Origin of the sequence: Cellulomonas sp. JH27-2 (assembly GCF_014837175.1) — a bacterium.
Lineage (GTDB): Bacteria > Actinomycetota > Actinomycetes > Actinomycetales > Cellulomonadaceae > Cellulomonas.
Window position 1 is genome coordinate 173,015 of record NZ_JACYFR010000005.1, and the last position, 115,343, is coordinate 288,357.

Below are 115,343 nucleotides of genomic sequence, written 5' to 3' on the forward strand. Positions count from 1 at the left end.
GACCCCAGTCGCTGCGGAACGTGGCGGCCGGCGACTCGGTGATGATGGCCGACGCGCCCGGGGCGAGCGTGCCGAGGCTGTCGAGCGGGACCGTGCCGGGGGTGCGGCTGTCGTCGTCGAACGACCACCCGGCCAGGCTGACGGCGGAGGTGCCGACGTTGGTGATCTCGATGTACTCGCCCGCGGACTTGGCCGGGTTGTACATCCACTCGGTGATGCGGACGTCGGGGGTGGAGGCCGCCTGCGCGACGCTCGGGACGGCGAGCGCAAGGGCGGCGCCGCAGGTCAGGGCGGCCAGGGACGCGACGGTGCGGGGGTGGAGTTTCACGTTCGCGACGATGGCGAAACCGGACATACGCCAGGGGACGGATGGGCGAACTTCGGGCGAACATCCAGGTCGCGCACGTGCGCGACGCGACGCGACGTGTGCGGCCAGTGCCCCGACCGGGCGTCAGGCGGTCGGCTCCGACCCGTCGCAGGTGTACGAGCGGACGCCGAGCGTTCCCTCCGAGCAGACCAGCCCGACGAACCGGCCCGTGAAACCGCCCGCGACCTCCGTCGACAGGTACCGCCCGTCGAGCCGGCCCAGCTCGACCGGCCCGTCCGCGCCGATCACCGACGCGACGATCTCGTCGGGCCCCCGACGCGGGCTGTACTGCGGGTGCGGCGACGCGACGACGCGCAGCTCGACGGTCGTCGGGCCGCCGGCCGCCACCTCGCCCAGGACCTCGATCAGCGAGCCCACGCGGGCGACGGCTCGGGCGTGGGTGCCGTCGACCTCCACCGTGACGGCGTGGACGGGGTCGAGGCGCAGCTCGAGCCCGCCCGTCCCGGCGCTGCCGTCCAGCTCGGCGCGCGCGCTCAGGAGCGTGTTGCGCTGGCGGTGACCGACGAAGACGCGGTCCTCGCCGGGCTGCTCAAGGGGCTGCTCACGAGGCTGCTCGGCAGGCTGCTCGTCGGGCGCGGCGAGCGCCCAGCCTGCCTCCGTGCGCGTGAGGACCTCCGCGGGGAAGACGCCGGCACCCGCCCAGTCGGCAGGGATCTCGTCGCCCAGCCGCCACGCGAGGGGCGGCACGTCCGCCGGCTCGATCGGTCCCGTGATCGTCGGCCACCCCTCGTCGTCCAGGTCCAGGGACACCGCGTACGTCTCGCGGCCCAGCACGTGCCAGCCGGGGAAGTAGCCGTCGGGCCGGACGCCCAGGTAGAGCGCGGCCCAGGTGCCGCCCGGGCGTTCGACGACGTCCGCGTGGCCGGTGTTCTGCACGGGCAGCGCCGTGCCGCGCGAGGTGAGGAGCGGGTTGTGCGGGGCGCCCTCGAACGGCCCGGCGGGGGACGCGCTGCGCGCGACCGAGACGGCGTGCCCCTCGCCGGTGCCACCCTCGGCGATCACCAGGAACCACCACGCGCCGAGGCGATGCAGGTGCGGGCCCTCCGGGTGGCGCCCGCCGGTCCCGTTCCAGAGCCGGTACGGCTCCGACAGGAGCGTGCCGCTCGTCGGGTCGAGGACCGCCTGCCAGATCCCGGCGTCCGACCACGTGAGGTAGCAGGTGCCCGCGTCGTCCCACGCGATGTCCGGATCGATGCCGGCGGCGTCGTGGATGCGCACCGGCTCCGACCACGGCCCGGCCGCGTCCTCCGCGGTGACAAGCAGGTGCCCCGGGCCATCGGAGACGTTGGTGGTGACGAGCCAGAACCGGCCGTCGTGGTGGCGCAGCGTCGGGGCGTAGATGCCGCCGGAGTACCCGGCGCCGGCGCGGGGGAGCTGGGACGGGCGGTCGAGCGCGTGCCCGACGAGCTCCCACGTGACCAGGTCCGTCGAGCGGTGGATCGGCAGGCCCGGCGCGTACTCGAACGACGAGCTGACCAGGTAGTACGTGTCGTCGACGCGGCACACGGACGGGTCCGGGTGGAAGCCGCTCAGCACGGGCCGGGTGGGCAGCAGGGACGCGGGAGCCTCGTCGGTCATGGTCTTGACCCTAGGGCGCGGCGCGGACAGGCGCCCCGACCGCAGGTCCGTCGCCGACCGGCGCGGCCGTGCGGTCGGCCGTGCCGGTCAGCGGCGGATTCACCCGCGAGTGCGCATCATTCACCCGACTGGAGCAGTATGACAAGGGATGTCTTATTCGAGCACCTCGGGGTAGTTTGCCCGGGTGCGCAAAGCGTACTCACTGGTAACCCTCAGCAGGGAGATGTCGATGCACCGTCGCGGACAACTTCGGATCTTGACCGTCTGTGCCACCTCCGCACTCGTCGTCGCGGCGGCGGTGACCCCGGGATCCGCGGCTCCGCCACCTGATCCGGGTGACCTGAAGGGCACCACCCTGACCCCCGACAAGACGATCGAGACTGCTAAGTCGCCCACGGCGCAGCTCGCCAAGTCCAGCCCCGAGCTGCTGAAGAGCACCGACACCGCCAAGACCACGATCATGGTCAAGCTCGACTACGACTCCGCGTCCGCCTACCAGGGCGGCGTCGGGGACCTCGCGGCCACCAGCCCGGGCGTCACGGGCAAGACGCTCAAGAAGAGCGACAAGAACGTCTCGGCCTACCTCAAGCACGTCGACGGGCAGGCGGCTGCCGCGGCGAAGGCGATCACGAAGCTCGTCCCGTCGGCCAAGGTCACCGGCACGTTCAACGTCGCGTACGGCGGCCTGGCGGTGACCCTGCCCGAGAGCAGCGCGAAGAAGCTGCTCGCGATCCCGGCTGTCGCGGCCGTGCAGAGCGACACGCTCGAGCACCCGATGGTGGAGGCCGCGAGCGCGCCGAGCGCCGTCGGGACGTCGACGCTCATCAGCGCGGCGAGCAGCGGCGTGGAGAACGGCACGTCCAAGTTCATCGGCGCGGAGAAGGTGTGGCCATCGCTCGGCGGCCGCGACCACGCCGGCGAGGGCCTGATCTTCGGTGACATCGACACCGGCATCTGGCCGGAGCACCCGATGCTCAAGGACGTCGGGCTGAAGAAGCCGGCCGGCGGCCCCTGGGCCTGCGAGTTCGGCGACGGCGGCACCGACCTGGGCGCCAAGTTCACCTGCAACAACAAGCTCATCGGCGCCTACGCCTTCCTGGACACGAGCCTCGAGCAGGGGCAGGTGGGCGACGACGAGTACTGCACGTCCAAGACGCGGTGCTCGGCCCGTGACGCGGACGGCCACGGCACGCACACGACGACGACTGCCGCCGGCAGCTACGTCGCGAGCGCGCCGCTGCTCGGCACGGACCGCGGCCCGGTCAGCGGCATCGCGCCCGGAGCCTCGGTCATCGAGTACAAGGTCTGCGCGGTCGCCGGCTGCTACGGCTCCGACTCGGTCGCGGCCATCCAGCAGGCGATCCTCGACGGCGTCGACGTCATCAACTTCTCCATCAGCGGCGGCGCCCAGGCGTACACCGACCCGGTGGAGCTGGCGTTCCTCGACGCGTTCTCCGCGGGCATCAGCGTGAACGCCTCGGCCGGCAACTCCGGCCCGGGGGCCAGCACGGCCGAGCACGCCGGGCCGTGGCTGACGACGGTCGGCGCCTCGACGTCGAACCGCTCGTTCTCCTCGACGCTGCACCTCACCTCGTCGGACGGTGCCACCTTCACCAAGACGGGTGCCACCCTCACCAAGGGCGTGACCGACGTGCCCGTGGTCCTGGCGGCCTCGGTGACCGGGTACACCGGCACCAAGCTGTGCGACAAGCCCTTCCCGGTCGGGTCGCTGATCGGCAAGGTCGTCGTGTGCGAGCGCGGCGGCAACGGGCGCGTGGAGAAGGGGTACAACGCCGCCATCGGCGGGGCCTCGGGGATGATCCTGTACAACCCGGCTGCCAGCGACGTCGAGACCGACAACCACTTCCTACCCGCCATCCACCTGGAGGGCCCCAACGCCGAGCTGCTCGCGTTCCTCGCGGCGCACCCGGACGTGAAGGCCACCTGGGCGACCGGGCAGGTCGTGGCCAGCCAGGGCGACGTGATGGCCGGGTTCAGCTCGCGCGGTCCGCTCGGTGACTTCATCAAGCCCGACGTCACCGCGCCGGGCGTTCAGGTCCTGGCCGGCAACACGCCGACCCCGGCCGAGGTGGCCGCGGGTCCCGCGGGTCAGCTCTTCCAGGCCATCGCCGGGACGTCGATGTCGAGCCCGCACGCGGCCGGTGTGTCGCTGCTGGTCCGCGCCGCGCACCCCAAGTGGACGCCCGCGCAGGTCAAGTCGGCTCTCATGACGTCGTCCGTGCAGGACGTCGTCAACGTCGACGGGTCCAAGGCCGGTGTGTTCGACCGCGGCGCCGGTTCCATCCGCGCCGACCGTGCCGTGTCCCCGACGGTGACGTTCAACGTCACCAAGGAGACCTACGTCGACGCGCTGACGGACTCCCTGCACCGCATCGACATCAACCTGCCGAGCATCCAGGTCAGCCCGCTGCCGGGCGCCGTGACCACGAAGCGCACGGTGCAGAACGTCTCGGGCTCCACCCAGACGTTCACGGCCAAGGCCGCGGCGACCGACGGGCTGTCGCTGACGGTCTCGCCGGCGAAGTTCACCCTGGCGCCCAACGCGAAGCAGAAGCTGACGGTGCTGATCGACGGGACGACCACGTCGCTCGGCTGGCACACCGGTCAGATCACGTTGAAGCCGACGAAGGGCAACGCCGCGGTGCTGCCGGTCGCGGTCAAGACGGGCGCGGCGGCCATCACCATCGGGCAGACGTGCGACCCGACGACCATCGGCGTCGGCGCCACGACGGACTGCACGGTGACGGCCACCAACAACCTGCCGGTCGAGGCACCGGTGAAGGTCGCGGTCGCCTCGCAGCCTGGTCTGCCTATCACCAAGGTGGCCAAGCCGGGCAAGAAGAGCTCGCTGGGCGCCGTGTGGAACGGCACCCTCAGCGCGGCGCTGGCGCCGACGATCACGTCGGTGGCTCCGGGGGAGACCCCGGGTGGTGGCTACCTGCCGCTGTCGGCGTTCGGGATCGCACCGGTGTCCGGCGCCGGTGACGAGACGATCCAGAACTTCACGGTCCCCGCGTTCAAGTACGGCTCGGAGACCTACACGTCGATCGGGGTGGACTCCAACGGGTACGTCGTCGTCGGTGGCGGCGTGGCGGAGGACAACAACTGCTGCGAGCCGCAGACGTTCCCCAACCCGACGCGGCCGAACAACGTGGTCGCACCGTTCTGGACCGACCTCAACCCGGCGCAGGGTGGCGCGATCCGCGTCGGCACGCTCGGTGACGGCACGAACACCTGGCTCGTCGTCGACTACGACGGCGTCCCGGAGTACGGCAAGACCGCCGGCAACCAGTTCCAGGTCTGGTTCCAGACGGGTGACACCGAGGACGTGTCCTTCGCCTACGGTGCGCTCGCCGGCTCGACGTCCCCGCTGAGCGCGGGCGCCGAGAACCGGGACGGCACCAGCGGCGCCAACGTGACGCCCGTGGCGAACGGTCAGTTCGTCGTCACCACGGCACCCCCGACGCCCGGCGGTTCGGTGACCTTCGGGTACACCGCGACCGGCGTGACGAAGGGGACCTACACGCTGCGGGCGCAGCTGACGTCGCCGCTGCTGCGGACCACGTCGATCGCCCCGGTGACCGTCAAGGTCAAGTAGGACCCGCTCGACGCGAGGGCCCGCTCACCGCAGGTGGGTGGGCCCTCGCGGCGTCGAGACCGGAGGAGGCCGACGATGTTCTGGCAGCTGACGATCGACGCGAACGACCCGGCGCGGCTGGCGCTGTTCTGGCAGCGCGCGCTCGGCTACGTCCCGACGCCCGGCGGCGGTGACACCCCGTGGGACCGCCACTACCGTGCGGCGCTCGGGGGCGACGAGGCGTTCGTCGACCGGCTCTTCGACCCGACCGGCGAGGGACCGCCGATCTGGTTCCAGGCCGTGCCGGAGACGAAGGCGGGCAAGAACCGGCTGCACCTGGATCTCTACGTCACTGACCGTGACGACGAGCTGTCGCTCGAGCGCCGGGTCGAGATGGTGGAGGAGCGGGTCGCGGAGCTCGTCGCGCTCGGTGCGTCGGTCGGGTCACGGACCCGCGACGACGATCCCGACGACCCCTTCTACTTCGTGGTGATGCACGACCCCGAGGGCAACGAGTTCTGCGTGAGCTGAGCTCAACCCGACGTCGCGGGCGCACCCGCGAGCTGGCGCAGGTCGGCGAGCGCGCGCGTGATCTGCTCGGCGAGCGACGTGCCGTCGTCGGCCGCGACCCAGCGCTCGAACCCGATCCCGAACAGGCCGACCGCGGTCTGCGCTGCGACCTGCGCGTCGGGCGTGCGGACGCCGCGCTCTCGCAGCGCGTCCGCGGCGGCCGTCGCCAACGTCGACATCTTCAGCAGCTCGCGCTCCTGGAGGCTCGTGTGCGCCGCGATCACTGCGGCGCGTCGCCGGGCGTGGTCGCGGCGTTCCTCCAGGATCGGGGCCGCGGCGACGAACGCGCCGCAGGCAACGTCGAGCGGTGCGCCGCCGTCCGCCTCGGCGATGCTGGCGACGACCGCCGCCTGGAGCTGGGACGAGCCGTCGAACAGGACCTCGCGCTTGTCGGCGAAGTGGCGGAAGAACGTGCGCTCCGTGACGCCGGCCCGGTCCGCGATGTCGGCGGCCGTCGTCTGCTCGTAGCCGCGCTCGGCGTACAGCTCGAGCGCGGCGCGTGCCATGCGCCCGCGCGCGTCCGGTTCCCAGCGACCCATGAGCGCAGTCTAGGTGGGAACCGGCCTGTGATGACAGTCGCTGACAACAGGCGTACTGTTGATGACAGGCGCTGACATCACCGGGATGTCGGCGCACGAAGGAGGAACTCATGCGCGTCTTCGTCACCGGAGCATCGGGCTGGATCGGGTCGGCGGTCGTCGACGAGCTGCTGGCGAACGGCCACGAGGTCGTCGGGCTGGCACGCTCCGACGCCTCGGCCGCCGCCGTCGAGAGCAAGGGCGCGGTCGTCCAGCGCGGCGACCTCGACGACCTCGACAGCCTGCGAGCGGGCGCAGAGCAGGCCGACGCCGTCATCCACCTCGCGTTCAAGCACGACTTCGACAACTACGCGGCGTCCGGCGTGGCCGAGCGCGCCGCCGTCGAGGCGTTCGGCGACGTCCTCGAGGGCAGCGGCCGGGCGCTGCTGCTCGCGTCGGGCACGGCCATCCCGGGGCTGGGGCGGCCGCTGACCGAGGCCGATGCGTCGCCGTTCAGCGGACCGGACGCGATGCGCGGCGGGAGCGAGGCGCTGGCCGTGTCGTTCGTCGAGCGCGGCATCCGGCCCGTCGCGCTGCGCTTCGCGCCCACCGTCCACGGGCAGGGTGGTGACCACGGGTTCGTCGCGGTGCTGGCCGGCATCGCGCAGCGCACCGGCGTCGCCGGCTACGTCGGCGACGGCACCAACCGCTGGACGGCCGTGCACCGGCTCGACGTCGCGACGATGGTCCGGCTGGCGCTCGAGAAGGCGCCCGCGGGCTCGGTCGTGCACGGCGTCGCGGAGGAGGGCATCGAGACGCGCGTCATCGCGGCGGCGCTGGGTGAGGCGCTCGGCGTCCCGACCGCGTCGATCGCGCCCGAGGAGGCCGCCGCTCACTTCGGCTGGATCGGCGGCTTCTTCGGCCTCGACGTCCCCGCGTCCAACGCCCGCACGCGCGAGCTGCTGGGCTGGGAGCCCACCCACCCGACCCTGCTGGAGGACATCGCCGCCGGCGCGTACACGCCCCGCTGACCGGGCGCCCGCTCGAGCGGCGCCGCTGCCGTGGTTGCACCCATGGTTGCGGTGCGCGTGCCCTCCGTGGGCGCGAGCGCTGCAACCATCCATGCAGCCACCGCTGCTCGGGGGCGGAGCCGGCCGCGTACGGGTCGCGCTACAGGACGCCGCGGGCCGTGAGCGAGCGGAACGCCCACGCGCCGGGCGCGATGGGCAGCCAGAACGTCGCCAGGCGGTAGAGCAGCACGACGGCCAGGGCGGTGGCCGACGGGATGCCCAGCCCGGTCAGCGACGCGAGCAGGACCGCCTCGACGGCGCCGATGCCACCCGGCGTCGGCGCCGCCGTCGCGACGGTCCCCGCGGTCAGCGACACGAGCACGACGGCCACCACGGGCGTGCTCTCGCCCAGCGCGCGCACCGACAGGTACAGGCACATCGCGTACCCGAGCGGCAGCAGGGCGACGCCGAGAAACAACGTGGTGATCTTCACGGGGTCGGACATGACCTCGCGCATCGCGTCGGTCGACGCCCGCAGCGCCGGGACCACACGGTCGCGGATCACCGCGCGGACGCGGGGCAGGGCGAGGGTCAGGCCGACGAGCGCGAGGATCGACCCGACCACAGCCAGGACCACCCCCGCGGGCGGGAGCTTGCCCAGCTCGTCGGCGATCACGCCCGTGGACCCGGCCAGGATCGCGAACGCGACCAGGAGCGAGAGGTGGACGACCAGCACGGCGGTCTCCTTCGCCGCGCTCGCGGAGACCGCGACGGGGGTCGGCAGACCGCGCTTCTGCAGGTAGCGGATGTTGAGCCCTACCTGCCCGACGCCCGGCGGGGCGAACGTCGCGACGAACGACGACGCGAGCGCGACGCCGGCCGCCTCCGGCACCGGGATCCGCCCGGGCGTCCCGCCGGCCAGGCCCAGGGCCGCGCCGACGTAGGTCGCCGCGGACGCGACGACGACCGCGGGAACCCATGCCCAGTGCACCCCGCCCAGCGCGTGGATGGTGGCCGGCAGGTCGGTCAGCTGGGGAGCCAGGAAGTAGACGGCCACCGCGATCGCCGCGGCCGTCACGAGCGTGCGCGGCTTGAACCGGGTGACGTCCTCGAGCGTGGGCCGCTCGACGCCGGTCACGCGGCACACCTCGTCGCTGAGCGCCGTGATCGTGTCGGCGCCCTCCGCCTTGAGCGCGGCCCGCGTCGGGGCCGTCAGCGCCGAGGGGACCAGGCGTGGCAGCGCCGCGCCGAGGACCTCGTCGGGCAGCGCCGTGCGTGCGGCCGTAACCGCGCGCGCCGGCCCGACCCGTGCCGACATCGCGGCCAGCAGCTCGGCGACGTCCCACGCCAGGATGCGGTCGTGGGCGCCGGGCAGGGCGCGGTCGAGAGCAGTCACCCAGACACGACGGTCGGGCCCGAGCACGAGGCACGACAGGTCGAGGTGGCGGTGGGCGATGCGGGCGGTGCGCAGCAGCGCGACCTGCGACCAGGCGTCGTGCAGGACGTCGTCGGTGAGCCGGTCGACGTCGAGGGAGGCCAGCGTCCGTCCGTGGATGTGGTCGACCGCCAGGATCGACTCGCCGCGCGGTGCCTGCGTGACGGCGCGGACGGCCGGCACGTGCACTCCGCGCGACGCGGCGAGCAGGCCGGACATCGCTTCGACCGTGGCGGCCTGTGCGGGGGTCGGCGCCAGCGCGTCGTCGCCGACGTCGCGCCAACGCAGCCGGCGGTAGGTCTGGTCCAGGCGCGCGGTGCTCCAGTCGTGCTCGTCGAGAACCTTGACGTCGACGAGGCCGTCGGGCGTCCGGGCGCGGAACGACCACGCCGACGGCAGGTGCGCCGGGCTGACGTCGTCGACCGCCAGACCTGACTCCGTCAGCGCCGTCCGCACGCCGGCCGCCGTCAGCACGGCCGCGGGGCGTCCGAGCGCCAGCACCAGGCACGACCCGGTCAGGCCCCCGGCGCCCAGCGCCAGGACGACATCCAGCGGCGCCGAGCTGGCCGTCAGCACCCGCAGCACCGCGAGCACACCCAGGAACGTCCACACCGCGCGCTGCCACCGCCGCGACAGGCCGTGCGTCGTGGCCGCGGCGAGCGCGGCGCAGGCCGCGACCGCGCCGGTCGACGGCCATGCGATCGCGAGCCTGCCCTGTCCCGGCTCGAGCGCGGCGCCCGACGTCCGCACGCCGGGGATCTGCTCGAGCAGCCGGAACACGACGACGCCGAGGAAGAGGGCCGCGGCGCCGCGGCCGATCAGCGCGAAGCTGCGCCGGAACGCCAGGACCAGCGGCGTGACCAGCAGCGCGGCGACGTACGCGACCTGCACCAGGAGCAGGAACACGAGCAGCATCGCCTGGGGGACGCGCGCGAGCCCGGCCTGCGTGTCCTGGCTGATGCCGGTCATGGTCTCGTCGGCGACCGTGGCGAAGGACAGGCCGACGAGCACGACCGCCAGGAACACCCAGGCGGACCGCGCGTCGCCGCGGCTCCGGCGGCGGGGGATGCGGCGGTACGCGCTGCTCGGTGCGGCGGTCGCGGTCGGCGTCCCCTGCGGCTCCGCGCTCATCCCTGCAGACCTTACCTGCGTCATCACCGCGCGCATCGGAGCGATGACGCTCGAACAATTGTTCGATACGATGCGCGAGTGAGGTCCGAACGCGTCGTCGCCAACCACGACATCCCTGAGCACGTACCCCTGCGCCCGACGGGTGACCTGCCGGTGATCGCGCACGTGGTGTGGGCGGACGGCGTGGAGGAGTGGCGGCCGGCGCGGGCGGTGCGCTGGACGCGGACGCACGTCATGGTCGCGTGGCGCGACGACGAGCGCGACCCCCGCTCCGAACGGCACGAGTGGCTCCGCGCCGCGGACGTCGCCCGGTCCGTGAGCTGGCTGGTGCCACCCGATCGCGCGCCCGCGTGAGGTGCAGGTGCACGACGCGCCCGCGCGGGCGGGGTGTCAGCGTGGCGGAGCGGTGCTGGCCCGGACCACGAGGTGCGTCGGGATCGAGACGTGCTCGTCCACGAGCTGGACGCCGTCGCGGATCTGGCGCATCAGCAGGTCGACCAGGCCCTCGCCGATCTGTGTGAAGTCCTGGTGGACCGTCGTCAGCGGCGGCCACAGGTAGTCGGCCAGCGGGATGTCGTCGAACCCGACCACCGAGACGTCGTCGGGGACGCGCCGTCCCGCCTCGGACAGGGCGCGCACCAGACCGGCCGCCATCTCGTCGTTGGCACAGAACACGGCGGTGACGGCCGGGTCGTCGGCGATCCGCCGGCCCAGGTCGAAGCCCGAGCGTGCGGACCAGTCTCCGACCAGTGGCGCGGGCACCGGGCGGCCGGCGTCGGTCAGTGCGGCCTTCCACGCCTGGACGCGCTGCTCGGCGGGGCCGGAGTCGTCCGGCCCGGCCAGGTGGTGGACCGTCGCGTGGCCCAGGTCGAGCAGGTGCCGCACGGCGGCCGTGGTGCCGGAGGTCTGGTCGGCGCCGACCGCGGGGTGGTGGCCGACGAACCGGGAGTCGGAGACCACGACGGGCAGGCGGGGCGGCAGCGCGAGGGCGGTGGGGGTGGCGGTCTCTGCGCGGATGATGACGAGGCCGTCGATCGACTGGTGCGTCAGACGCTGGACCGCCTCGTCGACGTCCTGTGACGACGGGCTCTCCACGTCGACCAGCGTCACCGTGTAGCGCTCGCGGCGCGCCGCCTCGACGACGGCCTCCATGGTCCGCGACTCCCCGGTGCGGGACAGGCGGTGGGCGACGAGGCCGATGGTGCGGAAGCTGCCGTACCGCAGGGCGCGGGCCGCGTTGTTGGGGGAGTAGCCCACCTTCTCCATCGCGTCGAGGACGCGCTGGCGCGTCTCGGGCCGCACGTTGAGTGCTCCCGTCGAGACGCGGGAGACCGTCTGGGGGGACAGGCCGGCGATCTTCGCGACGTCGCCGATCGACGGGCCGGCGCGGCGCCGGCCCGTGCTGCTCGAGACCGGGGTGTCCTGCGGTGGCTCTGCGCTGGGCATGGCGGCAGCATAGCCATGGCGACGTCACCACGGGAGCGATCGTGACGCGGATGGCGACGTCACCATCGATCGATTGCCAGCGGGGTGGCAACGTCACCATTTTGTGACCGGCGGCGAGTTGACACCGTTGCGTGGGCCGTGGAACTGTCGGTGCAGGGCGCGATGGTGACGTAAACATGAGCATCGCACGAAGGATCCGCACGAGGGAGTGGGACGTGGCTGAGGTGGCAACGGCGCCGATGGTGCCCGCGGCGCCGACCGGGCAGCGCAAGGTGCGCCGGTCGCGCCGTTCATGGGTCGGCTGGGGTTTCGTCGGGCCGTTCATGATCGTCTTCGCCCTCGTCTTCCTGGCGCCGATCGCGTACTCGATCTACTTGAGCCTGTTCCGCCAGCAGCTCGTCGGCGGCAACTCGTTCGTCGGGTTCGACAACTACACCGCCGCGCTCAGCGACCCGAAGTTCTGGGACGCGTTCTGGCGGGTGGCGCTGTTCCTGGTGGTGCAGGTGCCGATCATGCTCGGCATCGCGCTGCTCGTTGCGCTGGCCCTCGACTCCGGCCGGCTGTACGGGCGCAACTTCTTCCGCATCTCGATCTTCCTGCCGTACGCCGTCCCCGCCGTCGTCGCGACCCTCATGTGGGGCTTCATGTACGGCAGCCGGTTCGGGCTCATCGGCAACATCAACGACGCGTTCGGCACGTCGCTGCCCAACCCGCTGTCGCCGGACTGGGTGCTGGCCTCGATCGGCAACATCGTGACCTGGGAGTTCGTCGGCTACAACATGCTGATCTTCTACTCGGCGCTGCGCGTGGTGCCCGCGACCCTCTACGAGGCCGCGGAGATCGACGGCGCCGGCCAGTGGCGCGTCATCCGGTCCATCAAGATCCCCGCCATCCGCGGCGCGCTGGTGATTGCCACGATCTTCTCGATCATCGGCAGCTTCCAGCTCTTCAACGAGCCCAGCATCCTCAAGAGCCTGGCGCCCAACGCGATCTCCACCTACTTCACCCCCAACCTGTACGCGTACTCGCTGTCCTTCTCCGGCCAGCAGTACAACTACTCGGCCACCGTCGCGATCATCATGGGGATCATCACCATGGTCATCGCCTACGTGGTCCAGCTGCGCGGCATGCGCAAGGAGGCATGACCGTGGCCACCGCATCGCCCACCGCGACCGTCCGTCCGGCGCGCCGCAACGCGCCCAGCCTGCTGCGCACGGGCAGGAAGCCCGTGACCGAGCGCCGCCCGCGCAAGAGCTGGCTGCTCACCGTGATGACGGGCGTCGTCCTCGTCTACGCGCTGCTCCCGCTCGCGTGGCTGCTCATCAACGCGACCAAGTCGCAGAGCGACCTGTTCAGCTCGTTCGGCCTGTGGTTCGGCGACGGGTTCAACCTGTGGGACAACATCGTCGACACGGTGACCTACGACAACGGCATCTTCCTGCGTTGGCTCGGCAACACCGTGCTGTACGTCGTGCTCGGCGCCGGCGGAGCCACGCTGCTGGCCGTCCTGGGCGGCTATGCGCTGGCCAAGTTCAGCTTCTCCGGCAAGCGGGCCGTGTTCGCGATCGTCATCGGCGCCGTGGCGGTCCCCGGGACCGCGCTCGCGGTCCCGACGTTCCTCATGTTCAGCAAGATGGGGCTGACGAACACGCCCTGGGCCGTCATCATCCCGTCGCTGATCTCGCCGTTCGGGCTGTACCTCATGTGGACGTTCGCCGCGGAGGCCATCCCCACGGAGCTGCTCGAGGCGGCCCGCATGGACGGCGCGAGCGAGGTCCGCACGTTCGCGCAGATCTGCCTGCCGCTGCTCGCCCCCGGCATCGTCACGGTGCTGCTGTTCACCATGGTCGCGACCTGGAACAACTACTTCCTGCCGCTGATCATGCTCAAGGACCCCTCGTGGTACCCGCTCACCCTGGGGCTCAACGCCTGGAACGCCCAGGCCGCCACCGCGGGCGGCGAGGCGATCTTCAACCTCGTCATCACCGGCTCCGTGCTCACCATCCTGCCCCTGATCGTCGCCTTCCTGTTCCTGCAGCGGTACTGGCAGTCAGGTCTGGCGGCGGGCTCGGTCAAGGAGTGACCCGGACGGCCCCCACGACGGGCGTCGCCTGCCCGATGGTGACGTCATCAACCGCACGACCGATCCACCCGAACCACACCAAGAATCCCTTGACGAAGAAGTGAGAGGACTCGCATGACCACCACGTCGACGTTCCGTCGCACGCTGCGCATCGCGGCGGCCGCCGGAGCCCTGAGCCTGACCCTCGCCGCGTGCGGCGGCGGGTCGGACGACGCCAGCAGCACGGCCACCGACGGCGCGTCCGCCGACTCGGGCCACCTGTCGGGCAAGATCACGGTCTGGGCCTGGGAGCCCACCCTGAAGGACGTCGTGACGAAGTTCGAGGCGGCCAACCCCGACGTCACCGTCGACCTGGTCAACGCCGGCACCGGCAACGACCAGTACACCGCGCTGCAGAACGCCATCGCCGCCGGCAGCGGCGTGCCGGACGTCGCGCAGATCGAGTACTACGCGCTGCCGCAGTTCGCCATCGCGAAGTCCCTGACGGACCTGGCGCCGATGGGCGCGAAGGACCTGGACGGCACCTTCACTCCCGGGCCGTGGGCCTCGGTGAAGCAGGGCGACGGCATCTACGGCCTGCCGATGGACTCGGGCCCGATGGCGCTGTTCTACAACAAGGAGCTGTTCGACAAGTACAAGATCGAGGTGCCCAAGACCTGGGACCAGTACCTCGAGGCGGCGCGCGCGCTGCACAAGGCCGACCCGAAGGCGTACATCGCCAACGACACCGGTGACGCCGGGTTCACGACGTCGATGATCTGGCAGGCCGGCGGCAAGCCGTACACGGTCGACGGCACCAACGTCGGCATCGACTTCACCGACCCGGGTTCGGCCAAGTTCGCGACGTTCTGGCAGAAGCTCATCGACGAGAAGCTCCTTGCGCCCACCAGCTCGTGGAGCGACGAGTGGTACCAGGGCCTCGGCAACGGGACGATCGCCACGCTGACGATCGGCGCCTGGATGCCGGCGAACCTCGAGTCCGGCGTGCCGGACGGCTCCGGCAAGTGGGCCGTCGCGCCCATGCCGCAGTGGACCGAGGGCGAGACGGCGTCGTCGGAGAACGGCGGCAGCTCGCTGGCCGTGCCCGCCGCGTCGAAGAACGCCGACCTGGCCTACGCCTTCATCAAGTACGCCAACGCCGGTGATGGTGTGCAGACCCGCATCGACGGCGGTGCCTTCCCCGCCACGACGGCGGACCTGAACTCCGACGCGTTCAAGAACAAGGAGTTCCCGTACTTCGGAGGCCAGAAGGTCAACGAGGTGCTGGCGCAGTCCGCTGCGGACGTCGTCACGGGCTGGCAGTACCTGCCGTTCCAGGTCTACTCGAACAGCATCTTCAACGACACGGTCGGCAAGGCCTACGTGTCGAGCACGACGCTGACCGACGGCCTGGCCGCCTGGCAGAAGGCGTCGATCGACTACGGCAACCAGCAGGGCTTCACGGTCAAGTGACGCCCCGGTGGGGCGGGGTCCACCGACCTCGCCCCACCGCGTGCCCTGCACCCCGCCCCACACGAGCTCTTCTCCTCACTCCACGCCAAGGAGCGCGTCTTCATGCCCTCGTTCGAGATCGGCGAGCACGACTTCCTGCTCGACGGTGAGCCGATGCAGGTCCTGTCCGGGGCCCTGCACTACTTCCGCGTCCACCCCGACCTGTGGGCCGACCGGATCCACAAGGCGCGGCTGCTGGGCCTGAACACGATCGAGACGTACGTGGCGTGGAACTTCCACTCGCCCGAGCGGGGCGTGTTCCGCCTCGACGGGCAGCGCGACCTGGGCCGGTTCCTCGACCTCGTCGCCGCCGAGGGCATGCACGCGATCGTGCGTCCCGGCCCCTACATCTGCGCCGAGTGGGACAACGGCGGCCTGCCCGCCTGGCTGCTCGCGACGCCCGGCGTCGGTGTGCGGACGTCCGAGCCGACCTACCTCGAGGCGATCGCTTCTTACTACGATGCCGTGCTCCCCGTCGTCGCCGAGCGGCAGGTCACGCGCGGCGGGTCCGTGCTGATGGTCCAGGTCGAGAACGAGTACGGCGCCTACGGCGACGACAAGGACTACCTGCGTGCGCTCGTCGCGATGATGCGCGAGCGTGACATCGACGTCCCGCTGACCACGTGCGACCAGGCCAACGACCACATGCTCGGCCGCGGCGGCCTCCCGGAGCTGCACCGCACCGCGACCTTCGGCTCGCGCAGCGCGGAGCGCCTGGCGACGCTGCGCAGCCACCAGCCCGCCGGCCCGCTCATGTGCATGGAGTACTGGGACGGGTGGTTCGACAGCTGGGGCGAGCAGCACCACACCACCGACCCCGACGACGCGGCGGCCGACCTGGACGTCCTGCTGAGCGCGGGCGCGTCGGTGAACCTGTACATGTTCCACGGCGGCACGAACCTGGGCCTGACCAACGGCGCCAACGACAAGGGCACGTACCTGCCCATCACCACGTCCTACGACTACGACGCCCCGCTCGCGGAGGACGGGTCGCCGACGGCCAAGTACGACGCGTTCCGCTCCGTGCTCGCGCGCCACACGCCGGTGCCGGGGGAGCGGCCGGCCCGACGGGCCGAGGCGCCCGTGCTCGACGTCGCCGTCGACCGGCGCCTGCCGCTCGTCGACGCGCTGCCGCAGCTCACCGAGCCCAAGGCGTTCACGCACCTGCCGACCACCGACGAGATCGGCCACTGGTCCGGCCTGACGCTCTACCGCACCCAGGTGCGCGACGACGACCGCGTCCTGTCCGTCGACGAGGTGCGCGACCGCGCCGTGGTGCTGCTGGACGGCCAGCCGCTCGGGACCCTGAGCCGCACCGAGGGCCTGACGACGCTCGCGTTGCCTGGCCGTGCGGGGCGCCTCGACGTGATCCTCGAGGACCAGGGCCGCGTCAACTACGGCCCCCGCATCGGCGAGCCCAAGGGCCTGATCGGCTCGGCGCGGACCACGACGCGCGAGATCACGGACTGGGAGGTCGGCGGCCTGCGTCTGGACCCGCTGCCCGACGAGGTGCTCGACCGACTGCGTTCCGCCGCGCCCTCGTCGTCCGCGGACGCGCCCCTGGACGGCCCCGTCCTGACGCGCGCCACCTTCTCGACGACCTGTGCGGTCGACCACTTCCTGCGCCTGGACGGCTGGGGCAAGGGGCTCGTCTGGCTCAACGGCACCCTGCTGGGCCGCCACTGGTCCGCCGGCCCCACGCACACCCTCTACGTCCCCGGGCCGCTGGTCCGCGCCGACGACAACGAGCTGGTGATCCTCGAGCTGCACGGCGCCGCCCGCGGCACCGCGTCCTTCGTCGCCACCCCGGACCTGGGCCACACGGAGCGCTGACCCACCACCCCGGCCGGCCAACCGTGCCGCTGCGCCCCGCCGCCCCCACGCGAGCGCGGGCAGGTCGGCGCGAGCGCGGGTCGCGCGCTATGCGCGGTCGTGGCGCATGACGCGCGGTGGCGCGGAGCGGCGCGCGGTGGCGCGGGGGGCGGGTCAGGTCGGTGGGGCTGTGCTGGCGCGGACGATCAGCGGTGCCGGCACGACGACCGTGCGGTCGACGAACGTCGCGCGGCTGCGGATCTGCTCCAGCAGGAGGCGGACCAGCTCCTCGCCGACGCGCGTGAAGTCCTGGCGGACCGTCGTCAGCGGCGGCCACAGGTGCGAGGCGAGCGGGATGTCGTCGAAGCCGACGACGGACACGTCCTGGGGGACGCGGCGGCCGGCCTCGTGCAGGGCGTGCAGCAGGCCCGTCGCCATCTCGTCGTTGGCGCTGAACACAGCGGTGACGTCGTCGTCCGCGGCGAGAGCGCGGCCGGCGGCGTAGCCGGACTCTGCCGACCAGTCGCCCTGGACCGGCTCGGGGACGACCCGGCCCGCCTGGGCGAGCGTGGTGCGCCACGCCTGCGCGCGCAACTGAGCGGGTCCGGACTCGGGCGGCCCGGCCAGCAGGTGCACCGTTCGGTGGCCGAGGTCGAGCAGGTGCTGGACGGCGGCGGCGGCGCCCGCCACCTGGTCGGCGCCGACGGCGGGGTGGTGGCCGACGAACCGCGAGTCCGCGACGACGACCGGTGTGCGGGCGGGCAGCGACAGGCTGGTGGGCGTGGCCGTCTCGGCGCGCACGATGATCAGGCCGTCGACGCTCTGGTTGCTCAGGCGCTGCAGGGCCGCCGTCACGTCGTCGGGCGACGGGGACGCCACGTCGACGAGGTTGACGGTGTACCCCTCGCGGCGGGCGGCGTCGACGATGGCGTCGACGGTGCTCGACTCACCGGTGCGGGCGAGGCGGTGGACGACGACGCCGATCGCCGCGAAGCTGCCGGTCCGCAGCGCCCGTGCCGCGTGGTTGGGTGCATACCCGAGGCGCTCCATCGCGTCGAGGACGCGTCGACGGGTCTCGGGGAGCACGTTCGTGGCACCGTTGGACACGCGGGACACCGTCTGGGAAGAGACTCCGGCGAGCCGCGCGACGTCGCCGATCGAGGCGCCCGTGCGGCGTCCGCCGGTCGGGCTGTTCGTCGCTGTGGGCGCGGGCGAGGCCATGCGGAGAGCCTAGGTCATGTTGACGTGAACACGCGAGGTGCTGCGCAAGCGAAATGCCGCACCGGGTATCGACTTGCAGGTCAGCGGTTTGCAATTGACACTGGAGTCGCCGTCGTGACACGCTCCGAGGTGCACGCATGTTGACGTTAACACGCAGGAGGTCCACCGTGGCAGGCGCACAGCGCGACGAGGCGCGGGACACAGTTCCCGCGGACGCCGGGAAGGTGTCGACCGTCGTCGACGGGCGCCACGGCGGCGGCCCACGGTTCACCTCCACCCGCATGGCCGACGGGCGCGAGCTGATCTACGTCGACGACTCCGAGCCGTTCCTGTCGGGCGGCGCCACGCGCCGGCTCGACGACCCCCGACCGCTCGGCGACCGGTTCGCGCCGGTCGAGGCCCCCGACGGCACGACGACGCCGTTCGTCGGACCTCAGATGCGTCTCGACCCGCTCACGGGCGAGTGGATCCCCATGGCGTCGCACCGCATGAACCGCACGTTCCTACCGGCCGCCGACTCCTGCCCGCTGTGCCCCGCCAAGCCTGGCGCCGCGTACAGCGACGGCGAGATCCCGGACACGGCGTACGACGTGGCCGTGTTCGAGAACCGCTTCGCCGCGCTCATGCAGGTGCCGGGGGAGTCGCTCGAGCCCGTCGCGCTCGACGGCGACGACCTGTGGCAGGTGCGCCCCGCGGCGGGCCGCTGCGAGGTCGTCGTGTTCTCCAGCGACCACGACTCGTCGTTCACCGACCTGCCCGTCGCGCGCGTGCGCACCATCGTCGACACGTGGGCCCAGCGCACGCAGGCCCTGCAGGAGCTGCCCGGCATCGAGCAGGTCTTCGTCTTCGAGAACCGTGGCCGCGAGATCGGCGTGACGCTGCCCCACCCGCACGGCCAGATCTACGCGCTGCCGTACGTGACGCCGCGGACCACCGCGATGCTGCGCCAGGCCCGGAAGTACAAGGACCGCACGGGCGGGAACCTGCTGGCCGACGTCCTGGCCGCCGAGCTGCGCGCCGGCGTCCGCGTCGTGCTCGAGTCGGAGCACTGGGTCGCCTACGTCCCCGCCGCCGCGAAGTGGCCTGTCGAGGTCCACCTCGCCCCGCGCCGCGACGTCCTGGACCTGCCGGCGCTCACCGACGACGAGCGCGACGACCTCGCCGCCACCTACTCCACGCTGCTCGGCCGGCTCGACCGCTTCTTCGTCGACCCGGACAGCGGCGAGCCGATCCCGCTGCCCTACATCTCCGGCTGGCACCAGGCCGTCGTCGGCGAGGGCCGCGAGCTGGGCCGCCTGCACCTGCAGATCTTCTCGGTGCTGCGCGCCCCCGGGAAGCTCAAGTACCTGGCCGGCGTCGAGTCCGGCATGGCCGCATGGATCAGTGACACGACCCCGGAGCGCATCGCCGCCCGTCTGCAGGAGCTCGCATGAACCAGATCCCCGCCTGGACCACCGCCCACGGTGCCGAGCGCGCCCGGGCCGCCTTCCGTGAGGCGTTCGACGCCGAACCCGCCGGCGTGTGGGCCGCGCCCGGTCGCGTGAACCTCATCGGCGAGCACACCGACTACAACGGCGGCCTGTGCCTGCCCATCGCGCTCGCACACCGCACCTACGTCGCGCTCTCGCCGGTCGAGGGCGAGCAGATCGCGCTGACCTCGCGCCAGGAGGACGGCGTGTGGACGGCGGCGGTCGACGAGGTCGGGCCCGGCCGCGTCGACGGCTGGCCCGGCTACGCCGCCGGCGTCTCCTGGGCGCTCGCGCAGGACGGCCGCACGCTGGGTGCCTACCGCGCCGCGGTCGACTCGTGCGTCCCGTACGGCGCGGGCCTGTCGTCGTCGGCCGCGCTCGAGTCCGCGTTCGCGGTGGCGTTCGACGACGTCTTCGACCTCGGTCTGGGCGCCGACGACGACGCGCGCGCGACGCTCGTCGCGGCGTGCATCCGCGCCGAGAACGAGGTCGCCGGCGCGAACACGGGCGGCATGGACCAGTCCGCCGCGCTGCTCTCGCACGACGGCACCGCCCTGCTGCTGGACATGCGTGACGGCAGCCGCACCCACATCCCGTTCGACCTCGCCGCGGACGGCCTCGCGCTGCTCGTCATCGACACGCGTGCCCCGCACCAGCTGGTCGACGGCCAGTACGGCCAGCGCCGCGCGACGTGCGAGGCGGCGGCCCAGCGGCTCGGCGTCCCGACGCTGCGCGAGGTCGCGCCGGACCGGCTCGACGACGCGCTGCACGACCTCGAGGACGTGACGCTGCCGGACGGCACCCGGGTGGACGTCGACGTCGTGCGGCGCCGCGTGCGGCACGTCGTGACGGAGATCGCGCGCGTCGAGGAGTTCGTCGGCCTGCTGCGCGACGGTCGCGTGCGCGAGGTCGGCCCCGTGATGGACGCGTCGCACGTCTCGCTGCGCGACGACTACGAGGTCACGGTCCCGCAGCTGGACGTCGCGGTCGAGGCCGCGCGCGCGGCCGGTGCCTACGGCGCCCGCATGACGGGCGGCGGGTTCGGCGGGTCGGCGATCGCGCTGGTGGAGGCCGACGCGACGGGCGCCGTCAGCGCGGCCGTGAGCGCCGCGTTCGCGGGACGAGGATGGACGGAGCCGGGGTTCCTGGCTGCGACGGGCGACGGGGCCGCGGCCCGCGTCGAGACGGAGGAGTGACGTGAGCACCTGGTTGGTCACCGGCGGAGCGGGCTACATCGGCGCGCACATCGTGCGGGCGTTCGTCGCCCAGGGCCTGGACGTGGTGGTCGTCGACGACCTGTCCAGCGGGCACGCGTCGTTCGTGCCGGACGGCGTGCCGTTCGTGCGCACGACGATCCTCGACACCGACGCGCTGACGGCTGCGATGCGCGAGCACTCGGTCGCCGGCGTGGTGCACCTGGCCGGGTTCAAGTACGCGGGTGTCAGCGTCCAGCGTCCGCTGCACACCTACGAGCAGAACGTCGCGGGCACCGCGTCGGTCCTCGCGGCGATGGCGGAGGCGGGCGTCGGGTCGCTCGTGTTCTCGTCGTCGGCCGCCGTCTACGGGACGCCGGACGTCGCCCAGGTCACGGAGGCCACGCCGACGACGCCCGAGTCGCCCTACGGCGAGAGCAAGCTGATCGGCGAGTGGCTGCTGCGCGACCAGGCGCGCGCGACCGCCGACGCCGACGCGCCGCTGCGGCACACGAGCCTGCGGTACTTCAACGTCGTCGGCTCGGGCGACGAGTCCGTCGTCGACACGAGCCCGCACAACCTGTTCCCGCTGGCGCTGGACGCGGTCGCGGCGGGCCGCACCCCCAAGGTCTTCGGTGACGACTACGACACCCCCGACGGCTCGTGCGTGCGCGACTACGTGCACGTGGCTGACGTCGCCGCCGCCCACGTCGCCGCCGCACGCGCCCTCGAGGCCGGCCGGACGCTCGAGCCCGCCTACAACCTGGGCAGCGGCGACGGCGTCTCGGTGAAGCAGATCATGGCCGCGGTCGCCGAGGTCACGGGGGTCGACTTCACGCCGGAGATCGCGCCCCGGCGCCCGGGGGACCCGGCGCGCATCGTCGCGTCCGGCGAGCTCGCCGCCCGCGACCTGGACTGGCAGATGCGCCACGACCTGACCCAGATGGTTGCCAGCGACTGGGCCGCCCGCCGCCACCTCACCTGAGCTGCCGCTCCGCCCGCGCCTGACTCACCTCGTCGGCCCGCCGGCACCCGCGTGCGCCGACCGCGGGTCGTCCGCCGCGGGCGCGGGTGGCGCGCGACGCGCGGTGGAGACGGGCGACGCGCGCTCGGGACCTGGCGCGGTCAGGCCGCGGCCGGCGTGGCGCGGCGGGTCCAGCCGCGCTTGGATCGGCGGCGGCCGACGAGGCGGCAGACGACGTAGATCACGAACGAGATGGTCGTGACGTACGGGCTGATGGGCACGTTGCCGCCGAGGGCCAGCAGGATGCCGCCGACGGCGCTGGTGACGGCGAACACGACGCTGAGCAGCGGCACCATGAGCCGCGACGCGCTGATCTGCGTAGCGGCCGCGGCGGGCGTGATGAGCAGCGAGAGCACGAGCAGCGCACCGACGACCTGCACGGCCATCGCGACGGCCAGGCCGAGCAGCAGCATGAAGACGAAGGACAGGGCGCGGGTCGGGACGCCGCGTGCGGCAGCGACATCGGGGTCCACCGACGCGAACGTGAGCGGGCGCCAGATCACCAGCAGCCCGGCGATGACGACGGCGGAGATCGCGATCAGCACGCCCAGCCGGGCGTCGTCAACCGCCACGATCTGGCCGGTGAGCAGCCCGAACTTGTTGGCGGCGCGCCCCGGGTACAGGGACAGGAACAGCACGCCGAGGCCCAGCCCGAAGGGCATGAGGACGCCGATGATCGAGTTCCGATCGCGCGCCCGGGTACCCAGCACGCCGATGAGCAGAGCCGCGAGGACCGAGCCGAGCACTGAGCCCAGGACCACGTCGATGCCGAACAGCAGCGCGGCCGCAGCACCGGCGAACGACAGCTCGCTGATGCCGTGCACGGCGAACGCCAGGTCGCGCTGCATGACGAAGACGCCGATCAGCCCGCCGACGAGCCCCAGGACCGCGCCGGCGATGATCGAGTTGTGCACGAGCGAGAGCAGCTCGCCGTAGTCGTCGAAGTTGAACATGCGGTTCCACCAGTCGTCACCGGAGGCGGTGAGGGTGGAGGTGGCGACCGTGGAGGCGGCGAGCTGGGCGATCATTCGTGGGCCTCGTCGACGTGGTGGGTGTGCTCGTCGCCGCCGACGATCAGGACGCGGCCCTGCGAGCGCAGCACCTCGACCGGCGTGCCGTACAGCTCGGTGAGGTTGGCCGAGGTCAGCACCCCGTCGGGTGCGCCGATCGCGTGGCCCGCGGGGGCGAGGTAGAGCACGCGGTCCGTCCACGGCAGGACCGGGTTGATCTCGTGCGTGACGAAGACGATGGCCGTCCCGGTCGCCTCCCGCGTCTGGTGGATGAGCGCCGTCACCTCGTGCTGGTGGCGCAGGTCCAGCGACAGCAGGGGCTCGTCGCACAGCAGCAGCGCGGGGCTCGTGCCGAGCGCCTGTGCGATGCGGACGCGCTGCTGCTCCCCGCCGGACAGCAGCCCGAGGGGGACGTCGGCGTACGGCGTGGCGCCGACGGCCGCGAGCAGCTCGTCGACGCGCGCCCGGTGCGACCGCGCGCCTGGACCCCAGCGGTCGCCGTCGATGCCCATCCGGACCAGGTCGCGGGCACGCACGGGCGTCGCTGGGTCGATGAGGCGCTGCTGCGGGATGTAGCCGACGGCCTTGCTGCCGCGTCGCGCGGGGCGTCCGAGGATCTCGAGGCGACCGGCCGTCAGCGGCTGCAGGCCCAGGATCGCGCGCAGCAGGCTCGTCTTGCCCGAGCCGTTGGGGCCGAGCACCGTGAGGAACTCGCCGACGCCGACGGTGAGGTCCAGGCCGGACCACACGCTGCGCTCGCCGTACGCGAGCCCGGCGCCCGTCAGGGCGAGGGGGGCGGGGGTGCTCACGACGCCAGCGCGCTGCTCACCGCGTCGAGGTTCGCCGTCATCCACGAGACGTAGTCTGTGCCCTCCGGCATCGTCTCGGTGACAGGGACCACGGGCGTGCCGGACTTCTTGGCCGCTGCGAGCACGAGCTCGGTCTGGGAGCCGGTGGTCTGCTCGTTGTAGACGAGCGCCTTGACGGCGTGGTCGGTGAACAGCGCGAGCGTCTCCCGCAGGACCGTCGGCGGGACGTCGGTCTCCTCCTCGATCGCCTCGGAGAACGCCTCGGGCGTCTTGTCGACCAGGCCGGCGTTCTCCAGCAGGTAGAGCGGCACGGGCTCGGTGATCGCGACGCCCTCGCCGCCGTGCGCGGCCTTGATCGCGTCGCTGCCCGCGACGAGCGTGTCGATGTCGGCACCGAACGACGCCGCGTTCGCGGTGTACGTCGCGGCGTGATCGGGGTCGATCGTCCCGAGCTCGTCGGCGATCACGTCGGCCACCTTGGCCATCGAGCTGAAGTCGTACCAGACGTGCTCGTTGAGCTCCTCGCCCGCGGCGGCGGTCTTGCCGGAGACGTCGACCGCGTTCACCACGACGGGGTCCGTGCTCACCGCGTCGAGCATCGTGTCGACGAAGTCGTCGTACCCGCCGCCGTTCTCGACCACGAGCGCGGCCTTCGACAGCAGGAGCTGGGTGTGCGCGCTCGGCTCGAACGAGTGCGGGTCCGCGGCGGGGTCGTCGACGATGGACGTCACGCTCACCCGGTCGCCGCCCACGCGGGACGCGATGTCGCCGTAGACGTTGGTGGAGGTCACGACGGCGACGGTCCCGTCGCCGTTGCCGGCCGCGGTGGCGTCGCCCGACGAGCAGGCCGCGAGCCCGAGCGCGAGGGCGACCGCGGTGGTGGCTGCGAGCAGCGTGGTGGTCCTCGTCATGGCGGTGCGCGTCCTAGCGGTGGGGGACGCCGACGGGATCAGCGGCGTGCCGCCACTTTAAACGAGAACGAATATCGATAGCAACTAGCGGTCAGGCCGAACCGCGCTCCACCAGTGTCGGGTCGAAGATCGCCGCGCTCGGGCGCCCGCCGGGCTCGTCGAGCTGTGCCAGGAGCAGCCGCGCCATCTCCGCGGCCATCGTCTCGATCGGCTGCCGGACCGTCGTGAGCGTCGGGCGGCACATGAGCGCCGACGTGCTGTCGTCGAACCCCACCACCGCGACGTCGTCCGGCACGGTCAGCCCCCGCTCCTGCGCCGCGAGGATCGCACCCACCGCCATGTTGTCGTTGGACGCGAACACCCCGTCCACGCGGTGCTCGGTCAGCAGGCGGGCCATGGCCGCGGACCCGCTCTCGACCGAGAACGTGCCGGCGACCGACGGGACGTAGGCCACGCCGTGGCGGGCCATCGCCTCGCGGAAGCCGATGAGGCGGTCCTCGGCGCCGGGGATGTCGAGCGGGCCGGTGACGATGCCGACGCTGCGACACCCGCGCGACACGAGTCTGTCCGCGGCCAGCGCGCCACCCGCCAGGTTGTCGACGTCGACGTAGCTGAGCGGCAGCGGGTGGTCGGGGCGGGAGAACAGGACGACCGGGATCCCCGCGTCGGTGAGCAGCTGGGGGAGCGGGTCGCCGGCCTGCGCCGAGACGAGCAGGACGCCGTCGGCGCTGCCCTCGCGCACGTACGACACGACGCGGCTGCGCTCCTCGTCGGTGACGGCGAGCATCAGCACGGGGTGCACGTCACGCGGCCGCAGCGAGCTCATGAGGCCCCCGGCGACGCGACCGAAGAACGGGTCGGCCAGCACCTCGCCCGGCCCCCACGGGCCGGAGTGGCTGGTGTCGCTGCCGGAGACCACGACGAGCACGGTGTCCGACCGGCGCGTCACGAGCGCCCGCGCCGCACGGTTGGGCACGTACCCCGTCTTCGCGATGGCGTCGTTGACGGCCTCGACGATGTGCGCGGCGACGCCGGCCTTGCCGTTGACGACGCGCGACACCGACGCGCGGGAGACGCCCGCGACGGCGGCGACGTCCTCGAGCGTGCTCACGCGGGGGGTCGGGGAGTCGTCGGGCACGCTCGCACCGTACCGCGTCAGGTGGCGTCGGGGCAGGTCAGAGGCGGGTCACGAGCGCTCGAGCGCGACGAGGGGGATCGTCCGCTCGGTCTTTGCCTGGTGGTCCAGGAAGAACGGGTTGGCGGCGGTGATGTCGGCCCACAGGCGGTCGTACTCCTCGCCCTCGAGGACGACAGCGGTCGCGTCGAACTCCTCGTCCGCGAGCTCCACGTGCACCTGCGGGTCGGCGACCAGGTTGAGGTACCAGCCCGGGTCCCGCGGGGCACCCATGTTCGAGGCGATGACCACGTGCCGGGCCGGGGGCCCGGGGTCGACGTGGAACATCATGGGCGCGGTGCGCTCCTCGCCCGACGAGCGGCCCGTCGTCGTCAGCAGCACCAGGCGCTCGCGGTGCATACCGTCGATCTCGCCGCCCGCGCGGAACTGCTCGATCACGTGCGCGTTGATCTGCGCCTGATCCATCTGCCCCTCGTTCTCGGTCATCCCGCCATGCTCTCGCCGGTTGCTGCTCGGTGCAGCCCGGGCGGTTCGGTCATGCTTCAGCCGCTCGCCGGGCGGCCTGCTCCAGCTTCTCGCGGTACGCGCTCCAGTCGGCGGCGGTCCGGTCGGGGATGTTCGGGTCGTCCGCGCGCCGCCCCACCTGCTCGTCGATGAGCTCGCGCAGGATGTCCGCGTGGCCCGCGTGGCGAGCCGTCTCGGCCAGCATGTGGACGAGGATCTGCTGGAGGGTCACGGCCCGCTTCTCGGGTGACCACCACGGCACCTCGCCGGGTGCGTCGAGCGGAAGGGCATCGATGGCCTCGTCGGACAGCCGCGCCGACAGGTGGTGGAACTCGACGACCGACGCGCGCGACTCGTCGGCCGGCACCCACATGTCACCGTCCGGGTCCGCGTCGAAGTCCGCCCACGGCTGGTCGACGCCCGACGGGCGCCCGAACGTGTCCGTGAAGTAGCCGAGCTGCGTGGTGGCGACGTGCCGCACCAGGCCGAGCAGGTTGGTGCCGGTGGGTGTCAGCGGCCGTCGGGCGTCGTACTCGCTCAGACCGTCGAGCTTGCCGAGCAGGTCGGAGCGGGCAGTGCGCAGGTAGTCGTGCAGGTTCGCCTTGTCATCCATCGCGGCAGTCTGTCGCACACCACCGACACCAGCGAGGGAAAAAGTTGTCGGGCACACCCCGAGCTAGCGAGCCTTGCTCGCCACCGACCAGGCCCACGCCACCAGCGGCACCTGCAGCGGCAGGCGCGCCCACGCGACGGCGGGCTTGCCGGCCCACGAGCGGGCGTCAGGCCGTGAGCGGACGGCCATCGTGACGTTGCCCGGGAAGACGCCGACCAGCAACGCGGCCGACGCGAGTCCGCCCGCGCGACGCGTGGCTGGGATGGCCAGCGCACCCGCGCACGCCAGCTCCGCGACGCCGCTGCCCAGCACCCACGGGTCCGGGTCGCCGAGCGTGCGGGGGATGAGCGGGCGGAACACCTTCGGGCGGACCAGGTGGACGGTGCCGGACGTGGCGAGCAGGGCGGCGAGCGCGAGCGCCGGGCCGTGACGGCGGAGGGATCCCATGGCCGCACGGTACGTCGCCGACGCGCGGCGTGCCGGTGATTGACCCCGACGCAGTTACTCAGTAACTTGCGGTTACCCGGTAACCGAGGAGGTCCCGATGTCCGTCCGTCAGGGGATGCTCGCGCTGCTCGCCGAGCAGCCGATGCACGCGTACCAGCTGCGCCAGCAGTTCGAGCACCGCACGGGCGGCACGTGGCCGCTCAACATGGGCCAGGTCTCGACGACGCTCGACCGCCTGGTCCGCGACGGCCTCGTCGAACCGCTTGCCGAGCAGGGCGACGAGCCGGCGTTCTACCGCGCCACGGCCACGGGTCGCGACGAGCTCGCGCGCTGGTGGGCCACGCCCGTCGAGCGCACGAGCCCCGCGCGCGACGAGCTGAGCATCAAGCTCGCGCTGGCCGTGACTGCGCCGGGCGTCGACGTGACCGCGCTGGTGCAGGCGCAGCGCACCGAGACGATGCGCGCGCTCGTCGACCTGACGCGACTCAAGGCCGATATCCCCGCCGCCGGTCCCGCGCCCGACGACCTCGCGTGGTCGCTCGTGCTCGACAACCTCGTCTTCGCCGCGGAGGCCGAGGTGCGCTGGCTCAACCACGTCGAGGCCCGCGTCGCCCGTGCCGTCCGGACCGCGGGCGTGGCGCCGGCGTCCACCGAGACGCGGACGGAGGCCCACCGATGAGCGGGCGCGCTGGGCCCGGTGGTCCTCAGCCTGCGCGGCGTCACGCGCGTGCACGGCAGCGGCCCGACGGCGGTCCGCGCGCTGGCCGGCGTCGACCTCGACGTCCGGCTCGGCGAGCTGGTGGCCGTGATGGGCTCGTCGGGCTCCGGCAAGTCCACGCTACTCAACATCGCGGGCGGCCTCGACGGCCCCACGGACGGGGCCGTGACCCTGGCGGGCGACGAGCTGCACGCGCTCGACCTCAAGGCCCGCGCCCGGCTGCGGCGCCGCAGCGTCGGCTACGTCTTCCAGGACTTCAACCTCATCCCCGCCCTGACGGCAGCCGAGAACGCCGCGCTGCCCCGCGAGCTCGACGGCATCTCCGGGCGCACCGCCCGCCGCGAGGCCCGCGCGGCGCTGCGCGAGGTTGGTGTCGAGGCGCTCGCGGACCGGTTCCCCGACGAGATGTCCGGCGGCCAGCAGCAGCGCGTCGCGATCGCCCGCGCCCTCGTCGGGCCGCGCCGCCTGGTCCTGGCCGACGAACCCACCGGCGCGCTCGACTCCGCGACCGGCGAGGACATCATGCGCGTGCTGCGTGCGCGCATCGACGCCGGCGCCGCCGGCCTGCTGGTCACCCACGAGCCGCGGTTCGCCGCGTGGGCCGACCGCACGATCTTCCTGCGGGACGGGGTCGTCGTCGACGGCACCGGCACCCGCGGGGGACCCGAGTCCCTGCTCGCGGGGACCCGTCGGTGAGGCACTGGTGGCGCACCCTGCGCCCCGCCGCCCGCATCGCCCGTCGCGACGCCGTCCGGAGCAAGGGGCGCACGGCGTTGGTGGCGGCGATGATCGGCCTGCCGGTGCTGGGGGGCGTCGGGGGAGCGGTGCTGGCGCAGTCCAGCATGGAGTCGCCGGAGCACGCGGCGCGCGCCGCACTCGGAGGCGCGCAGGCCGTGATCGACGACTACGGGACGGGACCGGTCCGGCAGGACCCGGTGGGACAGCGGGTCGACGTCCTGTCGCAGTGGACGCAGAGGCCCAGCCCGACCGAGCAGGGCCGCGTGATCGCCGACGTGGTGGGGGGCACGGTCGTGCGAACGGACCAGCGCGTCGTGGTCCTCGGCGCGCACGGACGCGAGCTCGTGCACGCGACCACGATCCGCTCCGCGGACAGAGCCTCGCCTGTGCTGGCGGCGGGCCAGGTGGTACGTGGATCCGCGCCGAGCGGCACCGGGCAGATCCTGCTCGCCGTCGACGAGGCGGACGAGCTCGGCGTCGACGTGGGTGACCGGGTCACCGCGCGAGCCGAGAGCGGCCCGGCATCGACCCTGACCGTGACCGGGATCGGGAACCACGGCTCGCTCGCCGTCGGATTCCTGGCCGACGGTTTCGCCAACGGCACCACGTGGTCGGTGGTGGGCTCGACGCCGGTCACCTGGGCGGAGGTCGAGGCACTGAACGAGCACGGGCTGCGGGTCGTGAGCCGTGCCGTGCTCGACCACCCGCCGAGCTTCGGGATCTCGGTAGCAGCGCCTCGGCTCGATGGGGCCGTGATCGGACTGTTCGGTGCGGCGGCGGTGATGGGTGTGCTGGAGGCGGTGCTGATCGTCGGCCCGGCGTTCGCCGTGGGGGCGCGCCGGGTGGAGCGGCTGCTCGCGCTCGTCGCGGCCTGCGGTGGTGACCAGGGGACGATGCGGTCCGTCGTGGTGCTGACGGGCCTGATCACCGGCCTGGCCGCGTCGCTGGTCGGAGCCGTCGTCGGGCTCGTCGGCGCGGTGCTGGTTCGAGGCGTTCTCGTAGCGCGAGGCTCGACGGCGTTCCCTGAGCTGCGCGTGCCGTGGCTGCTGTGCGTGGCATTCGTGGTGGTGGGGGCGGTCGTCGCGACGGCCGCGTCCTGGCTGCCTGCGCGTCGGGCCACGCGGATGGACGTGGTGGCGGCGCTCGGAGGTCGGCGCGTCGAGGCGAGGCCTCACCCCAAGGTTCCGCTGGTGGGGATCGGGCTGGTGGTCGGCGGGCTCGTGGCCGCGGTCGTGGGCGCGCTCCAGACGACGCCTGCACTGCTCGTTGCAGGCCCGGTCGCGATCCAGGTGGGCGTCGTCGTGGCGGCCGGAGGGCTGGTCACGCTCGTCGGGCGGCTCGCGCCGCGCGCGGGCGTGGCCGCGAGGATCGCGATGCGCGACGCCGCGCGGCAGCGGGGCAGGACGGCACCGGCGATCGCAGCGGTCATCGCCGCCGTCGCGGGCATCGTGGCGGGTGCCGTCTACGCGCAGTCCAGCGGCGCCGCGGAGCAGGCGATCTACCGTCCGAGCGGAGCCGTCGGCACGGTGATGGTCGCGTACTCGCCCACTGACCCGTTCGGCAACCCGCTCCCTGACTCGCCGCAGCCTGACTCGACCGCGGTCGAGCGCGCGTTGCGCGGCGCCCTGCCGGTCGGTTCGTCTGCGATCCTGCGGACCGCCGTGCCCGCCGATGCTGACGGCGCGTTTCTCGTGCCCGCACCCCGGCCGGCGCTCGGATGCCCGGCCATGGAGAAGGTCCTCGTCGACCCGCAGCAAGCGGGCGGTCGCTGCTACCTGTACGGGGACCGCATGCCGTCGACCGTGAGCTTCCAGGCGCCCGGGCAGACGTACCTGCCGACGGCGATCGTCGACGACGGGAGTGCTGCCGAGGCGCTCGAAGGGGGCGACGTGGCCCTGGGCGAGGCCGTCGCGAAGGGGACGGTGCTCGTGACCCGACCCGACGCGATCTGGCCCGACGGAACCGTCCACCTGTACGCGGTTGCGGAGCGTGATGTCGTCGGCCTGCAGCCGACGGCCGAGCTGGTCGCCCCCGCTCGCCTGGTCGCTGGGCTCGGGCAGTTCGAGGTCCTCGTCAACGAGGCCGACGCGACGGCGCTGGGGATGTCGGCCGTCGAGGCCGGGGTGGTCGCGTCGACCACGAGGATGCCGACGGACGACGAGCAGAAGGCCGCCGAGACGGCTCTCGCGCGTCAGGCCGTCGTCGGGGTCGAGCCCGGGTACCACGGCTCCACGCCGGTCGTGCTGCTGATCCTCGTCGCCGGTGCCGTCGTGGTGGGCCTCGGCGCGACGGCGCTCGCGATGGCGCTGGCTGCCGCGGAGTTCCGGCCCGACCTGGCGACGCTCGGCGCGATCGGTGCCGGCCCGCGCACCCGACGTCGCGTCGCTGCGGCGCAGGCCGGCGTCGTCGTGGTCGTCGGCGTGGGGCTCGGTGCCGTCACCGGGCTGTTGCTCGGCGGCGTCCTGGTGCTGGCGCTGCACCAGACGGGCAGCCGCCTCGTGCCGGTGCTGCATCTCGTCGTGCCGTGGCCGGCGCTTGCCGCGATCGTCGTCGGCGTGCCGGTGCTGGCGATGGGCGGCGCGTACGTGCTCACGCGGTCGCGGCTCCCGATGGCGCGTCGAGTGGTGGGGTGATATTGGCGGGCGACCCATCCGGTCGTCGGACGGCGTCGAACCTTGGTCGACCTGATGTTTCCGCCGACCGAGCGAAGGATTTCCGTGCTGCTGCTGCTCGCCCCCATCGGCGCGCCCCGCACGTCGCGCGGGCGAGGTGCCCGCCCGTGCGGCACACTGGCGCGCGTGGTGCAGGCTTCCGAATCGATGAGCGACGCTCCTGAGCTGCTTGCCGCCGTCGCGGCGGGTGACCAGGACGCGTTCGCGCGCCTGTACGACCAGCTCGAGCGGCCGGTGTTCGGCACCTGCGTCGGGGTTCTCCGCGATCCCGACCACGCCGCGGAGGTCGCGCAGGAGGTCTGGGTCGAGGTCTGGCGCACCGCGGAACGGTTCGACGCCGCGCGTGGCTCGGCCCGTACCTGGGTGGTCACGCTGGCCCATCGTCGGGCCGTGGACCGCGTGCGGTCGGTGCAGGCGCAGCGCGACCGGGACCAGCGCGTGCTCGACGAGAGCGGCGAGCGGCCGTTCGACGTCGTCGCCGACGAGGTCGAGACCATGCTCGAGCAGGTCCGCGTGCGCGAGTGCCTGCAGACGCTCACCGAGACCCAGCACCGCGCCGTGACGCTCGCCTACTACGGCGGCAAGACGTACCGGGAGGTGGCCGAGGCGCTCGGTGCTGCGCTGCCGACCGTGAAGTCGCGCATCCGCGACGGGTTGCTCCGCCTCAAGGACTGCTTGGGGGTGGTGGCGTGAGCGAGAACGACGAGACCCGCGCCCTCCTCGGCGCCTATGCCCTCGACGCGGTCGACGACCTCGAGCGTCGCGCGGTCGAGCGTCTGGTCGCGTCCGACGACGAGGCGGCTGACGAGCTCCGCCAGCTGCAGGCCGTCGCGGCCCGGCTGGGCGAGTCCGTGCGCGCCGAGCCCCCCGCCGCCCTGCGGGCGTCCGTGCTCAGCGCGATCGCCGCGGAGGCGTCGGGCACTGCCCGCACGCCGCGACACGCGGCCCAGACGAGCGCCGCCTCGACGGGTACCGCCCCGACGAGCGCCGGCCCGACGGGCGCCGACCGAACCGACGCAGAACCGGTCGGCGCGAAAGCCCCGGCCGTGCGGTCCGCGACGACGCCGGCCCGCCCGCGCAGCCCGCAGCGGTGGTGGTCGCTCGCCGCGGCCGTCGTCGTCGGCGCCGCGGTCCCGAGCGCGCTCGCGGTGCAGCAGCACCAGCGCGCCGAGCACGCGACCACCCAGCAGCAGGCGCTCGCCGACGTGCTGCGCGACCCGTCCGCGGTCCTCGCGCACGGCGACGTGCAGGGCGGTGGCACAGCCACGGCCGTGCTCACCGACGACGACGCGCTCTTCAGCGCCACCGGCTTGCCGTCGCTGAGCGACGGCAAGGTGTACCAGCTGTGGGTGGTGAGCAAGGACGCGGCGGCCTCGGCCGGTGTGCTCAGCGCCGACGGCGGCAGCGTGCGGCAGCTCGCCGGCGACTTCTCGTCGGGCGACGCCCTGGCGATGACCGTCGAGCCGCAGGGCGGCTCGCAGCAGCCGACGACGACGCCCCTGGTGATCCTCAGCGCCAGCTGACCCGCTCGTGGTCGGCGCGGCGTCCCCGGGCGGCCGCGGTGCTGTCGACGCCGGCCGTCGAGATCGACATCTCTCACGCCATCGGCGCCCGGAGCCGTGAACGACGTCGATCTCGATGCTCGCTGTCGACCCGCGGGCGCGACAACCTGCGGGCATGGCAAGACCCCCGCACCCGGTGGGATGGGTGCGGGGGTCTTGGACCGGTGGTCACATCGAGGGCATCAGCACCGAGTCGATGAGGTAGACGGTCGCGTTGGCGGTGTGGACGCCGCCGCAGATGACCTTGGCGCCGTCGACCATGATGTCGTCGCCGGAGCCGGTGACCTTCACCGTGCCACCCTCGACGGTCTTGTGGTCGCCGTCGATCTTGTCGGGCGAGATCTGGCCGGGCACCACGTGGTAGGTGAGGATCTTGGTCAGGGTGTCGCTGTCGGTCTTGAGGCCGTCGATGGTCGCGGCGTCGATCTTCTTGAACGCGTCGTCGACCGGTGCGAACACCGTGAACTCGCCGCCGTTCAGCGTGTCGACGAGGTTGACGTCCGGGTTCAGCTTGCCGGAGACCGCGGCCGTCAGCGTGGTGAGCAGCGGGTTGTTGGACGCTGCCACGGCCACCGGGTCGGTGGACATGCCCTGCACGGAGCCGGCGCCGTCGGGCACCTGCGCGGCGTAGGCGGCGCAGCCGCTGCCGACGAGGTCCGCGGCCGGGTCCATCGTGCCCATGCTGTCGTCGGACGCCATGGGCGACGACGAGTCCATGGGGGTCTCCATCGCGGCGGGCGACGAGGCGCCGGCGTCGCTCGAGCTGTCGCTGTCCGAGCTGCAGGCCGTCAGCGCGATGCCGGTGACCCCGGCGAGCAGGACGGCGGCGATGCGGGTGCGAGCTGTGGTACGCATGGTGGGTCTCCCTCGATCTGTCGTGACCCCGGGGTGGTCCCGGCGTCCACTGTCGAGCGAGGTTCGGCGCCCGCGGCGGGGTGGATGGGTCGGATCGGCGAGCAGTTTTTCGACCCTTCGTCGGCCCATCCGAGGCGCCCGCGGTGGCGAACTCGTGCCATGGACCTGCTCACGCTCGCGCTCATCGGCCTCGTCGGAGGACTGATCACGGGGATCTCCCCGTGCATCCTTCCCGTGCTGCCCGTCGTCTTCTTCGCGGGAGGCGTGGAGAACGCGCGCTCCTCACGCTCACCGATCAAGGTCGCGACCACCCGCGGTGCCGGCGCGGCCGGCGCCGTGGGAGCGATGGCCCAGCCGTCGTTCCTCGCCGGGGGAGCCGGGGGAGCCGGGGTGCGGGCGGGTGACCCGACGACCGGCCCGACGACCGGCGGAGTCGCGCTCGCCGAACGGCCCACGCCGGCCGCGCCCACGCGGCGTGAGTCCGCGCGTCCCTACCTCGTCATCGCCGGCCTCGTCACGAGCTTCACGCTGGTGACGCTCGTCGGGACCCTGGTGCTCAACCTGTTGGGCCTGCCGCAGGACCTGCTGCGATGGGCCGGCATCGCGGTGCTGGCGATCCTGGGCATCGGCCTGCTGGTGCCCCGGTTCGAGGAGATCATCGAGCGGCCGTTCCAGCGACTGACCCCCAAGCGAGCGCCGGGCCAGGGGCGCGGCGGGTTCGTGCTCGGCCTGGGCCTGGGGGCCGTGTACGTGCCGTGCGCCGGGCCGGTGCTCGCGGCCATCACGGTCGCCGGGGCGACGGGAACCATCGGTCTGGGGACCGTGGTCCTCACCGTCGCCTTCGCGCTCGGCGCGGCGATCCCGCTGCTGATCCTCGCGCTCGCGGGCCGCCGTGTCGCGGAGCGCATCGCGGCCTTCCGCTCCCACCAGGCGACGGTCCGCAAGGTGGGCGGCGCCCTGATGCTGGCGCTGGCGCTCGCGCTGTCGTTCAACGTCACCGACTCCATCCAGCGCGCGCTGCCCGGCTACACGGACGAGCTGCAGACGAAGGTGGCGGCAAGCAAGACCGTGCAGGAGCAGCTGAACCTCGGTGGCCTGACGACCGCCGAGAACGAGGGCCTGTCGCGCTGCCACAACAACTCGGCCACTCTCGAGGACTGCGGCCCCGCCCCCGAGATCCGGGGCATCGACACCTGGCTGAACACGCCCGACGGTGCGGCCCTGACGCTCGCCGACCTCAAGGGCAAGGTCGTCCTGCTCGACTTCTGGGCCTACTCCTGCATCAACTGCCAGCGCTCGGTCCCGCACGTCACGGCCTGGGACAAGGCGTACGCCGACGACGGCCTCGTGGTGATCGGCGTCCACACGCCCGAGTACGCGTTCGAGCGGGAGACCCGCAACGTCGTCGACGGTGCGAAGCGGCTCGGCATCACCTACCCCGTCGCGCAGGACAACTCCTACGCCACCTGGACCGCGTACCGGAACCGCTACTGGCCGGCGCACTACCTCATCGACGCCACCGGCCAGGTGCGGCAGGTGTCGCAGGGCGAGGGCGGCTACGCGCAGACCGAGAAGCTGATCCGCGAGCTGCTGGAGGAAGCGAACCCCTCGGTGAATCTGCCCGGCGAGACGACCGTGGGCGACACGACCCCGCAGGGTGACATCACGCCGGAGACGTTCCTGTCCGTCAGCAAGCACCGCAACGTCGACGGCGACTACAAGGAGGGCGACTTCACGGCGACGCTGCCGCAGGACCAGAAGCCGGACACCGTCGCGTTCGGCGGGACGTGGACCACGGACTACCAGGGTGCCACCGCCCGCGAGGACGCCGTGCTGCGGATGGACTACCACGCGGCTGTCGTCGAGTCGGTCCTGGGCGGGTCGGGTTCGGTGACCGTGGTCCGCCGGGACGCGGACGGCGCCGAGACCGGCCGCGACACGTTCGACGTCACCGGGTCGCCGCGGTCCTACCCGCTGGTCCGGGCCGATGCGGTCGGCGAGGGCAGCGTCGAGCTCGAGGTCTCCCCTGGAGTGCAGGCGTTCTCCTTCACGTTCGGCTGACCGTCTCCCGAGCTCGACTCCCGCCGCGGCGACAGGCCGAGGACTGCGGCGGGAGTCGGGTCCGCGTCAGTCCTGGACGTCGTCGGCGGACGCGGGCGGCGCCGCGGGCGGCCCGGTCGGCTGCGCGGGGGCCTGCGGGGCGGAGGTCGGCAGCACCCCGGGCAGCGCGTACGCCGGCACGGGGCCCTGCGGACCACGGGTGGGGCGCTCCGGTCGGCGCTTCCGGCGCCAGCGGACGAACGCGACCACGCCGGCCGCGACGGCTCCCGCGAGCACGAGCCACGGGAGCAGCACGCCGAGCACGATCACCGCGCCCTTGATGACGTCGACGAGCGAGCTCCAGCCCACCGCGAGGGCGTCGAAGAAGTTGCTCGGCCCCTCGGTCTGGACCGGCGGCGCGACGTCCGGGCCGTAGATGTCGATGGTCAGCGTGGACAGCGACACCTGGTCCGCGAGGCGGGCGCGCTCGGACTGCAGCTCCTCGAGGCTGGACTGCCGCTCGGTCAGCGCGCTCTCCGCATCGATGACGTCCTTGCTGGTGGTGGCCTTGGCGAGCAGGTCCTCCATCCGGGTCACGGAGATCTGCAGCGCGTGGATGCGGGCGTCGAGGTCCTGCGCGGCGCCCGTCACGTCGGTCGCCTTCAGGTCCACCGAGTCGACCGTGCCGAGGTCCTTGAGGGCCTTGATGGTCGCGTCCACCTTGTCCGCCGGGACCCGGACGACGAGGTTCGCGCTGCCGCCGGACTCGTCCGTGGTCGCCTGCTCGGACCGGTCGTCGATCCGGCCGCCGGACCTCTCGACGAGCGTCACGACCGCCTGCGTCGACGCCGCGGCGTCCTTGACGCGCATCGACACCGTGCCGGTCTGGACGACCTGGCGCTCCTGCGTCGCGGACTCCGCGGCCGCCGAGTCGGCCGAGCCGTCGCCGCCTTCGTCGGCGAAGCCCTGTGCCGCGGACCGGGGAACGGAGTCGGACGCCGACCCCGCGTCGTCGGAGCTCGCCGAGCAGCCGGCCAGCAGGCCGAGCGTCAGCGCCCCGGTGGCGAGCAGAACGGTGATCCCGGGTGTGCGCCGGGTGCTGCGTCGTGGCGTCGTGGTCGTCATGCAGGTGACGCTAGGGGCGTGCCGGCGCGGTCGGGGCTGGTTTCGCGCATTCGCCGCGCAACGGTGACCGGGCCGTCACCAGATCGGGACCGTCGCGCTGTCAACCGATCGTTCGTCTGCGCGTTTGCGCAGTCCAGGACGCCGGGCCGCGTCAGATCGCGTACGCGGTCGACGTCCACAGGTGCTGGGCGGCGAACGCGCGCAGGGGGGCCCAGGCCGTGCCCGCGGCGACGACGTCGCGGGCGTGGTCGACGCCCAGGGCGCGCCGCAGCACCAGGTCGCCGCTCGGGAAGGCGTCGCGGTCGCCCAGCACCCGCAGCGCCAGGTAGTCGACGGTCCACGGTCCGATGCCCGGCAGCGCCAGCAGCCGCGCGCGCACGTCGGAGTGGTCGGCCCCGGGTCGCAGGTCCAGACCGCCCGCGCACGCCTCGGCCAGGGAGGCGAGGGTGCGGGCGCGGGCGTGCGTGACGCGGACGGCGGCCTGCAGCTCGTCGGGCGAGCGTCCCGCCACGGCGGCCGGCGTCGGGAACAGCGTCAGCCCGCCTGGCCCCGCTTCGCCGTACGCGGCCGCGAACCGACCGGTGAACGTGCGCGCGGCGGCGAGCGAGACCTGCTGCCCCAGCACGGTCTGCACCGCTGCCTCGAACCCGTCGGGGTGGCCGAGCACACGCAGGTGCGGCCGGGCGGCGACCAGGGGAGCGAGGCGCGCGTCGCGCCCCAGGTGCGCCCGGACCGCGTCGAGGTCGTCGCGCAGGCCGAACCACCGCTCGACGAGAGCGGCGACCTCGGCAGCAGGTGCGCCGGCCGCGTCGACCTCGACGCGGTCCGCGCCCAGCCGCACGTCGACGACGGCAGGCCCCGTCGTGAACCGGACGGCGCGGCGCACCGTGCCGGCGGACGCGTCGACCGCCTCCACGCCCGGCACCGCGTGCGCGACGAGCGATCCGAGGATGGGACCGGGATCGAGCGCGACGTCCATGCCGGTGAGTCTGCCTCGTTGCGACCACTGCATGCGTCGTCGGTATGCGCCGCGCGAGGAGGGCTTGTGAAGCCTTGCGGGGCCGGTGCCGACCTGGGCGGTCCTGTCAGGCCCGGCACGTACGGTGGCGCGGTGATGGGATCTCTCCGTGTTTCTGACCTGTGGTCCGCGGCTCCGTGGGCCGCCGATGCCGACCAGGCGACCGAGGGTGCGGTCGACGTGCTCCTCCTCGTCGTGTCCCTCGTCGTCGGGGTGGTGGTGGCGCTGGCGCTGTCGGTCGTGATCGGGGCCGTGGTGCGGCGCATCGCGCGCCGCTCGCTCGTGGCGGCCGACCTCACCAAGCGGTCCCGGCTGCCGATGCGGTCGGTCCTCGTGATCGTCGGGCTCTGGCTGGGGCTGCGCGCCGGGACCGACGACGCGCACTGGGTGCGGGTGCTCGAGCACGTGCTGCTCATCGCGCTGATCGTCGCGCTGACGTGGCTCATCGGCAGCCTCGCCTTCGTGCTCGAGGACGCCGCCCTGGTGCGGTACCGCACCGACGTGCAGGACAACCGGCACGCCCGCCGCGTCCGCACGCAGGTCCAGGTGCTACGGCGCGTGACGGTCGCGGTCCTCGTCGTGTGCGCCGCCGCAGGGATCGCGCTGACGTTCCCGTCCGCCCGCGCCTTCGGGGCCAGCCTGCTGGCCTCGGCGGGCGTGCTGTCGATCGTCGCCGGCCTCGCTGCTCAGTCGTCGCTGGCCAACGTCTTCGCGGGCATGCAGCTCGCGTTCACCGACGCCATCCGCGTCGACGACGTCGTGGTGGTCGACGGGCAGTGGGGCCGGATCGAGGAGCTCACGCTCACCTACGTCGTGGTGCACGCGTGGGACGACCGGCGTCTGATCCTGCCGTCGACGTACTTCACGACGACGCCCTTCGAGAACTGGACGCGGCGCGCTGCCGACCTGCTGGGCACCGTCGAGCTGGACGTCGACTGGCACGTCCCGGTCCAGGACATGCGCGACGAGCTGACGCGCCTGCTCGACGACACCGACCTCTGGGACCGCCGCGTCGGGATCCTCCAGGTCGTGGACGCGGTGGGTGGGCACGTGCGCGTGCGCGCACTCGCCAGCGCCGTCGACGCGCCGACGCTGTTCGACCTGCGTTGCTACGTGCGTGAGGGTCTCGTCGAGTGGGCGCAGCGCGAGGCGCCGCAGACCATGCCGAAGGTGCGCCTCGAGCAGGGCGCCGCGCCCGAGCCCGCCCAGCCTCGCGACCAGGTGGCACCGCGGGCCGCCCGGCGACCGGCGCCGGAGGAGGAACGGGCGTCCGAGAAGGGGGGTGCGCCGGAACGCGTCGCCGTGCTGGAGCGCGCGGGGCGGTCTGCCGTCGACGACACGCGTGTGCTGCCGGCGGTCTCTCCCGACGACACGCAGGCGATCCGGCCCACCGGCTCGCACTCTCGCCTGTTCACCGGGAGCATCGAGGCCATGGAGCGTTCGCGCAGCTTCCAGGGCCCCGGGCAGGACGCCATCGACGAGCGCGAGGAGCATGCGGAGCACGTCGAGGTCACGGACCGGACGGACGACGACCTCGCGGGGCGTCCGGACGACGACGAGAAGCGCTGACCTCACATCCGCCCTCCCGGGAGCGTCTGCACCAGGGAGGGCGGACGGACCGCCCGACGACCAGGAGACCGGAATGACGACGCTGACCAGCACGGGGGCCCGCACGGTGACCAGCTCACGGACCAGCTCGCGGACCAGCTCGCGGACCAGCACAGTGATCGACTCGCGGCTCGGGCCGATCACGCTCGTCGCGACGTCGGGCGTGCTCAGCGCGGTGCTGCTGCCCGAGCTCGACGGGACGCCGGCGCGGGGCGAGCACGGGCTCGTGGACCCGACCGGGCTCGAGGCGGCCGCCGAGCAGCTGGGCGAGTACCTGGCGGGCCAGCGCACCGCGTTCGACCTGGCGCTGCACCTGGACGGGACCCCGTTCCAGCGGCTGGTCTGGGAGGGCCTGCTACGGATCCCGTACGGGCAGACCCGGTCCTACGGCGAGCTCGCGCTCGAGATCGGCGTGGACCCGCGCACCAGCTCGCGGGCCGTCGGTGCCGCGAACGGGCGCAACCCGCTCGCGATCGTCGTGCCGTGCCACCGCGTCATCGGTGCGGACGGCAGCCTCACCGGGTACGCGGGCGGGATCGAGCGCAAGCGGTACCTGCTGGACCTCGAGAGCGCGCTGCTGTTTTGAGCGTGCTCGTCCCGGCCGCCCGGACAGGGCATGCTCGAACCATGACCGACGGCTACGACCCCCTCGACCTCGACCGACACGTGTACGGCGACCCCGACGCACCCGTCACGGTCGTCGAGTACGGCGATCTCGAGTGCCCGTACTGCCGCGCGGCGGCGCCCGTGCTCCGACGGCTCGTCGACGAGTCGCAGGGCGGCGTCCGTCTGGTGTGGCGCCACTTCCCGTTGTTCGAGGTGCACCCGCACGCGCTGACCGCGGCGCTCGCCGCGGAGGCGGCAGCCGTCGCGGGCAGGTTCTGGGACTTCCACGACGTGGCGTTCGCGGACCAGGACCACCTGGCGGACCCGGACCTGCGGCGGCGGGCGTCCACGCTGGGTCTCGACCCGGGGCCGTTCACAGGGGTGGCGGCGCAGCAGTTCGCCCCCGCGGTGGAGGCGGACTACCTCGCGGGCATCTCGGCGGGTGTGGCAGGGACGCCGACGATCTTCGTCGACGGCACCCGTGTCCCGGGTGAACCGACCCTGGACGTGCTGCGCGCGGCCGTCGCGGAGGCGTCGCGGTGACGGGCGGGGCGTCGCCGCGCACGGCGCTGGTCACGGGCGCGGGGCGGGGGATCGGCCGCGGCATCGGGCTCGGGCTCGCGCGTGCCGGCTTCGCCGTGGCCCTCGTCGGGCGGACGCGCGCGCACCTCGACGACGTCGCCGCGCAGATCCGCGCCGACGGCGGGCTCGCGACCTGCGCCGCCGCGGACCTCGTCGACGCGAGGGCGGTCGCGGACGCGGTGGCGCGGGCCGAGGCGGACCTGGCCGAGCTGACGGGCGCAGACGGTATCGGGCTGCTGGTCAACAACGCGGGCATCATCGAGGGCCGGGAGACGGACTTCGTCGACGACGACGTCGAGGACGCGTGGCGCGTCATCGAGACCAACGTGCGTGGACCCCTGCTGGTCACGCACGCCGTGCTCCCGGGGATGCTGGCCGCGGGTGGCGGCCGGGTGCTCAACCTGAGCTCGGGCGCGGGCTACCGGCCGGGTCCCGCGTACACGGGCTACTCGATCAGCAAGGGTGCGCTGGCCCGGCTGACGACGATGCTCGACGCGCAGTACCGCGACCGGGGCATCCGCGTGCTCGACCTCGCCCCCGGGCACGTGCGGACGGACATGACGACCGCGATGCCGCTGCATGCGGGGCGGCAGGCATGGACCTCGCTCGACGACGTCGTCGAGCTCGTCGTCGCCTTCGGTGAGGGGACCCTCGACGCGCTGTCCGGGCGCCTGGTCCGCGCGGGCACCGACACCGTGGACTCGCTGCTGGCCGCCTCGGACCGCATCACGGCCGGCGCCGCACGCACCCTGAGCCTGCCGCGGTACGGCGACGACGACCCGATCACCTGAGCGCTACACCTGCACGCCCCACGGCAGTGGCGGGAGGGACGGGGGCGGCCCGTCCGCGCCCGGTGAGCACAGGGGCAGCCGCTCGCCCAGCCAGCGCAGCAGGATCGAGCCGAGCACGGCGGCGACCAGCGAACCCGCCAGGATCCCGATCTTGACCTCGGCGAGCTGGTGCGGGTCGTCGAACGCGAGCTGGGCGATGAACAGCGAGATGGTGAACCCGATCCCGGCCAGCACGGCGCCACCCAGCAGGTGCCCGTACCGCACGCGGCCCGGCAGCTCGCCGAGACCGGCGCGGATGGCGATCGTCGCGGCACCCGAGATGCCGACCGCGTTGCCGAGCACCAGCGCGACCGCGACGCCGATGCTGAGCCGTGACCGGGCGGCGTCCGCGAGGACGTCGCCGTCGAGCGTGATGCCCGCGTTGGCCAGGCCGAACAGCGGCACCACCACGTACGCGCTCCACGGGTGCAGCATGCGCTGCAGCCGGTCGCTCGTCGGGACGGCTGCCCGGGCCGCGAGCTCGGCCAGGTGCTCGCGCTCGGCCGTCGTCTCCTGCACCAGGTCGCCCGCGTAGCCGGTGACGGCCTCGACGTGCTCGCGCCGCGGCACGGACGCCGGCACCAGCAGCCCGACGAGCACGCCGGCGAGCGTCGGGTGGACGCCGGAGGCCTGCACCGCGAGCCACAGCAGCACCCCGACGACGACGTACGGCAGCAGCTGCCACACGCGCAGCCAGCGCAGCACGAGCATCGCGACCACGCACAGCGCGGCGAGCCCGAGCGCGGTCAGGGACACCGACTCGGAGTAGAAGACCGCCATCGCGGTGATCGCGACGATGTCGTCGACGATCGCGAGCGTGAGCAGGAACAGACGCAGCCGGTCGGGGCAGGCGGGGCCGAACAGGGCCAGGATGCCGACCAGGAACGCGGTGTCGGTCGACATGACGACGCCCCAGCCGTGCGCGGCGTCGGTGCCGGCCGTGAACGCCAGGTAGATCAGCACGGGGACGAGCACGCCGCCCAGCGCACCGAGCGCGGGGACGGCCACCGTGCGGCGGTCGCGCAGCTCGCCCCGGGTCACCTCGCGGGAGATCTCCAGCCCGACGACCGCGAAGAACATGGCCATCGCGGCGTCGTTGACCCAGTGCTCCAGGTCCAGGTCCAGTGACCAGGAGCCGACATGGATGCCCGCCGCAGTGGTCCAGAACGCCTCGTACGAGTCCGCGGCGACGTTGGCCCACACGAGCGCCAGGACGGTCGCCGCGAGCAGGAAGACCGCGGAGCCGGCCTCGGTGACCAGGAAGTCCCGGACGGACGGGGACACGCCCGGCACCCGGACGCGCAGCGCGGGCCCGGGCGACGAGGAGGTCATGCCCTCAACGTCGCAGGTCAGGCCGCCCGACGCAACGGGGTCAGAGGTCCTTCTCGCGGTCGCCCATCAGCACGGCGGCGTGGTCGGGGACGTACGTCGACATCTCGCGCGGCGGGCGGTCGTAGCCGCCCGACGGGGCCGGGCGGTCCGGGAGCTCGATCTTCTCCTCGGGCACGTCGGTGTACGGGATCGTCGAGAGCAGGTGGGAGATCATGTTGATGCGCGCGTTCTTCTTGATGTCCGACTCGACGATGAACCACGGGCTCGCCGGGATGTCGGTGTGCACCAGCATCTCGTCCTTCGCGCGCGAGTAGTCCTCCCACCGGGAGATCGACTCGAGGTCCATCGAGGACAGCTTCCACTGCCGCAGCGGGTCCTTGAGGCGCGACCGGAACCGCTTGAGCTGCTCGGAGTCGGACACGCTGAACCAGTACTTGCGCAGCAGGATGCCGTCCTCGATGAGCATCTCCTCGAACATCGGCGTCTGGCGCATGAACCGCGCGTACTCCTGCGGCGTGCAGAACCCCATGACGCGCTCGACCCCGGCGCGGTTGTACCAGGAGCGGTCGAAGATGACGATCTCGCCCGCAGCCGGCAGGTGGGCGATGTAGCGCTGGTAGTACCACTGCGACCTCTCGCGCTCGGTCGGTGCCGGCAGCGCGGTGACGCGGGCGGTGCGCGAGCTGAGGTACTCGGTCAGGCGCTTGATCGTGCCGCCCTTCCCGGCGGCGTCGCGGCCCTCGAAGATGATGACCATCCGGGCGCCCGTGGCCTTGGTCCACTCCTGGACCTTCACCAGCTCGGCCTGGAGCCGGTACAGCTCGGCCTCGTAGACGGAGTTCTTCAGCTTCATGGTCGCGTGCTTCTTCGCCATGACGGGAACGTACCGTGTCCAGGGTCGTGTCCGCCGGGGATCCTGAGTTGCGGATCGACCGCGCGCGTCGTGCCGCAGATGCGGCACTAGGATCGTCGACGTGACTCAGTTCCGGATCTCCGAGGCCGCCTCGCTGCTGGGCGTCAGCGACGACACGGTGCGTCGCTGGATCGATGCCGGTGCGCTCGCGGCGGACACCTCGTCGTCGCGCACGACGATCGCCGGCGCCGACCTCGCGGCCTTCGCCGTCGAGCGCTCGCGGCGGCCCGACGACCCCGACGCGGGCCACAGCTCGGCCCGGAACCGGTTCGTCGGCCTGGTCACCGCGATCACGGCCGACACGGTCATGGCGCAGGTCGAGCTGCAGTGCGGGCCGTTCCGCGTCGTGTCGTTGATGTCCAGCGAGGCCGTCCGCGAGCTGGGCCTCGAGGTCGGCTCGCGCGCCGCCGCCGTCGTCAAGGCCACGACCGTCGTCGTCGAGACCACGGGCGGCACCCGATGACGTCACGCACCCCTCATCTGATGCACCCCACCACCTGGAGGACGACCATGGTCCCCGCCCGGACCACCACCGGCCTTGCGCTCGCCGCCGTCCTGCTGCTCGCCGGCTGCTCGTCGTCGGACGAAGCGTCCTCCGACAACGCACCGTCGACGAGCGCGAGCGGCGACGCGCTCACCGGCGGCCTGACGGTCTTCGCGGCGGCGTCGCTGCAGCCGGCGTTCGACGAGCTGACCGCCATGTTCGCCAACGACCATCCCGGCGTGAAGGTCGACCCGGTGACCTACGACGGCTCGTCGACGCTCGCGACGCAGCTCGTGGGCGGCGGGAACGCGGACGTGTTCGCGTCGGCCGACGAGAAGAACATGACCACCGTCGTCGACGCGAAGCTCGTCGCCGGCGACCCCACGGTCTTCACCACCAACACGCTCGCGATCGTCGTCGCGCCCGGCAACCCGAAGAAGATCACGTCGCTCGCCGACCTCGCCACGGTCGCGTCCGACGGCGGCGCCGTGGTGGTCTGCGCCGCCGAGGTACCGTGCGGCGCGGCGTCGAAGCAGGTGCTCGACACCGCCGGCGTGACGCTCAAGCCCTCCAGCCAGGAGCAGAACGTCACGGCCGTCCTGACCAAGGTGGAGTCCGGCGAGGCCGACGCGGGTCTGGTCTACAAGACGGACGTGCTGCGCGCGGGGGACTCCGTCCAGGGCGTCGAGTTCGCCGAGGCCGCGAAGGTGGTCAACCAGTACCCGATCGCCGTGCTCGGGGACGACACCCGCGCGTCCGGCCACGACGAGGCGACCGCGCAGGCGTTCGTCGACCTCGTGCTGTCCGACGAGGGGCGCAAGGTGCTGGAGCGCAAGGGATTCGCCGCGCCGTGACGACGGTTGCGGGTCGGGTCGGCCCGGCGTGACGAGCGCACCCGGCACGGTTCGCGCCGTGCGCACCGGGCCCGGCGACGTCGGTGGGTTGGGCGCACCTCGGTTGCTGTGGGCTCCTGCGGCGCTCGCCGTCGGACTGCTCGTGCTGCCCGTCGTCGCACTCGTCGTGCGCGCGGACTGGTCGTCGTTGCTGTCCGACATCACGTCGCCGGCGGCCCTCGCCGCGCTGCGGCTCTCCCTGCTCACGTCGCTCGTGGCGACCGCGATCTGCGTCGTGCTCGGCGTCCCGCTCGCCGTGCTGCTGGCGCGTGCGAGCGGCTGGGTGTCGGAGGTGCTGCGCGCGCTGGTCACGCTGCCCCTCGTGCTGCCGCCGACCGTGGGCGGCATCGCGCTGCTGTACCTGCTGGGCCGTCGAGGGCTGCTCGGCCAGTCGCTCGACGCCTGGTTCGGGATCCGGCTGCCGTTCACGACGGCTGCCGTGGTGATCGCCGGCGCCTTCGTGGCGATGCCGTTCCTGGTGCTCGGGCTCGAGGGCGCACTGCGCACCGCCGGGACGCAGTACGAGGTGGTCGCCGCGACCCTGGGCGCGAGCCGGTGGACGGTGCTGTGGCGCATCACGCTGCCGCTCGTCGCGCCCGGCCTGGTGAGCGGGACGGTGCTCTGCTTCGCCCGCGCCCTGGGTGAGTTCGGTGCCACGGCTCTGTTCGCCGGCAACACCCCCGGCGTCACGCAGACGATGCCGCTCGCCATCTACTCCGCGTTCAACGGCGCCGGTGTCACCCAGGGTGCAGCCGTCGCGCTGTCGTTGCTGCTGGTTGCCGCGGCGATCGTCGTGCTGCTGGTCGCGCGGGCATGGCGGCCCGGGAGGGTCGGATGAGCGACGCGGCCTGGGAGCGTCGGATGAGCGGCGGCGAGGTCCTCCGGGGACGTGTGCGCGTCCGGCGTGGCGACTTCGCGCTGGACGTGGCGATCGAGGCCCGACCGGGCGGCATCGTCGCGGTCGTCGGCCCCAACGGTGCCGGCAAGTCGACGTTGCTCGGTGCGCTGGCAGGTCTGCTGGCGGTCGACGACGCCCGCATCACGAGCGGCGACCGCGTTCTGACGGACACGGCCGGCGGTGTGCACGTGGGCGCGGAGCGCCGCTCGGCGGTGCTGCTGGGGCAGGACGCGCTGGTCTTCCCCCACCTGTCGGTCCGGGAGAACGTCGCGTTCGCGCCGCGCGCCGCGGGTGTCCGTCGGGCGCAGGCGCGGCGGTCGGCCGACGAGTGGCTCGCCGCCGTGGGGCTCGACGGGTTCGCGGACCGGCGCCCCGGTCAGCTCTCGGGTGGCCAGCGCCAACGTGTCGCCCTGGCCCGCGCGCTGGCGGCCCGGCCGTCGGTGCTGCTGCTCGACGAGCCGTTCGCGCAGCTCGACGTCCGTACCGCGGCCGAGCTGCGTGACCTTGTGCGCGAGCAGGTGCGGGGGACCGGGGCGGCGGCGGTGCTCGTGACGCACGACGTGGTGGACGCGCTGACCCTCGCCGACCACGTGCTGGTGCTGCACGACGGCGTGGTCGTCGAGGAGGGCACGCCGCTCGACGTGCTCACGGACCCCGTGCACGCGTTCACCGCCGCGCTCGCGGGCCTGAACCTGATGGCCGGGACGGTGGTCGACGACGGCGAGCGCGTCCTGGTCGGCGACGACGGGCCACGGCTGCCGCTCGCCGGCGTCGTCACGGCAGCGGGCGGCGAGCCCGTGCCGGGGGCCCGCGCCCAGCTGACGTTCCCGCCCGCCGCGGTGAGCGTCGTCGGCGTGGCCGACCGTGGGTGGGACTCCGTCGTCGTCGACGTCGAACCGGGTCCCGCGGCCGTCCGTGTCCGCACCACCGGGGACGTGCTGGTCGACCTCGCCCCGGCCGACGCGGCGACGCTCGACCTGCGGCTCGGGGCGCCGCTGCGCCTCGCCGTGGCCTCGTCGGCGGCGCGGCTGCGCGCTCTGCCGGACGCCTGAGCACCGCCGGCACCCGTCGGACTGGCACCACCAACCTCACAGCGGCCCGACGCGCGCGGTGCGCGAATGGTTCGCAAGGTGCAACACCGGCGCGTCCGGGGCGGAAACATCGCGTTCGTAGCGTCGTCGCATCCGAGCAACCCATCCGCTCCCGGAGGCCCTCATGGCAACGCCGCTCGTCGACACGCAAGGCGTCGAGACCGACGCGTCCCCCCTCGCACCCGCCCCGTCGTCCGGTGCATCCCTCACCCACAGACCCGGCCGGTGGATCGACGGCTGGAACCCGGAAGACGGCGCCCAGTGGACGAGCGTCGGCAGGCCGGTCGCGCGCCGCAACCTGGGGTTGTCGGTGTTCGCCGAGTTCCTGGGCTTCGCCGTCTGGGCCGTGTGGAGCATCGTCGTGCCGCACCTGCCCGACGCGGGCTTCACGCTCAGCGTCGACCAGATGTTCTGGCTCATCGCCGTGCCCAGCCTCGTCGGCGCGACGCTGCGCATTCCGTACACGTTCGCGGTGCCTGTCTTCGGTGGCCGCAACTGGACGATCGTGTCCGCCGGGCTGCTGCTGATCCCGACCGTCGCGCTCGCGCTGGCGGTGCAGAACCCGTCGACGTCGTTCGGGGTGCTGCTCTTCGTCGCTGCGCTCGCGGGCCTCGGTGGCGGCAACTTCGCGTCGTCGATGGCCAACATCTCCTTCTTCTACCCGGACAGGGAGAAGGGCAAGGCGCTCGGCCTGAACGCCGCGGGCGGCAACATCGGGACGGCGGCCGTGCAGTTCGCGGTGCCGCTCGTCATCGTCGGCGCCGCCGGCGTCGAGCTGCAGCGCGCGGGCTGGATGTTCGTCCCGCTGATCCTGATCGCCGCCGCGCTGGCCTGGCGGTTCATGGACAACCTGTCGCACGCGAAGTCCGACCCGCGTTCCTACGGCGTGGCCGCGCGGTCGCGGCACACCTGGATCATCTCGTTCGTCTACATCGGCACGTTCGGCTCGTTCATCGGGTTCTCCGGTGCGTTCCCGACCCTGCTCAAGGCGCAGTTCCCCGAGGTCACGGTCTCGATCGCCTTCCTCGGTGCCCTGGTCGGGTCGGTGGCACGGCCCGCCGGCGGGTGGCTCGCCGACCGGCTGGGCGGCGCGCGCGTCACCATCGCGGCGTTCGCCGTCATGGCTGCGGGCACGGTCAGCGCGATCTTCGCCCTCCGGGCGCACGAGTTCGGGGCGTTCCTCGCCTCGTTCCTCGTGCTGTTCGTCGCGACCGGCGCGGGCAACGGGTCGGTGTACCGGATGATCCCCGCCGTCTTCCGGCACGGGATCACCGACGACGAGCAGCGGGCCCGTCGCGCCAAGGCCGCGGCCGGGTGCCTCGGGATCGCCGGCGCCGTCGGTGCGTTCGGCGGGTTCCTCGTCCCGCGCGGCTTCGCCTACTCGACCAACCACACCGGCAACATCCAGGCCGCGCTGTGGGTGATCGTCGGCCTGTACGCGGTCATGGCCATCACGGTCTGGGCGGTCTACCAGCGCCGCGGTTCGCGCTTCGGCTCGACCGTCATCTGATCGTCGCCCGACGCGGGCTGGGCGAGCCCGGCCCGCGTCGGCGTGCCCAGGATCAGGTGACGTCGACGCCGACCTGGTCGTAGCCCTCCGCGCCGTCGGGGATCACGTCGACGTTCCGGCCCGACTGGGGGCCGTCCGGGTCGAACGCCCGCACGTAGAGGCGGTGGTGGCCGGCGGTCGCGGGCCAGCGCCAGCTCCACTGCCGCCACGTGTCGATGCCGCCGTCGTCGGCCAGGTCCGCGTCCTGCCACGCACCGTCGTCGACGCGCACCTGCACCCGCGTGATGCCGCGGTGCTGCGCCCAGGACGTCCCGGCGACGACGACGTCGCCGGCCTTCACCTCCGCGCCGGAACGCGGCACCGAGATCCGCGACTGCGTCTTGACCGGCCCCTGCGGCGACCAGCCGCGGTCGGTCCAGTAGGCGGTCTTGTCGGCGAACCGGGTCACCTCGAGGTCCACGACCCACTTGGTCGCCGACACGTAGCCGTACAGACCGGGGACCACCATGCGCACGGGGAACCCGTGCTCGATCGGGAGCGGCTCGTCGTTCATGCCGACGGCGAGCAGTGCGTCGCGGTCGTCGGTGAGCGCCTCGATGGGCGTCGACGCCGTGAACCCGTCGGCGGAGGTGGACAGCACCATGTCCGCGTCGGCGTGGGGCTTGGCGCGCGCGAGCAGCTCGCGCACCGGCATGCCGAGCCAGCGCTGGTTGCCGATGAGGTCGCCGCCCACCGGGTTGGACACGCAGCACAGCGTCACCCACGCCTCGACGAGGTCGGCGGCCTGCAGCTCGTCCCACGTGAGCGTGACCTCGTTCTCGACGAGGCCGTGCACGCGCAGCTCCCACGTAGCCGGGTCCACCTGGGGGACCGCGAGGGCCGTGTCGATGCGGTAGAAGTCCGCGGGCGGTGTGGCCCACGGTTCGATGCCCGCCACCTGGACTCCTGCGGGCACGGGCGCCGCGGACGTGGCGGGCGGGGGGAGCGTGAGGGAGGCGCGAGCCGCGCGGGCGGCGCGTCCGGCGGCGCCGACGGATCGCCCGACGACCGCTGCGACGACCCCGAGCCCGGCTGCGGCGCTCGTCGCGAGCAGGAACGAGCGACGATCGGTGCGGGCGTGTGCGCGGTCGTCGCTCGCTGCCGCAGGGAGCCTGTCGATCAGCAGCCGCAGGGCGATGAGCCCGGCGACGCCGCCCGCGACGCTGGGCACGGCGGCCAGCGAGCCCGCGTCAGGGCGGGACAGCGCGGCCAGCCCGGCGACGGCGGCGAGCAGGACGACGAGGACGGCGCCCCACGCCCATCGGCGCGCCGCGAGGATGCCGGCCAGAGCGGCGAGGCCGGCGAGCACGATCACCTCGCCGATGCCGAGGACCAGCTTGTCGTTCGTGCCGAAGTTCGTGGTCGCGAACTCCTTGAGCCACGCCGGTGTCGCGTCGACGAACGTGGCGCCCACCGCGGTGAGCGGGTTCGTCGAGGCACCGGTGAACAGCGCGACCAGGCTGCCGACACCCACGGTCACAGCCCCCGCGGCGATCCCCGCGAGCGCCGCCAGGCCGGTCGGCAGGCCGGTCGGCGTGGTCGTTCGTGCAGTCGTTCCTACCTCTGGCATCCGTACCTCCGCCTCCCATCGTCCGTCATGCACCGAGGGAACGCGGCGCGGGCGTCGGGCGCCAGGGGGTGATCGTCAGCCGGCCGACGTGAGCGACGCCGGGACGCGCTCGCCGTGACCGGCGTCGCGCAGACCCTGACGGACACGCTCGGCCGCCGCGTCGAGCTCGTCGGCGGGCACGTCCGCGCGCGCGTTCGCGAACGACAGGCTCGCCTCGTCCCACGCCGGCAGCACGTGCAGGTGCAGGTGGGGGACCTCGAAGCCGGCGACCAGCAGAGCAGCCCGCGGGGCGTCCCACTGGGCCTGCTGCGCGAGCCCGATGGTCTTGGCGACGGTGATCAGGTGCGCCAGGACGTCGTCGGGCGCTTCCGTGAGCTGGACGATCTCCTGGCGCGGGACCACCAGGGTGTGCCCGTCGGTGATCGGCGCGATGGTGGTGAAGGCGACGACGACGTCGTCGGCCCAGACGAACCGGCCGGGGATCCGGCCCTCGATGATCTTGGTGAACAGCGTGCTCATGACCTCAACCTACGGCCGGGCTCACTGCCCGCGCAGCGCCTGCTTGATCGACAACCGACCGCCGGCGTGCAGGACGGCCCCGGAGTAGACGCGGCCGGCGAACCACACGAGGACCGGGAGCAGCGCGAGCGACAGGGCGATCGCGACGAGGTTCTCCCACGCCGCGGCCGTGCCGAGCGCGATGCGCACCGGCATGACCAGGGGCGACGCGAACGGGACGAACGAGAGCACCTTGACCAGCGGGTTGTCGGGGTCCCAGGGCGCGACGCTGACGGCGATCACGTAGGGCACCACCATGAAGGCGATCACCGGGCCCGTCACGGAGCCGATGTCCTCCTGCCGCGAGACGAGGCTCGCGAGCGCGGCGAGCGCGAGCGCGTAGCTGGTGAAGCCGATGACGAACCAGACCAGGGCCCACAGCGCCGCGGTGCCGATGTCGAGGGACGTCGAGTCGAGCAGGCCGAAGCCGACGACGGACGCGGCGCCGGCGCCGACGATCGCCACGAGCTGCAGCAGCCCGACGGCACCGATGCCGAGGACCTTGCCGGCCATGAGCTGCCACGGGCGCACGGTCGCGAGCAGCAGCTCGACGACGCGGCTCGACTTCTCCTCCACGACGCCCTGGGCCACGAGCTGGCCGGCGTTCATCAGCGTGATGAACAGCAGGATCCCGGCGATGTACCCGGCGGCGATCTGGCCGCCGTCCCGCGGCTCCTTCGGGTCCAGGACGGTCACGTCGGGGGCCGCTGTCGCGACGGTCTGCGCGACCGTCGCCGGGTCGCCACCCAGGTCTGTCACCGCGCCGGCGAGCGCGAGCTGCTGTGCCAGGGAGCCGAGCAGGGCCTTGCCCTGGTCGTCGACCTCCTCGTGCACCTCCACGGCGAGGGTGGGCGACGTGGACACCACGACCGCGTCGAGCGTTCCGTCGCGCAGGTCCGAGCGGGCGGTGGCGGCGTCGGGCACGTCCGTCACCTTGACGTCCACGCCGACGGCCTTGCCGGTGTCGCTGATCTGCTGGGAGACGCCCGACGCGTCGGGGAGCACGCCGATCGCGACCGGGTCCGGGTCGGAGCCGACGAGCTTGAAGACGAGGCCGCCGAGCACCACGGCGACGACGAACACGCCGGTGAGCAGCAGGAACGCCTTGGACAGGATGCGGGTCCGGATCTCGCGTCCGGCCACCAGGCGGATGGTGGCCGATGTGCCGAGGGGACGCAGCTCGCTCATGCCGGCACCGCCTCGGTCTGGGTGTCGGCCGTGACGACGTCGCGGTACAGCTCGGTCAGCGTCGGCCGCACGACCGCGAACTCGCGGACGGGCCCGACGGCCAGGGCCGCCGCGAGCAGCGCCTGGTCGGTGTCCGCCGCAGCACCGGGTCCCGCCTCGACGAGGCTCGTACCGTCGTCGTCCGCGACCACCCGGACGCCCGGTATCCCGCCGGCCCAGCGCGAGGCCGGTGGTCCGACCACGCGCCAGCGCGTCTCCTCGGTCCGCCGCAGCTCGTCGATCGCGCCGGTCGCGACGATCGACCCGGCACGGACGATGCCCACGCGGTCGCTGATCCGCTCCACGAGCTCGAGCTGGTGGGAGGAGAACACGACGGGCACGCCGCGGTCCGCCTGCTCGCGCAGCACGCCGCTCATGACGTCCACGGCGACCGGGTCGAGCCCGGAGAACGGCTCGTCGAGCACCAGGATGTCGGGCTCGTGGACCAGTGCGGCCGCGAGCTGGACCCGCTGCTGGTTGCCGAGCGAGAGCTTGAGCACCTCGTCGCCCCGGCGCTCCTCGATGCCCAGCACCTGCGTCCAGTGCTCCATCGACTCCCGGGCCCGAGCGGCGTCCATGCCGTGCAGCCGCGCCAGGTAGACGAGCTGGTCGGCCACCTTCATGCGCGGGTACAGGCCTCGCTCCTCGGGCATGTAGCCGATCCGCCGACGCGTCTCGTGGTCGATGGGCGCACCGTCCCACCGCACCTGCCCGGAGTCCGCCGCCAGCACACCGAGCGTGATGCGCATGGTGGTGGACTTGCCGGCCCCGTTGGACCCGACGAACCCGAAGATCTCCCCGGCGCGCACGGCGAACGACATGTCCCGCAGCGCCTGCAGGGACCCGTAGGACTTGTTCAGGGCGTCGATCTCGAGCGTGGCCACCCGCCGAGTCCATCACATGGTCCCGACATCGTGCCAAGAGTTTGGGGAAGCCGATCCTCCTCCGCTGAAACGTTTCGCGGCCTGGCGCCCGCGCTCCCGCGGGCGGACGGTCGAGAGGCATGCCCCGGACGCGCGACGACGACGTGGACTGGCCGGGCGCCCGGGAAGTCAACGACGACTGCTCGAGATGGAGGAAGACCATGCATGTCCTCGCACGTCCTTCCGCACGACCCAGAACGCGCGCCGCGGCACTGCTGACGGTGCTGCTCTCAGCGCTGCTGACCGGCATCGCCGTGACGCTCCCGGCGGGGCCCGCATCGGCGCACGGATCCGTCACCGATCCGCCCAGCCGCAACTACGGCTGTTGGGAGAGGTGGGGCTCGGACCACCTCAACCCGAAGATGGCCGACGTCGACCCGATGTGCTGGCAGGCGTTCCAGGCCGAGCCGAACGCCATGTGGAACTGGAACGGCCTGTTCCGCGAGGGCGTCGCGGGCAACCACCAGGCCGCCATCCCCGACGGCCAGCTCTGCTCGGGAGGCCGGACGTTCGACGGTCGGTACGCGGCGCTCGACAAGCCCGGGGCCTGGACCGCCAAGACCGTCGCCCCGAAGTTCCACCTCACCCTGACCGACAGTGCCAAGCACGGTGCCGACTACCTGCGCATCTACGTCACGAAGCAGGGCTTCGACCCGACCACCCAACCGATCGGCTGGGGTGACCTCGACCTGGTCCAGGTCACGGGGAGGTACCCGACGACGGGGCTGTACGAGACCGACCTCGACCTGACGGGGCGCTCCGGCCGCGCCGTGATCTACACGATCTGGCAGGCGAGCCACCTGGACCAGTCGTACTACATCTGCAGCGACATCATCATCAACGGCACGGGCTCGACGCCCACACCGACCCCGACCGCCACCATGACGCCGACACCCACGCCGACGCCGACCGTGACACCCACGCCGACGCCGACGCCCACGCCGACTCCCACCCCGACCACCAGCCCGACGACACCGCCGGCCGGTGAGTGCTCCGCGACGGTCAGGGCCGTCAACAGCTGGTCGGGCGCGTTCGTCGGTGAGGTCACCGTCAAGGCGGGCACCATCGCGCTGACCGGCTGGCACGTCATGATCATGGGTGCCGACGTGACCCAGGCGTGGAACGGCTCCCTGGCGGGTGCCAACACGATCACGAGCGCGGCCTGGAACAGCGCCGTCCCGGCGGGCGGGACGACGACGGCGGGCTTCATCGCCAACGGCACGGGCCAGGGGATGACGGTGATGTGCCACACCCACTGACGCAGAGGCGGGCGTGACGGGCGGACGTCAGGCCCGTTCGTGGGCCAACCGGGCCAGGGCGAGCACCGTGTTCCAGTTCCGCGCGGTGCCGTCCTGGCCCGTGGCCTTGCGCAGCACCGGCAGGGTCAGCTTGGAACGCCCGATGCCGTCGGGGTAGTACGCGTAGCACTCGTGCCCGGACCACTCCACGCGCTCGCGCCCGTAGGGGGACGGGTCGAACGACGTGCGCCCGACCGCGCCGTCCCAGCAGTACACGACCAGGTGGGAGGGGTCGTCGCGCACCTCGTCGGGGAACGGGACGCCCTCGACGATCGCGTCCCACTGGCCGAGAGTCCGCACGTGGACGGGGATGCGGAAGCCGAACTCGTCGGACAGAGCCTTCGTCAGCGCACCCTCGACCTTCGCCGCCGCGTCCGACGAGACGAGCACCAGGTTGCCGCTGTTGACGTAGCTGGCGACCTGCTCGTAGCCGAGTCCCTCGGCGACCGCGCGCATCGGCGCCGCCGTCACCTTGCGCCCACCCACGTTCACCGCGCCCAGCAGCGCCACCACGACTCCCATGCCGGAACTGTCCCACCCGCCACCCACCCCCGCCCCCGCGACGCGCCACCCACCCGCCCCGTCCTACCGCGACCCGTCCCACCGCGACCGCGCGCTGGGTGCGTCCCGCGCGCGGTGGGCGTGCCCGGGTTCTCGGGGACCGGGGGGCTGGGGGCTCGTGGTGGAGTCGGCTCTCACACCTGGCCGCCGGGGTGTGTGCGGGAAAGGTTCCGTCGGGGTAACCGAGCGCGACCACGAGTCGAAACACGCGTTTCCTACCGTCGGTACAGCAGGATCCCCCCAGCCCTCGCCAGCACGGACGGAGCCCAGCCATGGACCCGAGCGCCAGCAAGCACCTCGTCGTCGTCGGCGGCGGCATGGTCGCCCAGCGTCTCGTCGAGGCGTTGCGCGACCGCGACGCGGCCGGGGCCTGGCGCATCACGGTCCTCGCCGAGGAGCCGCGCCGGCCCTACGACCGCGTCGCGCTGACCAGCTACTTCTCCGGCCGTGACGCCGAGGACCTCGCGCTCGGCGACCCTGCGCTGTGGCACGACCCGCTCGTCACGCTGGTCCGCGACGACAAGGTCGTGACGATCGACCGAGCAGCCCGGACCGTCACCACCGGGCGCGGCCGCGTAGAGCACTACGACCACCTCGTGCTGGCGACGGGCTCGTCGGCGTGGGTCCCGCCCATCGAGGGCGCCGACCTGCCGGGCGTCTTCGTCTACCGCACGATCGACGACGTCGCGGAGCTGCGTGGTTACGTCGAGGCCATGGGGCAGGGCAAGGTCGTGCGCGGTGCCGTCCTGGGCGGTGGCCTCCTGGGCCTCGAGGCGGCGGGCGCGCTCCAGGCGCTCGGTGCCCAGACAACCGTCCTCCAGGTCGGCACGCACCTCATGTCCGCGCAGGTGGACCTGGGCGGCGGCGAGGCGCTGCGCCGCCTCATCAACGGCCTGGGCGTCGGGGTCCGGCTCAACGCGGCGACGACGAGGATCCGACCGCACCGCCGCGGCGGCGTGGGCCGGCTCGACCTGGCCGACGGCGGCCGGCTCGACGCCGACGTCGTCGTGATCGCCGCGGGTGTGCGCCCGCGCGACGAGCTGGCCCGCGACGCGGGCCTCGAGATCGGGGCACGCGGCGGTGTCGTCGTCGACGACACGTGCCTGACCTCCGATCCCGCCATCTCCGGGGTCGGCGAGGTCGCGTGCATCCAGGGTGCCTGCATCGGCCTCGTCGCCCCCGGTTACGCGATGGCCGAGGTGACCGCCGACCGCCTGCTCGGCGGGGCGGCGCAGTTCCCGGGCGCCGACACCGCGACCAAGCTCAAGCTCTCCGGCGTCGACGTCGCGAGCTTCGGCGACGCGTTCGGCCAGACGCCCGGGGCGCTGGAGATCGTGTGGGCGGACCCGGTGGCGGGCGTCTACAAGAAGCTCGTGATGTCCGACGACGCGCGCACGCTGCTCGGCGGGGTCCTGGTCGGCGACGCGTCGGCGTACGCGAGCCTGCGCCCCATGCTGGGCCGGGAGCTGCCCGGCGACCCCGCCGCGTACCTGCTGCCGGAGGGCACGGGCGGCGCGCCCGACCTGGAGCTGCCCGACGACGCCGGCGTGTGCTCGTGCAACAACGTGTCCGCGGGTGCCGTCCGCGGCGCGGTCACCGAACAAGGCTGCACCGACCTCGGCGCGGTCAAGGCGTGCACCAAGGCCGGGACCAGCTGTGGCTCGTGCCTGCCCCTGGTCAAGAAGCTCGTCACGGGCGAGCTCACCAAGCAGGGCATCACCGTCTCGTCGGCCCTGTGCGAGCACTTCGCGCTGTCGCGGGCCCAGCTGTACGACGCGATCCGCGTGTCCGGGGTGCGGTCGTTCACCGAGGTCGTCGAGCGCTTCGGCACCCGGCAGGGCGCGCGCGGCTGCGACATCTGCAAGCCGGCGATCGGCTCGATCCTGGCGACGACGGCCCCCGCGCACGTGCTCGAGGGCGAGCGAGCCGCGCTGCAGGACACCAACGACCACGTCATGGCCAACCTGCAGAAGGACGGCTCGTACTCGGTGGTCCCGCGCATCCCCGGCGGCGAGGTGACGCCGGCCGGGCTCATCGCGATCGGATCGGTCGCGGAGGACTTCGGGCTCTACACCAAGATCACCGGCGGGCAGCGGATCGACCTGTTCGGCGCCCGCATCGACCAGCTCCCGCTCATCTGGCAGCGCCTGGTGGACGCGGGCTTCGAGTCCGGTCACGCGTACGGCAAGTCGCTGCGGACCGTGAAGTCCTGCGTCGGCTCGACGTGGTGCCGCTTCGGCGTGCAGGACTCCGTGGCGCTCGCGGTGCTGCTGGAACTGCGCTACCGCGGGCTGCGCTCGCCGCACAAGATCAAGCTCGGCGTCTCCGGGTGCGCACGCGAGTGCGCCGAGGCGCGGGGCAAGGACGTCGGCGTCATCGCGACCGACAAGGGCTGGAACCTGTACGTCGGTGGCAACGGCGGGTTCACCCCGCGGCACGCGCAGCTCCTGGCCGAGGACCTCGACACCGAGACGCTGATCCGCACCATCGACCGGTTCCTGCTCTACTACGTCCGCACGGCGGACCGCCTGCAGCGCACGGCGCCGTGGGTCGACGACGTCGAGGGCGGGTTGGACGGCGTGCGCGCCGTGGTGCTGGAGGACTCGCTCGGCATCGCCGCGGACCTCGACGCGCAGATGGCGCGGCACGTGCTGGAGTACGAGGACGAGTGGAAGGCGACGCTCGAGGACCCCGAGAAGCTGCGACGGTTCGCCTCGTTCGTCAACGCCCCCGAGGTCGCCGACCCGTCGTTGGCGTACGTCCCCGAGCGCGGTCAGGTGCGGCCCGCGACGGCCGACGAGCGCGACGAGGCCCGCGAGGCGCAGCTGCGCGGCGAACCCGTGCTCGTCGCCGGATCAACCCTGGAGGTGCGGCGATGACCGTGATGGAACGCACGTGGGTCGCGGTGTGCCGGCTCGACGACCTGGCGCGCGAGCGCGGCGCCGCGGCGCTGGTCGACGGCGTGCAGGTCGCGCTGTTCCGGCTGGCCGACGACCGCGTGCTGGCCGTCCAGCAGCACGACCCGTTCTGCGACGCGTACGTCTTGTCGCGCGGCATCGTCGGGTCGCGGGCGGTGGACGGAGCCGAGGTGGCCACGGTCGCCTCGCCCATGCACAAGCAGGTGTTCGACCTGGTCACGGGCCGTTGCCTCGACCCGGTCGGCAAGGAGCCGGTGCGGGGCATGTCCGCCGACCTGCGGGTGTGGCCCGTGCGTGTGGTCGACGACGTGGTGGAGGTGGGGGCGTGACCACGATGCTGGGGCTCGAGCTGGCGGGCCGGCGCGTGCTCGTCGTCGGCGGGGGACCGGTCGCGGCACGCCGCGTCCAGGGCCTGCTGACCGACGCCGCGCACGTGGTCGTCGTCGCGCCGGCCGTGTGCGAGACCCTGCGCGACCAGCACCGCTGGGGTCTGGTGGAGTGGCACGCGCGCGAGGTCGCCGAGACCGACCTCGACGACGTCTGGCTGGTCCACACCGCAACGGGCGACCGCGGCGCCGACGCGGCGGTGGCGGGCTGGGCCCGGGACCGCCGGGTGTTCTGCGTCGCCGCGGGCGACGCCGCGCAGGGCAGCGCCCGCACGCCGGCGACCACGCGGTCGGGCGACGTCCTTGTCGGCGTGGTCTCCAACGGGCCGCCCGACCCGGCCCGCACCGCCGTCGTGCGCGACGGGCTAGCCGAGCGGGTGCGCGACGTGGTCGACGAGCACCTGCGCGAGGGGCGCGTGGACCTGCGGGCGCGGCGGACGGTCGACGAGGGCCGCGTGGTGCTCGTCGGCGGCGGACCCGGTGACCTCGGCCTGCTGACGATCGCGGGCCGGCGCGCGCTGGCCGTCGCGGACGTCGTGGTCGTCGACCGGCTCGGCCCGGTCGAGGTGCTCGACGAGCTCGCGCCCGGCGTCGAGGTGATCGACGTCGGCAAGACTCCCGGTCACCACCCCGTCCCGCAGCACGAGATCGGCCGGATCCTGGTGGAGCAGGCCCAGCGCGGACGGGTCGTGGTGCGGCTCAAGGGCGGCGACCCGTTCGTCTACGGGCGTGGCGGCGAGGAGGTGCTCGCGTGCCGCGAGGCCGGCGTGCCCGTCGAGGTGATCCCCGGCGTGAGCAGCGCGCTCGCGGTGCCGGCTGCCGCCGGCATCCCGCTCACGCACCGTGGGACGGTCGGCGCCGTCCACGTCATGAACGGGCACGACGGCTGGTCACAGGCCGGTCTCGTCGGGCTGCGCGACGCGTCGTGCACCGTGGTGGTGCTCATGGGGGTCGCGGTGCTGGCGGACCTGGTGGGCCGCGCGCTGGAGTTCGGGGCCGCGCCGTCGACGCCCGTCGCGATCGTCGAGAGCGGGACCACCGGGGCCCAGCGAGTCACCCGGGCGCCGCTCGGCGAGATCGTGCGCGTGGCGGGTCGCGTGGGTGTCCAGGCGCCGGCCGTGATCGTGCTGGGTGACGTGGCCGCGCCGGGCCTGCTGGACGCCTCCCCGGCGCTGGGCCCCGAGCACGACACAATGACCACGTGAACGAGCCCATCGACCAGACGCTGGCGGGCCTCGTCGTGCTCGTCACCGCCGATCGACGCTCGGCCGAGCTCTCTGCGGCTCTGACCAGGCGCGGCGCGAGCGTCCGGCACGCCGCGTCGCTCGGTATGGTCCCGCACATCGACGACGCCGCTCTGCTGGCGGGCACGCGCTCCCTGCTGGCCGACCCTCCCGACACGGTCGTGGTGACGACGGGCATCGGGTTCCGCGGCTGGATCGAGGCCGCCGACGCGGCGGGCCTCGCCGAGCCGCTCGTCGGCATGCTGTCCCAGGCGCGCATCGTCGCCCGCGGGCCCAAGGCGCGTGGCGCCATCCAGGCGGCGGGCCTGACGGCGGACTGGGTCGCCGAGTCGGAGACGAGCGCCGAGATGGCGGAGTTCCTGCTCGACGAGGGTGTGGCCGGTCACGACATCGCGGTCCAGCACCACGGAGCCGGGTCGGACGGGCTCGACGAGGCGTTCCGGCTGGCCGGCGCGCGCGTGCGCAGCCTCGTCGTGTACCGCTGGGGTCCGCCTGCGGACCCCGCCGCCGTCGCCGCGTCCGTGCGGGCCGTCGCCGCGGGGGAGATCGACACCGTCGCGTTCACGTCGGCGCCCGGCGCGGCGGCGTGGCTCGAGGCCGCCGACGCCGCAGGGGTCACCGAGCGGATCGTGCGTCTGTGCCGGGACGGCCACGTGGTGACCGCGGCGGTCGGGCCCATCACGGCAGGCCCGCTGCTGGACCGCGGGATCGAGCCGCTGGTCCCGGAGCGCGGGCGGCTCGGCTCGCTCGTGCGCCTGATCATCGGCCACTACGGGGGGCTGCAGGCCCTCGACACGATCGCGGGCCCGCTCCAGGTCCACCGCGGTGCGGCGGTGCTCGACGGTCGCGTGCTGGCACTGACCCCCAGCGGGCTCGAGATCCTCCGGCTGCTCGCGGCCGCCCGCGGGTCCGTCGTCCTGCGCGACCTGGTCCTGGACGCGCTGCCCGGGGACTCGCGCGACCCGCACGCCGCCGAGGTCGCGATCGCCCGCCTGCGCGAGGCCACCGGCAGCCGCGCGCTGATCCGGACCGTGGTCAAGCGCGGCTACCGGCTCGAGCTGGCGGACGGCGCATGACCGTGCTCGTCGGGTGCTCGCACGGCACCGACAACACCGACGGCCGCGAGGCGATCCGGTCGATCCTGACCGACGTGCGTGCCGCGCGGCCGGAGCTCGACGTGCGCGAGGCGTTCGTCGACGTGCAGATCCCCGAGGTCGCGGCCGTGGTCGCCGACGCGGTGGCGGGCGGGGGAGAGGCGGTCGTCGTGCCGCTGCTGCTGTCCGTCGGCTTCCACGTGCGGGTCGACATCGCGGAGGCGGTCGACCGCGAGGGCGCGGCCGCCGCACCTCCGCTCGGTCCCGACGACCGGCTCGTCGCGATCCTGCGCGACCGGCTCGACGCGGTGGGGCTCACGTCCGACGACGTCGTCGTGCTGGCCGCAGCGGGTTCCACCGACCCGGCCGCGGCCGTCGCGGTCGAGACCGTCGCCGCCGGGCTGGCGGACGCGATCGACTCGCCGGTGACGATCGGCTACGGCGCCGGCGCGAGCCCGACCGTCCCGCAGGCGGTGGCCGACGCGCGCGCGGGGCTGACGACCGGCGGACGCGTCGTCGTCGCCTCCTACCTGCTGGCGCCCGGCTACTTCCACGACCGGGTCCTCGAGGCGGGAGCCGACGTGGTGAGCGCGCCGCTCGCGCCCGATCCGCGGCTCGCGGAGATCGTGCTGGACCGGTTCGACGCCTGCGTCTGACTTACAGTGCGGTAACCAAACGATGGGACGGGACTTGCCCCCGCGCCGCGGACCCCGTAGGAACAGTGGCGTGCACACCGACGTGACGACGCCCCGACGTGTCCTGCCGATGCGGACCGGCCTGGTGGCCGGTGCCTTGCTCGCGGCAGCGCTCACCACCAGCGCCTGCTCGGCGGGCGCCCCGGACCCGGGTCCTGCGCCGGCCTCGAGCGGGGCGGCTGGCATGACGTCCGCCAAGGCGCCGGACTGCCTGCCGTCGGGGACGCAGGCGGTCGCCGTCGCGTCCGGCGACGTCACGACGGCCGTCGCGGTGAGCGCGGGCGGGAGCCAGGGCGTGGTGCTCGCGCCGCAGAACGGCGGCGACTGGTGCCAGTGGGCGTCGGAGGCGAAGCACCTGGTCAGCAAGGGGTACCGGGTCGCGACGTTCACGTGGCCGGGCACCGGGAACATCAAGGGAGAGGCCGCGATGCGATCCGCGGTGGACGCCCTGCACCAGGCGGGTGTCGAGAAGGTCGCCCTCGTCGGCGCCTCGAAGGGCGGCACGTACGTCGTGGCGATGGCGCAGGAGCTGGGCGCCGTCGGCGTGGTCGCGCTGAGCCCGGCCTCGCGGTTCGAGGGGATGGACGCCCGCTCGACGTCGGTCGACTACACCGGCCCGCTGCTGGTGATCGCCGCGAGGGACGACAAGGACGTCTCGCGCGACGACTCCCAGCTGGTCTCGCGCCCCGACGAGGGGCCGTCGTTCTTCGAGGTACCGCTCGCTGCACACGGCGTCGCGATGCTCGCCGACGAGGACCACCACGACCACGTCGAGTTCCTCATCGACGACGAGCTCACCCGCGCCTTCGCCGGCTGAAACACCACGCAGCACGAAGGGGTGAGCATCCAGCGGATGCTCACCCCTTCGTCGTGGCCAGGCTCAGACCCAGCGGCGCCGGACGAACGTCGCGAGGCCCGCGCCGCCCGCGAACAGCACGATCGCCAGGATCAGGCGACCGACCGAGCTCGCGCCCTCGCCGTCGGCTCCGGCGATCTCGATCGAGTAGGCGGTCGCCGACGTCGCACCCTGCGGGGCCCCGACGGCCATGCCCTCGGTCTCGGCACGCTTGGCGCCGGCGACGAGCACCGCGTACTTGGCGCCGTAGGACGTCGCCGTGTCCTCGCCCGTCGAGACGAGCTTGGACGTGCCCTGGTCGGAGAGCTGCTGCGCCCCGTCCACGAGGCCAGGCGTCTTCTCCTTGGCGGTGGCCAGGCCGTCGGCGAGCTTCTTGCTGCCGTCGGCGGCGTCACCGATGCCCTCGGAGAGCGTCGACGCACCCGCGGATGCCGCCGCCGCGCCTGTGGCGAGCTTCTTCGAGCCGGCCGCGGCGTCGTCGGCGCCGTCGGACAGCTTGGACGCACCGTCCGACGCCTTGTACACGCCGACCGCCAGCTTCTGGGAACCCTCGGTCGCCGTCAGCAGACCGCCGTACAGCGTCGACGTGCCGTCGGTGACCTGCGCGATCCCGTCGTACAGGTCGGCCGACCCGTCGGCCGCCGCCTGTGCCCCGGCCGCCAGGTCCCTCGACCCGGCCGCGGCCCTGTTGATGCCGGTCGACAGCGCGGCCGACCCGGCCGCGGCCTTGTCGATGCCGGCTGAGAGGTTCTTGGAACCCGCTGCGGCCTGGTCGATACCGGTCGACAGCGCCTGCGCTCCATTCGTGAGCCTGGACAGCCCGTCGACGAGGCCGTCCTTGCCGGAGACGCCGGATTGAATCCGTCCGACGCCACCTTGCAGCAGGTGTACGCCACCCCGCAGGGTCTTGTCGGTGGCGTCCTTGTCCCCACCGACGGCGGCCTGAATCTGGCCCACCAGCTGCGACGTTGCGTCACCGAGCCCCTTGGACGTCGCATCGAGGCCGTCGGCGACATCCGTCAGTCCTCCGGCGAGCTGGGCGAAGTACGTGTCCGCCCCCCCGAGCTTGGCGCCCAGCGTCGAGGTCGAGTCGCCGAACATGCTCAGCTTCATCGACGCGCCCGTGAGGGTTGCCGCGGAGGTCAGCAGCTTTGTCTTGTTGGGGTCGGTGTCGTCGAGCGCGTTCGCAAGGTCCGTGAGGGCCTTGGCCTGCGCGTCGACGACAGCGGCCGCCGAGGTCACTCCACCGCCGAGCTTGCCCGCATTCGTCGACGCGTCCGCGATGCTCGATCGCAACGTCGCAGTCAGGAAGCGCAGTGACTTCCCGTCGGTCGCCTCGCCGATCCCAGCCCGCATCTTTGCGAGCCCGGCCGCCAACGGCTTCAGCTCGTCCGGGACGCCCCCGACCGTGGTGCTGAGCAGCGCGAGCCCGTCGTCGAGGTTCTCGAGCCCGTCCGAGATCTGTCCAAGGCCGTCCACCAGCGACGTCTTTACCGTGGTCGACGTGGTGACACCCGCCGAGATGTCGCGCGCACCTTCGAGCAGAGCCTTCGCCCCGGCAGCCGCGCCGGCCTTGGAGTCGTTGAGGCCGTCTGCGAGGGCCTTTGCTCCGGCTGCGGCCCCCTTCGTGGGATCAGTGTTGTTGAGCCCCTCGGACAGCGCCTTGGCGCCGGCGGCGGCACCCTTGGTGGGGTCGGGGTCGTTCAGACCGTCGGCAAGCTCCTGGGCTCCCGGTGCGAGGGCGTCGTTGAGCCCGGATGCGAGGTCGAAGGATCCCGGCTCGATCTGGTCGCTCAGCGCGTCCGAGAGCTGCCCCGCGCCCGGGGTGATCTGCTTGTTCAGCCCGGTCCACAGCTGCTTGGCGCCCGGGCCCAGCTGCTTGCCGAGCGCGCCGGAGAGCGTCGTCAGACCGGGTGCGAGCTTCCCGTTGAGCCCGGCGGAGAGCTCGGCGGCGCCGGGGGCGAGCTGGTCGAGGCCGGATGCGAGCTTCTCGGCGCCCGGCGCGGCCCGGTCGACCAGGCCCTGCGAGAGCTGGTCGGCGCCGTCGCCGAGCTGGATGATGCCGTCGAGCACCTGGGCGGCGCCGTCGCGGAGCTTGAGGACGTTGTCGTCGATCTGCACGGCGCCCGACGTGAGCTCGACGCCGCTGTCGGCGCCCGCCTTGTAGCTGGCAGAGCCGCCCTTGAACGACGGGTAGTCGAGCGGCGAGACGGGCATGGACGTCAGCGTCGCCGCGGGCACCCGGCCGTGCGTGATCTGGGCCGTGTAGCCGAACTCGGCGGTGGGGGAGCCGATCGGCGGGAACAGCGTCATCTGGTACGTCATCTGCGTGCCGCCTCGGCCGTCGCCGGCCATGCCGGCCTCGTCGGACCGCACGTCGGTGAACGTCGACGGCAGCACGGTGACGAGCTGCCCGATCATCGGGACGACCGTGGTCTCGGTGGACGTCGTCGTGCCGCCCTTGCCGTCGTCGTAGCTGACCTGCTCCTGCTTGGCGGTCTGGTTCGTGACCGTGAAGTGCACGGCCAGCTCGCCCGACTTCCCGACGACCGAGCCCGGCTTCACGGGCTTGCCGTCGAGGGTGTACGTGATCTCGACCTTGAGCGGCAGGTCCTGGTCGTAGTCGCTGACCGAGCGCAGGCGGCGCTCGCCGTCCACGCTGACGTCCGCGACGACGTTCCCGTCGACCACCCGGTAGCCGCCGAACCCGTCGAGGTTGCGCAGGCCGTGCGTCGAGACGGGGTTGGAGATCCGTGCCGTGCCGTGGCCGGACAGCGCGAGCTGGTCGTAGATGCGCGCGTCCTGCAGCGACCCCGTCGCGTCCAGGTGGGCCTGCACGGTCTCGGTGTTGGTGACGGCGACGTCGCCGTCGTCGGCCGCGAGGGCCGGCGGGGCGCTGACCGCGACGATGAGCGGGACCGCGGCGAGGGCCGCGGCGGTGGTGAGGGTGGAGCGGCGCACGTCAGGCCTCCGTCGGGGGCTGCAGGGGAAGGTGCCAGGCGTTGCCCTCGCGGCGGGCGACGCTCGGGGTGCCGGTGGCGGGGGTGTCCGCGTCGCGAGCGACGGCTGGTGCGGCGGCCGCGGGGACGGCCGGTGCGGAAGCCTGGGCCGTGTGGCGGGGCGCCGTGCGGGCGGCGTCGTCGGTCGAGCGCTCGAGCTCGCGCTCGTGCTGGATCTGAGGGCCGAGCAGCGCGGTCGCGACGAAGCCGGCGCCCGCGGCGACCAGGATCGAGGTCGCGGTGGTGGCCGACGACGACAGGAACGCGGTCGGGTCGGCGGCGTACGTCGTCTCGTAGGCCCCGGCCATCGCGGCGGCACCGAGCAGGGTCGCCCACAGCGGCAGGCGGCCGCGCGTCGCGGCCCCCACGGCCAGGCAGACGAGCAGCACGACGAGCACGGCGACGGCCCGCCCGGCGGTCGCGTCGGGCAGCACGGCCGCGCGCAGCGCGTAACCCGCCCAGGCGACGACGAACCCGATCAGGAACGCGCCGGCACGTTGCGCCGGCGATCGGTCGGGCACGAGGCCCAACGCCCCGCCCAGGGCACCACCGAGCAGCGCGACGCCCTCGGTGTCGAGCCCCAGGGCGTCGGACAGGACGACGAGCAACGTCGTCAGGACGGCGAGGGTGACCCCCGCCAGGATGTACCGCCTCATGACCACCTCGATGTGGTGAACCGCTGGAAGACCTGGACCGTCGGCCGTCCCGGGAAGGCGCACACGTGGCGCCGGCGCCGTTGACGGCGGCGCGCGCGTCCTCCCAGGACGAGACCGCGGCTTGTCTACCAACGCGACGAACACCTAGGCCAGCCGGTACTAGGTAAAACGGGCCGAGTACCAGATAAGCGTTATCGCGTTGTGATCTGGGCCACGTCGGGTGGCCCGACGGGGCGTCAGATGAAGTTCAGCGGGTCGAACTCGTCGACCGGGATGATCCGCAGGCGCGGCAGCGAGATGTTGAACGCGGCCACGTCGTACTCGAGGTCGAACTGCTGCAGGCCGCGCGACGTGAGGCCCGCCAGCTGGGTGCTGGTGAACTCGCGGAACGCGAGCAGGCCGACTCGACGGTCGCCCGCGTCGACCAGGGCCTCCAGCTCGGGCGCGAAGTCGCCGTCGTGGCTCGCCAGCATCACGTCGCCCCGTCGCTCGGCGAGCGCCGCGAGCGTGCGCTTGATGCCGATGTCGACGACCTTCTCGTACGACTCGCCGGACAACGGGATCACGCGGAAGTCGATGGCGGTGAGCGCCTGGATGAACGACATCGGCAGCGTGCCGTTCGACGCGTTGAGGAAGAACAGCCCCTTGACGGGCTGCTGCCACGCGGAGCGCGTGAAGTCGCGGATGCGGTCCCAGCGGGGCCGCTGCTCGGACGTCGGTCGCCCGCCCAGGATGCTGGAGCCCAGCGTCGCGTCGATGTTCTCGCCGTCGACCAGCAGGTAGGTGGTGCCGGTTGCCGTGTCCGCGCTGCTCATGAGGTCAGGCTACTGGGAACACCCCGCGCGCCGTGCGGGTTGGTCCATGCAGACGCATGGACCGACGAAGGAGCACGCATGACGCGGGATCGGGCGCTACCCGGGGTGCGCGAGACGACGCAGGCCTGGGAGTCGCTGTTCCGCGCCCAGGTGACGCTCATGCGCCGGTTCCAGGCCGACGACGTCTGGGGCGAGGTGTCCCTGCGCGAGTACGACGTGCTCTTCACGCTCACGACGTGCCCGGGAGGGTCGGCCCGGCTGCGCGAGCTGGCCGAGAACAGCCTGCTCACGCAGCCGAGCCTGTCGCGGCTCGTCGAGCGGCTGGAGGCTGACGGCCTGGTGACGCGCGACCCGGTGCCGGGCGACGGTCGGGGCGTCGCGGTGACCCTCACCGCGCGAGGCCGCTCCGTGCAGCGCGAGGTCGGGCGGCGCCACGCGGAGTCGATCCGGCGGTACGTGGGCGGGGCGCTCGACGCCGACGAGCTCGCTGCCCTGCGGACACTCACGGACAAGCTCCGCGCGGGCCAGGCCGACATCGACTGACCAAGGACCTCGGGCCCACGTGCCGTGCGCGGTCGCACGTGACGATGGGGGTCCCCGATCCGAGGAGCATGCGATGGACGCACGAGTTCTGGTGGTGATCGCCTCGAGGCACGGCGCGACGAGGGAGATCGCGGACGCGGTCGCGGACGTCCTGCGCGAACGCGGCGCAGCGGTGGACGTCGCCCCGCCGGGCGAGGCCCCGGGCGTGACCGGCTACGACGCCGTGGTCGTCGGCTCCGCGGTCTACACGGGTCACTGGCTCCCCGCGGCCCGCGCCTACGTCGAGCGGGAGTCGGGGGCGCTGGCGAGGCGGCACGTGTGGTTCTTCTCGTCGGGCCTGGCCGGTCAGCCGGCGGCGGCCGCGAACAGCCCGCACGAGATCGCCGCGATGGTGAGGTCCGTCGGCGCGCACGGGCACCGCAGCTTCCGCGGCCGCCTCGACGTCTCGGTGCTGTCCTTCGCGGAACGGGCGATCATCGCCGGTGCGCGCGCCCGGGCGGGCGACCACCGCGACCTCGCCGCGGTGCGACGGTGGGCCGACGAGGTGGGCGACGAGCTCGTGCGCGTGTCGGCGCTCTCGGCCTGACGCCGTGGCTCCTCAGTCCTGGCCGCGCAGCGTGTCGAGGCGTTCGGCGACCTCCGCGAGCGGCGGGCGCTCCTCGGGCTCCATCGCAGTCATCGCGCCCAGGAGGCGGGACCAGCCGCGTCCCAGGCTCGTCGGGACGGTCACGGGCTCGAGCAGCCGCGCCAGGGAGCTGGCCAGCGGCGCGCCGGGGTAGGCGCGCGTCCCGGTGCGGCACTCCAGCAGCACGAGTCCCAACGAGTACACGTCGGAGGCGGGACCGACGTCGGCACCGAGCGCCTGCTCCGGGCTGTGGTAGCCGGCGGTCCCCGACGAACCGGCGGGTGCTCGTCCGGTCCCGCGCGCGGCACCGCTCGTCGCGATCCCGAAGTCGGCGAGCACGACGGTGGGCCCGCCCCGCCCGCTCACGACGGGGTTGCGGTCGGGGGGCGTGACCAGGACGTTGGACGGCTTGATGTCCCGGTGGACGACGCCGGCGGTGTGGGCGTGGTCGAGCGCCACGGCGATCTGGTGCCCGATGGCCGCGGTGTCCTGCGCCGAGACGGGGCCCCGTGCGATGAGCTCCCGCAGCGTCGTGCCCTCGATCAGCTCCATCGCGAGGAACGCGACCGGGCCGCGCTCGCGGTCCACGTCGGCGCCCACGTCCAGCAGCGCGACGAGCCCGGGATGGGACAGACCGGCCAGCACGCGAGCCTCCTGCGCGTAGCGGCGCACGTCGGCGGGGGTGGCGTCGTCGAGCGTGAAGACCTTGAGCGCGACGGAGCGCCCGACGCGCAGGTCGGTCGCCCGGAAGACCTCGCCGGAGCCCCCGGACCCGAGGCGCGACTCGACCTGGTAGCGGCGCCCCAGCGCCGTCCTGGTACGACGGTCCGCGTCCATGCTCTTGGCGTGCTCCTTCGTCGGGCGGGGTGGTCGCGCTGCCCCGCGCACGTCTCGAGGCTAGGCGCGCGCGTCCGGCCCCGCACTGCGAGAGCAGGTGATGTCCGTGACTGCCCCGACACGCAGTGGTGAACGGTTTGCAATGAACTGCAAGCGACTTGCGCTCCCAGCCACTACAGTGGGCCGCATGTCACGGCGTCTCGCAGAGGTTGCACGCAAGGTCGGCGTCTCGGAAGCCACCGTCAGCCGCGTGCTGAACGGCAAGCCGGGGGTCTCCGAGCAGACCCGCGAGGCGGTCCTCACCGCGCTCGACGTGCTCGGGTACGAGCGCCCGACGAAGCTGCGCGGCGAGCGCGCCCGCCTCGTCGGGCTCGTGCTGCCCGAGCTGCAGAACCCCATCTTCCCCGCGTTCGCCGAGGTGGTCGGCGGCGCCCTCGCGCAGCAGGGCTTCACTCCGGTCCTGTGCACGCAGACCGCCGGCGGCGTGTCCGAGGCGGACTACGTCGAGCTGCTGCTGGGCCAGCAGGTCTCGGGCATCGTCTTCGCCGGTGGCAACTACGCGCAGCGCGATGCCCTGCACGGTCACTACGACCGCCTGACCGGCCGCAACCTGCCCGTCGTCCTCATCAACGCCTCGATCGAGGACCTCGAGTTCCCCCGGGTCTCGTGCGACGACGAGGTCGCGATCGAGCAGGCCGTGGGACACCTCGCGTCGCTCGGGCACACCACGATCGGCCTCGTGCTCGGCCCGGTCGACCACGTGCCCTCGGAGCGCAAGCTGCGCGCCGCCCAGACGGTGGCGCAGCGGCTCGGCATCGAGCTCGAGGACCGCCACGTCGTGCGCTCCGCCTACTCGCTGGAGAGCGGTCAGGCGGCGGCGACGCGCCTGATCAAGGAGGGTGTCACAGGCATCGTGTGTGCCAGCGACCCGCTCGCGCTGGGCGCCATCCGGGCCGCGCGGCGGTCGGGGCTGCGCGTCCCGGAAGACATCTCGATCGTCGGCTACGACGACTCGGCGTTCATGAACTGCACCGAGCCTCCGCTGACGACCGTGCGCCAGCCGATCGAGCCGATGGGGCGCGCCGCGATCGACCTGCTCGTGAGCCAGATCAACGGCGCGTCGGTGCCGCAGGAGGAGCTGCTCTTCGAGCCCGAGCTGGTCGTGCGCGGCTCCACCGGCCCGGCCCCGGCGGCACGCAACGCCTGACCTCGTTCCGCGCCTGACCCCGCGCCGCCCGCGGGAGCCCGTCACCCCTCCGACAGCGTCCGAGCAGCTGGTCGTCTTCGCGTCCAGCCGCTCGGACGTCGTCGTGTGTGGTGTACGCCACGCCAGCGACCGACACTCGGCGATCCAGTTCGATCTGCCTCACGGTCACACTTCGATAACGCGACTGTCAGGTTCTTGCGCACTTTCCGTCTGGTCCTTTAGTGTCATCCACACGACAGGGACGTCCCCCGGATCGTCGGCGCAACGCAGCTGCCGGCACACCCGGCGGTCCTGGAGTGCAGACCGACCCACCGGCTGACGACGACGTCGACGGCCCGCGAGAGACGAGCTCCCCGTGGCGCACGCCCAACCCGAGACCGACCCCACCTGGTGGCGCGGTGCGGTGATCTACCAGGTCTACCCGCGCAGCTTCGCCGACGGGAACGGCGACGGCACCGGCGACATCGCGGGTATCCGGGCTCGCCTGCCGTACCTGCGCGACCTCGGCATCGACGCCATCTGGGTGACGCCCTGGTACGCCTCGCCGCTGGCCGACGGCGGCTACGACGTGGCCGACTACCGCGCCATCGACCCGGCGTTCGGGACCCTGGCCGAGGCCGAGGCGCTCGTCGAGGAGGCGCTCGCGCTCGGCATCCGCACCATCATCGACATCGTCCCCAACCACGTCTCCGACCAGCACGCCTGGTTCCAGGCCGCGCTCGCCTCTGCACCGGGCTCGCCCGAGCGGGCGCGCTTCTGGTTCCACCCCGGCAAGGGCGAGCACGGCGAGCAGATGCCGACCAGCTGGGTCTCGGACTTCCAGGGCAGCACGTGGACGCGGACCACGAACGCCGACGGGACACCGGGGGAGTGGTACCTGCACCTGTTCGCCCCTCAGCAGCCCGACCTCAACTGGGACCACCCGGACGTGCGCCGCGAGTTCGAGGACGTGCTGCGGTTCTGGTTCGACCGTGGCGTCGCCGGCATCCGGATCGACTCCGCCGCGCTCCTCATCAAGGACGGCTCGCTGCCGGAGTACGCGGAGCACGCCGTGCCCGGGGAGCACCCGCACGTGGACCGCGACGAGATCCACGACGTCTACCGTGCGTGGCGCGCCGTGGCGGACTCCTACGAGGGCACACGCGTCCTGGTCGGCGAGGTCTGGCTGCAGGACCGTGCGCGGTTCGCGCAGTACCTGCGGCCCGACGAGATGCACACGGCCTTCAACTTCGACTTCATGGCCCGCCCCTGGGACGCCAAGCAGCTGCGTGAGTCGATCGACATGACGATCGCCGCGCACGGCCCCGTGGGCGCGCCCGCCACCTGGGTCCTGTCCAACCACGACGTGACCCGTCCGGTGACCCGGTACGGCCGCGAGGACAGCTCGTTCGCGTTCACGGCCAAGCGGTTCGGCACGCCGACGGACCTGCAGGTCGGCAGGCGGCGCGCCAGGGCGGCGGCGCTCCTGACGGCAGCGCTGCCGGGTTCGCTCTACCTCTACCAGGGCGACGAGCTGGGTCTGCCGGAGGTCGAGGACCTGCCGCGCGAGCTGATCCAGGACCCCATGCACTTCCGCTCCGAGGGTGTCGACCCGGGGCGCGACGGCTGCCGCGTGCCGCTGCCGTGGTCCGGGAGCGAGGCGCCGTTCGGTTTCAGCCCGGCAGGCGTCGACGCACAGCCGTGGCTGCCGCAGCCCGCCGCGTGGGCGGACCTGACCGTGCAGGCGCAGTCGGCGGACTCGTCGTCGATGCTGCACCTGTACCGCGACGTGCTGGCCCGCCGGCACGCCGAGCCGTCGCTGGGCGACGGCCCCCTGACGTGGTTGCCGAGCGACGACGACGTCCTGGCGTTCAGCCGGGGCGAGATCGCCTGCGTCGTCAACCTCGGGAACGATCCGGCGGACCTGCCGGAGCACACCGATCTCCTGCTCGCGAGCGCTCCGCTCGTGGCAGGGAAGCTGCCGCGCGACACCGCCGTGTGGCTACGCCTCACCCCCTGACGTCCGCACGGACGATCGCGCACCACCCGTACACACCGGTCCGGTCCGGGACGTTCCGCAGTAGCCCCGGCCCGGTCGGTACGCAAGAACCGCACTGATGCAGTACACAAGTTCACGTTCCACATCGCGGACCTGACACCGGTCAGGACGTACCTCACGAAGGAGTGACGATGAGGTTCAATCGCACCACCGCGCTCGTCATGGCCGGGACCATGTCCTTGGGCCTGCTCGCAGCGTGCAGCAGCAACGACGACGACGCGGCGACGCCCAGCGGCACCGGGTCGCCGAGCGGCGACGCGAGCTCGCCCGCCGCGGACCAGCCGGTGACCATCGAGGTCGCCGGTCTGCTGCCGGGGGCCGAGAAGTCGGCCGTCGACGCGCTCAACGAGCGCATCACCCAGTTCGAGGCCAAGTACCCGAACATCACGGTGAAGTCCAAGGAGTACCAGTGGCTGCCGACGACGTTCGCCGCTGACCTGGCCGGCGGCACGCTGCCGACGGTCTTCGAGGTGCCCGCGACCGACACCAAGACGCTGATCGCCAACGGCCAGCTGGCCGACGTCGACGCGCAGGTGAAGGCGCTGCCGTACGCCAACGACTTCAACCCGCTGATCCTCAAGGGTGGCGAGGGCGAGGACGGCAAGGTCTACGCCGTGCCCGCCAAGTCGTTCTACAGCGTCGCGCTGCACTACAACCGCAAGCTGTTCAAGGACGCGGGTCTGGACCCGAACAAGCCGCCGACGTCCTGGGACGAGGTCCGCGCGGACGCGAAGACCATCAAGGACAAGACCGGCAAGGCCGGCTACGGGATGATGGCCAAGGACAACGCGGGCGGCTGGCAGCTCGTCGCCGCGGCCTACTCCCGCGGCGGTCGTGTCCAGACGGAGAGCGGTGGCACCTACACCGCGACCCTGACGGACCCGCAGGTCAAGGCCTCGCTGCAGTTCCTGTCCGACCTGAAGAAGGACGGCTCGCTGTACCCCGACGCCGGCCTGGCCTGGGACACGACCAACGCGGCGTTCGCAGCAGGCAAGTTCGCGATGTACACGTCGGGCTCCGACATCTACAGCGCGCTGGTCCAGAACAACGGGGTCACGAAGGACAACTTCGACTACGGCCTGACCGCGATCCCGTCGGACAGCTCGAACCCGCAGGCAGGTGCACTCACCGGCGGCACGTACGCCGGTGTTCGTCCCGACGCCAGCGACGCGGAGAAGGACGCTGCGGTCAAGTGGATCGACTTCTGGTACCTGGCCAAGCTGAGCGACCAGGACCAGGCCGTCGCCGACGCCAAGGTTCTCGCGGACGCGAAGCCGCCGCAGGCCGTCGGCACCCCGGTGCTGCCGATCCTGTCGCAGGCGAAGTACCAGGAGTCCCTGACGTGGATCAAGGACTACATCAACGTCCCGCTGGACAACATGAAGGGCTACACCGACGTCATGTTCACGCAGCCGCTGATCCCCGAGGCGGCCCGCGCGACGCAGGACACGTACGCCCTGCTGTTCCCGATCGTGCAGGCCGCGATCACCAAGGACAACCCTGACTTCGACTCGCTGCTGGACAAGGCGAACAAGGCGAGCCAGGCCAAGATCGACCAGAGCAAGTGATCCGTCCGCGCACGTGATCGACCGGATCACCTGATCGACAGGCGGTGCCCGGCCCCAGATGCTGCTGAGGCCGGGCACCGCCCGCACCACCGCTCCCGCACCGAAGGAAGGTCAGCATGGCCACGGACGACGTCGTCCTGACGAAGACTCCCCGCCCGGGGAGCTTCCGGGTCCACCAACGGCACAGGACGCGCAGCCCCCTGAGCTGGGTGCGCGGGGGAGGGCTCAGCTCGCTGGTCTTCGCGCTGCCGCTGCTCGTCACGTTCGCGGTGTTCTCCTGGGGCCCGATCGTGCGGGCCGTGGTGATGAGCTTCCAGAAGACCAACCTGATCGTCAGCGAGTGGGTGGGCTGGGACAACTTCCAGCTCGTCTTCTCCGACCCCGACCTGCCGGTGGCCATCCGCAACACGATCTACTTCGCTCTGCTGGCCCTCGTCTTCGGCTACCCGGTGCCGCTCGTCGCCGCGGTGCTGATGAGCGAGCTGCGCCGGGGCAAGGGCGTCTTCTCGGCCCTCGCGTACCTGCCGGTCGTCGTCCCGCCCGTCGTCGCCGTGCTGCTGTGGAAGTTCTTCTACGACCCCACCGAGTCCGGGGTGTTCAACACCATCCTGGGCTGGGTGGGGCTGGGTCCGTACGACTGGTTGAACTCGTCGACGATGGCCATGCCCTCGCTGGTGCTCGAGGCCACCTGGGCTGCTGCCGGCGGCACCGTGATCATCTACCTGGCGGCGCTGACCAGCGTCCCCCCGGAGCTCTACGACGCCGCCGAGGTCGACGGTGCCTCCGTCTGGCGCAAGGTCTGGCACGTCACGATGCCGCAGCTGCGCGGGATCCTGCTCATCACCCTCATCCTGCAGATCATCGGGACCGCGCAGGTCTTCCTCGAGCCGTACCTGTTCACCGGCGGCGGCCCGGAGAAGTCGACGCTGACGGTCCTGCTGCTGATCTACCAGTACGCGTTCGCCAACAGCCTGGGCGGCAACTACGGCATGGCGACGGCGCTGAGCCTGCTGCTGGCCGTCTTCCTGGCCGTCATGTCCCTCGTGTACTTCCGTCTGACCCGGAGCTGGAGCACCTCGTGACCACCATCGACAACCGCGGCGACGTGAACCCGGTGCCGCTGCCGGGACCGACCACGGGTGAGCCGACCACCACGGGCGTCCCCGTCATGACCCAGCGCGCGGACCGCCGACGCAAGCCCAGCGCGCCGCAGGAGGACCGTGGCGCACTCTCGTCGGCCGACTGGCGCCGCCCGTCCGTGAAGTACACGTGGACCACGCTGCACGTCGTGATGGCCGTGATCCTCGTCCTGTGGGGTCTGGGCCCGATCGTGCTGCTCGCGAAGTTCGCGATCACGCCGACGATGGACATCAACGCGGACCCGCTGGGCTGGTTCCCGAACGGGGTCGCGTGGTCCAACGTCACCGCGGCGTGGAACGACATCCAGATCAGCAAGTACTTCTGGAACACGGTCGTCGTGGCGGCTGGGTCGTGGCTGACGCAGATGGTCGTCGCGACCACCGGCGGCTACGTGCTGTCGGTCCTGCGCCCTCGGTGGGCGAAGATCATCAACGGCGCCGTGCTCGCGACGCTCTTCGTCCCGGCCGTCGTGCTGCTGGTCCCGCTGTACCTGGTGATCCTGCACCCGCCGATCATCGGCCACTCGATGATCAACACGTACTGGGCCGTCTGGCTGCCCGCGGGCGCGAGCGCGTTCAACGTCGTGCTCGTCGCGCGGTTCTTCGACAGCCTGCCGCGCGAGGTGTTCGAGGCCGCGCGCGTCGACGGGGCAGGACCATTCCGGCTCTTCTGGTCGATCGTGCTGCCCATGAGCAAGCCGATCCTCGGTGTCGTGTCCGTGTTTGCGGTCATCGCGTCGTGGAAGGACTTCCTGTGGCCGCTGCTGGTGCTGCGCGACCCGGACAAGCAGCCGCTGTCCGTGCGTCTGCCCACGCTCGCGGCGAGCACCGACACCGGCGTGCTCATGGCCGCGCTGGCCATCTCGACGCTCATCCCGATCGCGATGTTCCTGATCTTCCAGCGCATGTTCCTGCGCGGCGCCGGCCTGGGCGGTGCCGTCAAGGGCTGACGGGCACGCTCCGGCGCGCGGGCCCGGGAGGGTGACCCCTTCCCCGGCCCGCGTGTGCGTGCCGACATCGCGTGCCCGCGGCTTGCTGACACCGTGTCGGGTCAAGATCACGCGTCGATCGGAGCGACTCCGCGCGAGCCGGCGGGGGACGGGTGGGATGATCGTTCACGTGTCCCCCCACAGCCTGACCGCTCCGTACGACGCCCTCATGCTCGCCTCGTTCGGGGGGCCCGACGGCCCCGACGACGTGCTGCCCTTCCTGCGGAACGTGACCGCAGGCAAGGGCATCCCCGACGAGCGGCTCGCCGAGGTCGCCGAGCACTACCACCACTTCGGCGGTGCGAGCCCCATCAACGCCCAGAACCTTGCGCTGCAGGCGGCACTGCGTGACGAGCTGGCGCGACGCGGCATCGACCTGCCCGTCGTGTGGGGCAACCGGAACTGGACGCCGTACACCCAGGACGCGCTGGCCGCGGCCCACGCCGACGGCGCGCAGCGTGTCCTCGCGCTCGTGACCAGCGCGTACTCGTCCTACTCCGGCTGCCGCCAGTACCGCGAGGACTTCTGGAGCTCGCTCGACGCGCTCGCCGCGGACCTCGGTCAGGACGGGCACCCGCTCGTCGTCGACAAGGTGCGTTCGTACTTCAACCACCCGGGCTTCGTGCAGGCCAACGTCGACGCGGTCACCGAGGCCCTGGCGCAGGTGCCCGACGACGCACGCGTCGTGTTCGTCACGCACTCCATCCCGGACACGATGGAGGAGGCGTCCGGCGTCTCCGGCGCCACCTACAGCGCCCAGCACCTGGACGTCGCGGCTACCGTCGCGGCCGCCGTCTCCGAGCGTGCGGGGCGCGCCGTCGAGTGGGACCTCGCGTACTGCTCGCGCTCCGGGCCGCCCAGCCAGCCGTGGCTCGAGCCGGACGTGAACGACCACCTGGAGAAGCTCGCCGCGGACGGTCTGACGTCCGTCGTGCTGTCTCCGATCGGCTTCGTCTCCGACCACATGGAGGTCGCGTTCGACCTCGACACGGAGGCGCTGGAGACGTGCGAGCGGCTCGGCCTGACGGCCGTCCGTGCCGACACCGTCGGCGTGCGCGAGCCGTTCGTGCGCGGCCTCGTCGACCTGGTCCTCGAGCGGGCGGAGCTCGCCCGTGCCCTGGAGGGCACGCAGCCGTCGCCCGACGAGACGCGCGTGGGGGCCACCGTCGGCGCGCTGCCGCCGTTCCGGTCCGTGTGCGCCCCGGGCTGCTGCCGTCGCCAGGCCGGGATCGACTCGGGCCTGCCTGCCGCCTGCTCCACCGACGCCTGCTCCTGACCTCCTGCAGCCGAGCCGCTGCACCCCCGCCGCGAGAGGAACGACCCGTGACCGAGCACGCCGCCGACGTCGAGGCAGTCGAGGCAGTCGAGGCACTGCACGCCACCATCCGCTACACCATGTGGACCGTCTTCTCGCTCGAGGACGTCCTGCCCGAGGACGACGACGAGCGCGGTCAGCTCATCTCCGAGGCCCTGCGCGCGGTCGAGCAGGACGGGCTGGTGGTACGCGGCTGGTACGACGTCGCGGGCCTGCGTGCCGACGCCGACCTCATGGTCTGGTGGCACGCGGAGACCGTCGAGGAGGTGCAGGGCGCCTACCAGCGGCTGCGCGCCAGCGCGCTGGGGCGTTACCTGCTGCCCGTGTGGTCCGTGGTCGGGCTGCACCGCGCCGCGGAGTTCAACCGCGCGCACGTGCCGGCCTTCCTCGCGGGGGAGGACGCCGGCGACTACGTCTGCGTCTACCCGTTCGTGCGGTCCTACGACTGGTACGTCCTGCCCGCCGACGACCGGCGCCGGATGCTCGTCGAGCACGGTCACGCCGCCCGTGACTACGCCGACGTCCGCGCCAACACGGTGTCCGCCTTCGCGCTGGGCGACTACGAGTGGATCCTGGCGTTCGAGGCCCCGGAGCTGCACCGCATCGTCGACCTCATGCGGGACCTGCGCGCCACGGACGCTCGCCTGCACGTGCGCGAGGAGGTCCCCTTCTACACGGGCCCGCGCGTCGAGCTGGCCCGGTGGGCGGACAAGCAGCCCCGCGGCTGAGGCGCCAGGGGCTCTCGGTCCGGGCTCGACTCGTATCCGTGCTGTCGCGAGCGCGGCATGGTGCCATGATCGGACGATGCACAGCCTCGTCGGGACCTGGAGCGTGACTGCGGTGAGTGGTGCGGACATCCCGCAGGATGCGGCGCACCAGCCGTGGCTCACGTTCGACGGCGACGGCCAGGTCTACGGCATGAGCGGCGTGAACCGCGTGCGCGGCACGTTCGTCGTCGAGGGGGAGACGGTCACGTTCGGCCCGATGGCGTCCACGATGATGGCGGGGCCGGACGACGCGATGCGCGTCGAGGCCGCCGTCCTGGCGACCCTGGCCGGGCCCCTGGACGTCGACCCGGCGGATCGGGACGCGCCGGGCCGGCTGGGCCTCGTGGGGCCGACGGGCAGCGTGACGTTGACCCGCGCCCTGGCTGAGTTCTGACGCGGGTGGCTGTCGCGCACGGTCGTGCGCCTCGGGAAACTGGAAGCGGTTGCAGTTTCCCCGGAAGAGTGATGCTCTAGTTCTTGGGAGCGCTCCTAGTGGCCCGTCAGCCGACGGGGACCGATCGGGCCGAGCACTCCCTGGACGAGCGCAACGGCGCGCTCGTCGGGATCGTCCGACCCGGTGTGCAGGGGGGCACACGGTGCGGACGGCCACCGAAGGACGGGGACTGCCACGATGTCATCAGATTCCACCCGACCGATCCCACCTGCCACGGCCGGCGGTGCCACCGTCGTCCGCGGCACGACCGCCGCGGACGGGCCACCGCCCGGCCGGCGGCGCCGGGCCCGGTCGGTGCTCGCGGGAGTGGCGGCCGCTGCGCTCGTCGTCGTCCTCGCCGGTCCGTCGGGCGCGGCGACGAGCCAGGCGGTCGATCCGGGCGTCAACACGGTCGGCAGCGGCAGCTACCTGGGGACGCCCGCCGGCGCGACGCCGGAGGGCTGCGACGCGATGGTGGCCGACCCGCGCTCGGCGCTGACCGCCGATGCGCCGAGCGGGCCGCTGCCCACCAACGACTGGTGGTCGTCGCTGCTGTTCAAGAAGTGGGAGTGCCGCACCAGCGCACCGCTGTACGCGCACCCGGTCGCCTACCAGCCCACGCCGCAGGGCCTGGGCCTGTCTACGCCGCGCACGGCAGAGCTGAGCGGCACGTCGGGCGGCATCGGGGAGTTCCACTACCCGTACTCCCAGGACGTGCTGGTGAGTGTGAGCGGGCTCGACGCGCCCGTCGTGAAGGTGGCGGGCTGGAGCGACTGGACGGTCACGCCCGCCTGGGAGTCGGGCAGCAAGAGCCTGCGCGCGACGATCGGGCACGGGCTGCCGATCAGCTGGTACCACCTGACGGGTGGCGATGCGGTCCTGACCGCCGACGCGCTGACGGTCTGGTGGCGCGACGGCGGTTCGATCGGGTTCACGGCCGGCGGGCACGACTACGCGGCCTACGCACCCACGGGCAGCACATGGGCGACGACAGGGACGAGCGCGACGTCGGCGCTGAACGGCTCCGGCTTCCTCGCCGTGGCGGCGTTGCCGACGTCGTCGTCGGCCACCGACGCCGACCGCAAGGCGGCCGCACAGGCCTACCTCCCGTACGCGTTCGACGAGGTCACGGGCACGAAGGCCACCTACGCGTACGACCAGACGGCGTCCGTGGTGCGCACGACCTACTCGCTGACCACCACGGCCCGGCAGGGGACGGACCGGGGCACCATCGTCGCCCTGTACCCGCACCAGCAGCAGTACGTGACGGCGACCGGCGGCACGAAGGTCGCGCAGACCTACGTCTCCCCGCGCGGTGCGATGACCGCCTACACGGGCGTGCGGGCGTTCACGACCGCGACACCTTTCACGGGCGTGCTGCCAGAGGTCCCCGCTGTGGCGACCGGGAGCGGCGCCGACAAGACGCGTCTGGTCGGGCTGCTCGAGCAGGCGACAGCCGAGGCGCTGCCGATCCCGGCCACCGACACGTACTGGACAGGCAAGGCGCTGGGCAAGGCCACGCGGCTCGCGGAGATCGCCGACCAGCTGGGCCGCACGGACCTGCGTGACCAGCTGCTCGCCGGGGTGCGTGCCTCGCTGACCGACTGGTTCACCGCGACGCCCGGCAAGACGGCGCAGGTGTTCGCCTATGACAGCCAGTGGGGGACGCTCATCGGCTACCCCGCCTCCTATGGGTCCGACACCGACCTCAACGACCACCACTTCCACTACGGCTACTTCGTGGCGGCCGCCGCGACCCTGGCCCGGTTCGACCCGACGTGGGCCACGAAGTACGGCGGCATGGTGAAGATGCTGATCCGGGACGCCAACGGCTACGTGCGCGACGACCCGCTGTTCCCGTACCTGCGCGACTTCGACGTCTACGCGGGGCACGACTGGGCCTCGGGGCACGGGGGCTTCGCCGCCGGCAACAACCAGGAGTCCAGCTCGGAGGGCATGAACTACGCGGGCGCGCTGCTGCAGTGGGGCCAGGCGACCGGCGACACGGCCGCTCGCGACGCGGGGGCCTACCTGTACGCGACGCAGGCCGCAGCGATCCAGGACTACTGGTACGACGGCTCCGGCGCGATCCCGGCCGGCTTCGGGCACTCGACGGTCGGCATGATCTGGGGCGACGGCGGCGCCTACGCCACGTGGTTCAGCGGCGAGCCCGAGATGATCCAGGGGATCAACACCCTGCCCATCACCGGTGCGCACCTGTACCTGGGGCTGCGGCCCGACGACGTGCGCTCCAACTACGCCGAGCTCGTGACCGCCAACGGCGGTGAGCCGACCGTCTGGCAGGACATCCTGTGGAGCTACCTCGCGCTCGGGGACCCGACGGCCGCCCTCGCCAAGCTGAACGCCCAGCCCGGGTACGCGGTCGAGGAGGGTGAGACCCGCGCACACACGTTCCACTGGATCGACAACCTCGCGACGCTCGGTGTGCTGGACAGCTCCGTGCACGCCGACCACCCGCTCGCCGCGGTCTTCGTGCGCAACGGCAAGCGGACCTACGTCGCGGCGAACGTCAACGACAAACCCATCACGGTGACCTTCAGCGACGGGCGGTCCGTGGCCGTGCCAGCCGGGCGCACCGTGGCCGTCGGTGCACAGACGTGGTCCGGCGGCAGCGCGTCGGGTGGCCCGACGAACGGCGGGACGACTCCCACGCCGACCGCCTCGCCGACTCCGACACCGACACCTACCGCGACGCCGACGGCGTCGCCCACGCCCACGCCGACTCCCACCCCGACTCCCACGCCGAAGCCGACCTCGTCGCCCACCCCGACACCCACCGCGACGGCCCCCGCGTCGCTCGCGAGCCTGTACCTTGGCGCGTCGGGCGCGCTGACGTCGACGGCTCCGTCGTCGGGCCGGATCACCGTGCCCCGCTCGTCGGGCCTGGGCGACGACCTGCAGGAGCCGGCGGACGCGCGCGTGTACGTGCTGCGAGGCGTGAACGCGGCGCCGACGGGCGGCTCCACGGCGTTCGACCTCGCGGTGGACGCCGGCACGGGCGTGGGCAGCGGCACGAGGGTCTCGGTGCAGTACGACCTGACCGGCGACGGCACGTTCGACCGCGTCGAGCTCTACCGGTACTTCGCCACCGACCCGGTGCCGGGCGACGAGCACTACACGCAGGCCGCCGGCCTGGTGCGCGAGCAAGGGGCGCTGGCCGCGCTGAAGGGCGGCACGATCCGGGTAGCGGTGTGGAACGCGATCGGTTCGCAGCCGACGACGCTCGACGCCGCCACGTCGGTGATCCACGTCCCCCTGCGCTGAGTCACAACCCGTAACGTCCGAGCATCTGCGCGCAATAGCGACCAGATGCTCGGACGCTCCGGGTGGGGGTCAGGGGTAGAGGCCGCGGATCTGGTGCGCCTCGGCCACGCGTCGGACGCCGATCACCAGGGCGGCGTCGCGCAGGCTGAGCGACTCGCGCCGCGACAGGCTCGAGACGGCGCCGTACGACGCGGCCATCCGCTGCTCGAGCCGCTCGGCGATCTCCTGCTCCGTCCACCAGTACGCCTGGTTGGCCTGGACCCACTCGAAGTAGGAGACGATCACGCCGCCGGCGTTGGCCAGGATGTCCGGGACGACGACGACACCGCGCTCGGCCAGCACCCGGTCGCCCTCGGTCGTCGTCGGGCCGTTGGCTCCCTCGACGACCCAGCGCGCCTTCACGCGCGCGGCGCTGTCCGCGTCCAGCACGCCCTCGACGGCCGCCGGGACCAGGACGTCGACGTCGAGCGCCAGCAGCTCGGTGTTGCTGATGGCCTGCCCGCCCTCGAACTCGCCGACGGTGCCGCCGTCGGCGACGTGGGCGAGCAGGGCGACGACGTCGAGACCGTCCGGCGCGTGGACGCCGCCGTGCTCGTCGCTGACCGCGACCACCTTGGTCCCCGCCTCGTGCAGCAGGCGCGCGGCGTGCGAGCCCACCTTCCCGAAGCCCTGCACAGCGGCCGACACCTCGTCGAGCCGGACCCCGGCGTCGGCCAGCGCGGCGGCTGCCGCGTGCACGACACCCTGCGACGTGGCCGTCGCGCGGCCCAGCGAACCGCCGACGGCCAGCGGCTTGCCGGTCGTGACGGCGGCGATCGTGTAGCCGCGGTTGACGGAGTAGGTGTCCATGACCCAGGCCATCGTCTGCTCGTTCGTGCCGATGTCGGGCGCCATGATGTCCCGCTCCGGACCGATGATCGGCGAGATCTCCGAGGTGTACCGCCGCGTGACACGCTCGAGCTCGGCGGTGCTGTACCGCGTGGGGTCGATCGTCACGCCGCCCTTGGCGCCGCCGTACGGCACGTCGACGACGGCGCACTTCCACGTCATCCACATGGCCAGGGCGCGGACCTCGTCGACGTCCACGGACGACGAGTACCGCAGGCCGCCCTTGCCCGGCCCGCGGGAGATGTTGTGCTGGACGCGATAGCCGCTGAACAGCTCGATCGAGCCGTCGTCGCGGCGCAGTGGGATCGCCACGTTCATCTCGCGGCGCGGCGTCGCGAGCATGCGGTGCAGCCCGTCGTCGTAGCCGAGGATCTCGACGGCCGACGCGAGCTGTGCGTGCGCGGTCAGCAGGGGAGAGGGAGCAGCGTCGGGGGTGGTGACGCTGGTGCGCTCGTCAGGCATGGGTGTCCTTCCGGTGTGCCACCGGTGCGGATGGCCGGCATCGTCGCCGACCGGGAGCTCCGCACCGCGCACCTCCACCCTGCCACCAGAGCGGAGCGAAGGCCGACACGCGGCGCGCGGAAGGGGGCCGCGGAGGTCAGGCGGAGGCGCGCCTGACGAGCTCGGGCGCGAAGATCAGCGGCTCGGTCGGCATCGGCAGGCCCTGGAGCTGACCCAGGAGGCGGCCGCCGGCGGCGCGGGCCATCGCGGCGACGGGCTGCACGACGGTCGTCAGGGGCGGGCTCGTGGACGCCGAGACGCCGATGTTGTCGTAGCCGACGATCGCGATCTCGCCGGGGACGTCCTTGCCCGCCTCCGAGAGCACTCCGAGCGCACCTGCGGCCATGAGGTCGGAGGCGACGAAGATGCCGTCGATGTCCGGGTAGCGTGCGAGCAGCTCGCGCGTGGCTGCGGCGCCCGACGCGATCGTGAAGTCGCCGTACAGGACGGCGTCGTCGGTCATGCCGGCGGCGTTCAGCGCTGCCCGCCAGCCCAGGAGGCGGTCGATGCCGGCGGACATGTCCTCCGGGCCGGCGATCGTGGCGATGCGCCGGCAGCCGCGCTCGATCAGCGCGTTCGTGGCGAGCGCGCCGCCGGCGACGTTGTCGGTGTCGACGTAGTTCACGTCGGTGATGTCGGCGGACAGCGGCCGGCCGACGAAGACGTTGGGGACCCGCGACGACAGGAGCGCGGTGTCGAGGTCGTCGGCGCGGTGGTGCGAGACGACGACGGCGCCGTCGACGTGCCCGTTGCGCAGGTATCGCAGCGTGCGCTCGGCCTCGCCGGGGCGCGCGATGACGAGCACCACCTGGATGTCCGAGTCGGACAACGACGAGCTCAGGCCGTTGAGGGTGCCCGCGAAGAAGGGGTCGGACAGCACGCGCTCGTCGGGCTCGGGCACCACCAGCGCGATCGAGTCGGTGCGCTTGGTGACCAGCGAGCGCGCGGCCCGGTTGGGGATGTAGCCGAGCTCGGCGACGGCGGCGTCGACCGACGCCTGCGCCTCGGGTGAGACGCGCAGACCGCCGTTGATGGCCCGCGACGCGGTGGAGCGCGAGACCCCGGCCAGCTCGGCGACCTGCTCGAGCGTCGGCGCGTCGGAGGGCGCCTCCTCGGGGCGGAACGTGGTGTTCACCGGGGCATCCCTTCCGTGCTGCGGGTGGGCAGCTGCGTCCTTGCAGAGGTGGGGTGATGGGCCGGCGTGAGCCGGCCCGCGGGGTGGTGCGACGTCGAGGATCCGGCGGTGGATCCCGACACGGTGGAGCGTGGTCCGCGCACCCGAGCGCGGTGGCCGGACCCCGGTGCGCAGCAGTGCGTTGCGCACCGGGGGTCCTGGAGCGGCGATCAGCCCTTGACGGCGCCCTGCATGATGCCGGCGACGAGCTGGCGGCCTGCGATGACGAAGAGCACCAGCAGCGGGATCACGGACAGGACGACGCCCGCCATGATCAGCGACATGTCCTTGAAGAACGTGGCCTGAAGGCGCATCAGCGCGACCGGGAGGGTCACGTTGTCACCGCTGAGGATGATGAACGGCCAGAAGAAGTTCGTCCACGAGGTGACGAACGTGAACAGGCCGAGCATCGTGGCGGCGGGGCGGGCCGCCGGAAGGGCGATGCTCCAGAACGTGCGGAACATCGACGCTCCGTCGACGCGGGCCGCCTCGATGAGCTCGTAGGGCAGGGCGCTCTCGAGGTACTGGGTCATCCAGAACACGCCGAACGCGGTGACCAGGCCGGGCACGATGACGGCCTGGAGCTGGCCGACCCAGCCCAGCTGCTTCATGACCATGAACAGCGGGATGACGCCCAGCTGGGTCGGCACGGCCGTGGTGGCGATGACGAAGACCAGCAGGGGGCCGCGGCCCTTGAAGCGGAGCTTGGCGAACGCGAAGCCGGCGAGCGTCGAGAACAGCACGACCGAGACCGACGTGACGACGGCGACGATGACCGAGTTCTCGACCGCGTGCCAGAAGCCGATGTCGGCGTCGAAAACCTTCTTGATGTTGTCGAACAGGTGCGAGCCCGGGATGAGGGACGGGATCGGGTGCCGCGCGATGTCGTCGGCCGTCGACGACGCCAGCAGGAAGGCGTAGTACAGCGGGTAGAACGAGATGATCAGCGCGACCGTCAGCAGCGTGTACGTGAGCCAGCGGGGACGCCGCTCTGAACCGCTGCCGTAGTCCCGGTTGCGCTTGCGCGCCGCGGTACGTGCGGCGCCCTTGCCCGCGAACTGCTCGATCGCGGCGACGGACGGGGCGCTCATGCGCGGACCTTCTTTCGCTTCTTGGCGCCGGCCGTCTCATCCGAAGAGATGCGGCGGGACAGCAGGTAGTTGATCAGCGAGATGACCAGGATCATCAGGAACAGGATCCAGGCGACGGCCGAGGCGCGCCCGAAGTTCCGGTTGGTCCAGCCGAGCTGGTAGATCAGGTTGGTCACGGTGAGGTACTGCTGGTCGGCGCCACCGCGGCCGGCCTGGTCGAACATGCGCGGCTCGTCGAAGATCTGCAGGCCGCCGATGGTCGACGTCACGACGATGAAGATCATCGTCGGGCGCAGCATCGGGATGGTGATCGAGAAGAACTGGCGCACGCGCTTGGCACCGTCGATCAGCGCGGCCTCGTACAGGTCACGCGGGATGGCCTGCATGGCGGCGAGGAAGATCAGCGTGTTGTAGCCGGTCCAGCGGAAGTTGACCATCGTGGCGATCGCGATGTGGCTGGGCAGCACGTGCGAGTGCCACAGGATCGGGTCGATGCCGACCTTGGCGAGGATCGCGTTGATCGTGCCGGACTGGTCGGCGAAGAGCTGGCCGAAGATGAGGCTGACGGCGACCGGGGCGACGACGTAGGGGACCAGGACGCCCATCCGCCAGAAGGTCTTGGCGCGCAGGTTCGCGTCGAGGATCGCGGCGAGCACCAGGGCGATGATCACCTGGGGCACGGAACTCAGCAGGAAGATGCTGAAGGTGTTGCGGACCGACTTCCAGAACATGTCCGAGTGCAGGACCCAGTCGAAGTTCTCGAAGCCGACGGAGTCGCCCTTGCCGGTCAGCAGGTCCCACTTGTGGAACGAGACGTAGCCCGTGTACAGCAGCGGAAACAGACCGACGACGATGAAGAGGATGAAGAAGGGCGAGATGTAGAGGTACGGAGAAACCTTGACGTCCCAGCGCCCGAGCCTTTGGGAGAAGCCGACGCGACGCTGCTGCCGGACCCTCTCGTCGTCGGACGTGGGCCCCGCGAGCTGCGGGGTACCGGTGCTGGTCATGAATGTCCTTCGCGGATGGATCGGGCGGTGCGGGTGACGCACACTCGGGGGTCGGGACGGTGTCCCGACCCCCGAGTGCTCAAGCTAGCGTCAGCTCAGGTCGTCGACGGCCTTCACGAACTTCTTCCACGACGAGGCGGAGTCATCGGTCTTGTTGACGTCGACTCGCGTGTAGGCGTCGCCCAGGGCGGCGTTGATCGGGAAGTAGTGCGTGCCGCGGTACGGCTGCTTCGAGACGGCGGCGAAGCGGTCCGAGAAGATCTTGCCGGACGGGGCGCCACCGAAGTAGGCGTCCGTCTTGCCCGTGACCTGTGCGTCGGTCGTGGCGGCAGTCTGGCTCGGGAAGTTGCCGTACTTGACGAAGATCTTCGCGGCCTGGGCCGGGTCGGTCAGCCAGTCGGCCAGCGCCTTGGCGGCGTCGACGTTCTTGCCACCGGACGGGACCAGGAGGTACGAGCCACCCCAGTTGCTGGAGCCACCGGGCATGACGGGCGCGATGTCCCAGTTCTTCTGGTCAGGCGCGTTGCCGGCGATGATCTGCGTCATCCACGGCGGGCAGAGCATGGTCGCGAACTGGTCCTTCTTGAACGCGGCGCTCCAGTCAGGCGACCACTGGCCGAGGTGCGCGGACTGCGCCAGGACCTCGTCGCTGGTGAGCTTGTCGTAGATGGGCTTGATGACCGAGTTGTCACCGGTCGCGGTGATCTCGTCGGTGCTGGGGTCCTCGAACGGGGCCTCCTGCTGGTTCACCATGCCCTGGGAGAGGGCACCGATGGAGTCGAACCAGGCGGCGCCGGTCTTGGCGTCCATGAACTTCTTGCCCAGGTCGAAGTAGCTGTCCCACGAGTCGCCGATCGCCTTGGCGACCTCGTCGCGGTCGGTCGGCAGGCCGGCCTTCTCGAACAGGTCCTTGCGGTAGCAGATGGCCTCGGGGCCCGAGTCCGTGCCGTAGCCGATGAGCTTGCCGTCGGCCGTGGTGGCCATCTTGGTCTTCCACTCGGGCCAGCGGTCCTTGACCGAGTCCGAACCCAGGTCCGCGAAGAAGGCGTCGGAGGCGAGGAGCTCGGGCATCCAGTCACCGTCGGCGGCGACGATGTCGTCGACGACCGTGTTGGAGGCGATCGAGTTGGTGACGGCGGCGCGAGCGTTGTCCGACGTGTCGGCCTTGTCGTCGACGATCGTCACGTTCGGGTGCAGCTGCATGTACTCCTTGTACAGGTCAGCGAAGCCGAACTCGTTGAAGGTCGCGACCTTCAGGGTGACGGGCTCGGTGTTGGCGGAGGCCGACTCCGAGGTGCCCTTCGAGGGCGTGGCGTCGCCGTCGCCGCTGTCCGACGAGCAGGCGGTTGCGAGCAGGGCGATGCTCGCGACGCTGGCCGTGACGGCCAGGAACTTGCGGGTGGTCTTGCGCACTATGACTCCCTTGTCGATCGGACGGCGGCTTCGCCGTACGGACTTCGCCCCCGGTGACCGTCTGCCATGACGGGCCGTTGGCACGGGCCGGAGGACCCGGCGTGGGAGCGTTCCCCTCCGCAGTTGCGGGAGCGTTCCCACGCGCTGGGAGGAACTGTCGCCCCCCTGCGGTGGGGGTGTCAAGGATGTCGAGCGCCGGTTACGGTGTGGTAGCGATCCCACACCGACGTTTGCGCAGGTCAGGGGCTTGCCGGCGCTCGAGCGCGTTATCGAATTGTTACGGCGCGGTGACCGTGCCGTCTCCACCGGTTTTCGGTGGCTCGCCGGACCGACCGCCGGCGATCTGCCCGGTGTTGTCCTGATCATCGCCGGAGGCGGAGTCGACAGCCGTGCCCGCCGCGGGGACCGGGCCGTCGTCCGGCGCGAGCGTCCTCTCCGACCTCCCCCGCAGCCGGTCGGCCGCGACCCGACCGACGACCGTGGTCGCGTCGCGGATCGCACCCGCCGCGGCGCCCTCCACGGCCGCACCGAACAGCGGGACCGCCGCGCGCAGGTCGCCGTCGTACTCCACGCTCGTCGTACCCGGCGCGCTCTGCCACAGGCGGGTGCGGCCCGTAAATCGCACGGGTGCGCCGGCGATGTCGATGGCGACGGTCCCGGCACGCTCGTCGCCCGGCCCGGGGGTCTCCCACGCGTCCACCTGGCGCACGTCGATGCGGGTCCCGACGAACCCTCTCAGGTGGGCCGGGATCTGGCCAGCCGCCAGCGAGCGACGCGTCGTGACGGTGAAGGAGTCGTCGGGGTTTCCGGTGACGTCGACGTGACCGTCCACGCCTCCCGCCGCTTCGATCGTCTCGAGCATGAACGCGGGATCGGCGAGCAGGCGCGCCGCGGTGCGCGGGTCGGTCGCCAGGTCGAGGCGCAGGTGCAGGCGCATGTGTCCCCAGGGCAGCGGCGGGCGCGGCGAGATGCCACGTCGGGTCTTCGAGGCTAGCGGCACCCGCCAGCCGCGCATGCCGGAGGCCGTCGCGGACCGCCTACCCTGGGCTGGTGCCCACCCTCAGCGACCTCGTCGCGCGTCACGCGACCACGCTCGAACCGGCCGACCTGGAGTGGCTGCACCTGCTGGTCGGCGACTGGCAGGTCGCGTCAGACCTCGCGTTCGCCGACCTGGTGCTGTGGCTGCCGACCGACGACGGCGACTTCGTGGCCGTCGCGCAGGCACGTCCCTCGACCGGCGCCACCGTGCACTACGACGACATCGTCGGGTCGTACGCACCTGAGGGGCAGCGCCCGCAGCTCCAACGTGCGCTCGACGAGAGCGTCTCGCAGCGGTCGCGCGAGCCGCGCTGGTTCGGGGCCTACGCGGTGCGCGAGGAGGCGGTCCCCGTCGTGCGCAAGGGGCGTCCTATCGCCGTGGTCGCGCGCCAGACGAACCTCGGCGGAACTCGCACGCCCAGCCGGCTCGAGCTCAACTACGTGGAGTCGGCCGACGACATCTTCGCCATGATCGCGCGGGGCGAGTACCCCGCCCCCGACGCACCGACGGGCCCGCGGCGCGGCGCGCCCCGCGTGGGCGACGGCCTCGTGCGGCTCAACTCCGAGGGCGAGGTGCTCTACGCGAGCCCGAACGCCCTGTCCTGCTTCCACCGGCTCGGCGCCCTGGGCGACCTGGTGGGGCGTTCGCTCGTCGAGGTGACGGCCGACCTGATCGAGCAGCACGCGACGGTCGACGAGTCGATGCCCCTGGTCCTCATGGGGCGTGCGCCGTGGCGGACGGACGTGGAGGCGCGCGGCGTAGCGCTGTCCCTGCGTGCCGTCCCGCTCATGGAGATGGGTCACCGCCTGGGTGCCGTGCTGCTGTGCCGCGACGTCTCCGAGCTGCGACGCCGGGAGCGCGAGCTCATCACCAAGGACGCGACGATCCGCGAGATCCACCACCGCGTGAAGAACAACCTGCAGACCGTCGCCGCGCTGCTGCGCCTGCAGTCGCGCCGGATGGCGTCGCCCGAGGCGCGCGACGCGCTGGCCGAGGCGATGCGCCGCGTCGCGACGATCGCCCTCGTCCACGACTCGTTGTCGCAGACCATCGACGAGTCGGTGCCGTTCGACGACCTCGTCGGGCGCAGCCTGCGGCTCGCGGCCGACGTCGCGTCCGCGACCACCCACGTGCGCACCACGGTGCACGGCACGTTCGGGTCGGTGCCGGCCGACGACGCCACGGCGCTCGCCCTGGTGCTGACCGAGCTCGTGACGAACGCGGTGGAGCACGGCCTGGACGGGCGTGAGTCGGGCACGGTCGACATCGTCGTGCAGCGCGACGGCGAGCACCTGCAGGTGGAGGTGGCCGACGACGGCGCGGGCCTGCCGGCCGACCGGGGCGCGGGAACGGGGCTCGGGACGCAGATCGTCTCGACCCTGGTGACCAACGAGCTGCACGGGAGCATCGAGTGGGGGCCGCGCGAGGGTGGTGGGACGTCCGTCCACCTCGTGGCCAACCTGCGGTCGGGGCGTGACGCACCCGGCTTGTGACGCCCGGCTCGAGACGCCCGGCCTGATGCGTCCGGGACGCGCGAAGGGCCGGTCACGAGGACCGGCCCTTCGCAGGCGTGCGAGCTGTGCGCGGCGGCGAGGCCGCGCGACCGCGGGAGGAGTCAGCCGGCGCGGCGCTGACGGGCCGTGCGGCGCTTGAGCGCGCGGCGCTCGTCCTCGGACAGGCCGCCCCAGACGCCCGCGTCCTGGCCGGTCTCGATGGCCCACTTGAGGCAGGTGTCGACGACGGGGCAGCGGCGGCAGACGGCCTTCGCCTCGTCGATCTGCTGCAGGGCCGGGCCCGTGTTCCCGATCGGGAAGAACAGCTCGGGGTCCTCGTCGAGACACGCTGCGCGGTGGCGCCAATCCATGTTTGCTCTCCTTGGGCGCACGACGGGGCGCCCGTGGTCAGGGCGCGCGCCAAGTCGTGGTAATAGGGGTGGGGGGACGTGCTTCATCTAGAGTCACATCCCAACGCGCGGCGCACAAGGGGTTACGAACAGGTTTCGACTTGATCACGGGTGAGGTATTGGTCACATCTGTGCGCCCCCTGAGCAACGCACCTGGTCAAACGTCCAGATCGAGCCCGCCGTGCGCGCACGGGTGCGGTGCCCGGGCGGCCTAGGCTCGACCCGTGGAACCCCGTCGCCCCGCCGTGCTGCTCGTCGTCTGCGCCCTCGTGCTTGGCGAGGCCGTCGCCGTCGCGGCGCTGGGCGTCGCGTGGCTCGTCGACCTCGCGCGAGGTGGTACGGAGATCCCCGGTGCCGTCGTCTTCCTGGTCGTGTGCTGCGCGGGACTGGCGTGGCTGCTGGTCTCGGCTGTCCGGGCGGTGCTGCGTGGCAGGCGGTGGGGGCGGTCGCTGCTGCTCACCGTGCAGATCTTCCTGGTCCTCATGGCGCTCGGCTGGATGAGCGTCGGTGGGACGCCGTGGTCCGTCGGGGCGATCGTCTGGGGCGTCGCCACGGGTGTCGGCCTGCTCACGCCGCCCGTCGTCGCTTTCACCGGCGGGCCGTCCGACGGGGGCGCGGCCGACGCAGCCGGATCCTCGCGCTGACGGCCCTCACCGCGTGGCGTCGGGCGCCTCGCGAGACGGTGCCGGCGAGTCGTAGACCTGCACCGGCAGGCACCGGCGACCCACGACGAGGACGCCACGACCGGGTGTCCGCCCAGGGTCGGTGAGCCATGGCGCCTCGGGGCCGATCAGCTGGCCGCAGGTCGGGTCGCCCGGGTCGAGGACCAGCATCGACCGCCGGCGCAGCAGCCAGGGCAGCAGCCCGCGGAACGCCGTCGTCGCCGCCGTCGCCCCGGCCGCAGCGAGCAGCGTCGCCCGGCCGCTGGTGGCGGCGTCCAGCAGACGTTCCGCGAGGTCGGGGTCGCGCCGCTCGAGGTCGTCGAGGTCGTCGACGACGACGACCGGGGCGACGCCTCCCGCTCCCGGAGCCGCCGGTGGCCACGTCTCGAGCCCGACGAACGCGCCGGGCGCGTCGACAGGCGGACCGACGGCTGGATCGAAGGCTGGATCGACCGGCGCACCGACCGGCGCATCGACCGGCGCATCGACCGGCGCATCGACCGGCGATGGGCCGTACTCGTCCACCGACGCAGGCCCCGACGCACCCGCGACGAGCACGCGGCGGCCAGCCGCGGCGGCGGCGTGCGCGAGCGAGAGCAGGGCCGTCGTCCGGCCCGAACCGGCCGGCCCACACACCAGCAGGCCGTCGTCCAGGTCGACGCACACCTCGGACGCGTCGTCGCCGCCCGCACCCACCGGCAACCGGCGGTCGGCGCGGGGGAGGTGGTCCGGGCGCTCGACCCGCGACGGCAGCGGACGCAGGCGGGGCGGTCGTCGCGACGTGGGAGGGGGCACAGGGGCGTCGGCTGGCGGCCCGGCGGCCAGGTCGGGGCGCGGGTCGGAGGGCTGGTCGGAGGGCAGCGCGACGTGGCACAGCGTGGCGGTGGCGCTGCGCAGGTGGACCGCGCGGCCGGGAGTGGTCCGCGGCAGGCTCAGCTCGCGGGGCACGCCGAGAAGCAGGTCGGTGGTCGCGTCGGGAACCGGGAGGACCAGGCGCTCGGTGAATGCGGCGACGTGGGCCGCCGCATGCCGCACGTCGCACGTCGCCGCGAGGGCGACCGGAGGCGTGCCCCCGCGCCACAGGTCGCTCAGGCGTCGTGTGCCCGCACCGCGCGCGATGTCCGCGAGCACGTCGAGCACCACGTCGAGCCCGTCGACGAGCAGGACCGGCCGAGCGCCGGACGTCGGCCCGGACGCCAGGATCTCGAGCAGCCGGGCGACGACCCGCGGCTGGTCGGGCGCCACGAACGTCCCGAGCGTCGGGCTCGTGGCAAGCGCCAGCCGCCGGCGGGCCTCGTCGGGCAGGCCGATGGCGTGGACCTCCCGGCCGGCCTCGAGCGCAGCAAGGCCGAGGGTCACGAGCGTGGTCGACCGCCCCGAGCGGCGCTCGCCGACGATCAGCAGGTGGCCGTCGTCAGGGACCCACCGTCGAACGCTGCGCCGCTGCCGGTCCGGTTCGTCGCCGAGTGCGAACGCGAGCCCACCGTCCGCCACGGTTGCCTCGGTGGTGAGCTCGTGCGCGCCGACTGCGCCCGGCAGCGCCGGGAGCCACGGGATCGACGGGGTCGGCTCGGGCAGCGTGGCCGCGGCGGACACCGCTGCACGGACCCACGCGGTGACGTCCTCCAACTGCCCGGGCGACCGGGGTGGCGTCGCCCGCCAGCGGACCGGGGACGGGTCGGCGGCAGCGCTCGTCGGACCGCTCGTCGGACCGGCTGGTGCGCCCGGCCCCGCGCCGGCGGCGGGTCGCACGGGCGGTTGTCGGGCCGCGGCGCCGGCGCGCGCGATCTGCACGTGGACCAGCGGGCCGGAGCCCCGGCGGACGACGGCGCGGCCGGGTCTGTCGGCGGGCAGGTGCGCGGCGTCCGGCGCGTCGACGAGGTCGGCGGAATCGGCCTCGTCGCGCACCCGCAGTGCGATGCGCACCCCGACGTTGGCGCGCAGCTCTGCGCCGACGGCCCCGGCGGGCCGCTGCGTCGCGAGGACCAGGTGGATGCCGAGCGCGCGCCCCTGCGCCGCGAGCCGGGCGAGCGCCGGGCCGGCATCCGGGACGTCGTCGACCAGGGCGCGCAGCTCGTCGACGACGACGAGCAGGCGCGGCGGCGTTCCCGGTGCGTCGGGGTCGAGCTCCGCCAGGTCGCGGACACGCGCGCGGACCAGGAGTCGCTCGCGCCGTTGCAGCTCGGCCCGCAGCGCGACGAGCAGGCGACGGGCGGCGGCAGCGTCGAGGTCCGTGACGTGGTCGACGACGTGAGGGAGGCCGGACACCGGCCCGAGGCCGGTGCCCCCCTTGAAGTCGATGAGCAGCACGGCGAGCCGATGCGGTGGTTGGCGCAACGCCTGAGCCAGGACGAGGGTGACGAGCAGCTCCGACTTGCCGGCCCCCGTCGTTCCGCCGACCAGGACGTGGGGGCCGTCGCGCAGGTCGAGGTCCACGACCTCGCCCGCCCCACGCCCCAGCGGGGCCCGGGGCGACCGCCCGGGGCCGGCCCAGGCGGCCAGCAGAGAGGCGGGATCCGCGCGGGGAACATCCAACGTGCCGAGGTCCACGGCGTCCGGCACGGCGTTCGTGCGTTGCGCGGCGCGCAGGCACGCGGCCCGGTGTGCCTGCCGTGCGGCGACGTCGACGGCCAGCGCGGGTGCGTCGGCGTCGACGACGGCCCAGGCGGGGCACCAGGCCGGGACGGCGTCGAGGGAGTCGACGAGCAGCAGGAGCCGGTGACGGCTCGATGCCGAACGACGCCATGCGGCGACGGGCGCGAGATCGGTCGGACCGTCCACGACGAGGAGGGTGGGTGAGTCGTCGGGGCGCAGATCCGCGCTCTCCGTACCGCACCAGGACCAGTCGGACGCGTGGGCGCCGAGGGCGATCACGTCGACGCGGCCGTGCGACCCGACGGTCCCGACCACGACAGAACGGGCATGGGGGACGGTGAGCTCCCGGGGACCGACGAGCGTGAGCGAGCCGTCCGAGCCCCACGGCGCCGAGACCTGCGCGGGAGGGACCAGGCGCAGGCCGGCGACGGCGGAGCGCGCGACGACGGCCGCGACGTCAGGCACCTCCTCGACGGCGTCGGCGCACGGCTCGACCGCGGGGAGCCTCGCCCCGTGTCGGGCTCGGCCGGCCGGCGTCCGACGCCCGCGCAGCCGGCTGGTCACTCGCGGCAGCAGGGCTGCCGCGGGCGCCGCCAGCGCGACGAGCAGGAAGGCCGGCTGACGGACGACGAGGGCGAGCGCGGCCGCGCCTGCCAGGGGAGCGACCCAGGCCACGGGGTGTGCGTCCCGCTCGCGCTCGGGCTGCGCCGTCGACGTGCGCAGCTCGTACGTCACGTCACCCCACGTGCGCCGGTGCCCGACGCGCCACCGCCTCCGGCGCCATCGATCCGGTCCCCAGCCGTCCGAGCTCCATCGACCGGCAGCCCATCGCCCCGTGCGCGTCCGCGGTCCGACGACGACCGTGTTGCCCCGGTCCCGGACGGCGTGCCCGCCGATGGTCGTCGGCGCCGCGCCGACGGCGACGAGCTCGCCGGTCCGCGGCCCGGACAGCACGGCGACGTGGTGGGCCGCGCGCACCGCGACCAGCGCGGCGTCGGGCTCGCCGCGGCCGAGCCGCAGCACGGCGCCGGCCACGAGGGGCGGATGGCCGGCAGTGTGGCTGTCGGCGACGAGCCGGTCGTGGACGGCGAGCGGTTCGCCGGCCCACCGGCGGTCGCCGGTCAGCCGGGCGAGGTGCGGCCTCAGCTCGCCGACCGAGGTGCCGTGGTCGACGTCGATCTCGATGCCGTCCGCGGCGCGGGTCGTCGGGTGGGGTGCAAGGGTCAGACGCACACGACGACCCTGCCGGGCCGACGCGAGCGCGCCCGGGAGCACCGAGCCGATCCGGGGACACGACGTCCGTCCACGGGCCACGGCGTCACGTCGACGGGCGCCGGGGGCCGTCCTCGTGGGGGCGTAGAGCCGCCCGTCGCGTGTCCCCCCTGCGGGCACGCGACGGGCGGCGGACGAGTCCGCAAGGGTGCGCGTCAGTCCACGGCGAGCGCCGCGACGGGCGACGTGCGTGCCGCGCGACGGGCGGGGAGGACCGAGGCGAGCAGCCCCGCGGCCACGGCGACCACGATCACGACCAGCAGGTCCACCCACGGCACGGCCAGGTGCAGCGAGCCGAACGACCCGAAGACGATCGCCGACCCGGCCCACCCGTACAGCAGACCCAGGCCCGCACCGAGCAGGCCACCCACACCGGCGATGAGCATCCCCTCGATGCCCAGCGACAGGCGCAGCTGCCGACGTGACAGCCCGATGGCGCGCAGGGTGGCCGACTCCCGGCGCCGCTCCAGCACGGACAGCGACAGCGTGTTCGCCACCCCGATCAGCGCGATCAGCACGGCCACCCCCAGCAGCCCGACGACGATGGCGAGGAGCTGGTCGATGACCTGCTCATACCCTTCCCGCTCGGCTCCGTTGCTCTGGACGTACACGTCCGAGCCGACGACCTGGCGGACGTCGTCGAGCACGCTCGCCGCGCTCGCGCCGGGTGCGATCCGGACCCACATGGTCGTCGCGGGGGCGTCCGGGGCGAGGGCGTCCAACGTCTTCCGGGTGACGATCGCGGGCTGCGCCGCGGTCTGCACGGGGGAGTGGACGCGCTCGAGCGTCAGGCCCCGCCCGCCCGCCGGCAGGCCCGCGACGGTGGCCGTGACCTCGATGCCGCCCGTGCCCTCGGGGACGTCGTCCGACGTCAGGATCACGTCGACGGTGAGGTCACGCACGACGGTGTCGTCGCGGAGCACGGCGCGTGCCCGCGCCGGGTCGATGCCCACCACGTCGCGCTGGGACCCGTCCCCGCCGACGAGGACCGCCTCGGTCAGCTCGGCCGCGTCGGCGACCCCGTCGACGGCGAGCACCTCGTCGAGAGTGTCCGCCGGGAGCGGGTCCGGGCGGAAGTTCTGACCGTCGTCGGTGCTCTTCCCTGTGGTGGAAGTCAGCTGCATGTCGACGTAGTAGTGCTGGTCCAGGCCCTCCGAGACAGAGGCACGGGCGCTCGCGGCGCCGGTGGTCATCATCGAGACGAGCGTGACGCCGATGAGCAGCGCGGCGCTGGTCGCGGCCGTGCGGCGCGGGTTGCGCACGGAGTTGGCCGCGGCGAGCCGGGCGCTGGTGCCTGTGCCGGTGATCGTCCGGCCGACGACGTCGACGACGCGCGGCACCCAGAAGACGGCTCCGAGCAGGACGCCGACGAAGGACGCCGCGCCGGCCAGGATGCCGAGTCCGAGGCCGAGCAGGGGACTGACGTGGGCCGCAGCGATCGCGCCGAGCAGCCCGACCAGGCCGCCCACTGTCAGCACGAGGGAGAGCACGAGCCGCACGGTGCCTGCGATCGACCGGACGGGAGCGGTGTCGAGTGGGCGCAGCGCTGCGACCGGCGCGACGCGCGTCGCGGCACGGGCCGGGACCAGCGAGGCGACGACGGTCACGAGGGTCCCGACGACGAGCGGCACGAGGACCGTCGCGGCGGCGACGTGGATGGTGGCGGGGAGCGCGCCGCCGACGTCGGCCCCGTCGAGCGCCCAGAGCGCGCCCTGCGCCACGAGTGCGCCGCCGACGATGCCGACCACGGACGAGCCCACCCCGAGGATCGTCGCCTCGAGCACCACCGACCCGCGCAGCTGCGATCGTCGGGCGCCGACACAGCGCAGCAGGGCGAGCGTGCGGGTGCGCTGGGCGACGAGGACCTGGAAGGTGTTCGAGATGACGAGCCCGGCGACCAGGAGCGCGACGGCCGCGAAGCCGAGGACCAGCATGACGACGAAGTCGGTGCCGTCGTCGGAGAGCTGCTTGACGGCGTCGTCGGCCGCCTGTTGCTTGGTCTGCGCGACCGTGTCGTCAGGGAGCCGCGGTGCGAGCGCGTCGATCGTGGCGTGCGGGTCCGTGCTGGCCGCGAGGACGACCTGCGTGCCGAGCGGGTCACCGTTGTTCCAGCGCAGCAGGTCCGCGCTGGTCGCGGTGCCCACGCCTCCGAGCTGCGTCCACGCGCCCGAGGGGTCGGACACGATGCCCGAGACGGTGACCTGCTGGAACTGGTCGGTCCCGCCTCCGGCCGGCATGTAGGTGACCTGCACCCGGTCGCCGACGCCGACGTCCAACCGGTCTGCGGTCTCGGGGGGGAGGGTGAGCTCGCCGGCGTGGGCGAGGGAGCCCTCGGTCGGCTCCAACGTGTCGAAGCCCGCCACGGGGGACTGCGCCACCAGCGCGAGCGCCTCGCTGCGCGTGCCCGCGGACAGCTGCACGTAGCCCAGCTCGAGCGGCGCGGCGGCGGCGACGCCGGGGGCCGTGCGGACCAGGGCGAGGGAGTCGTCCGCACCCGGCCCGCTCACCACGACGTCCGCGTCGCCGTACCGCGCGGTGAGAGCGTCGGTGGTGGTGCGGGAGAAGACGTCACCCGCGATGAGGGTGGCTGTGACGAAGGCCGTTCCGATCGCGATCGCGATGCCGGCCGCCGCCAGGCGACCCAGGCTGCGCCGCATCTGGGCGAGCGTGACGCGCAGCATCAGGCACCCACCACCGAGTCGAGGGCCCGCAGCGCGTCCAGCCCGGACAGCACGGACTCCGGCGTCGGGTCGACGATCTCGCCGGCGATCCGACCGTCGGCCAGCAGCACGACACGGTCGGCGTAGGCCGCGGCCGCAGGGTCGTGCGTGACCATGATGATCGTGCGGCCCAGCTCGCGCACCGAGCGGCGCAGGAAGCTCAGGACCTCGGCGCCCGAGCGCGAGTCCAGGTTGCCGGTCGGCTCGTCGGCGAACACGACCTCCGGCTCGGCGATGAGCGCGCGGGCGATGGCGACGCGCTGCTGCTGGCCGCCGGACAGCTCGCTGGGGCGGTGGTCGAGGCGCGCCCCGAGGCCGAGCGTGTCGACGAGGGTGTCGAACCACCGCTCGTCGGCCTTGGCGCCCGCGAGGTCCAGCGGCAGCAGGATGTTCTCCTTCGCCGTGAACATGGGCAGCAGGTTGAAGGACTGGAAGACGAAGCCGACGCGGTCGCGGCGCAGCTGGGTCAAGGCGTCGTCGCCGAGCGCCGTGATGTCCGTGTCGCCCAGCAGGACGCGACCGGCGCTGGCCTGGTCGAGCCCGGCCAGCACGTGCATGAGCGTCGACTTGCCCGAGCCCGACGGGCCCATGATCGCGGTGAACGCGCCGGCCGCGAAGTCGACGTCGACGCCGTCGAGCGCGCGGACCGCGGCCGCCCCCGTGCCGTAGACCTTGGACAGCCCGCGGGCGCTGGAGGCGGGAGTGGGTGACGTGGTTTCCATGCCGACGACGCTAGGTGCCGGCTGTGCGGTGCGGCATCGGGCGGCGGTCGGGTCGTCGCGCGGACCACGTCATCCCGTGGGTGGACTCAGCCGCCGTCCCCAGGGCGGACCAGGCCGGTCTCGTACGCGATGACGACGGCCTGCACCCGGTCGCGTGCGCCCAGCTTGGCCAGGATGCGGCCCACGTGCGTCTTGACGGTGGCCTCGGCGACGAACAGCTCGCGGCCGATCTCCGTGTTGGACCGACCGCGCGCCATCAGCACGAACACCTCGCGCTCGCGGTCGGTCAGCTCGGCCACGGCCTGCTGGGCGGGTCCGGTGCTGCCCGCGGCCGCGTCGGCCGGCAGCGCCGTGACCAGGTGCTCCAGGAGCCGGCGTGTGCTGGAGGGGGCGATGACGGCGTCGCCGGCGTGCACGGTGCGGATGGCCGCGAGCATCTCCTCGGGCGGGGCGTCCTTGAGCAGGAACCCGCTCGCACCCGCGCGGATGGCCGCCAGGACGTACTCGTCCAGGTCGAACGTGGTCAGCACGATCACGCGCGGGGCGGGCCGCTCGGCGGTCCCGGCGGCCGTGATCTGTGCCGTCGCCTCGAGCCCGTCCATCGTGGGCATGCGCACGTCCATGAGCACGACGTCGACGGCGCTCGTCGGGCCCGTCAGCGTCCGCACGGCCTGGGCGCCGTCGCCCGCCTCGGCGACCACCGAGAGGTCCGGCTGCGAGTCGATGACCATGCGGAATCCCGCACGCACCAGCTGCTGGTCGTCGACCAGCGCCACCCGGATCTGGTTCACGCGTTCTCCTGCTCGTTGCGAAGGGGGGTCGGGGGTGTGGGCACCGGTGACGACAGGACGGGTTCGCCGGTGGTCGGGACCACCGCGCGCACGCGGAAGCCCCCTCCCGGTCGGGGGCCGGCGACGACGCTTCCGCCGAACATCGTGGCGCGTTCGGCCATGCCGCGCAGGCCCTGCCCGAGCCCGTCGCTGCCGGCGGCGGCGCCGCGCCCGTCGTCGGTGACCTCCACCGTGATGCTCTCGGGTCGCCACTGGACCATGACCGTCACGGTCGGGTCGGGGCCGGCGTGCTTGAGCACGTTGGTGAGCGCCTCCTGCGCGATCCGGTAGACCGTCAGTCCCACGCCCGGCGGGAGCGTGCGGGCGGTGCCCATCCGCACCATCGAGACGCGGACGCCGGACGCGCGGACCTGTTCGACCAGCGTGTCGAGGTCGTCGGCCGCCGGTTGTGGCGTGGTGGCACCGACCGGTGGGGCACCGGCGGATCGCGGCTCGTCGCGCAGCACACCCAGGAGCCGACGCATGTCCGTGAGCGCGGCCCGGCCCGTCTCGGCGATCGTGCCGAGTGCACGGGTGGCGGCCGGCGGGTCGGCGGCCGCCGCGTACCGACCGCCGTCCGCCTGCGCGATCATCACGGTCAGCGAGTGCGCGACGATGTCGTGCATCTCCCGGGCGATGCGTGCTCGCTCCGCCGCGGTGGCGAGGCGCGCCTGCTGGTCGCGCTCCGTCTCGAGCCGTTCCGCGCGGTCGACGAGCGCCTCGATCGTCTCCCTCCGCGACCTGCGCACCAGGCCGAACGCCCATGCAGCCAGGCACAGCACGAACGCGAACGTGCCGAACGCTGCGGCCGTCGGCAGGTCCACGTCGTGGCGGGCCAGGAGCGCGGTCAGGAGCAGCGATCCCACGATCGCGCCGGCCATGGCGACCCGGTGCGCCCACCGCGGTCCGTGCACCGTGACCGAGTAGAGCGACACGAGCACGGCGAGGTCGGCCGGCAGGCTGACGGGTGTCACGGCGACCATCTGCAGCAGCGCCACGGTGTACACGAGGACGACGGACGTCGTCGGGCGCACCCGTCGCAGCGCCAGGGGGGCGATGAGGAAGATGCTGAGCAGGGCACCGGTGCGCTGCGAGTCGTCGCCCCACGCGCCGAACAGGACCGCGGTCGTCGACCCCACGAGCGTGGTCATCGGGACGACGACGACGATGAGCGCGAGCGCCGCCGCGCAGTCGACGACCAGGCGGTGGCGCTCCTCCCACGCCAGCAGGCGGTCCCAGGTGCTCACCCCCCGAGGGTAGGCGTGGCCGGTCGCGTCGTCGTCGGACCCCGGGATGAACCGGGCCGTCCGCGCGTCCGTCCGCGGGTGGGCACGCCGCTGCGCCGTGCCTCTAGCGGGACAGACATATCCATGACCTAACATGAGCGAATGACCCTGGTGCTGCTGGCGGAGGACGACCCCGCGATTGCCGAGCCTTTGGCCCGCGCGCTCGGACGTGAAGGTTATGACGTCCGCGTGCAAGGAACGGGTCAAGGTGCGATCGACGGGGCTGCGGCCGCGGACCTCGTCGTGCTCGACCTGGGGCTGCCGGACATGGACGGCCTCGACGTGGCGCGTGCCATCCGCAACCAGGGCCTGACGACCCCGGTGCTCGTGCTCACGGCCCGCGCCGACGAGGTCGACCTGGTCGTCGGCCTCGACGCCGGCGCCGACGACTACGTCACCAAGCCCTTCCGCCTGGCCGAGCTGCTCGCCCGCGTGCGGGCGCTCCTGCGCCGCACGGTGGGGGAACCGTCCGACGAGGACGAGGTGCACGCCCAGAACGTCCGCGTGGACGTCGCCGCGCACCGCGCCTTCCAGGGTGAGCGCGAGCTGCACCTGACGGCCAAGGAGTTCGAGCTCCTGCGTGCGCTCGTCGGCGCCGCGGGATCGGTCGTCTCGCGCGACGCGCTCATGCGCGACGTGTGGGACTCGGACCCCACGGGCTCCACCAAGACCCTCGACATGCACGTGTCGTGGCTGCGCCGCAAGCTCGGCGACGACGCCAACGCCCCGCGATACGTGACCACCGTGCGCGGCATGGGCTTCCGCTTCGAGACCGGGTCGGCCGCGCCCGAGCGAGCCTGACGTTGCGTCGTCGCGTCCTGCAGGCGACGATCGCGGCCGTCACGGTCGCCGTCGTGCTGCTCGGCTTCCCGCTCGCGTTCCTCGGCGCCCAGCTGGTGCGCGAGAACGAGATGCAGGCGCTGCAGACACGTGCGCAGAGCGCCGCTCGTTCGGTCGACTTCCGCCTCGACCAGCACGTGCCGCTGTCCGACCGCATGCTCGAGCCCTACACGGGCGCCGACGACGAGGACATCGACGCCTCGGTCGTCATGCGTGCCCCGGACGGGCAGGTCTACCACGCGGGTGACCGGATCCACGGCCGCTCGCTGTCGGTGACGGCCACCTCCGTGTCCGGTGCGACCGTCCTGCTCTACGTGTCGTGGTGGGACGTGTTCTGGCTCAGCCTGCGGGTGATCGCCCTGGTGGTCGCCGCGGCGATCGTCGCGTTCGCGGCCGGTATCGCGATGGCGATCTGGCAGGCCAACCGGCTCGCGGCGCCGCTGGTGTACCTGGCCGCGTCGGCCGAGCAACTGGGGTCGGGTCAGGTGCGCCCGCAGCTCGAGGCGTCGGGCGTCGAGGAGATCGACCTGGTGGCCGCCGAGCTGGCGCGCAGCGCGGACCGCATGGCCGCTCGTCTGGCCGCCGAGCGGCAGTTCGCCGCCGACGCCTCGCACCAGCTCCGCACGCCGCTCACGGCGCTGTCGATGCGGCTCGAGGAGATCATGCTCGCCACGGACTCCGACGAGATCCGCGAGGAGGGCCGCATCTCGCTCGAGCAGGTGGAACGCCTGGTCCGGGTCGTCGACGACCTGCTCATGGCGTCCCGACGCAGCCAGGGCGGCACCACCGAGGCCGTGGACCTCATGGAGGTCGTGCACCAGCAGGAGGAGGAGTGGGCGCCCACGTTCGAGGCGGCCGGACGCCGGCTCGCGATCGCCGTGGAGCCCACGACGCACGTGCTCGCGACCCCGGGCGCGCTCGCCCAGGTGCTCGCGACGCTCATCGAGAACTCGCTCAAGCACGGCGCGGGGACGACGACGGTGCGGTCCCGCCCGGGCGGCCCGTCGGGCATGGTCGTGGTCGAGGTGGCCGACGAGGGCGCGGGGGTGCCCGACGACATCGCCGGACGGATCTTCGAGCGCGAGGTGACCTCCGGAGCGGGGACCGGCCTCGGTCTGGCGCTCGCCCGCGACCTGGCCGCCGCCGACGGTGGTCGCCTGGAGCTCGCCCAGCGTCGACCCGCCGTGTTCGCCCTGTTCCTGGCCGGCCTGCCGGCCTCGATGCGGCCCGACGTGGTCCTGCCTCTCGGCGCCGTGGTCACGGGACGGCGGGGGCGCGGCCGCCCGCGGTGATCGTCGGGCGCGTGCGGACCGACCGCGCGGCCCGCGAAACCTGGCCGAACACCGGGAGAACGCGTGCCGAACTCCGGCGATCCGGACGCACGCATCCTCTAGCGTGGGTATCGACCAGCACCGCCTGACCTCGGGGAGCCACGTTGTACCGCCTGACGCCCAGCACGCAGAGCTACGCCTGGGGCTCGACGACGGCCATCCAGGACATCCTGCGCACGCTCCCGGACGGGCAGCCGCTTGCGGAGGCCTGGTTCGGCGCCCACCCCAGCGCACCCGCGCAGGTGGACGACGGGCGCTCGCTCGACAAGCTCATCGCGGAGGACCCGAAGCACGCGCTCGGTGCCGGCGCTGCGGCGCGGTTCGGTGAGCACCTGCCCTACCTGCTCAAGCTCATCGCGGCCGACGCCCCGCTGTCGTTGCAGGTGCACCCGGACCGCAAGCGCGCCCAGGCGGGCTTCAACGCCGAGAACGCGCACAAGGTCCCGCTGACCTCGCCCGAGCGCAGCTACAAGGACCCCAACCACAAGCCCGAGCTGGTCTACGCGCTCACCCGGTTCGACGCGATGGTGGGCTTCCGGGCCCCTCGTCGGGCGGCGGAGCTCCTGGACGGTCTCGACGTCCCGCTGGCCGCGCGGCTGAGCAAGATCCTGACGGCCGACCCGACACCGGCGGGTGTGCGGACCGCGTTCTCGTCGTTGTTGTCGAAGGACACCCGCCCGGGCAAGAAGGACGTCGCCCGGTTCGCTGCCGCGTGCGCACGCCGGCTCGAGGACGGGTCCCCGTCGCCGCGCACCGACCGGACGGTCATGCGGCTGGCCGCGGCCTACCCGGGCGACCCGGGTGCGGTGACGTCCGTGCTGCTCAACCCGGTGACGCTGCGTCCCGGCGAGGCGCTGTTCGTGCCCGCCCGCACGGTCCACGCCTACCTCAGCGGCGCGGCCGTCGAGATCATGGCGAACTCCGACAACGTGCTGCGGGCGGGGCTCACCACCAAGCACGTCGACACCGCGGAGCTGCTGTCCACGCTCGACACGGTCGCGGCGCCGCCCATCCGCATCGCCCCGGAGCGCGTCTTCACCTCTACCGAGATCTACTACGCGCCGGTGGACGACTTCGAGCTGTCCGTCACGCGGTTGACGGACGAGGGCACGGCGCGCATCCCCGGCCGCGGGCCCCGGGTGCTGCTGTGCATCGAGGGCGAGGTCGAGGTGCACGGCGAGCACGACGGCACGCTCGTCCTGCAGCGCGGCCAGGCGGCGTTCGCGCCGGCCGCGGACGGCCCGCTGACCGCCCGCGGCGACGGGGTGCTCGTCCAGGCGGACGTGCCCTGATCGACCGGGCACATCCGCCCGGCCGCGTCAGGGCAGGTAGTAGTTGGGGTTCGGCAGCTTGAACGTGCGGTCCGCGTACCCGCCCTTGAGGTCGCTGTACTGGTCGCCGAAGCTCGCGACGATGTCGTAGCCGAGCGACTCGATGTGCGCACGGGTGGCCGACTTGTAGTGGATGGTCGTGCAGGAGCCGTTGGGGTCCTCGGCGCACGCGGCCTTGAGGTAGTCCGGGTAGTCGGCGACAGCGGGCTTGGTGAACAGGCCGTCCTCGCCGTCGCTCAGCGTGGTCGGGGCGGGGTAGCCCGCGTCGACACCCACGCCGTCGGCGGTCAGGTTGCCGAGCGTCGCGGCCTCCTGCGCGGCGGGGCGGCCGGTCAGGAAGACGATCGCGTACCCGGCCTTGGCGGCCTTCGTCGCCATCTCGACCATGCCGGGGGTGGCGGGGAAGCGCTGGTCGGTGACGAACTGCGCGTTCGTCGTCGGGTTGTACGCCCAGTTGCTCGCCAGCTCGTAGTTCCACGTCGTCAGCGTCGTGTCGTCGACGTCCATGACGATCGCCTTGGTCTTCTTCGTGCCCTTCGTCGACCCGTGCTTCTGGCCACGCGGGTCCTGGACGGCGGCGAGCCAGCGCGTGCCGGCCTTGGCGACGCCGCTCGCCTCCTTCGCGTAGCTCCCGTCGGGTGCGAACGTCCCGGTGCCCAGCGGGTCGCCGTAGTAGTTGCGGATCTGCTGGCGCAGGACGTCGATGTTGGTGACCTGGTCGGCATGGCGCGGGGTCGAGGTCTTGATCGCCGGCTGGGCGGTGGCCGCGTAGGCGACGCCGCCGCCGACGAGGGTGACGGCGAGGGCGGCCGTGACGAGGGTGGTGCGCCGCGAGAGGCGGCGGGTGCGCAGGCTCATCTCATCTGCTCCTTGGGGGGAGGAATCGGACGCACGCCACGCTAGCCCCGGGCACCGGTTCCGGCGCGACGGGACGGCTCAGTGCGCGAGCGTCCTGCCCGGCCGCCCCGTGAACACCCACTTCTTGTAGCCGACGTACCGCAGCACCGTCCCGATCGCGATGCCCAGCACGGTCGACACGTTGTCCTCCGTCTGCGACGTCAGGTCCAGCGTGTAGTGCGAGAACGCGAGCGTCAGGATCGGGATGACCGCGCAGGCCACGTTGATGACCGCGAAGACGAACAGCTCGCGACCGCGCTGCGGCGTCGCCTGCGCCGCGAACGTCCAGTGCCGGTTGCCGAGCCAGCTCACGAGCGTCGCGGCCGCCACCGAGATGACCTTGGCGGTGATCGGCTTCGCCTCGAGCACGTGCCCCGGACCGAACCGCAGCAGGTTGAACAGGCCCAGGTCGACGACGAACGCCACGCCGCCCACCGACAGGAAGCGCGCGATCTCGAGCGCCCGCGCCCGTGCGACGACCCACGTGGCCGCGGCCGGCGGTGCGGGGGGACGAGCGCCGAGGTCGGCTTCGTCGGTCTCGTTCACGCGTGCTCCTGTCCCGGGGTGCCCCGCTGCGAGGCGTCCCGCGAGGATAGCGCCGGATGCTGGGCGCGCAGGCGCCTGTGCCACCTTGCTCGATTAGGCTCCGGTCCCGTGAGTGCTCCCGTGGTGGCCGTGGTCGGTGGTGGGCAGCTGGCCCGCATGATGGCGCCGGCGGCGACCGCGCTGGGGGTCCACCTGCGGGTGCTGGTGGAGAGCGACACGTCGTCGGCTGCGCAGGTCGTCGTCGACGCGCCCGTGGGCGGTGCCGCGGACCGGGACGCCGTGGCCGCGATCGCCGTCGGGGCGGACGTGCTGACGTTCGAGCACGAGCACGTGCCGTACGACCTGCTCGACGAGCTCGCCGCGGAGGGTGTCGCCGTGCATCCCGGCACCGCGGCCCTGCTGCACGCGCAGGACAAGATCGTCATGCGCCGCAGGCTGACCGACCTGGGCGTGCCGTGCCCGGTGTGGACCGAGCTGCCCGACGTCGCCGCGCTGCAGGCCTTCCTGGCCGAGCACGGCGAGGCCGTCGTCAAGACGTCCCGCGGCGGCTACGACGGCAAGGGCGTGCGCGTCGTGCGCGCGGCTGACGAGGTCCTCGACTGGTTTGCCGCGGCCGACGACGGCGGCGCGCCGCTGCTCGCCGAGCAGAAGGTGCCGTTCGCCCGCGAGCTCGCCGTTCTCGTCGCACGCCGGCCGTCGGGCGAGCTGCGCACGTGGCCCGTCGTGGAGTCGATCCAGCGTGACGGCGTGTGCTCGGAGGTCGTCGCGCCCGCGCCCGACCTGGACCCGGCCGTGGCCGCGCAGGCCCTGGACGTCGCGACGCGCGTCGCCGAGGGGCTGGGCGTCACCGGCGTGCTCGCGGTCGAGCTGTTCGAGGTCGACGGCGGCGTCGTCGTGAACGAGCTCGCGATGCGCCCGCACAACTCCGGTCACTGGACCATCGACGGCGCCGTGACCAGCCAGTTCGAGCAGCACCTGCGTGCCGTCCTGGACCTGCCGCTGGGTGACACGTCGGCCCGTGCACCCTGGACGGTGATGGCGAACGTCCTCGGCAGCACGCACGACGACCTCACGGACGCCCTGGCCGACGTGCTGGCGTCCGACCCGGGCGCGAAGGTGCAGCTCTACGGCAAGGACGTCCGTCCCGGCCGCAAGCTCGGGCACGTGAACGTCAGCGGTGACGACCTGGCCGACGTCCGCCGACGTGCTCTCGCAGCGGCCGCGATCCTGCGCGGCGACGCCTGACGCCCTGGTAGGTCAGGAGGGCACAGCCGTCGCGAGCCCGGCCGCCGTGGACGCAGCAGCCATGCGGGCGTCGTAGGTCGCGACCGTGAGCGAGCCTGGCGCCAGCGCGTCGAGCTCCAGCGCGCTCGCCACGTGGAGTGCGTCGAGCGTGCGCAGCGTGACCGCCGTCGACCCCACGAGCGCGGCGCGTCTCCGGACGGCGGACGTGATCTCGAGCCGCACGACGCCGCGGAGCAGCTCCTCGCCGAGAACCACCGGCACCCTGCGGCGCGTCAGCGTGAGGGCCAGCTCGACCTCGGCGAGGACCGAGGTGAGCAGCGGTCCGGGCCGCTCGTCGAGCCAGCGCTCGAGCGCCGCCGACTCGGGCTCCTCGACCACCAGCTTCGCCAGTGCGCTCGTGTCGAGATAGATCACGGGCGATCTGCCCGCAGGTCCTCGAGGATCTCGGTCGTGGTCGGGCCTGCCTCGGGGACGACCCGGGCGGGTCGGACGGCACTCGGGTCCGCCGGGAGCGCCCAGCCCGCCGCGACCAGGTCGGCCAGCACGTCGGGCTGGACCGGGACGATGCGCGCCACCGGGTGCCCGTTCCGGGTCACCTCGACCGTCTGCCCGCTCGCGACGACCGCGAGCACGCCCGCGGTGTCATGGCTGAGCCGACGCACCGTCGTCCTCTCCATCGCGCGACCGTACCACGGGTGTACCACAGGCGATGATGGGCTCGCCCCCTACGGTTGTGCGGACGGACGGAGAGTGTCGATGGCTGCAGGTGCCCTGGTCGGGATCGTCATGGGGTCGGACTCCGACTGGCCCGTGATGCAGGCGGCTGCCGACGCGCTGGCGGAGTTCGACGTGCCCGTCGAGGTCGACGTCGTCTCCGCGCACCGCCAGCCCGACAAGATGGTCGAGTACGGCCGGACGGCCGCCGACCGCGGGCTGCACGCGATCGTCGCGGGCGCCGGCGGTGCCGCGCACCTGCCCGGCATGCTCGCCTCCGTCACCACGCTGCCCGTCATCGGCGTCCCGGTCCCGCTGGCGTACCTCGACGGCATGGACTCGCTGCTGTCGATCGTGCAGATGCCCGCGGGAGTGCCGGTCGCGACCGTCTCCGTGGGCGGGGCGCGCAACGCGGGGCTGCTCGCGGTGCGCATCCTCGCGTCGGGGACCGACGAGTCGTCGGCCCGCTTGCGTGCCGCGATGAGCGCGTTCCAGGACGGGCTGCGCGCGCAGGCCGACGCCAAGGGCGAGCGCCTGCGCGGCCAGGTCGGTGGCCGGTCGGGCATCGGCTTCCAGGCGTGACGCCCGGACCCGCTCAGGAGGGCAGGCCTCCCACCTTGCCGGCCTCGAGGCTGCCGTCGGCGATGTCCTCGAAGAACTTCGGGGTCTTCTTCGGGTCGAGCTGGACCGTGGAGCCGACGCCGCCGGGGCGGTAGTCGAGGTCCTTGATCGGGGGCGTCCCCGTGATGCCGCCGTCGCCGTTGGCCGCCTTGAAGGCCAGGGCCATCTTGGCCAGGTCCACCATGCCCATGTCCTCGTCGACCGTCAGCGCGCCCGTGGCGGCGTCGATCAGACCCACCTGCTGCGACGGGTGGAAGACCAGCGACTTCGGATCGACCTTGCCCATGATCGCGGAGACGAGCTGGCGCTGGCGCTGGGCGCGGCCGATGTCGCCCTGCGGGTCGGACTTGCGCATGCGCGCGAACGCGAGCGCCTTCTTGCCGCCCACCTCGTGGCAGCCGGCCTTCCAGCTCAGGTGCGAGTCCTTGTCCTTGACCGTCTTGTCGTAGCAGAGCCGCACCCCGCCGACGCCGTCGACGACGTCCTTGACGCCCGCCATGCCGATCTCCGCGTAGTGGTCGATCGTCATGCCGGACAGCTTCTCGACCGTCTCGACGAGCAGCGGCGCGCCGCCCCACGCGAACGCGGCGTTGAGCTTGCCGTGGCCGTGGCCGGGGATGGCGACGTACGTGTCGCGGGGGAGCGAGATCAGGGCCGTCGGGCCGTTGTCCGGGACGTGCAGCAGCAGGATCGTGTCGGTGCGCGCACCGACCGTCCCGTCGTCCTTCACGCCACCGTCGGCGCGGGAGTCGGAGCCGGTGAGCAGGTAGGTGGTGCCGGGCGTTCCCGTCGCGCCCGAGAGCGCGTCGGTGTGCTGGATCTTGCCGTTCGCCCACATGACGAGCCCGATCGGCCACGCCAGCATCGCGATCAGCAGCACCGCGACGATGCCGATGACCAGCGCCTTGCGGGAGCGACGCTTCCTGCCCGGTGCCTGCCCCTCGCCCTGAGCCTCGGGGGTGCCGTGCGGCGGGGTGCCCGATCCGCCCGGGCGCGTGCTCGCGCCGGTGGGGTTGTGGCCGGTCGTGTGCCCGCTCGTCGAGCGAGGACCGGACGCGGCGGTGCGCGGGGCGGCCGTGGCCGCGCGCGGGGTGCCCGCCGAGGAACGCGGCGGGACGCTGGCCGGTGCCGGGCGCGCGGCACGGTCGTCGGGTGCCGCCGGGCGTGCCGCGGCGCGGGGTGCGGGGCGGGGCGCGGCCGGGCGCGCGGACGCGCCTCGGGGGGTGACGGGCATGATGCGCGTCTCGGGCTGCTCACCCACGACGACGGGCTCGGCGGCGTCCTGCGCGGGCCGTGAGACCCGGGCGCCGGGTGCGAAGCTGGGCGGAGCGGCTGGGCGACGCGGTTGGTCGGGGCTCATGCGTCTCCCGTTCAGGACGTCTTGCAGACGGCCGTCGTGTCCTCGAGCGTGAAGCTCTCCTTGCCGGGCTGCTTGGTCGTCGCCGGGGTCGGGGTCGCCTTGGGCGTGGCCTTGGTCGTCTCGCTGGTGGACGAGGACGGGCTCGACGACGCGGTCGACGACGGCTCGGGCGTGGCCGCCTTCTTGCCGTCCAACGGCTCGTCGTTGGCCATCCGGTCCCAGATCACCGCAGCCTCCGACGTCCACTGCACACGGTTGTGGTCGGCCGGGTAGGCGCCCCACGGAATCGTCATGAACGTGATGTTGCCACCTCGGATGTTCCTCATCGAGTAGGCGAGGCCGGCCATGTCGGTGACGGACAGACCCTTGTCGGTCGTGACGGAGCTCGTCGCGGCGCCCAGCAGGCTCAGCAGCTCGCCTGCGTCTGTCATGACGTTCTTGTGCAGGATCGACTTCACCATGGCGGCGATGAGCTCCTGCTGGTGGCCGATGCGGTTGGTGTCGGACCCGTCGCCGACGCCCGCGCCCTTGCGCGCACGGGCGAACCCGAGGGCCTGCTTGCCGTTGAGCGTCTGGTAGCCGGCCGTCAGCTTGAGCTTGGCGTCCTTCGACGTCATGTCGTTCGGGATGCACATCGGCACCCCTCCCAGCGCGTTGACCATCTTCTCGAAGCCCTCGAAGTCGACGACGACGGAGTGGTCGATGTGCACGCCGGTATTCTTCTCGACGGTCTTCCACGTGCAGGCCGTCGCGGAGGCGACGTCACCGCCCTGGTCGTAGCCGAACGCGAACGCGGAGTTGAACATGCCGAACGTCGCGCCGGTGTGCTTGCCGTTGGTCAGCTTGCACGACGGGATGTCGACCATCGAGTCACGCGGGATCGAGACCGCGTCCACGCGCGAGCGGTCCGCGGAGACGTGCAGGACGATCGTCGTGTCCGAGCGCATGCCCCCGATGTGGCCGCCGATCGACTCGTTGTCGTCGCCCTCACGCGAGTCCGAGCCCAGCAGCAGGATGTTGACGTCCTGCCCGGCGTTCGGGTCGTTCGGGTCGGCGGACTTGGTGGGGCGCGGCTCGTCGGCCACCAGGTTGCCGACGTCGATGTGCGACACGTTCCCGTTGATGCGCGCGTAGGTCGCTGCGGCACCCCCGACACCGAACGCCAGGAGCGCGACGACGGCGAGGGACGTGCCTCGCACGATGCGGCGGGTGGCGTGGTGGGTGTGGCGCGAGTGGCGCGCGGTGCTGAGGCGCGCCGTAGCGGCGTGGCGAACTGTCACGTCGGAGATCCTAGGGACGGGTTTCGCGCCACGCGCGGACTGCTGGGTGAGGTGCGGTGGAGGATCTGTGCAGATCAGCGCACAGGTGCCGCGAAGCGGACGATCCGCTCCGGTAACCGTGGATGGGTATGGTGCTGGCCGTGACGATCATCGTGACCGGCGGGGCCGGGTACATCGGGGCGCACGTCGTCGACGCGCTCGCTGCGGAGGGCCGCGACGTGGTCGTCGTGGACGACCTGTCGACGGCGTCCGAGGCCCGGGTGGGCGACCACCCGCTGCACCGATTCGATCTCGCGGCCCCCGACGCCACGGCTCGCCTCACCCAGCTCCTGGGCGACGTCCGCGCCACGGGCGTGGTGCACCTGGCCGCCAAGAAGCAGGTCGGGGAGTCCGTCGCCAGGCCCGAGTGGTACTACCGGCAGAACGTGGGCGGCCTCGGGGCCGTGCTCGAGGCGGCGCGCGCCGTCGGGTGCGACCGCCTCGTCTTCTCGTCGTCGGCCGCCGTCTACGGCGAGCCCGCGGGCGGTGTCGTCGACGAGGACGCCCGGCCCGACCCCATCAACCCCTACGGGCAGACCAAGCTGGTGGGCGAGTGGATGATCCGCGCGGCGGCGCGGGCCTGGGGCCTGCGTCAGGTGTCGCTGCGCTACTTCAACGTCGCCGGCGCCGGTCGCCCCGAGCTGGGTGACCCGGCTGTGCTCAACCTCGTGACGCTGGTCCTCGACCGGTTGGAGCGGGGCGAGGCGCCGCTCGTGTTCGGCGACGACTACCCGACGCCCGACGGCACCTGCGTCCGCGACTACGTCCACGTCGCCGACCTGGCCGCCGCGCACGTCGCGGCGCTGGACTACCTCGAGCGCCCGGCGCCGGCGTACGACACGTTCGACGTCGGTGCGGGGCAGGGGGTCTCGGTGACGCAGATGCTCACGGCGATCGCGTCGGCGACCGGGACCTCGGTGCTGCCGCAGGTCGTCGACCGCCGCCCCGGCGACCCCGCGGTCCTGGTGGCGACCGCCGCACGCATCCGCACCGAGCTGGGCTGGGAGCCCCGCCGCGGGCTCGACGACATCGTCGCGAGCGCATGGTCCGCGTGGCGCGCGCAGCGCGAGGCAGGCGTGGAGCCGATCCGCCCCGCCCGCTGAAGGAACGGGCCTCGTCGCCCACCGTTCACGTGCATCGCGCCCACCGTTCACCCGGCGCGGATACGTTCTCGCACGCCACCACGACGGGGGCCATCCCGACGCTGGAGGACGTTCCGACGATGAGCACGGTAGCCCTCGAGCGTGTGGTGGCGACGCCTGCCGGCCGGTCACGGCGGTTCCGTGCCGACATCGAGGGGCTGCGGGCGATCGCGGTCGGGCTGGTGCTCGTGTACCACGCGGGCGTGCGCCAGCTCCCAGGCGGGTTCGTCGGCGTCGACATCTTCTTCGTGATCTCCGGTTACCTGATCACGGGTCTGCTGGTTCGGGAGGTCGAGTCGACCGGCCGGCTGTCGATGGCCGCCTTCTACGCCCGACGAGCCAAGCGCCTGCTGCCGGCGACGGCGCTCGTCCTCGTCGTGACGAGCCTGGTCACCTGGCTCTGGTTGCCCCAGACGCAGCGCGCCGTGCTGGGTGGGGACATCGTCGCCGCGGCGTTCTACGTCGTGAACTGGCGGCTGGCCGACCGGTCGGTCGACTACCTCGCCGAAGGTGTGGTCCCGTCACCCGTCCAGCACTTCTGGTCCTTGGCCGTCGAGGAGCAGTTCTACGTCCTGTGGCCCCTGGTCATCCTGCTGGTGCTGGTGGTCGCCCGCCGCTACCGGCGGTCGTTGCGCGGCGCGCTCGCGGTGGGCATCGCCGCGATCGGGGTCCCGTCGCTCGTCTGGAGCATCTGGAAGACCGACCACGACCCGGCACCGGCCTTCTTCGTCACGACGACGCGGCTGTGGGAGCTCGCCATCGGCGGCGCGGTGGCGCTGGGGGCGACCCACTGGCAGCGCCTGCCGGCCTTCGCCGCTCGAGCGCTGGTCTGGGCCGGCCTGGGTGCGCTCGCCGGCGCCGCGCTCCTGATCGACGGCGGCACGGCGGCCTGGCCGGGTTCGCTCGCGCTGGTCCCCGTGCTCGCCACGGCCGCCGTGATCGTGGGAGGTTCGGCGGGCGCGCGGCCCGGTGCCCGGCTCTTGGGTGCGCCGCCCCTGGTCTGGATCGGCGGCCTGTCCTACTCGCTGTACCTGTGGCACTGGCCCGTGCTGATCGCCGCCGAGGCGTGGTGGGGTCCGCTCAGCGCCCGCGCGGGGCTGCTCGTCGTCGCGGCCTGTCTGGTCCCGGCCTGGTTGTGTCACGAGCTCGTGGAGTCGCCTGTCCGCAGGTCGACGTGGGTGGCGGCCCGGGCGCGACGAGGGCTCGTCCTCGGCGCGGTCTGCACGCTCGTCGGGGCGGCGGGCGGCGGACTCGTCGTGCTCCCGTCCCTGGGGGCCGACCCTGCGCCTGCGCCGGGAGAGGTACTGGGCGCGCACGTGCTCGACGGGGGCGGCGACTGGTTCGTCAACGACCCGGTGTCGATCACCCCCAGCCCGGACAAGGCCACCGCGGACGTCCCGCAGATCTACGCGGACCATTGCCAGGTCGGGGCCGGGATGACCGAAGCCCGGGTCTGCGAGTACGGCGACCCGGCGGGAATCTGGACGATGGCTCTGGTCGGCGACTCCAAGGCCGCGCAGTGGCAGCCGGCACTCGATGCCATCGCCAAGCGTGAGCACGTCCGGCTCATCACCTACATCAAGGGCTCCTGCGCCTTCAGCGACGGCGCGCTGCTCCTGCCCCAGGGGCAGGCCTTCCCGGACTGCAGCACGTGGAACACCCACGTGCTGGCGGCGGTGCTCGCCGCGAAGCCGGCCGTGGTCGTCACCACCCAGCGGGAGAACCGCGCGCTCGTGGACCCCGACGACCCCACGTCACCGTACGAGTCGCAGGCCATGGTCGACGCACTCGCGAGCCGCTGGCAGACCCTCGAGGACGCGGGGATCGGCGTGGTGGCGCTGGCAGGGAACCCGGGACCGCCGGGCGTGCTGTACGAGTGCGTCGCCGAGCACAGGCACGACGTCTCGCAGTGCTCCTTCCCGAGCAAGGCTCCGACGGCGACCGTGCAGAAGAAGGCTGCGAAGCTCGTCGAGGGCGCCCACGTCGTCGACCTCAACGACGTGATCTGCCCCGACGGCACGTGCCCGGCGGTGATGGGCGACGTCCTGACCTACCGCTCGACGTCCCACCTGACCAAGACGTTCGTCGAGTCGATGACCGACGTCCTCGCGCTGCGGCTCGACCCGCTGCTCCCGTCGGGCTGATCGTTCGCGGCGATTCGGACGCGCCGTCGGCCGTGACCTATCCTTCGGCCGTGCCCGCCGCGAGTCCCGCCCGTCCGCCCGTCGTCGTCTTCGCGACGGTCCGCAACGAGGAACGGGACCTGGCCGCCGCCGTCGCGGCGGTGCTCGCGCAGGACTACGCGGGCCCTTTCCTGTTCGCGCTCGCGGTCGGGCCGTCCGACGACGCGACGGCGCAGATCGCAGCGTCCATCGCGGCGTCCGATCCCCGCGTGATCGTCGTCGAGAACCCGACGGGTCTGACGCCGCAGGGCCTGAACATCGCCGTCCGCGCGGGCGTCGAGGCCCTGCCCCACGCCGTGTACCTGGTCCGCACCGACGGCCACGCACAGCTCCCGTCGGACTACGTGCGGGTGGCCGTCGACACCCTGGAGCGGACGGGCGCCGACAACGTGGGCGGGATGATGGTGCCGCTCGGCGACGGCGGCGTTCAGGAGGCCGTGGCCTTCGCGATGTCGCACCCGATCGGGCTCGGCGGTGGTCGCTTCCACACGGGGGGCGCCGAGGGGGAGACGGAGACGGTCTACCTCGGGTCGTTCCGGCGCGCCACGTTCGAGCGGCTGGGCGGGTACGACGAGCACTGGACGCGAGCGCAGGACTGGGAGCTCAACCTGCGGCTGCGCACGTCGGGTGCGCTGGTCTGGTTCACGCCCAGGATGCGGGTCGAGTACCGGCCGCGCGGGTCGTTCCGCGCGCTGGCTCGACAGTTCTACAAGACCGGCCAGTGGCGACGCGAGGTGGTCCGCCGCTACCCGCGCACGGCGTCGGCGCGCTACCTGGCTCCGCCGGTGGCGGCGGTCCTGGTCGCGGTCGGGCTCGTGCTCGGCGTCGTCGGGCTGGTCACGGGCAGCGTCCTGGTGGTCGGCTTCGTGCTGCCGCTCGGTTACCTGCTGGGGATCCACGTCGCTGCGCTCGTCGCGGGCCGGGCGCTGCCCGGACGCGCCCTCGTGCTGCTGCCCGCCACGCTGACCACGATGCACATGGCCTGGGGGGCCGGATACCTGGTCGGCGTACGCAGGCGCTGACGAACGTAGGAGCAGCTCGCATGTGAGGCACCGCACGAGGTGATTCCTCGCGATTGCCTTGAGCGATGGTCGGCAGATGCCGACATCGTCTGGACGTTCTCGTGCTTCACCCCAGGGGGATCAGTTGTTCCGCAGTGCGCTCACGCGCTCGACCAGGCCTTTCGTCCGACGCGCCGCCGGCGTGGGCATCGCGTTGTCCGTGGCGTGCGCCCTGCTGCCGGTTGCTCCGTCCG

Annotated in this window: 100 protein-coding genes (2 of these 100 running past the window's edge); 55 read left to right on the forward strand and 45 right to left on the reverse strand. The window is 72.8% G+C overall.

Annotated features, from left to right (window positions below; genetic code table 11):
* Window positions 1-328, reverse strand: the 5' end (the start) of a protein-coding gene (locus tag IC607_RS15295; RefSeq protein ID WP_370526305.1) for a carbohydrate-binding protein. The gene continues 1,748 nt to the left of window position 1, outside the view; only the first 328 of its 2,076 coding nucleotides appear in the window; it begins with the start codon at window positions 326-328; its stop codon lies off the left edge, out of view.
* A 123-nt stretch (window positions 329-451) separates the two neighbouring features.
* Complete coding sequence (locus IC607_RS15300; protein WP_191788271.1) at window positions 452-1,966, reverse strand: glycoside hydrolase family 43 protein; 1,515 nt, start codon at window positions 1,964-1,966, stop codon at window positions 452-454.
* 256 nt (window positions 1,967-2,222) lie between these two features.
* Here IC607_RS15300 and IC607_RS15305 point away from each other — a divergent pair, with 256 nt between their 5' ends.
* Both IC607_RS15305 and IC607_RS15310 read left to right on the forward strand, forming a co-directional pair.
* Window positions 2,223-5,585, forward strand: a complete 3,363-nt coding sequence (locus IC607_RS15305; RefSeq protein ID WP_191788272.1) for a S8 family serine peptidase — start codon at window positions 2,223-2,225, stop codon at window positions 5,583-5,585.
* 75 nt (window positions 5,586-5,660) lie between these two features.
* Window positions 5,661-6,095 carry a VOC family protein gene (locus IC607_RS15310; protein ID WP_191788273.1) on the forward strand — a complete coding sequence of 145 codons (435 nt, stop codon included), beginning with the start codon at window positions 5,661-5,663 and terminating at the stop codon, window positions 6,093-6,095.
* A 2-nt stretch (window positions 6,096-6,097) separates the two neighbouring features.
* Here the strand turns inward: IC607_RS15310 and IC607_RS15315 are convergent, their stop codons facing one another.
* Entirely contained in the window at window positions 6,098-6,673 is a 576-nt protein-coding gene (locus tag IC607_RS15315) for a TetR/AcrR family transcriptional regulator (RefSeq protein ID WP_191788274.1), read from the reverse strand.
* Between the two features lie 110 nt (window positions 6,674-6,783).
* Here IC607_RS15315 and IC607_RS15320 point away from each other — a divergent pair, with 110 nt between their 5' ends.
* Complete coding sequence (locus IC607_RS15320) at window positions 6,784-7,683, forward strand: SDR family oxidoreductase (protein WP_191788275.1); 900 nt, start codon at window positions 6,784-6,786, stop codon at window positions 7,681-7,683.
* A gap of 139 nt (window positions 7,684-7,822) precedes the next feature.
* On the opposite strand, the gene IC607_RS15325 is transcribed toward IC607_RS15320, so the two are convergent.
* A complete protein-coding gene (locus IC607_RS15325; RefSeq protein WP_191788276.1) occupies window positions 7,823-10,228 on the reverse strand; it encodes a lysylphosphatidylglycerol synthase transmembrane domain-containing protein in 2,406 nt (801 codons plus the stop codon).
* Between the two features lie 78 nt (window positions 10,229-10,306).
* Between IC607_RS15325 and IC607_RS15330 the strand changes: the two genes are divergently transcribed.
* On the forward strand, window positions 10,307-10,582 hold the full coding sequence (locus tag IC607_RS15330; protein ID WP_191788277.1) for a hypothetical protein: 276 nt from the start codon (window positions 10,307-10,309) through the stop codon (window positions 10,580-10,582).
* A 36-nt stretch (window positions 10,583-10,618) separates the two neighbouring features.
* On the opposite strand, the gene IC607_RS15335 is transcribed toward IC607_RS15330, so the two are convergent.
* Complete coding sequence (locus tag IC607_RS15335) at window positions 10,619-11,674, reverse strand: LacI family DNA-binding transcriptional regulator (protein WP_191788278.1); 1,056 nt, start codon at window positions 11,672-11,674, stop codon at window positions 10,619-10,621.
* A gap of 239 nt (window positions 11,675-11,913) precedes the next feature.
* Here IC607_RS15335 and IC607_RS15340 point away from each other — a divergent pair, with 239 nt between their 5' ends.
* The 4 genes from IC607_RS15340 (at window position 11,914) to IC607_RS15355 (ending at window position 17,081) form a co-directional block, all read left to right on the forward strand.
* Window positions 11,914-12,819, forward strand: a complete 906-nt coding sequence (locus IC607_RS15340) for a carbohydrate ABC transporter permease (RefSeq protein WP_191788410.1) — start codon at window positions 11,914-11,916, stop codon at window positions 12,817-12,819.
* Entirely contained in the window at window positions 12,816-13,757 is a 942-nt protein-coding gene (locus IC607_RS15345; protein WP_191788279.1) for a carbohydrate ABC transporter permease, read from the forward strand. Before IC607_RS15340 ends, IC607_RS15345 begins: the two co-directional genes overlap by 4 nt.
* 114 nt (window positions 13,758-13,871) lie before the next feature.
* Entirely contained in the window at window positions 13,872-15,209 is a 1,338-nt protein-coding gene (locus IC607_RS15350) for an ABC transporter substrate-binding protein (RefSeq protein ID WP_191788280.1), read from the forward strand.
* Between the two features lie 102 nt (window positions 15,210-15,311).
* The gene (locus IC607_RS15355) at window positions 15,312-17,081 is read left to right on the forward strand and encodes a beta-galactosidase family protein (protein ID WP_191788281.1); all 1,770 of its coding nucleotides are present in this window, start codon (window positions 15,312-15,314) and stop codon (window positions 17,079-17,081) included.
* Between the two features lie 153 nt (window positions 17,082-17,234).
* On the opposite strand, the gene IC607_RS15360 is transcribed toward IC607_RS15355, so the two are convergent.
* Window positions 17,235-18,281, reverse strand: a complete 1,047-nt coding sequence (locus IC607_RS15360) for a LacI family DNA-binding transcriptional regulator (RefSeq protein WP_191788282.1) — start codon at window positions 18,279-18,281, stop codon at window positions 17,235-17,237.
* Window positions 18,282-18,562: 281 nt separating this feature from the next.
* On the opposite strand from IC607_RS15360, the gene galT reads away from it, so the two are divergent.
* The 3 genes from galT to galE (IC607_RS15375) are packed head-to-tail and all read left to right on the forward strand — an operon-like array spanning window position 18,563 to window position 21,928.
* Window positions 18,563-19,714 (forward strand): galactose-1-phosphate uridylyltransferase, encoded by a 1,152-nt coding sequence (gene galT / locus IC607_RS15365; protein ID WP_191788411.1) that lies wholly within the window; start codon window positions 18,563-18,565, stop codon window positions 19,712-19,714.
* The gene (galK, locus tag IC607_RS15370) at window positions 19,711-20,946 is read left to right on the forward strand and encodes a galactokinase (RefSeq protein WP_191788283.1); all 1,236 of its coding nucleotides are present in this window, start codon (window positions 19,711-19,713) and stop codon (window positions 20,944-20,946) included. The genes galT and galK overlap by 4 nt, the downstream gene beginning before the upstream one ends.
* A 1-nt stretch (window position 20,947) precedes the next feature.
* Window positions 20,948-21,928: a UDP-glucose 4-epimerase GalE gene (gene galE / locus IC607_RS15375; RefSeq protein WP_191788284.1), complete on the forward strand. Its 981-nt coding sequence runs from the start codon at window positions 20,948-20,950 to the stop codon at window positions 21,926-21,928.
* Between the two features lie 140 nt (window positions 21,929-22,068).
* On the opposite strand, the gene IC607_RS15380 is transcribed toward galE (IC607_RS15375), so the two are convergent.
* From IC607_RS15380 to IC607_RS15410, 7 genes are all read right to left on the reverse strand, one after another.
* Window positions 22,069-22,995 (reverse strand): metal ABC transporter permease, encoded by a 927-nt coding sequence (locus IC607_RS15380; RefSeq protein WP_191788285.1) that lies wholly within the window; start codon window positions 22,993-22,995, stop codon window positions 22,069-22,071.
* Window positions 22,992-23,786 carry an ATP-binding cassette domain-containing protein gene (locus tag IC607_RS15385; RefSeq protein ID WP_191788286.1) on the reverse strand — a complete coding sequence of 265 codons (795 nt, stop codon included), beginning with the start codon at window positions 23,784-23,786 and terminating at the stop codon, window positions 22,992-22,994. Before IC607_RS15385 ends, IC607_RS15380 begins: the two co-directional genes overlap by 4 nt.
* The gene (locus tag IC607_RS15390; protein WP_191788287.1) at window positions 23,783-24,697 is read right to left on the reverse strand and encodes a metal ABC transporter solute-binding protein, Zn/Mn family; all 915 of its coding nucleotides are present in this window, start codon (window positions 24,695-24,697) and stop codon (window positions 23,783-23,785) included. Before IC607_RS15390 ends, IC607_RS15385 begins: the two co-directional genes overlap by 4 nt.
* 91 nt (window positions 24,698-24,788) lie before the next feature.
* Window positions 24,789-25,835, reverse strand: a complete 1,047-nt coding sequence (locus IC607_RS15395) for a LacI family DNA-binding transcriptional regulator (RefSeq protein WP_191788288.1) — start codon at window positions 25,833-25,835, stop codon at window positions 24,789-24,791.
* Between the two features lie 48 nt (window positions 25,836-25,883).
* Window positions 25,884-26,318: a nitroreductase/quinone reductase family protein gene (locus tag IC607_RS15400; RefSeq protein ID WP_225225120.1), complete on the reverse strand. Its 435-nt coding sequence runs from the start codon at window positions 26,316-26,318 to the stop codon at window positions 25,884-25,886.
* Between the two features lie 49 nt (window positions 26,319-26,367).
* A complete protein-coding gene (locus tag IC607_RS15405; RefSeq protein ID WP_191788289.1) occupies window positions 26,368-26,949 on the reverse strand; it encodes a DinB family protein in 582 nt (193 codons plus the stop codon).
* Window positions 26,950-27,012: 63 nt separating this feature from the next.
* Entirely contained in the window at window positions 27,013-27,396 is a 384-nt protein-coding gene (locus tag IC607_RS15410) for a DoxX family protein (protein ID WP_191788290.1), read from the reverse strand.
* A gap of 97 nt (window positions 27,397-27,493) precedes the next feature.
* Between IC607_RS15410 and IC607_RS15415 the strand changes: the two genes are divergently transcribed.
* The 5 genes from IC607_RS15415 to IC607_RS15435 all read left to right on the forward strand — a co-directional run bounded on the left by IC607_RS15415 (window position 27,494) and on the right by IC607_RS15435 (window position 33,047).
* Window positions 27,494-28,075 (forward strand): PadR family transcriptional regulator, encoded by a 582-nt coding sequence (locus IC607_RS15415; RefSeq protein WP_191788291.1) that lies wholly within the window; start codon window positions 27,494-27,496, stop codon window positions 28,073-28,075.
* A 9-nt stretch (window positions 28,076-28,084) separates the two neighbouring features.
* Window positions 28,085-28,810 (forward strand): ABC transporter ATP-binding protein, encoded by a 726-nt coding sequence (locus IC607_RS15420; RefSeq protein WP_225225188.1) that lies wholly within the window; start codon window positions 28,085-28,087, stop codon window positions 28,808-28,810.
* Window positions 28,807-31,485 (forward strand): FtsX-like permease family protein, encoded by a 2,679-nt coding sequence (locus IC607_RS15425; protein ID WP_191788293.1) that lies wholly within the window; start codon window positions 28,807-28,809, stop codon window positions 31,483-31,485. Before IC607_RS15420 ends, IC607_RS15425 begins: the two co-directional genes overlap by 4 nt.
* A 105-nt stretch (window positions 31,486-31,590) precedes the next feature.
* Window positions 31,591-32,217 (forward strand): ECF RNA polymerase sigma factor SigK, encoded by a 627-nt coding sequence (gene sigK, locus IC607_RS15430; RefSeq protein WP_370526318.1) that lies wholly within the window; start codon window positions 31,591-31,593, stop codon window positions 32,215-32,217.
* Window positions 32,214-33,047, forward strand: coding sequence for an anti-sigma factor domain-containing protein (locus IC607_RS15435; RefSeq protein ID WP_191788295.1), 834 nt, complete (start codon window positions 32,214-32,216; stop codon window positions 33,045-33,047). The genes sigK and IC607_RS15435 overlap by 4 nt, the downstream gene beginning before the upstream one ends.
* Window positions 33,048-33,254: 207 nt before the next feature.
* Here the strand turns inward: IC607_RS15435 and IC607_RS15440 are convergent, their stop codons facing one another.
* A complete protein-coding gene (locus tag IC607_RS15440; protein WP_225225121.1) occupies window positions 33,255-33,941 on the reverse strand; it encodes a fasciclin domain-containing protein in 687 nt (228 codons plus the stop codon).
* Window positions 33,942-34,100: 159 nt separating this feature from the next.
* Here IC607_RS15440 and IC607_RS15445 point away from each other — a divergent pair, with 159 nt between their 5' ends.
* Window positions 34,101-36,002 (forward strand): cytochrome c biogenesis protein DipZ, encoded by a 1,902-nt coding sequence (locus tag IC607_RS15445; protein WP_225225122.1) that lies wholly within the window; start codon window positions 34,101-34,103, stop codon window positions 36,000-36,002.
* 66 nt (window positions 36,003-36,068) lie between these two features.
* On the opposite strand, the gene IC607_RS15450 is transcribed toward IC607_RS15445, so the two are convergent.
* Entirely contained in the window at window positions 36,069-37,106 is a 1,038-nt protein-coding gene (locus IC607_RS15450; RefSeq protein ID WP_191788296.1) for a DUF4349 domain-containing protein, read from the reverse strand.
* Window positions 37,107-37,257: 151 nt separating this feature from the next.
* Window positions 37,258-38,085, reverse strand: a complete 828-nt coding sequence (locus IC607_RS15455; protein WP_191788297.1) for a DNA-3-methyladenine glycosylase — start codon at window positions 38,083-38,085, stop codon at window positions 37,258-37,260.
* Window positions 38,086-38,220: 135 nt separating this feature from the next.
* Between IC607_RS15455 and IC607_RS15460 the strand changes: the two genes are divergently transcribed.
* The 4 genes from IC607_RS15460 to IC607_RS15475 all read left to right on the forward strand — a co-directional run bounded on the left by IC607_RS15460 (window position 38,221) and on the right by IC607_RS15475 (window position 41,711).
* Complete coding sequence (locus IC607_RS15460; protein WP_191788415.1) at window positions 38,221-39,693, forward strand: mechanosensitive ion channel family protein; 1,473 nt, start codon at window positions 38,221-38,223, stop codon at window positions 39,691-39,693.
* Between the two features lie 73 nt (window positions 39,694-39,766).
* Entirely contained in the window at window positions 39,767-40,318 is a 552-nt protein-coding gene (locus IC607_RS15465) for a methylated-DNA--[protein]-cysteine S-methyltransferase (RefSeq protein WP_191788298.1), read from the forward strand.
* A 41-nt stretch (window positions 40,319-40,359) separates the two neighbouring features.
* A complete protein-coding gene (locus IC607_RS15470; RefSeq protein WP_191788299.1) occupies window positions 40,360-40,881 on the forward strand; it encodes a DsbA family protein in 522 nt (173 codons plus the stop codon).
* Window positions 40,878-41,711, forward strand: coding sequence for an SDR family NAD(P)-dependent oxidoreductase (locus IC607_RS15475; protein WP_191788300.1), 834 nt, complete (start codon window positions 40,878-40,880; stop codon window positions 41,709-41,711). The genes IC607_RS15470 and IC607_RS15475 overlap by 4 nt, the downstream gene beginning before the upstream one ends.
* 3 nt (window positions 41,712-41,714) lie before the next feature.
* Here the strand turns inward: IC607_RS15475 and nhaA are convergent, their stop codons facing one another.
* Both nhaA and ppk2 read right to left on the reverse strand, forming a co-directional pair.
* Window positions 41,715-43,082: a Na+/H+ antiporter NhaA gene (gene nhaA, locus IC607_RS15480; protein ID WP_191788301.1), complete on the reverse strand. Its 1,368-nt coding sequence runs from the start codon at window positions 43,080-43,082 to the stop codon at window positions 41,715-41,717.
* Between the two features lie 40 nt (window positions 43,083-43,122).
* A complete protein-coding gene (gene ppk2, locus IC607_RS15485) occupies window positions 43,123-43,956 on the reverse strand; it encodes a polyphosphate kinase 2 (protein ID WP_191788302.1) in 834 nt (277 codons plus the stop codon).
* Window positions 43,957-44,056: 100 nt separating this feature from the next.
* Here ppk2 and IC607_RS15490 point away from each other — a divergent pair, with 100 nt between their 5' ends.
* The 5 genes from IC607_RS15490 to IC607_RS15510 all read left to right on the forward strand — a co-directional run bounded on the left by IC607_RS15490 (window position 44,057) and on the right by IC607_RS15510 (window position 48,871).
* Window positions 44,057-44,458: a TOBE domain-containing protein gene (locus IC607_RS15490; RefSeq protein WP_191788303.1), complete on the forward strand. Its 402-nt coding sequence runs from the start codon at window positions 44,057-44,059 to the stop codon at window positions 44,456-44,458.
* 20 nt (window positions 44,459-44,478) lie between these two features.
* Window positions 44,479-45,333, forward strand: coding sequence for a molybdate ABC transporter substrate-binding protein (gene modA, locus IC607_RS15495; protein ID WP_225225123.1), 855 nt, complete (start codon window positions 44,479-44,481; stop codon window positions 45,331-45,333).
* A 58-nt stretch (window positions 45,334-45,391) separates the two neighbouring features.
* Window positions 45,392-46,210 (forward strand): ABC transporter permease, encoded by an 819-nt coding sequence (locus IC607_RS15500; RefSeq protein WP_191788304.1) that lies wholly within the window; start codon window positions 45,392-45,394, stop codon window positions 46,208-46,210.
* Window positions 46,207-47,322: a sulfate/molybdate ABC transporter ATP-binding protein gene (locus tag IC607_RS15505; RefSeq protein WP_225225124.1), complete on the forward strand. Its 1,116-nt coding sequence runs from the start codon at window positions 46,207-46,209 to the stop codon at window positions 47,320-47,322. The genes IC607_RS15500 and IC607_RS15505 overlap by 4 nt, the downstream gene beginning before the upstream one ends.
* A 163-nt stretch (window positions 47,323-47,485) precedes the next feature.
* On the forward strand, window positions 47,486-48,871 hold the full coding sequence (locus tag IC607_RS15510) for an MFS transporter (RefSeq protein ID WP_191788305.1): 1,386 nt from the start codon (window positions 47,486-47,488) through the stop codon (window positions 48,869-48,871).
* Between the two features lie 52 nt (window positions 48,872-48,923).
* Here the strand turns inward: IC607_RS15510 and IC607_RS15515 are convergent, their stop codons facing one another.
* From IC607_RS15515 to IC607_RS15530, 4 genes are all read right to left on the reverse strand, one after another.
* Window positions 48,924-50,480, reverse strand: coding sequence for a molybdopterin-dependent oxidoreductase (locus tag IC607_RS15515; RefSeq protein ID WP_191788306.1), 1,557 nt, complete (start codon window positions 50,478-50,480; stop codon window positions 48,924-48,926).
* Between the two features lie 75 nt (window positions 50,481-50,555).
* A complete protein-coding gene (locus IC607_RS15520) occupies window positions 50,556-50,999 on the reverse strand; it encodes an HIT family protein (protein WP_191788307.1) in 444 nt (147 codons plus the stop codon).
* Window positions 51,000-51,020: 21 nt separating this feature from the next.
* Complete coding sequence (locus IC607_RS15525; protein ID WP_191788308.1) at window positions 51,021-52,226, reverse strand: ABC transporter permease; 1,206 nt, start codon at window positions 52,224-52,226, stop codon at window positions 51,021-51,023.
* On the reverse strand, window positions 52,223-53,149 hold the full coding sequence (locus IC607_RS15530; RefSeq protein WP_191788309.1) for an ATP-binding cassette domain-containing protein: 927 nt from the start codon (window positions 53,147-53,149) through the stop codon (window positions 52,223-52,225). The genes IC607_RS15525 and IC607_RS15530 overlap by 4 nt, the downstream gene beginning before the upstream one ends.
* Window positions 53,150-53,409: 260 nt before the next feature.
* Here IC607_RS15530 and IC607_RS15535 point away from each other — a divergent pair, with 260 nt between their 5' ends.
* Complete coding sequence (locus tag IC607_RS15535; protein WP_370526306.1) at window positions 53,410-54,447, forward strand: lytic polysaccharide monooxygenase; 1,038 nt, start codon at window positions 53,410-53,412, stop codon at window positions 54,445-54,447.
* Between the two features lie 27 nt (window positions 54,448-54,474).
* On the opposite strand, the gene IC607_RS15540 is transcribed toward IC607_RS15535, so the two are convergent.
* Window positions 54,475-55,008 (reverse strand): DUF1697 domain-containing protein, encoded by a 534-nt coding sequence (locus IC607_RS15540; RefSeq protein ID WP_191788311.1) that lies wholly within the window; start codon window positions 55,006-55,008, stop codon window positions 54,475-54,477.
* Window positions 55,009-55,319: 311 nt separating this feature from the next.
* On the opposite strand from IC607_RS15540, the gene nirB reads away from it, so the two are divergent.
* The 6 genes from nirB to IC607_RS15570 all read left to right on the forward strand — a co-directional run bounded on the left by nirB (window position 55,320) and on the right by IC607_RS15570 (window position 62,201).
* Window positions 55,320-57,926 (forward strand): nitrite reductase large subunit NirB, encoded by a 2,607-nt coding sequence (gene nirB, locus IC607_RS15545; protein WP_191788312.1) that lies wholly within the window; start codon window positions 55,320-55,322, stop codon window positions 57,924-57,926.
* A complete protein-coding gene (gene nirD, locus IC607_RS15550; RefSeq protein WP_191788313.1) occupies window positions 57,923-58,294 on the forward strand; it encodes a nitrite reductase small subunit NirD in 372 nt (123 codons plus the stop codon). Before nirB ends, nirD begins: the two co-directional genes overlap by 4 nt.
* Window positions 58,291-59,556: a uroporphyrinogen-III C-methyltransferase gene (gene cobA / locus IC607_RS15555; RefSeq protein ID WP_191788314.1), complete on the forward strand. Its 1,266-nt coding sequence runs from the start codon at window positions 58,291-58,293 to the stop codon at window positions 59,554-59,556. Before nirD ends, cobA begins: the two co-directional genes overlap by 4 nt.
* Window positions 59,553-60,671, forward strand: coding sequence for a uroporphyrinogen-III synthase (locus tag IC607_RS15560; RefSeq protein WP_191788315.1), 1,119 nt, complete (start codon window positions 59,553-59,555; stop codon window positions 60,669-60,671). The genes cobA and IC607_RS15560 overlap by 4 nt, the downstream gene beginning before the upstream one ends.
* Window positions 60,668-61,345, forward strand: coding sequence for a sirohydrochlorin chelatase (locus IC607_RS15565; protein WP_191788316.1), 678 nt, complete (start codon window positions 60,668-60,670; stop codon window positions 61,343-61,345). Before IC607_RS15560 ends, IC607_RS15565 begins: the two co-directional genes overlap by 4 nt.
* Before the next feature lie 70 nt (window positions 61,346-61,415).
* Window positions 61,416-62,201, forward strand: coding sequence for an alpha/beta hydrolase (locus IC607_RS15570; RefSeq protein ID WP_191788317.1), 786 nt, complete (start codon window positions 61,416-61,418; stop codon window positions 62,199-62,201).
* Between the two features lie 63 nt (window positions 62,202-62,264).
* Here the strand turns inward: IC607_RS15570 and IC607_RS17940 are convergent, their stop codons facing one another.
* The 3 genes from IC607_RS17940 to IC607_RS15585 all read right to left on the reverse strand — a co-directional run bounded on the left by IC607_RS17940 (window position 62,265) and on the right by IC607_RS15585 (window position 66,710).
* Window positions 62,265-65,201, reverse strand: a complete 2,937-nt coding sequence (locus IC607_RS17940; protein ID WP_191788318.1) for a hypothetical protein — start codon at window positions 65,199-65,201, stop codon at window positions 62,265-62,267.
* Window position 65,202: 1 nt separating this feature from the next.
* Window positions 65,203-65,895, reverse strand: a complete 693-nt coding sequence (locus IC607_RS15580; protein ID WP_225225125.1) for a hypothetical protein — start codon at window positions 65,893-65,895, stop codon at window positions 65,203-65,205.
* Between the two features lie 236 nt (window positions 65,896-66,131).
* Window positions 66,132-66,710 (reverse strand): NYN domain-containing protein, encoded by a 579-nt coding sequence (locus IC607_RS15585; RefSeq protein WP_191788319.1) that lies wholly within the window; start codon window positions 66,708-66,710, stop codon window positions 66,132-66,134.
* Between the two features lie 78 nt (window positions 66,711-66,788).
* On the opposite strand from IC607_RS15585, the gene IC607_RS15590 reads away from it, so the two are divergent.
* Complete coding sequence (locus IC607_RS15590) at window positions 66,789-67,253, forward strand: MarR family winged helix-turn-helix transcriptional regulator (RefSeq protein WP_191788320.1); 465 nt, start codon at window positions 66,789-66,791, stop codon at window positions 67,251-67,253.
* Between the two features lie 73 nt (window positions 67,254-67,326).
* A complete protein-coding gene (locus IC607_RS15595) occupies window positions 67,327-67,839 on the forward strand; it encodes a flavodoxin domain-containing protein (RefSeq protein WP_191788321.1) in 513 nt (170 codons plus the stop codon).
* Between the two features lie 12 nt (window positions 67,840-67,851).
* Here the strand turns inward: IC607_RS15595 and IC607_RS15600 are convergent, their stop codons facing one another.
* On the reverse strand, window positions 67,852-68,766 hold the full coding sequence (locus IC607_RS15600) for a serine/threonine-protein kinase (RefSeq protein WP_370526307.1): 915 nt from the start codon (window positions 68,764-68,766) through the stop codon (window positions 67,852-67,854).
* A 136-nt stretch (window positions 68,767-68,902) separates the two neighbouring features.
* On the opposite strand from IC607_RS15600, the gene IC607_RS15605 reads away from it, so the two are divergent.
* The 9 genes from IC607_RS15605 to IC607_RS15645 all read left to right on the forward strand — a co-directional run bounded on the left by IC607_RS15605 (window position 68,903) and on the right by IC607_RS15645 (window position 81,456).
* Window positions 68,903-69,922 (forward strand): LacI family DNA-binding transcriptional regulator, encoded by a 1,020-nt coding sequence (locus IC607_RS15605; protein WP_191788322.1) that lies wholly within the window; start codon window positions 68,903-68,905, stop codon window positions 69,920-69,922.
* Between the two features lie 355 nt (window positions 69,923-70,277).
* Complete coding sequence (locus tag IC607_RS15610) at window positions 70,278-71,921, forward strand: glycoside hydrolase family 13 protein (protein WP_191788323.1); 1,644 nt, start codon at window positions 70,278-70,280, stop codon at window positions 71,919-71,921.
* 170 nt (window positions 71,922-72,091) lie between these two features.
* The gene (locus IC607_RS15615) at window positions 72,092-73,528 is read left to right on the forward strand and encodes an ABC transporter substrate-binding protein (protein WP_191788324.1); all 1,437 of its coding nucleotides are present in this window, start codon (window positions 72,092-72,094) and stop codon (window positions 73,526-73,528) included.
* Window positions 73,529-73,644: 116 nt separating this feature from the next.
* On the forward strand, window positions 73,645-74,610 hold the full coding sequence (locus tag IC607_RS15620; protein ID WP_191788325.1) for a carbohydrate ABC transporter permease: 966 nt from the start codon (window positions 73,645-73,647) through the stop codon (window positions 74,608-74,610).
* Window positions 74,611-74,696: 86 nt separating this feature from the next.
* Complete coding sequence (locus tag IC607_RS15625) at window positions 74,697-75,617, forward strand: carbohydrate ABC transporter permease (RefSeq protein WP_191788419.1); 921 nt, start codon at window positions 74,697-74,699, stop codon at window positions 75,615-75,617.
* Window positions 75,618-75,774: 157 nt separating this feature from the next.
* Window positions 75,775-76,932, forward strand: coding sequence for a ferrochelatase (locus tag IC607_RS15630; protein ID WP_191788326.1), 1,158 nt, complete (start codon window positions 75,775-75,777; stop codon window positions 76,930-76,932).
* Between the two features lie 47 nt (window positions 76,933-76,979).
* A complete protein-coding gene (hemQ, locus tag IC607_RS15635) occupies window positions 76,980-77,699 on the forward strand; it encodes a hydrogen peroxide-dependent heme synthase (RefSeq protein WP_370526308.1) in 720 nt (239 codons plus the stop codon).
* A 76-nt stretch (window positions 77,700-77,775) separates the two neighbouring features.
* Window positions 77,776-78,132 carry an META domain-containing protein gene (locus IC607_RS15640; protein ID WP_191788327.1) on the forward strand — a complete coding sequence of 119 codons (357 nt, stop codon included), beginning with the start codon at window positions 77,776-77,778 and terminating at the stop codon, window positions 78,130-78,132.
* A 237-nt stretch (window positions 78,133-78,369) separates the two neighbouring features.
* The gene (locus IC607_RS15645) at window positions 78,370-81,456 is read left to right on the forward strand and encodes a glycosyl hydrolase (protein ID WP_191788328.1); all 3,087 of its coding nucleotides are present in this window, start codon (window positions 78,370-78,372) and stop codon (window positions 81,454-81,456) included.
* 69 nt (window positions 81,457-81,525) lie between these two features.
* Here IC607_RS15645 and IC607_RS15650 read toward each other — a convergent pair whose 3' ends face one another.
* From IC607_RS15650 to IC607_RS15675, 6 genes are all read right to left on the reverse strand, one after another.
* Window positions 81,526-82,806 carry a Glu/Leu/Phe/Val dehydrogenase gene (locus IC607_RS15650; RefSeq protein WP_191788329.1) on the reverse strand — a complete coding sequence of 427 codons (1,281 nt, stop codon included), beginning with the start codon at window positions 82,804-82,806 and terminating at the stop codon, window positions 81,526-81,528.
* Window positions 82,807-82,942: 136 nt separating this feature from the next.
* Complete coding sequence (locus IC607_RS15655; RefSeq protein WP_191788330.1) at window positions 82,943-83,980, reverse strand: LacI family DNA-binding transcriptional regulator; 1,038 nt, start codon at window positions 83,978-83,980, stop codon at window positions 82,943-82,945.
* Between the two features lie 209 nt (window positions 83,981-84,189).
* Entirely contained in the window at window positions 84,190-85,110 is a 921-nt protein-coding gene (locus IC607_RS15660; RefSeq protein WP_191788331.1) for a carbohydrate ABC transporter permease, read from the reverse strand.
* A complete protein-coding gene (locus tag IC607_RS15665; RefSeq protein WP_191788332.1) occupies window positions 85,107-86,117 on the reverse strand; it encodes a carbohydrate ABC transporter permease in 1,011 nt (336 codons plus the stop codon). Before IC607_RS15665 ends, IC607_RS15660 begins: the two co-directional genes overlap by 4 nt.
* A gap of 90 nt (window positions 86,118-86,207) precedes the next feature.
* Window positions 86,208-87,530: an ABC transporter substrate-binding protein gene (locus IC607_RS15670; protein WP_370526309.1), complete on the reverse strand. Its 1,323-nt coding sequence runs from the start codon at window positions 87,528-87,530 to the stop codon at window positions 86,208-86,210.
* 277 nt (window positions 87,531-87,807) lie between these two features.
* The gene (locus tag IC607_RS15675; protein ID WP_191788334.1) at window positions 87,808-88,467 is read right to left on the reverse strand and encodes a DUF2505 domain-containing protein; all 660 of its coding nucleotides are present in this window, start codon (window positions 88,465-88,467) and stop codon (window positions 87,808-87,810) included.
* Window positions 88,468-88,580: 113 nt separating this feature from the next.
* Between IC607_RS15675 and IC607_RS15680 the strand changes: the two genes are divergently transcribed.
* Entirely contained in the window at window positions 88,581-90,062 is a 1,482-nt protein-coding gene (locus IC607_RS15680) for a PAS domain-containing sensor histidine kinase (RefSeq protein ID WP_191788335.1), read from the forward strand.
* 122 nt (window positions 90,063-90,184) lie between these two features.
* Here IC607_RS15680 and IC607_RS15685 read toward each other — a convergent pair whose 3' ends face one another.
* A complete protein-coding gene (locus IC607_RS15685) occupies window positions 90,185-90,433 on the reverse strand; it encodes a WhiB family transcriptional regulator (RefSeq protein ID WP_191788336.1) in 249 nt (82 codons plus the stop codon).
* A gap of 263 nt (window positions 90,434-90,696) precedes the next feature.
* On the opposite strand from IC607_RS15685, the gene IC607_RS15690 reads away from it, so the two are divergent.
* On the forward strand, window positions 90,697-91,116 hold the full coding sequence (locus IC607_RS15690; RefSeq protein ID WP_191788337.1) for a hypothetical protein: 420 nt from the start codon (window positions 90,697-90,699) through the stop codon (window positions 91,114-91,116).
* Window positions 91,117-91,122: 6 nt separating this feature from the next.
* On the opposite strand, the gene IC607_RS15695 is transcribed toward IC607_RS15690, so the two are convergent.
* The 5 genes from IC607_RS15695 to IC607_RS15715 form a co-directional block, all read right to left on the reverse strand.
* A complete protein-coding gene (locus IC607_RS15695; protein WP_191788338.1) occupies window positions 91,123-94,962 on the reverse strand; it encodes an FtsK/SpoIIIE domain-containing protein in 3,840 nt (1,279 codons plus the stop codon).
* Window positions 94,963-95,156: 194 nt separating this feature from the next.
* Window positions 95,157-97,682 carry an ABC transporter permease gene (locus tag IC607_RS15700; RefSeq protein WP_191788339.1) on the reverse strand — a complete coding sequence of 842 codons (2,526 nt, stop codon included), beginning with the start codon at window positions 97,680-97,682 and terminating at the stop codon, window positions 95,157-95,159.
* Window positions 97,682-98,443 carry an ABC transporter ATP-binding protein gene (locus IC607_RS15705; RefSeq protein WP_191788340.1) on the reverse strand — a complete coding sequence of 254 codons (762 nt, stop codon included), beginning with the start codon at window positions 98,441-98,443 and terminating at the stop codon, window positions 97,682-97,684. The genes IC607_RS15700 and IC607_RS15705 overlap by 1 nt, the downstream gene beginning before the upstream one ends.
* Window positions 98,444-98,529: 86 nt before the next feature.
* On the reverse strand, window positions 98,530-99,234 hold the full coding sequence (locus tag IC607_RS15710) for a response regulator (protein WP_370526310.1): 705 nt from the start codon (window positions 99,232-99,234) through the stop codon (window positions 98,530-98,532).
* A complete protein-coding gene (locus IC607_RS15715) occupies window positions 99,231-100,520 on the reverse strand; it encodes a histidine kinase (protein ID WP_191788341.1) in 1,290 nt (429 codons plus the stop codon). The genes IC607_RS15710 and IC607_RS15715 overlap by 4 nt, the downstream gene beginning before the upstream one ends.
* A 141-nt stretch (window positions 100,521-100,661) precedes the next feature.
* Here IC607_RS15715 and IC607_RS15720 point away from each other — a divergent pair, with 141 nt between their 5' ends.
* The 3 genes from IC607_RS15720 to manA all read left to right on the forward strand — a co-directional run bounded on the left by IC607_RS15720 (window position 100,662) and on the right by manA (window position 104,022).
* Window positions 100,662-101,360 (forward strand): response regulator transcription factor, encoded by a 699-nt coding sequence (locus IC607_RS15720; protein ID WP_191788342.1) that lies wholly within the window; start codon window positions 100,662-100,664, stop codon window positions 101,358-101,360.
* 2 nt (window positions 101,361-101,362) lie between these two features.
* Window positions 101,363-102,691: an ATP-binding protein gene (locus IC607_RS15725; protein ID WP_191788343.1), complete on the forward strand. Its 1,329-nt coding sequence runs from the start codon at window positions 101,363-101,365 to the stop codon at window positions 102,689-102,691.
* Window positions 102,692-102,834: 143 nt separating this feature from the next.
* Window positions 102,835-104,022 (forward strand): mannose-6-phosphate isomerase, class I, encoded by a 1,188-nt coding sequence (manA, locus tag IC607_RS15730; RefSeq protein WP_191788344.1) that lies wholly within the window; start codon window positions 102,835-102,837, stop codon window positions 104,020-104,022.
* A gap of 27 nt (window positions 104,023-104,049) precedes the next feature.
* Here manA and IC607_RS15735 read toward each other — a convergent pair whose 3' ends face one another.
* Window positions 104,050-104,919: an HAD family acid phosphatase gene (locus IC607_RS15735; protein WP_191788345.1), complete on the reverse strand. Its 870-nt coding sequence runs from the start codon at window positions 104,917-104,919 to the stop codon at window positions 104,050-104,052.
* A 78-nt stretch (window positions 104,920-104,997) separates the two neighbouring features.
* The gene (locus IC607_RS15740) at window positions 104,998-105,504 is read right to left on the reverse strand and encodes a GtrA family protein (RefSeq protein ID WP_191788346.1); all 507 of its coding nucleotides are present in this window, start codon (window positions 105,502-105,504) and stop codon (window positions 104,998-105,000) included.
* A 108-nt stretch (window positions 105,505-105,612) separates the two neighbouring features.
* Between IC607_RS15740 and IC607_RS15745 the strand changes: the two genes are divergently transcribed.
* Entirely contained in the window at window positions 105,613-106,749 is a 1,137-nt protein-coding gene (locus tag IC607_RS15745; RefSeq protein WP_191788347.1) for a 5-(carboxyamino)imidazole ribonucleotide synthase, read from the forward strand.
* 12 nt (window positions 106,750-106,761) lie between these two features.
* On the opposite strand, the gene IC607_RS15750 is transcribed toward IC607_RS15745, so the two are convergent.
* Entirely contained in the window at window positions 106,762-107,163 is a 402-nt protein-coding gene (locus IC607_RS15750) for a type II toxin-antitoxin system VapC family toxin (protein ID WP_191788348.1), read from the reverse strand.
* On the reverse strand, window positions 107,160-107,426 hold the full coding sequence (locus IC607_RS15755) for a type II toxin-antitoxin system Phd/YefM family antitoxin (protein ID WP_191788349.1): 267 nt from the start codon (window positions 107,424-107,426) through the stop codon (window positions 107,160-107,162). The genes IC607_RS15750 and IC607_RS15755 overlap by 4 nt, the downstream gene beginning before the upstream one ends.
* Before the next feature lie 79 nt (window positions 107,427-107,505).
* Here IC607_RS15755 and purE point away from each other — a divergent pair, with 79 nt between their 5' ends.
* Complete coding sequence (purE, locus tag IC607_RS15760) at window positions 107,506-108,045, forward strand: 5-(carboxyamino)imidazole ribonucleotide mutase (protein ID WP_191788350.1); 540 nt, start codon at window positions 107,506-107,508, stop codon at window positions 108,043-108,045.
* Between the two features lie 13 nt (window positions 108,046-108,058).
* On the opposite strand, the gene IC607_RS15765 is transcribed toward purE, so the two are convergent.
* Window positions 108,059-109,444: an LCP family protein gene (locus IC607_RS15765; RefSeq protein ID WP_191788351.1), complete on the reverse strand. Its 1,386-nt coding sequence runs from the start codon at window positions 109,442-109,444 to the stop codon at window positions 108,059-108,061.
* Between the two features lie 11 nt (window positions 109,445-109,455).
* Window positions 109,456-110,724, reverse strand: a complete 1,269-nt coding sequence (locus tag IC607_RS15770) for an LCP family protein (protein ID WP_191788352.1) — start codon at window positions 110,722-110,724, stop codon at window positions 109,456-109,458.
* Window positions 110,725-110,864: 140 nt separating this feature from the next.
* On the opposite strand from IC607_RS15770, the gene galE (IC607_RS15775) reads away from it, so the two are divergent.
* The 4 genes from galE (IC607_RS15775) to IC607_RS17945 form a co-directional block, all read left to right on the forward strand.
* A complete protein-coding gene (galE, locus tag IC607_RS15775; RefSeq protein ID WP_191788353.1) occupies window positions 110,865-111,866 on the forward strand; it encodes a UDP-glucose 4-epimerase GalE in 1,002 nt (333 codons plus the stop codon).
* Window positions 111,867-111,985: 119 nt separating this feature from the next.
* A complete protein-coding gene (locus IC607_RS15780) occupies window positions 111,986-114,049 on the forward strand; it encodes an acyltransferase family protein (protein ID WP_191788354.1) in 2,064 nt (687 codons plus the stop codon).
* A gap of 50 nt (window positions 114,050-114,099) precedes the next feature.
* Window positions 114,100-115,110 carry a glycosyltransferase gene (locus IC607_RS15785; RefSeq protein WP_191788355.1) on the forward strand — a complete coding sequence of 337 codons (1,011 nt, stop codon included), beginning with the start codon at window positions 114,100-114,102 and terminating at the stop codon, window positions 115,108-115,110.
* 232 nt (window positions 115,111-115,342) lie between these two features.
* Window position 115,343 carries a 1-nt sliver of a phospholipase D-like domain-containing protein gene (locus IC607_RS17945; protein ID WP_191788356.1) on the forward strand. It continues 1,709 nt past the right edge of the window, so only 1 of the gene's 1,710 nt is visible here; only part of the start codon is in view: it crosses the right edge, with 1 base visible at window position 115,343; its stop codon lies beyond the right edge, outside the window.

Coding starts and splice junctions, on each gene's coding strand:
- IC607_RS15415 (WP_191788291.1), top strand. CDS start 27,494: ATGTCCGTCCGTCAGGGGATGCTCGCGCTGCTCGCCGAGCAGCCGATG.
- IC607_RS15460 (WP_191788415.1), top strand. CDS start 38,221: ATGGGATCTCTCCGTGTTTCTGACCTGTGGTCCGCGGCTCCGTGGGCC.
- IC607_RS15720 (WP_191788342.1), top strand. CDS start 100,662: ATGACCCTGGTGCTGCTGGCGGAGGACGACCCCGCGATTGCCGAGCCT.
- galT (WP_191788411.1), top strand. CDS start 18,563: ATGGCCGACGGGCGCGAGCTGATCTACGTCGACGACTCCGAGCCGTTC.
- IC607_RS15605 (WP_191788322.1), top strand. CDS start 68,903: ATGTCACGGCGTCTCGCAGAGGTTGCACGCAAGGTCGGCGTCTCGGAA.
- IC607_RS15585 (WP_191788319.1), bottom strand. CDS start 66,710: ATGAGCAGCGCGGACACGGCAACCGGCACCACCTACCTGCTGGTCGAC.
- IC607_RS15525 (WP_191788308.1), bottom strand. CDS start 52,226: ATGAGCGAGCTGCGTCCCCTCGGCACATCGGCCACCATCCGCCTGGTG.
- IC607_RS15345 (WP_191788279.1), top strand. CDS start 12,816: ATGACCGTGGCCACCGCATCGCCCACCGCGACCGTCCGTCCGGCGCGC.
- IC607_RS15650 (WP_191788329.1), bottom strand. CDS start 82,806: ATGCCTGACGAGCGCACCAGCGTCACCACCCCCGACGCTGCTCCCTCT.
- IC607_RS15360 (WP_191788282.1), bottom strand. CDS start 18,281: ATGGCCTCGCCCGCGCCCACAGCGACGAACAGCCCGACCGGCGGACGC.
- IC607_RS15675 (WP_191788334.1), bottom strand. CDS start 88,467: ATGCGCCTGCACCTGCGCCTCGACCTGGCGACCGACCCGCGCACCGCG.
- IC607_RS15625 (WP_191788419.1), top strand. CDS start 74,697: ATGACCCAGCGCGCGGACCGCCGACGCAAGCCCAGCGCGCCGCAGGAG.
- IC607_RS15445 (WP_225225122.1), top strand. CDS start 34,101: ATGGACCTGCTCACGCTCGCGCTCATCGGCCTCGTCGGAGGACTGATC.
- modA (WP_225225123.1), top strand. CDS start 44,479: ATGCACCCCACCACCTGGAGGACGACCATGGTCCCCGCCCGGACCACC.
- galK (WP_191788283.1), top strand. CDS start 19,711: ATGAACCAGATCCCCGCCTGGACCACCGCCCACGGTGCCGAGCGCGCC.
- IC607_RS15470 (WP_191788299.1), top strand. CDS start 40,360: ATGACCGACGGCTACGACCCCCTCGACCTCGACCGACACGTGTACGGC.
- nirD (WP_191788313.1), top strand. CDS start 57,923: ATGACCGTGATGGAACGCACGTGGGTCGCGGTGTGCCGGCTCGACGAC.
- IC607_RS15630 (WP_191788326.1), top strand. CDS start 75,775: ATGATCGTTCACGTGTCCCCCCACAGCCTGACCGCTCCGTACGACGCC.
- nirB (WP_191788312.1), top strand. CDS start 55,320: ATGGACCCGAGCGCCAGCAAGCACCTCGTCGTCGTCGGCGGCGGCATG.
- IC607_RS15455 (WP_191788297.1), bottom strand. CDS start 38,085: ATGGACGTCGCGCTCGATCCCGGTCCCATCCTCGGATCGCTCGTCGCG.
- IC607_RS15320 (WP_191788275.1), top strand. CDS start 6,784: ATGCGCGTCTTCGTCACCGGAGCATCGGGCTGGATCGGGTCGGCGGTC.
- IC607_RS15755 (WP_191788349.1), bottom strand. CDS start 107,426: ATGGAGAGGACGACGGTGCGTCGGCTCAGCCATGACACCGCGGGCGTG.
- IC607_RS15645 (WP_191788328.1), top strand. CDS start 78,370: ATGTCATCAGATTCCACCCGACCGATCCCACCTGCCACGGCCGGCGGT.
- IC607_RS15340 (WP_191788410.1), top strand. CDS start 11,914: ATGGTGCCCGCGGCGCCGACCGGGCAGCGCAAGGTGCGCCGGTCGCGC.
- IC607_RS15325 (WP_191788276.1), bottom strand. CDS start 10,228: ATGAGCGCGGAGCCGCAGGGGACGCCGACCGCGACCGCCGCACCGAGC.
- IC607_RS15335 (WP_191788278.1), bottom strand. CDS start 11,674: ATGCCCAGCGCAGAGCCACCGCAGGACACCCCGGTCTCGAGCAGCACG.
- IC607_RS15350 (WP_191788280.1), top strand. CDS start 13,872: ATGACCACCACGTCGACGTTCCGTCGCACGCTGCGCATCGCGGCGGCC.
- IC607_RS15780 (WP_191788354.1), top strand. CDS start 111,986: ATGAGCACGGTAGCCCTCGAGCGTGTGGTGGCGACGCCTGCCGGCCGG.
- IC607_RS15505 (WP_225225124.1), top strand. CDS start 46,207: ATGAGCGACGCGGCCTGGGAGCGTCGGATGAGCGGCGGCGAGGTCCTC.
- IC607_RS15660 (WP_191788331.1), bottom strand. CDS start 85,110: ATGAGCGCCCCGTCCGTCGCCGCGATCGAGCAGTTCGCGGGCAAGGGC.
- IC607_RS15405 (WP_191788289.1), bottom strand. CDS start 26,949: ATGGATGACAAGGCGAACCTGCACGACTACCTGCGCACTGCCCGCTCC.
- IC607_RS15520 (WP_191788307.1), bottom strand. CDS start 50,999: ATGAGCACGCTGTTCACCAAGATCATCGAGGGCCGGATCCCCGGCCGG.
- IC607_RS15315 (WP_191788274.1), bottom strand. CDS start 6,673: ATGGGTCGCTGGGAACCGGACGCGCGCGGGCGCATGGCACGCGCCGCG.
- IC607_RS15540 (WP_191788311.1), bottom strand. CDS start 55,008: ATGGGAGTCGTGGTGGCGCTGCTGGGCGCGGTGAACGTGGGTGGGCGC.
- IC607_RS15620 (WP_191788325.1), top strand. CDS start 73,645: ATGGCCACGGACGACGTCGTCCTGACGAAGACTCCCCGCCCGGGGAGC.
- IC607_RS15440 (WP_225225121.1), bottom strand. CDS start 33,941: ATGCGTACCACAGCTCGCACCCGCATCGCCGCCGTCCTGCTCGCCGGG.
- IC607_RS15595 (WP_191788321.1), top strand. CDS start 67,327: ATGGACGCACGAGTTCTGGTGGTGATCGCCTCGAGGCACGGCGCGACG.
- IC607_RS15410 (WP_191788290.1), bottom strand. CDS start 27,396: ATGGGATCCCTCCGCCGTCACGGCCCGGCGCTCGCGCTCGCCGCCCTG.
- IC607_RS15450 (WP_191788296.1), bottom strand. CDS start 37,106: ATGACGACCACGACGCCACGACGCAGCACCCGGCGCACACCCGGGATC.
- nhaA (WP_191788301.1), bottom strand. CDS start 43,082: ATGACCTCCTCGTCGCCCGGGCCCGCGCTGCGCGTCCGGGTGCCGGGC.
- IC607_RS15355 (WP_191788281.1), top strand. CDS start 15,312: ATGCCCTCGTTCGAGATCGGCGAGCACGACTTCCTGCTCGACGGTGAG.
- IC607_RS15580 (WP_225225125.1), bottom strand. CDS start 65,895: ATGAGGCGGTACATCCTGGCGGGGGTCACCCTCGCCGTCCTGACGACG.
- purE (WP_191788350.1), top strand. CDS start 107,506: ATGGCTGCAGGTGCCCTGGTCGGGATCGTCATGGGGTCGGACTCCGAC.
- IC607_RS15665 (WP_191788332.1), bottom strand. CDS start 86,117: ATGACCAGCACCGGTACCCCGCAGCTCGCGGGGCCCACGTCCGACGAC.
- IC607_RS15390 (WP_191788287.1), bottom strand. CDS start 24,697: ATGACGAGGACCACCACGCTGCTCGCAGCCACCACCGCGGTCGCCCTC.
- IC607_RS15400 (WP_225225120.1), bottom strand. CDS start 26,318: ATGACCGAGAACGAGGGGCAGATGGATCAGGCGCAGATCAACGCGCAC.
- IC607_RS15380 (WP_191788285.1), bottom strand. CDS start 22,995: ATGATCGCCCAGCTCGCCGCCTCCACGGTCGCCACCTCCACCCTCACC.
- IC607_RS15465 (WP_191788298.1), top strand. CDS start 39,767: ATGACGACGCTGACCAGCACGGGGGCCCGCACGGTGACCAGCTCACGG.
- IC607_RS15565 (WP_191788316.1), top strand. CDS start 60,668: ATGACCGTGCTCGTCGGGTGCTCGCACGGCACCGACAACACCGACGGC.
- IC607_RS15615 (WP_191788324.1), top strand. CDS start 72,092: ATGAGGTTCAATCGCACCACCGCGCTCGTCATGGCCGGGACCATGTCC.
- IC607_RS15300 (WP_191788271.1), bottom strand. CDS start 1,966: ATGACCGACGAGGCTCCCGCGTCCCTGCTGCCCACCCGGCCCGTGCTG.
- ppk2 (WP_191788302.1), bottom strand. CDS start 43,956: ATGGCGAAGAAGCACGCGACCATGAAGCTGAAGAACTCCGTCTACGAG.
- IC607_RS15510 (WP_191788305.1), top strand. CDS start 47,486: ATGGCAACGCCGCTCGTCGACACGCAAGGCGTCGAGACCGACGCGTCC.
- IC607_RS15590 (WP_191788320.1), top strand. CDS start 66,789: ATGACGCGGGATCGGGCGCTACCCGGGGTGCGCGAGACGACGCAGGCC.
- IC607_RS15765 (WP_191788351.1), bottom strand. CDS start 109,444: ATGAGCCCCGACCAACCGCGTCGCCCAGCCGCTCCGCCCAGCTTCGCA.
- IC607_RS15685 (WP_191788336.1), bottom strand. CDS start 90,433: ATGGATTGGCGCCACCGCGCAGCGTGTCTCGACGAGGACCCCGAGCTG.
- IC607_RS15705 (WP_191788340.1), bottom strand. CDS start 98,443: ATGGAAACCACGTCACCCACTCCCGCCTCCAGCGCCCGCGGGCTGTCC.
- IC607_RS15735 (WP_191788345.1), bottom strand. CDS start 104,919: ATGAGCCTGCGCACCCGCCGCCTCTCGCGGCGCACCACCCTCGTCACG.
- IC607_RS15515 (WP_191788306.1), bottom strand. CDS start 50,480: ATGCCAGAGGTAGGAACGACTGCACGAACGACCACGCCGACCGGCCTG.
- IC607_RS15310 (WP_191788273.1), top strand. CDS start 5,661: ATGTTCTGGCAGCTGACGATCGACGCGAACGACCCGGCGCGGCTGGCG.
- IC607_RS15640 (WP_191788327.1), top strand. CDS start 77,776: ATGCACAGCCTCGTCGGGACCTGGAGCGTGACTGCGGTGAGTGGTGCG.
- IC607_RS15700 (WP_191788339.1), bottom strand. CDS start 97,682: ATGCTGCGCGTCACGCTCGCCCAGATGCGGCGCAGCCTGGGTCGCCTG.